The 115,343-nt window shown below is 64.8% G+C and carries 101 protein-coding genes and 3 tRNA genes (2 of these 104 cut by a window edge); 38 read left to right on the top strand and 66 right to left on the bottom strand.

Annotated elements, in window-relative coordinates; translation table 11 throughout:
• Together AB0362_RS16010 and AB0362_RS16015 are read right to left on the bottom strand one after the other, a co-directional pair.
• A protein-coding gene (locus AB0362_RS16010) for a cytochrome P450 (protein WP_317784816.1) crosses the window boundary here: on the bottom strand, positions 1 to 460 show its 5' portion. 929 nt of this gene lie to the left of the window's left edge; 460 of the gene's 1,389 nt are visible here — the first part of the coding sequence; it begins with the start codon at positions 458 to 460; its stop codon lies off the left edge, out of view.
• A gap of 23 nt (positions 461 to 483) precedes the next feature.
• The gene (locus AB0362_RS16015) at positions 484 to 804 is read right to left on the bottom strand and encodes a 2Fe-2S iron-sulfur cluster-binding protein (protein WP_149407732.1); all 321 of its coding nucleotides are present in this window, start codon (positions 802 to 804) and stop codon (positions 484 to 486) included.
• Positions 805 to 901: 97 nt separating this feature from the next.
• Between AB0362_RS16015 and AB0362_RS16020 the strand changes: the two genes are divergently transcribed.
• Positions 902 to 1,912, top strand: a complete 1,011-nt coding sequence (locus AB0362_RS16020) for a helix-turn-helix domain-containing protein (protein WP_317784817.1) — start codon at positions 902 to 904, stop codon at positions 1,910 to 1,912.
• A 22-nt stretch (positions 1,913 to 1,934) separates the two neighbouring features.
• Here the strand turns inward: AB0362_RS16020 and AB0362_RS16025 are convergent, their stop codons facing one another.
• The 3 genes from AB0362_RS16025 to AB0362_RS16035 are packed head-to-tail and all read right to left on the bottom strand — an operon-like array spanning position 1,935 to position 6,042.
• Positions 1,935 to 3,824, bottom strand: coding sequence for a galactan 5-O-arabinofuranosyltransferase (locus tag AB0362_RS16025; RefSeq protein WP_366235860.1), 1,890 nt, complete (start codon positions 3,822 to 3,824; stop codon positions 1,935 to 1,937).
• Between the two features lie 5 nt (positions 3,825 to 3,829).
• The gene (locus AB0362_RS16030; RefSeq protein ID WP_094638921.1) at positions 3,830 to 4,594 is read right to left on the bottom strand and encodes a decaprenylphospho-beta-D-erythro-pentofuranosid-2-ulose 2-reductase; all 765 of its coding nucleotides are present in this window, start codon (positions 4,592 to 4,594) and stop codon (positions 3,830 to 3,832) included.
• Positions 4,591 to 6,042, bottom strand: a complete 1,452-nt coding sequence (locus AB0362_RS16035; protein ID WP_037187223.1) for an FAD-binding oxidoreductase — start codon at positions 6,040 to 6,042, stop codon at positions 4,591 to 4,593. The genes AB0362_RS16030 and AB0362_RS16035 overlap by 4 nt, the downstream gene beginning before the upstream one ends.
• Before the next feature lie 47 nt (positions 6,043 to 6,089).
• Between AB0362_RS16035 and AB0362_RS16040 the strand changes: the two genes are divergently transcribed.
• Positions 6,090 to 6,608, top strand: a complete 519-nt coding sequence (locus AB0362_RS16040; protein WP_082899055.1) for a GtrA family protein — start codon at positions 6,090 to 6,092, stop codon at positions 6,606 to 6,608.
• A 594-nt stretch (positions 6,609 to 7,202) separates the two neighbouring features.
• Here AB0362_RS16040 and rfbC read toward each other — a convergent pair.
• Both rfbC and rfbA read right to left on the bottom strand, forming a co-directional pair.
• On the bottom strand, positions 7,203 to 7,787 hold the full coding sequence (gene rfbC / locus AB0362_RS16045; protein WP_366235861.1) for a dTDP-4-dehydrorhamnose 3,5-epimerase: 585 nt from the start codon (positions 7,785 to 7,787) through the stop codon (positions 7,203 to 7,205).
• On the bottom strand, positions 7,784 to 8,656 hold the full coding sequence (gene rfbA, locus AB0362_RS16050) for a glucose-1-phosphate thymidylyltransferase RfbA (RefSeq protein WP_317548914.1): 873 nt from the start codon (positions 8,654 to 8,656) through the stop codon (positions 7,784 to 7,786). Before rfbA ends, rfbC begins: the two co-directional genes overlap by 4 nt.
• Positions 8,657 to 8,785: 129 nt before the next feature.
• Here rfbA and AB0362_RS16055 point away from each other — a divergent pair, with 129 nt between their 5' ends.
• Positions 8,786 to 9,304: a maleylpyruvate isomerase family mycothiol-dependent enzyme gene (locus tag AB0362_RS16055; RefSeq protein ID WP_317784820.1), complete on the top strand. Its 519-nt coding sequence runs from the start codon at positions 8,786 to 8,788 to the stop codon at positions 9,302 to 9,304.
• A 16-nt stretch (positions 9,305 to 9,320) separates the two neighbouring features.
• On the opposite strand, the gene AB0362_RS16060 is transcribed toward AB0362_RS16055, so the two are convergent.
• From AB0362_RS16060 to AB0362_RS16070, 3 genes are read right to left on the bottom strand one after another with little or no spacing between them, the layout of a single operon-like run.
• Positions 9,321 to 9,689: a hypothetical protein gene (locus AB0362_RS16060; protein ID WP_317784821.1), complete on the bottom strand. Its 369-nt coding sequence runs from the start codon at positions 9,687 to 9,689 to the stop codon at positions 9,321 to 9,323.
• The gene (locus tag AB0362_RS16065; protein ID WP_317784822.1) at positions 9,686 to 10,894 is read right to left on the bottom strand and encodes a hypothetical protein; all 1,209 of its coding nucleotides are present in this window, start codon (positions 10,892 to 10,894) and stop codon (positions 9,686 to 9,688) included. The genes AB0362_RS16060 and AB0362_RS16065 overlap by 4 nt, the downstream gene beginning before the upstream one ends.
• Positions 10,891 to 11,667, bottom strand: coding sequence for a hypothetical protein (locus AB0362_RS16070; protein WP_366235862.1), 777 nt, complete (start codon positions 11,665 to 11,667; stop codon positions 10,891 to 10,893). The genes AB0362_RS16065 and AB0362_RS16070 overlap by 4 nt, the downstream gene beginning before the upstream one ends.
• 225 nt (positions 11,668 to 11,892) lie before the next feature.
• On the opposite strand from AB0362_RS16070, the gene rfbB reads away from it, so the two are divergent.
• Positions 11,893 to 12,897, top strand: coding sequence for a dTDP-glucose 4,6-dehydratase (rfbB, locus tag AB0362_RS16075; RefSeq protein ID WP_094681701.1), 1,005 nt, complete (start codon positions 11,893 to 11,895; stop codon positions 12,895 to 12,897).
• A gap of 8 nt (positions 12,898 to 12,905) precedes the next feature.
• Here the strand turns inward: rfbB and AB0362_RS16080 are convergent, their stop codons facing one another.
• The 5 genes from AB0362_RS16080 to AB0362_RS16100 are packed head-to-tail and all read right to left on the bottom strand — an operon-like array spanning position 12,906 to position 18,436.
• A complete protein-coding gene (locus tag AB0362_RS16080; RefSeq protein WP_366235863.1) occupies positions 12,906 to 13,742 on the bottom strand; it encodes a glycosyltransferase family A protein in 837 nt (278 codons plus the stop codon).
• Positions 13,739 to 14,206 (bottom strand): GtrA family protein, encoded by a 468-nt coding sequence (locus tag AB0362_RS16085; protein ID WP_068054828.1) that lies wholly within the window; start codon positions 14,204 to 14,206, stop codon positions 13,739 to 13,741. The genes AB0362_RS16080 and AB0362_RS16085 overlap by 4 nt, the downstream gene beginning before the upstream one ends.
• Positions 14,203 to 15,144 carry an NAD(P)-dependent oxidoreductase gene (locus AB0362_RS16090; protein ID WP_366235864.1) on the bottom strand — a complete coding sequence of 314 codons (942 nt, stop codon included), beginning with the start codon at positions 15,142 to 15,144 and terminating at the stop codon, positions 14,203 to 14,205. Before AB0362_RS16090 ends, AB0362_RS16085 begins: the two co-directional genes overlap by 4 nt.
• The gene (locus AB0362_RS16095) at positions 15,141 to 16,169 is read right to left on the bottom strand and encodes a glycosyltransferase (protein ID WP_317549078.1); all 1,029 of its coding nucleotides are present in this window, start codon (positions 16,167 to 16,169) and stop codon (positions 15,141 to 15,143) included. Before AB0362_RS16095 ends, AB0362_RS16090 begins: the two co-directional genes overlap by 4 nt.
• Before the next feature lie 14 nt (positions 16,170 to 16,183).
• Positions 16,184 to 18,436, bottom strand: coding sequence for a hypothetical protein (locus tag AB0362_RS16100; RefSeq protein ID WP_366235865.1), 2,253 nt, complete (start codon positions 18,434 to 18,436; stop codon positions 16,184 to 16,186).
• Between the two features lie 174 nt (positions 18,437 to 18,610).
• Here AB0362_RS16100 and AB0362_RS16105 point away from each other — a divergent pair, with 174 nt between their 5' ends.
• The 4 genes from AB0362_RS16105 (at position 18,611) to AB0362_RS16120 (ending at position 23,834) form a co-directional block, all read left to right on the top strand.
• The gene (locus AB0362_RS16105; RefSeq protein WP_366235866.1) at positions 18,611 to 20,398 is read left to right on the top strand and encodes an amidohydrolase family protein; all 1,788 of its coding nucleotides are present in this window, start codon (positions 18,611 to 18,613) and stop codon (positions 20,396 to 20,398) included.
• Positions 20,395 to 21,000, top strand: a complete 606-nt coding sequence (locus tag AB0362_RS16110) for a TetR/AcrR family transcriptional regulator (RefSeq protein WP_366235867.1) — start codon at positions 20,395 to 20,397, stop codon at positions 20,998 to 21,000. Before AB0362_RS16105 ends, AB0362_RS16110 begins: the two co-directional genes overlap by 4 nt.
• Complete coding sequence (locus AB0362_RS16115; protein ID WP_366235868.1) at positions 20,997 to 21,830, top strand: alpha/beta fold hydrolase; 834 nt, start codon at positions 20,997 to 20,999, stop codon at positions 21,828 to 21,830. The genes AB0362_RS16110 and AB0362_RS16115 overlap by 4 nt, the downstream gene beginning before the upstream one ends.
• Positions 21,831 to 21,941: 111 nt before the next feature.
• The gene (locus AB0362_RS16120) at positions 21,942 to 23,834 is read left to right on the top strand and encodes a glycosyltransferase (RefSeq protein ID WP_366235869.1); all 1,893 of its coding nucleotides are present in this window, start codon (positions 21,942 to 21,944) and stop codon (positions 23,832 to 23,834) included.
• Here the strand turns inward: AB0362_RS16120 and AB0362_RS16125 are convergent, their stop codons facing one another.
• From AB0362_RS16125 to AB0362_RS16145, 5 genes are all read right to left on the bottom strand, one after another.
• Positions 23,835 to 24,698 (bottom strand): TylF/MycF/NovP-related O-methyltransferase, encoded by an 864-nt coding sequence (locus AB0362_RS16125; RefSeq protein ID WP_366235870.1) that lies wholly within the window; start codon positions 24,696 to 24,698, stop codon positions 23,835 to 23,837.
• Between the two features lie 51 nt (positions 24,699 to 24,749).
• Entirely contained in the window at positions 24,750 to 25,652 is a 903-nt protein-coding gene (locus AB0362_RS16130; RefSeq protein WP_366235871.1) for a glycosyltransferase family 2 protein, read from the bottom strand.
• On the bottom strand, positions 25,645 to 26,451 hold the full coding sequence (locus AB0362_RS16135) for an ABC transporter ATP-binding protein (RefSeq protein WP_094638910.1): 807 nt from the start codon (positions 26,449 to 26,451) through the stop codon (positions 25,645 to 25,647). The genes AB0362_RS16130 and AB0362_RS16135 overlap by 8 nt, the downstream gene beginning before the upstream one ends.
• An 11-nt stretch (positions 26,452 to 26,462) precedes the next feature.
• Positions 26,463 to 27,299: an ABC transporter permease gene (locus AB0362_RS16140; protein WP_366235972.1), complete on the bottom strand. Its 837-nt coding sequence runs from the start codon at positions 27,297 to 27,299 to the stop codon at positions 26,463 to 26,465.
• A gap of 93 nt (positions 27,300 to 27,392) precedes the next feature.
• On the bottom strand, positions 27,393 to 27,989 hold the full coding sequence (locus AB0362_RS16145; RefSeq protein WP_094638909.1) for a bacterial proteasome activator family protein: 597 nt from the start codon (positions 27,987 to 27,989) through the stop codon (positions 27,393 to 27,395).
• A 175-nt stretch (positions 27,990 to 28,164) separates the two neighbouring features.
• On the opposite strand from AB0362_RS16145, the gene AB0362_RS16150 reads away from it, so the two are divergent.
• Entirely contained in the window at positions 28,165 to 29,370 is a 1,206-nt protein-coding gene (locus tag AB0362_RS16150) for a cysteine desulfurase-like protein (RefSeq protein ID WP_366235872.1), read from the top strand.
• 104 nt (positions 29,371 to 29,474) lie between these two features.
• Here the strand turns inward: AB0362_RS16150 and AB0362_RS16155 are convergent, their stop codons facing one another.
• Together AB0362_RS16155 and mgrA are read right to left on the bottom strand one after the other, a co-directional pair.
• The gene (locus AB0362_RS16155; protein ID WP_366235873.1) at positions 29,475 to 30,464 is read right to left on the bottom strand and encodes an NAD(P)H-quinone oxidoreductase; all 990 of its coding nucleotides are present in this window, start codon (positions 30,462 to 30,464) and stop codon (positions 29,475 to 29,477) included.
• An 81-nt stretch (positions 30,465 to 30,545) separates the two neighbouring features.
• Positions 30,546 to 31,580 (bottom strand): L-glyceraldehyde 3-phosphate reductase, encoded by a 1,035-nt coding sequence (mgrA, locus tag AB0362_RS16160; RefSeq protein ID WP_317784835.1) that lies wholly within the window; start codon positions 31,578 to 31,580, stop codon positions 30,546 to 30,548.
• Between the two features lie 146 nt (positions 31,581 to 31,726).
• Between mgrA and AB0362_RS16165 the strand changes: the two genes are divergently transcribed.
• The 3 genes from AB0362_RS16165 to AB0362_RS16175 all read left to right on the top strand — a co-directional run bounded on the left by AB0362_RS16165 (position 31,727) and on the right by AB0362_RS16175 (position 33,430).
• Positions 31,727 to 32,170 (top strand): MarR family transcriptional regulator, encoded by a 444-nt coding sequence (locus tag AB0362_RS16165; protein WP_188078759.1) that lies wholly within the window; start codon positions 31,727 to 31,729, stop codon positions 32,168 to 32,170.
• A 59-nt stretch (positions 32,171 to 32,229) separates the two neighbouring features.
• A tRNA-Ser gene (locus tag AB0362_RS16170) sits at positions 32,230 to 32,319 on the top strand.
• Positions 32,320 to 32,617: 298 nt separating this feature from the next.
• The gene (locus AB0362_RS16175) at positions 32,618 to 33,430 is read left to right on the top strand and encodes a formate/nitrite transporter family protein (protein WP_366235874.1); all 813 of its coding nucleotides are present in this window, start codon (positions 32,618 to 32,620) and stop codon (positions 33,428 to 33,430) included.
• 17 nt (positions 33,431 to 33,447) lie between these two features.
• On the opposite strand, the gene AB0362_RS16180 is transcribed toward AB0362_RS16175, so the two are convergent.
• Both AB0362_RS16180 and AB0362_RS16185 read right to left on the bottom strand, forming a co-directional pair.
• Positions 33,448 to 34,371, bottom strand: a complete 924-nt coding sequence (locus AB0362_RS16180) for a pseudouridine synthase (RefSeq protein ID WP_366235875.1) — start codon at positions 34,369 to 34,371, stop codon at positions 33,448 to 33,450.
• 78 nt (positions 34,372 to 34,449) lie between these two features.
• Entirely contained in the window at positions 34,450 to 34,773 is a 324-nt protein-coding gene (locus AB0362_RS16185; protein WP_094638902.1) for an excalibur calcium-binding domain-containing protein, read from the bottom strand.
• 141 nt (positions 34,774 to 34,914) lie between these two features.
• On the opposite strand from AB0362_RS16185, the gene AB0362_RS16190 reads away from it, so the two are divergent.
• Positions 34,915 to 35,118, top strand: coding sequence for a DUF3072 domain-containing protein (locus AB0362_RS16190; RefSeq protein WP_366235876.1), 204 nt, complete (start codon positions 34,915 to 34,917; stop codon positions 35,116 to 35,118).
• 288 nt (positions 35,119 to 35,406) lie between these two features.
• Entirely contained in the window at positions 35,407 to 36,453 is a 1,047-nt protein-coding gene (locus AB0362_RS16195) for an alpha/beta hydrolase family protein (protein ID WP_128646485.1), read from the top strand.
• On the opposite strand, the gene hisC is transcribed toward AB0362_RS16195, so the two are convergent.
• Complete coding sequence (gene hisC / locus AB0362_RS16200) at positions 36,442 to 37,494, bottom strand: histidinol-phosphate transaminase (protein WP_317784838.1); 1,053 nt, start codon at positions 37,492 to 37,494, stop codon at positions 36,442 to 36,444. The genes AB0362_RS16195 and hisC overlap by 12 nt on opposite strands.
• Positions 37,495 to 37,587: 93 nt before the next feature.
• Here hisC and AB0362_RS16205 point away from each other — a divergent pair, with 93 nt between their 5' ends.
• From AB0362_RS16205 to AB0362_RS16215, 3 genes are all read left to right on the top strand, one after another.
• Positions 37,588 to 38,352, top strand: a complete 765-nt coding sequence (locus AB0362_RS16205) for a dienelactone hydrolase family protein (RefSeq protein ID WP_068054886.1) — start codon at positions 37,588 to 37,590, stop codon at positions 38,350 to 38,352.
• A 123-nt stretch (positions 38,353 to 38,475) separates the two neighbouring features.
• Positions 38,476 to 38,565: transfer RNA gene (locus tag AB0362_RS16210), tRNA-Ser, on the top strand.
• Between the two features lie 50 nt (positions 38,566 to 38,615).
• Positions 38,616 to 38,688, top strand: a tRNA-Arg gene (locus AB0362_RS16215).
• Positions 38,689 to 38,872: 184 nt separating this feature from the next.
• On the opposite strand, the gene AB0362_RS16220 is transcribed toward AB0362_RS16215, so the two are convergent.
• From AB0362_RS16220 to AB0362_RS16255, 8 genes are all read right to left on the bottom strand, one after another.
• Positions 38,873 to 39,892, bottom strand: coding sequence for a hypothetical protein (locus AB0362_RS16220; protein ID WP_317548950.1), 1,020 nt, complete (start codon positions 39,890 to 39,892; stop codon positions 38,873 to 38,875).
• Positions 39,889 to 41,205, bottom strand: a complete 1,317-nt coding sequence (locus AB0362_RS16225; protein WP_366235877.1) for a hypothetical protein — start codon at positions 41,203 to 41,205, stop codon at positions 39,889 to 39,891. Before AB0362_RS16225 ends, AB0362_RS16220 begins: the two co-directional genes overlap by 4 nt.
• Before the next feature lie 348 nt (positions 41,206 to 41,553).
• Positions 41,554 to 43,455, bottom strand: coding sequence for a hypothetical protein (locus AB0362_RS16230; RefSeq protein ID WP_366235878.1), 1,902 nt, complete (start codon positions 43,453 to 43,455; stop codon positions 41,554 to 41,556).
• On the bottom strand, positions 43,452 to 44,585 hold the full coding sequence (locus AB0362_RS16235; RefSeq protein WP_366235879.1) for a VWA domain-containing protein: 1,134 nt from the start codon (positions 44,583 to 44,585) through the stop codon (positions 43,452 to 43,454). Before AB0362_RS16235 ends, AB0362_RS16230 begins: the two co-directional genes overlap by 4 nt.
• Before the next feature lie 20 nt (positions 44,586 to 44,605).
• Complete coding sequence (locus AB0362_RS16240; RefSeq protein WP_366235880.1) at positions 44,606 to 46,834, bottom strand: DUF5682 family protein; 2,229 nt, start codon at positions 46,832 to 46,834, stop codon at positions 44,606 to 44,608.
• The gene (locus AB0362_RS16245) at positions 46,831 to 47,919 is read right to left on the bottom strand and encodes an AAA family ATPase (RefSeq protein ID WP_317784844.1); all 1,089 of its coding nucleotides are present in this window, start codon (positions 47,917 to 47,919) and stop codon (positions 46,831 to 46,833) included. The genes AB0362_RS16240 and AB0362_RS16245 overlap by 4 nt, the downstream gene beginning before the upstream one ends.
• Entirely contained in the window at positions 47,916 to 51,260 is a 3,345-nt protein-coding gene (locus tag AB0362_RS16250; RefSeq protein ID WP_366235881.1) for a DUF4132 domain-containing protein, read from the bottom strand. Before AB0362_RS16250 ends, AB0362_RS16245 begins: the two co-directional genes overlap by 4 nt.
• A 175-nt stretch (positions 51,261 to 51,435) precedes the next feature.
• Entirely contained in the window at positions 51,436 to 52,086 is a 651-nt protein-coding gene (locus AB0362_RS16255) for a LysE family translocator (protein ID WP_317810180.1), read from the bottom strand.
• 200 nt (positions 52,087 to 52,286) lie between these two features.
• Here AB0362_RS16255 and AB0362_RS16260 point away from each other — a divergent pair, with 200 nt between their 5' ends.
• Positions 52,287 to 53,081 carry an endonuclease/exonuclease/phosphatase family protein gene (locus AB0362_RS16260; protein ID WP_366235882.1) on the top strand — a complete coding sequence of 265 codons (795 nt, stop codon included), beginning with the start codon at positions 52,287 to 52,289 and terminating at the stop codon, positions 53,079 to 53,081.
• Positions 53,082 to 53,367: 286 nt separating this feature from the next.
• On the opposite strand, the gene AB0362_RS16265 is transcribed toward AB0362_RS16260, so the two are convergent.
• Positions 53,368 to 54,690: an MFS transporter gene (locus AB0362_RS16265; RefSeq protein WP_366235883.1), complete on the bottom strand. Its 1,323-nt coding sequence runs from the start codon at positions 54,688 to 54,690 to the stop codon at positions 53,368 to 53,370.
• Complete coding sequence (locus AB0362_RS16270; protein WP_366235884.1) at positions 54,687 to 55,913, bottom strand: M20 family metallopeptidase; 1,227 nt, start codon at positions 55,911 to 55,913, stop codon at positions 54,687 to 54,689. Before AB0362_RS16270 ends, AB0362_RS16265 begins: the two co-directional genes overlap by 4 nt.
• A 129-nt stretch (positions 55,914 to 56,042) precedes the next feature.
• Here AB0362_RS16270 and AB0362_RS16275 point away from each other — a divergent pair, with 129 nt between their 5' ends.
• Entirely contained in the window at positions 56,043 to 57,083 is a 1,041-nt protein-coding gene (locus tag AB0362_RS16275; protein WP_317813300.1) for an Lrp/AsnC family transcriptional regulator, read from the top strand.
• A gap of 85 nt (positions 57,084 to 57,168) precedes the next feature.
• Here the strand turns inward: AB0362_RS16275 and AB0362_RS16280 are convergent, their stop codons facing one another.
• Positions 57,169 to 58,050, bottom strand: coding sequence for a serine hydrolase (locus AB0362_RS16280; RefSeq protein ID WP_366235885.1), 882 nt, complete (start codon positions 58,048 to 58,050; stop codon positions 57,169 to 57,171).
• Positions 58,047 to 58,901, bottom strand: a complete 855-nt coding sequence (locus tag AB0362_RS16285) for a LysR family transcriptional regulator (protein WP_366235886.1) — start codon at positions 58,899 to 58,901, stop codon at positions 58,047 to 58,049. Before AB0362_RS16285 ends, AB0362_RS16280 begins: the two co-directional genes overlap by 4 nt.
• A 104-nt stretch (positions 58,902 to 59,005) precedes the next feature.
• On the opposite strand from AB0362_RS16285, the gene bla reads away from it, so the two are divergent.
• Positions 59,006 to 59,944 carry a class A beta-lactamase gene (gene bla, locus AB0362_RS16290; RefSeq protein ID WP_366235887.1) on the top strand — a complete coding sequence of 313 codons (939 nt, stop codon included), beginning with the start codon at positions 59,006 to 59,008 and terminating at the stop codon, positions 59,942 to 59,944.
• A 3-nt stretch (positions 59,945 to 59,947) separates the two neighbouring features.
• Here the strand turns inward: bla and AB0362_RS16295 are convergent, their stop codons facing one another.
• From AB0362_RS16295 to AB0362_RS16320, 6 genes are all read right to left on the bottom strand, one after another.
• A complete protein-coding gene (locus AB0362_RS16295) occupies positions 59,948 to 60,400 on the bottom strand; it encodes a MarR family transcriptional regulator (RefSeq protein ID WP_149407136.1) in 453 nt (150 codons plus the stop codon).
• A gap of 78 nt (positions 60,401 to 60,478) precedes the next feature.
• Positions 60,479 to 61,288, bottom strand: a complete 810-nt coding sequence (locus tag AB0362_RS16300; RefSeq protein WP_317784859.1) for a CoA ester lyase — start codon at positions 61,286 to 61,288, stop codon at positions 60,479 to 60,481.
• Positions 61,285 to 61,770, bottom strand: coding sequence for a MaoC family dehydratase (locus AB0362_RS16305; protein WP_331712071.1), 486 nt, complete (start codon positions 61,768 to 61,770; stop codon positions 61,285 to 61,287). The genes AB0362_RS16300 and AB0362_RS16305 overlap by 4 nt, the downstream gene beginning before the upstream one ends.
• Positions 61,767 to 62,933 (bottom strand): acyl-CoA dehydrogenase family protein, encoded by a 1,167-nt coding sequence (locus tag AB0362_RS16310; protein ID WP_366235888.1) that lies wholly within the window; start codon positions 62,931 to 62,933, stop codon positions 61,767 to 61,769. Before AB0362_RS16310 ends, AB0362_RS16305 begins: the two co-directional genes overlap by 4 nt.
• Positions 62,930 to 64,927 (bottom strand): acetyl/propionyl/methylcrotonyl-CoA carboxylase subunit alpha, encoded by a 1,998-nt coding sequence (locus tag AB0362_RS16315; protein WP_366235889.1) that lies wholly within the window; start codon positions 64,925 to 64,927, stop codon positions 62,930 to 62,932. Before AB0362_RS16315 ends, AB0362_RS16310 begins: the two co-directional genes overlap by 4 nt.
• 5 nt (positions 64,928 to 64,932) lie before the next feature.
• Positions 64,933 to 66,510: a carboxyl transferase domain-containing protein gene (locus tag AB0362_RS16320; protein WP_366235890.1), complete on the bottom strand. Its 1,578-nt coding sequence runs from the start codon at positions 66,508 to 66,510 to the stop codon at positions 64,933 to 64,935.
• Positions 66,511 to 66,601: 91 nt separating this feature from the next.
• On the opposite strand from AB0362_RS16320, the gene AB0362_RS16325 reads away from it, so the two are divergent.
• On the top strand, positions 66,602 to 67,249 hold the full coding sequence (locus AB0362_RS16325) for a TetR/AcrR family transcriptional regulator (RefSeq protein WP_094687514.1): 648 nt from the start codon (positions 66,602 to 66,604) through the stop codon (positions 67,247 to 67,249).
• A gap of 8 nt (positions 67,250 to 67,257) precedes the next feature.
• Here AB0362_RS16325 and AB0362_RS16330 read toward each other — a convergent pair whose 3' ends face one another.
• On the bottom strand, positions 67,258 to 68,310 hold the full coding sequence (locus AB0362_RS16330; RefSeq protein WP_366235891.1) for a DUF3068 domain-containing protein: 1,053 nt from the start codon (positions 68,308 to 68,310) through the stop codon (positions 67,258 to 67,260).
• Between the two features lie 200 nt (positions 68,311 to 68,510).
• Between AB0362_RS16330 and AB0362_RS16335 the strand changes: the two genes are divergently transcribed.
• From AB0362_RS16335 to AB0362_RS16345, 3 genes are read left to right on the top strand one after another with little or no spacing between them, the layout of a single operon-like run.
• A complete protein-coding gene (locus AB0362_RS16335; RefSeq protein ID WP_366235892.1) occupies positions 68,511 to 69,872 on the top strand; it encodes an MFS transporter in 1,362 nt (453 codons plus the stop codon).
• A 28-nt stretch (positions 69,873 to 69,900) separates the two neighbouring features.
• A complete protein-coding gene (locus AB0362_RS16340) occupies positions 69,901 to 71,025 on the top strand; it encodes a HoxN/HupN/NixA family nickel/cobalt transporter (RefSeq protein WP_366235893.1) in 1,125 nt (374 codons plus the stop codon).
• Between the two features lie 53 nt (positions 71,026 to 71,078).
• Positions 71,079 to 72,179 (top strand): lipase family protein, encoded by a 1,101-nt coding sequence (locus AB0362_RS16345; RefSeq protein ID WP_366235973.1) that lies wholly within the window; start codon positions 71,079 to 71,081, stop codon positions 72,177 to 72,179.
• Here AB0362_RS16345 and AB0362_RS16350 read toward each other — a convergent pair.
• The 4 genes from AB0362_RS16350 to AB0362_RS16365 are packed head-to-tail and all read right to left on the bottom strand — an operon-like array spanning position 72,176 to position 76,651.
• The gene (locus AB0362_RS16350; RefSeq protein ID WP_366235894.1) at positions 72,176 to 72,991 is read right to left on the bottom strand and encodes an SDR family oxidoreductase; all 816 of its coding nucleotides are present in this window, start codon (positions 72,989 to 72,991) and stop codon (positions 72,176 to 72,178) included. The genes AB0362_RS16345 and AB0362_RS16350 overlap by 4 nt on opposite strands.
• Positions 72,988 to 74,589, bottom strand: coding sequence for a bifunctional 3-(3-hydroxy-phenyl)propionate/3-hydroxycinnamic acid hydroxylase (locus tag AB0362_RS16355; protein WP_317784867.1), 1,602 nt, complete (start codon positions 74,587 to 74,589; stop codon positions 72,988 to 72,990). Before AB0362_RS16355 ends, AB0362_RS16350 begins: the two co-directional genes overlap by 4 nt.
• On the bottom strand, positions 74,586 to 75,521 hold the full coding sequence (locus AB0362_RS16360; RefSeq protein WP_317784868.1) for a fumarylacetoacetate hydrolase family protein: 936 nt from the start codon (positions 75,519 to 75,521) through the stop codon (positions 74,586 to 74,588). The genes AB0362_RS16355 and AB0362_RS16360 overlap by 4 nt, the downstream gene beginning before the upstream one ends.
• Positions 75,518 to 76,651, bottom strand: coding sequence for a VOC family protein (locus AB0362_RS16365; RefSeq protein ID WP_366235895.1), 1,134 nt, complete (start codon positions 76,649 to 76,651; stop codon positions 75,518 to 75,520). The genes AB0362_RS16360 and AB0362_RS16365 overlap by 4 nt, the downstream gene beginning before the upstream one ends.
• A gap of 126 nt (positions 76,652 to 76,777) precedes the next feature.
• Here AB0362_RS16365 and AB0362_RS16370 point away from each other — a divergent pair, with 126 nt between their 5' ends.
• Positions 76,778 to 77,431, top strand: coding sequence for a TetR/AcrR family transcriptional regulator (locus AB0362_RS16370; RefSeq protein WP_366235896.1), 654 nt, complete (start codon positions 76,778 to 76,780; stop codon positions 77,429 to 77,431).
• Between the two features lie 25 nt (positions 77,432 to 77,456).
• Here the strand turns inward: AB0362_RS16370 and AB0362_RS16375 are convergent, their stop codons facing one another.
• Genes AB0362_RS16375 through AB0362_RS16390 form a run of 4 tightly spaced genes read right to left on the bottom strand, consistent with a single transcriptional unit; the run spans position 77,457 to position 81,854 of the window.
• Entirely contained in the window at positions 77,457 to 78,290 is an 834-nt protein-coding gene (locus tag AB0362_RS16375) for an SDR family NAD(P)-dependent oxidoreductase (RefSeq protein WP_366235897.1), read from the bottom strand.
• On the bottom strand, positions 78,287 to 79,816 hold the full coding sequence (locus AB0362_RS16380; protein ID WP_366235898.1) for an NAD(P)/FAD-dependent oxidoreductase: 1,530 nt from the start codon (positions 79,814 to 79,816) through the stop codon (positions 78,287 to 78,289). The genes AB0362_RS16375 and AB0362_RS16380 overlap by 4 nt, the downstream gene beginning before the upstream one ends.
• Positions 79,817 to 79,833: 17 nt before the next feature.
• Positions 79,834 to 80,943, bottom strand: a complete 1,110-nt coding sequence (locus AB0362_RS16385; RefSeq protein WP_366235899.1) for a PDR/VanB family oxidoreductase — start codon at positions 80,941 to 80,943, stop codon at positions 79,834 to 79,836.
• Positions 80,940 to 81,854, bottom strand: a complete 915-nt coding sequence (locus tag AB0362_RS16390) for a metal-dependent hydrolase (protein ID WP_068284246.1) — start codon at positions 81,852 to 81,854, stop codon at positions 80,940 to 80,942. The genes AB0362_RS16385 and AB0362_RS16390 overlap by 4 nt, the downstream gene beginning before the upstream one ends.
• Positions 81,855 to 81,957: 103 nt before the next feature.
• Between AB0362_RS16390 and AB0362_RS16395 the strand changes: the two genes are divergently transcribed.
• A complete protein-coding gene (locus AB0362_RS16395; RefSeq protein ID WP_094687520.1) occupies positions 81,958 to 82,530 on the top strand; it encodes a TetR/AcrR family transcriptional regulator in 573 nt (190 codons plus the stop codon).
• Between the two features lie 17 nt (positions 82,531 to 82,547).
• Here the strand turns inward: AB0362_RS16395 and AB0362_RS16400 are convergent, their stop codons facing one another.
• Positions 82,548 to 83,159, bottom strand: coding sequence for a TetR family transcriptional regulator (locus AB0362_RS16400; protein WP_149407146.1), 612 nt, complete (start codon positions 83,157 to 83,159; stop codon positions 82,548 to 82,550).
• 137 nt (positions 83,160 to 83,296) lie between these two features.
• Here AB0362_RS16400 and AB0362_RS16405 point away from each other — a divergent pair, with 137 nt between their 5' ends.
• Genes AB0362_RS16405 through AB0362_RS16425 form a run of 5 tightly spaced genes read left to right on the top strand, consistent with a single transcriptional unit; the run spans position 83,297 to position 87,982 of the window.
• Positions 83,297 to 84,724, top strand: a complete 1,428-nt coding sequence (locus tag AB0362_RS16405; protein WP_149407147.1) for an FAD-dependent oxidoreductase — start codon at positions 83,297 to 83,299, stop codon at positions 84,722 to 84,724.
• Positions 84,706 to 85,185: an SRPBCC family protein gene (locus tag AB0362_RS16410; protein WP_094687523.1), complete on the top strand. Its 480-nt coding sequence runs from the start codon at positions 84,706 to 84,708 to the stop codon at positions 85,183 to 85,185. The genes AB0362_RS16405 and AB0362_RS16410 overlap by 19 nt, the downstream gene beginning before the upstream one ends.
• Positions 85,182 to 86,117 carry a PfkB family carbohydrate kinase gene (locus tag AB0362_RS16415; protein ID WP_149407148.1) on the top strand — a complete coding sequence of 312 codons (936 nt, stop codon included), beginning with the start codon at positions 85,182 to 85,184 and terminating at the stop codon, positions 86,115 to 86,117. The genes AB0362_RS16410 and AB0362_RS16415 overlap by 4 nt, the downstream gene beginning before the upstream one ends.
• Positions 86,117 to 86,779 carry a class II aldolase/adducin family protein gene (locus tag AB0362_RS16420; RefSeq protein WP_149407149.1) on the top strand — a complete coding sequence of 221 codons (663 nt, stop codon included), beginning with the start codon at positions 86,117 to 86,119 and terminating at the stop codon, positions 86,777 to 86,779. Before AB0362_RS16415 ends, AB0362_RS16420 begins: the two co-directional genes overlap by 1 nt.
• A 3-nt stretch (positions 86,780 to 86,782) precedes the next feature.
• Positions 86,783 to 87,982 carry an MFS transporter gene (locus tag AB0362_RS16425; RefSeq protein ID WP_149407150.1) on the top strand — a complete coding sequence of 400 codons (1,200 nt, stop codon included), beginning with the start codon at positions 86,783 to 86,785 and terminating at the stop codon, positions 87,980 to 87,982.
• Between the two features lie 4 nt (positions 87,983 to 87,986).
• Here the strand turns inward: AB0362_RS16425 and AB0362_RS16430 are convergent, their stop codons facing one another.
• The 7 genes from AB0362_RS16430 to AB0362_RS16460 form a co-directional block, all read right to left on the bottom strand.
• Positions 87,987 to 89,477, bottom strand: a complete 1,491-nt coding sequence (locus tag AB0362_RS16430; protein WP_149407151.1) for an aldehyde dehydrogenase family protein — start codon at positions 89,475 to 89,477, stop codon at positions 87,987 to 87,989.
• Positions 89,474 to 91,021 carry a long-chain-fatty-acid--CoA ligase gene (locus AB0362_RS16435; protein ID WP_149407321.1) on the bottom strand — a complete coding sequence of 516 codons (1,548 nt, stop codon included), beginning with the start codon at positions 91,019 to 91,021 and terminating at the stop codon, positions 89,474 to 89,476. Before AB0362_RS16435 ends, AB0362_RS16430 begins: the two co-directional genes overlap by 4 nt.
• A gap of 134 nt (positions 91,022 to 91,155) precedes the next feature.
• The gene (locus AB0362_RS16440; RefSeq protein WP_188078763.1) at positions 91,156 to 91,785 is read right to left on the bottom strand and encodes a TetR/AcrR family transcriptional regulator; all 630 of its coding nucleotides are present in this window, start codon (positions 91,783 to 91,785) and stop codon (positions 91,156 to 91,158) included.
• A 28-nt stretch (positions 91,786 to 91,813) separates the two neighbouring features.
• Positions 91,814 to 93,985 (bottom strand): 3-hydroxyacyl-CoA dehydrogenase NAD-binding domain-containing protein, encoded by a 2,172-nt coding sequence (locus AB0362_RS16445; RefSeq protein ID WP_366235900.1) that lies wholly within the window; start codon positions 93,983 to 93,985, stop codon positions 91,814 to 91,816.
• A 35-nt stretch (positions 93,986 to 94,020) separates the two neighbouring features.
• On the bottom strand, positions 94,021 to 95,229 hold the full coding sequence (locus AB0362_RS16450; RefSeq protein ID WP_366235901.1) for an acetyl-CoA C-acetyltransferase: 1,209 nt from the start codon (positions 95,227 to 95,229) through the stop codon (positions 94,021 to 94,023).
• A 35-nt stretch (positions 95,230 to 95,264) separates the two neighbouring features.
• Positions 95,265 to 96,422 carry an acyl-CoA dehydrogenase family protein gene (locus AB0362_RS16455; RefSeq protein ID WP_366235902.1) on the bottom strand — a complete coding sequence of 386 codons (1,158 nt, stop codon included), beginning with the start codon at positions 96,420 to 96,422 and terminating at the stop codon, positions 95,265 to 95,267.
• Positions 96,423 to 96,539: 117 nt separating this feature from the next.
• Positions 96,540 to 97,238, bottom strand: a complete 699-nt coding sequence (locus AB0362_RS16460) for a FadR/GntR family transcriptional regulator (RefSeq protein ID WP_269594725.1) — start codon at positions 97,236 to 97,238, stop codon at positions 96,540 to 96,542.
• Positions 97,239 to 97,432: 194 nt separating this feature from the next.
• Between AB0362_RS16460 and AB0362_RS16465 the strand changes: the two genes are divergently transcribed.
• From AB0362_RS16465 to AB0362_RS16485, 5 genes are all read left to right on the top strand, one after another.
• A complete protein-coding gene (locus AB0362_RS16465) occupies positions 97,433 to 98,803 on the top strand; it encodes an SLC13 family permease (protein ID WP_068054349.1) in 1,371 nt (456 codons plus the stop codon).
• A gap of 212 nt (positions 98,804 to 99,015) precedes the next feature.
• Positions 99,016 to 100,215: a CoA transferase gene (locus tag AB0362_RS16470; protein WP_366235903.1), complete on the top strand. Its 1,200-nt coding sequence runs from the start codon at positions 99,016 to 99,018 to the stop codon at positions 100,213 to 100,215.
• The gene (locus AB0362_RS16475; RefSeq protein WP_094669688.1) at positions 100,212 to 101,714 is read left to right on the top strand and encodes a carboxyl transferase domain-containing protein; all 1,503 of its coding nucleotides are present in this window, start codon (positions 100,212 to 100,214) and stop codon (positions 101,712 to 101,714) included. Before AB0362_RS16470 ends, AB0362_RS16475 begins: the two co-directional genes overlap by 4 nt.
• A gap of 94 nt (positions 101,715 to 101,808) precedes the next feature.
• Positions 101,809 to 102,561 (top strand): IclR family transcriptional regulator, encoded by a 753-nt coding sequence (locus tag AB0362_RS16480; protein ID WP_366235904.1) that lies wholly within the window; start codon positions 101,809 to 101,811, stop codon positions 102,559 to 102,561.
• Positions 102,562 to 102,627: 66 nt separating this feature from the next.
• Complete coding sequence (locus tag AB0362_RS16485; RefSeq protein WP_366235905.1) at positions 102,628 to 103,803, top strand: 4-hydroxybenzoate 3-monooxygenase; 1,176 nt, start codon at positions 102,628 to 102,630, stop codon at positions 103,801 to 103,803.
• Between the two features lie 8 nt (positions 103,804 to 103,811).
• On the opposite strand, the gene AB0362_RS16490 is transcribed toward AB0362_RS16485, so the two are convergent.
• The 6 genes from AB0362_RS16490 to benA form a co-directional block, all read right to left on the bottom strand.
• Positions 103,812 to 105,059: a benzoate/H(+) symporter BenE family transporter gene (locus tag AB0362_RS16490; RefSeq protein WP_366235906.1), complete on the bottom strand. Its 1,248-nt coding sequence runs from the start codon at positions 105,057 to 105,059 to the stop codon at positions 103,812 to 103,814.
• Positions 105,056 to 106,417, bottom strand: a complete 1,362-nt coding sequence (locus AB0362_RS16495; protein ID WP_366235907.1) for an aromatic acid/H+ symport family MFS transporter — start codon at positions 106,415 to 106,417, stop codon at positions 105,056 to 105,058. The genes AB0362_RS16490 and AB0362_RS16495 overlap by 4 nt, the downstream gene beginning before the upstream one ends.
• A 151-nt stretch (positions 106,418 to 106,568) precedes the next feature.
• Positions 106,569 to 109,259 carry a LuxR C-terminal-related transcriptional regulator gene (locus AB0362_RS16500; protein WP_366235908.1) on the bottom strand — a complete coding sequence of 897 codons (2,691 nt, stop codon included), beginning with the start codon at positions 109,257 to 109,259 and terminating at the stop codon, positions 106,569 to 106,571.
• Positions 109,260 to 109,319: 60 nt separating this feature from the next.
• Positions 109,320 to 112,004: a benzoate 1,2-dioxygenase electron transfer component BenC gene (gene benC / locus AB0362_RS16505; RefSeq protein WP_366235909.1), complete on the bottom strand. Its 2,685-nt coding sequence runs from the start codon at positions 112,002 to 112,004 to the stop codon at positions 109,320 to 109,322.
• A 19-nt stretch (positions 112,005 to 112,023) separates the two neighbouring features.
• Positions 112,024 to 112,530, bottom strand: coding sequence for a benzoate 1,2-dioxygenase small subunit (gene benB, locus AB0362_RS16510; protein WP_094638854.1), 507 nt, complete (start codon positions 112,528 to 112,530; stop codon positions 112,024 to 112,026).
• Between the two features lies 1 nt (position 112,531).
• Positions 112,532 to 113,899 carry a benzoate 1,2-dioxygenase large subunit gene (gene benA / locus AB0362_RS16515; RefSeq protein WP_366235910.1) on the bottom strand — a complete coding sequence of 456 codons (1,368 nt, stop codon included), beginning with the start codon at positions 113,897 to 113,899 and terminating at the stop codon, positions 112,532 to 112,534.
• A 252-nt stretch (positions 113,900 to 114,151) separates the two neighbouring features.
• On the opposite strand from benA, the gene AB0362_RS16520 reads away from it, so the two are divergent.
• On the top strand, positions 114,152 to 115,081 hold the full coding sequence (locus tag AB0362_RS16520) for a LysR family transcriptional regulator (RefSeq protein ID WP_068054375.1): 930 nt from the start codon (positions 114,152 to 114,154) through the stop codon (positions 115,079 to 115,081).
• Positions 115,078 to 115,343, top strand: the 5' end (the start) of a protein-coding gene (locus AB0362_RS16525; RefSeq protein WP_269594718.1) for an enolase C-terminal domain-like protein. The gene runs 838 nt beyond the window's last position; the window shows 266 of its 1,104 coding nt (coding positions 1-266); it begins with the start codon at positions 115,078 to 115,080; its stop codon lies beyond the right edge, outside the window. The genes AB0362_RS16520 and AB0362_RS16525 overlap by 4 nt, the downstream gene beginning before the upstream one ends.

Here is a 115,343-nt window from a genome sequence, read left to right on the forward strand (position 1 = left end):
CCACCCCTTGGACCGCGGCGCGCTGAGCGTCGTGACGCGGGGGGTCCATCGCGATGAACATCGCGATGTCCATGAAACGCGGCGGCTTGCCGATGATGATGAACGGCTCCGCCGAGAACACCTTGTGGTTCTTGTCGACGGCGATGATGTCCGCATGCCGGGTGACCGACCAGAACGGCCCGAACGGGCTGTTCGGCTGGAAGTGCACCGGCGCCTCGTTGCGGACGCGCTCGAAGTACGACTTCCAGAGGCCCTGGCGGTAGAGGAACGGGTTGCTCAGATCGATGTCGGCGAGATCGACCTCGTCGACCGGCGGAATCGGTGTCTCGGTGAACATGACCTGGCCGTCGGTGCGGGTCACGATCCGACGCGTCTTGTCGTAGAGGTGCGCGCCGCGGATCTGCAGTTCCATCGGGATGACGGATCTCGCGGTGGTCGCGACGGTGTCGGCGATACTCATGGCTCTCTCCTCCGGTCCGCAGGTCAGATCTGGAATTCGGGAACGCGGACCGTCAAGCCGTCCCACGACTCGCGCGCGGTCATCTGGCACGACAGCCGAGATGTCGGTTCACGCTCGGGGTTCATGGCGAGCATGTCCTCCTCGACCTCGTCGTTGGTGCCGACGACGTCGCTCCATGCGTTGTCGACGACGACGTGACAGGTTCCGCAGGCTGCTTCGCCGCCGCAGTCTCCGTCGATACCCGGGATGGCGTTGTCGACGGCAATCTGCATCAGGGATGTGCCCTCGGTCAGCGGTGCCTCGTGCTTCTCGCCGTCGTGCGTGACAAAGGTGACGTTGGCCATGGTGTTCTCCTCGCTGAGTAACTGTGTTCCAAGTCTCACTGCGATGGACTTTCCGAACCAGGCTCGAAAGCGTCGATTTGTTGTTAATTTGGCTCACGTGGGATCAACGGAGTCCGGAGTGCCCCCGCTTGCCTTCGCGCAGCTGCTCGGTAGCGGCGCGCTGGGCGAGCGGGCGGAGGCTGCGTTCCGACGCATCCTGGTGCGTGAGGGCGTCAGCATGACGGAGCTGGTCACCCGCGACGGACAGGTGCCGCTGCGGTGGTTTCGGGAGGTGTATCCGGACCTCGACCGTCAACAGGGTTTCCGGCTCGGCGCGACGTTCGCGCAATACGTGCAGCCCACGTCGTTCGGTCCTCTCAGTCTTCCGCTGATCAGTGCCGGATCGGTGGCAGAGATGGTCGAGTTGCTGGAGTTCCTCCCGCTGGTCTCGACGGCTCTCGCCGTGCACATCCACCACACCGATCGAGGGTTGACCATCGGACTCGCCGGGCGCACGGGGGACGACGGGCTCGACAGCATTGCTGTCGCGTACGGCGGTTCGTGCCTTCTTCGTCTGATCGACATGCTCGCCGGCTTCGCGGACGCGGTCGAACTTCACCTCGATATCCCGGCCCCGGAGCGCGATACGCTCGACGACGACGAGATCCGGCGCATCGTGTTCGATGCGCCGTCACCGTTCGTCTTCGTGCCGGCGGCCATCCTCGACGAGGCATGCCGGTTCTCCGATTCGTTGTCGTATCAACTGGGGATCGCGGAACTGAAGAAGGCCGTCGACGGCCGTCGTACGAAGTCGTACACGGAGACCGTGCGCGCGCTGTTCGACACCGACCGCGAGTGCACCAACAGTGCGCACTGTGCCCGGAGAATGGCGGTCTCCACCAGCACCCTCAAACGAAAACTCGGCAACGAGGGAGCCACGTTCCGTGCGCTACGTCAGGCGTTCCTTCAGGAGCGCGCGACCATGCGTCTGCTCGACGGTTCGGTGACGGTGGGGGAGATCGCCGCCGAACTCGGCTACAGCGACGTCGCCAGCTTCTCGCATGCGTTCACGCGATGGACCGGACGCTCACCGAGGGAATTTCGATCTCGCACCGCAGCACCGAGGTAGTGCGTTCGCGGTCGACGACCGTTCAATTCGCGCGCACGACCAGCGCGAAGGGTCCGATGTCGGTGACGGTGAAGCGCGGATCCTCGAACAGTGACTGCGGGAAGGTGACGGTGTAGCGGCGCACGTTCGGGTCGTTCGGGTAGACGTCCTCGGCCAGGCGCAGGGTGTAACCATCGGCACCGCGGCGGAACAGGAACGCATCCGGCGCGCGCCACTGGCTGGTGTCGAGCGCGTCGACCAGCTGATCGGGCGTCTCGAGCTCGGTCCACTGCTCGATGGCGTCGGCTCGCTGATCGAACTGCGCCAGTGGGTTGGCGTAGTGCGAGGTCAGTCCTTGGAAGCCGAAGTACGGGTAGTAGCTGAGGAACGACGTGTCCGCCGTCAGTACGACGGTTTCGTCGCGCGGACGCTGGGTCTGCTCGGTCAGGGCGGCGTCGACCTCGCGGTAGTACGAGACCGCGCTCGGCGGACGCATGTCGGCGCGGTTGCCGTCACCGTCGGTATCGGAGTACGCGACGGTGATCTCGGTCTGCAGTACCTGGGGAATGTTCTGCGCGTAGGTCATCGCACCGATGGCTGCTACGACGACAGCGGCGATACGGAACTTCGGTGGCTCGTTGATGGCCTGGTAGATCGCGTGGCTTCCTTCGAGGAAGCCGAAAACGCCTGCGCTGCCGAGCAATACGATCAGCACCGCTTCGAGGCGGAACGAGAGCAGGGTGGTGCCCGCGGCCGTGGCGGCCATGGAGAGCAGCGTCCACAGATAGATGGAGACGACGCCGACGCCCAGTGCCTGCGCTCGGCGTGAGGACGAGAACCGCACCGCCACCCACACCGTGCCGATGAGGCACAGCACGCCCATCAGGGAGAACTCGAACATCGGGAAGGGCAGTGTCGCACCGGCTTCGGGCAGATAGTGCAATGCCGTGCCCGACGTGGAGGGTGCACCGCGCAGGAATTCGATCAGGTACGGCAGCCACACGGTCGCTGCGATGAGGCCCGAGATCGCAGCGATCGCGGCGACCTTGATCGCGATGGGAACCAGTACGTTCCAGGACTTCTTCTCGCGATAGGCGAGGACGGCGGCGAAGAGCGCCATCAGTACGACGGTGAACGCCGCCAGGCCGAGATACAGCGTGTAGAACGTCGCGGCCAGGCCGAGGAAGAGTCCGGTGCCGACCACCGCTCCCCACCCGCCCGATGCGGTGCGGTGCAGCGCTCCCCAGGCGAGGACCAGCGCGGGTGCGAAGAGCATCACGATCACGGCGCTGTATGCCTCGGGGGAGGCGTGGGCGACGACGAGCGCGGTGGTGACGGCGCTGACGGCGACGGCCCAGTCGGCTCGGATCAGTGCCTTCCACAGCACGAACGACACGACGGCGGTGACGGCGAGCAGCCCGATTGCGTAGGGCTTGAACACTTCCCAGCCGTCCATGCCCAGCAGGTTGCCGACGCGTCCGCCGAGCCAGAACCAGCCGGCCGGATAGAAGGGCGGAATGTCTGCGTACGTCATGTCGCGCAACGACGCCGAATCCGTCAGTCGCGTCAGGTATTCGGTACGGAACTCCTGGTCGACGGAGATGCCGAACAGGTAGAGCTTGGTTGCAGCGAGCGGCATCCCGAGGGTGACGGTGACGAATCCGCTCAGCCCGATCCACGCCGCGAGCCGAGCGATCCACGGCCACTTGTGAATCCGGTACAGGTAGATCGACGCGGCGAACAGTGCTGCAGCGGTCACCTGCCCGAGCGTCGTGATGGCTCGGGTGACATTGGACGAGTTGAACGCCGGCCACTGAACCAGTGAGAAGGCGTACAACCCGACCGTCGCCACGACCACTGCGACGAGCACACCGAGAGCGATTTCCCCGACGGCAGAGGCGGTTCTGCGAGCCGGTGCAACCCCGATTGTCATCGAGATCAGATGGGCAGCTTGCGGAAGATCGGCCGCGGCACGTGCCGCAGCACCATCATCACCAGACGCCACGGTGCGGGAGTCCAGATCAAGGGGGTGCCCTTGCGTGACGCGTTCACCGCGAGCTTCGCGATGACCTCCTTGTCGACGGTCATCGGCGCTTCCTTGACGTGCGCGCTGAACTTGGTGCGCACCATGCCCGGGCGAACGACGGTGACCCGAGGTCCGAACTCGCGCAACGCTTCTCCGAGTCCGAGGTAGAAACCGTCGAGTCCGGCCTTGGTGGAGCCGTAGACGAAGTTGGAACGACGCACCCGCTCGCCTGCCACCGAGGACATGACGATGATGCGGCCGTAGGCCTGCGCTTTCATCTTCTCGCCCAGCAGCACGCCGACCGAGACGGAGGCGGTGTAGTTGATGTTCGCAGCGAGGACGGCCTTGCGCTGGTCCTGCCAGAGCTGCTCGGCATCGAAGTCGACGGCGAAGGCGACGATGGCGACGTCGACGTCACCCTTGGCCCAGGCCGCGTCGATCACCTTGGGATGCGAGGCGGTGTCGAGTGCATCGAAGTCGATGATGTCGACGGACTTCGCGCCCTTGGCGTTCAGTTGGGCAACCGCGCTCTCACGAAGCGGGTCGTTCGGCAGCGCAGCGAGGATGACACGTGCCGGAGACTTCGACAGGTACTCCTCGGTGATCGCGAGACCGATCTCGCTGGTGCCACCCAGAACGAGAATCGTTTGGGGGTTACCTACGGCGTCTATCGTCACAGCAGTTCCAGCCTTCTAGCCATATCGGAGGCGAAAACGCCTGTGGGGTCAACGGATCGGCGGACCTTGATCCACTCGTCGATCCGCGGGTACATCGAGTGGAAGGTCTCGGCGTCGGTGCGCGAATCCTTCGCGGTGTACAGACGACCACCGAACTCGAGCACCCGCTTGTCGAGCTCGCGAACGAACTCGTTCAAGCCCGGCTTGATCGGGAAATCGACGCAGATGTTCCAACCCGGAATCGGAAAGCTCAGCGGCGCTTTGTTTCCGGGCCCGAACAGCTTGAAGACGTTGAGGAACGAGTAGTGCCCGGACTTCTGGATGTCGACGATGATCTTCTTGAACTCGTCGACGGCCTCCGGCGGCACAACGAACTGGTACTGGAGAAAGCCCTTGGAGCCGTAGGCGCGGTTCCACTCACCGAACATGTCCAGCGGGTGGTAGAACGCCGTCAGGGACTGGACCTTGTTCCGGTAGTTGCCGGCCTTGCGGTACCAGACCTCGCCGACGGCGGAGAACGTGTACTTGTTGGCCAGGCCGTTGGGGAAGACGTCCGGGAACGTCACCAGCGGCTTGGCGTTGAACCGCAGCGGGTCCTTCTGGAGTTTGGCCGGCAACTGGTCCAACGTCGCGAGCGATCCGCGGGAGAGGGCCGCGCGGCCGAGCTTGGGCGGCGGGGCAACCGCGTCGAACCAGGCGCTCGAGTAGTCGTAGTTGTTCTCGCTGCCGTCGCTGTGCAGGGCGATGGTCTCGTCGAGGGTGGTGGTGACGTCGCCGTCGGCGATGAAGTAAGCCGTCTCCGTCGGCGTCATCTCGATCGTCGCGCGCAGGATGATGCCGGTCAGGCCGTTGCCGCCGACCGTCGCCCAGAAGAGCTTGGCGTTCTTGCCCGACGGCGTCAGGTGGCGGACCTGACCGTCCGCGGTCAGCAGTTCCATCGAGCGGACGTGGTTGCCGAAGCTACCCGCGCTGTGATGGTTCTTGCCGTGAATGTCGGTGCCGATGGCCCCGCCGATCGTGACCTGGCGGGTACCCGGCAGCACCGGTACCCAGAGGCCGAACGGCAGCGCGGCACGCATCAGCTGGTCGAGGTTGACGCCACCGTCGACGTCGACGATCCGCGTCGACGCGTCGATGCTGTGGATGCCGTTCAAGGCATTCATGTCGATGACCAGGCCGCCGGAGTTCTGCGCGTTGTCACCGTAGGAGCGGCCGAGGCCGCGGGCGATGACGCCGCGTCGGAGGTGGGCCGGCTTGGAGTCGTTCTGCTCGGCGACCTGCTTGACCGCGTTCGCGATGAGCTCGGGGTCGGAGGTCGAGAGCACCTCTCCGGTGGAGGGAGCGGTACGGCCCCAACCGGTGAGTGTGCGGGTCTGCGTGGGTAGCGGCGCAGTGTTCCCGGCCTGTGGTTCCAGGGGGAAGAGTGCGTCGTCGGCTGTCGTGGACATCGCTCAAGAGGGTACCCGCACCGCAGCAGCGGCTAGTGTCAGTCCTCGTGTCCACCCCCGACCGCTCCGCAGAAGAAGGCTCCACGGGCGACGATTGGTCGCCCGAGAACGACGAGTTGCAGCATCACGTCCCGCTCCCCGTCGAGTTGCCGCTGACCGAGAACATCGCCGACGCGGCCCTCGATCTCAAGACGCAGGTGGTGCGTTTCTTGGCGACGGGTGTGCTGTCGGCCATCGTCGACCAGGGCGTCAACCTGATCTTGCACTTCGTGTTCGGTGTCGGTGTGACGCTGGCCAAGGCCATCGGCTTCGTACTCGGAACGACGACGGCCTACCTGATCAACCGTCGCTGGACGTTCAACGCGGCCCCGTCACGGGCCCGGTTCTTCGCCGTCGTCGCGCTGTACGGAGTCACCTTCGCCGTCCAGGTCGGCATCTACACCTGGCTCTACCAGGCTCTTCCCGACGGCTTCTGGTACGCCAACGTGGCCTTCGTCATCGCGCAGGGCACGGCGACGGTCATCAACTTCCTCGTCCAGCGATTCGTGATCTTCAAAATCCGCTGAGTCGCGGGGTTGCCGCCGGGGGTTCGCAGGCGCGGATTCGCCTCCGTGAGGTTCGCCCCGGGGGTTCGCCAGCGCGGGTTCGCCCCGTGAGGTTCGCAAACGCGCGCGCACTTGCCAAATGCGCGCATTCTCGTCAACGGTCAGGGGCGATTCTGCGCGCGTCTGACGAATGCGAGCGCGTTTGCCTGGATTTGGCGTCGTCGCCGTCGTCGCCTCGTCCCGCCGCTCAGGAGAAGTTGGGCAGGTCTCCGTGTTCGAGGGCTTCGGCGAGGGTGGGGGCGGCCTTGTCCTTGCGGGGGGTTCGCAAATGCGCGCGCACTTGCCAAATGCGCGCATTCTCGTCAACGGTCAGGGGCGATTCTGCGCGCGTCTGACGAATGCGAGCGCGTTTGCCCGGATCTGGTGGTGCCGCCTCGTCCCGCCGCTCACGAGAAGTTCGGCAGGTCTCCGCGTTCGAGGGCGTCGGCGAGGGTGGGTGCGGCCTTGACTTTGCCGGGGGTTCGCAAACGCGCGCATTCTCGTCAACGGTCAGGGGCGATTTTGCGCGCGTCTGACGAATGCGAGCGCGTTTGCCTGGATTTGGCGTCCCGCCGCTCACGAGAAGTTCGGCAGGTCTCCGTGTTCGAGGGCTTCGGCGAGGGTAGGAGCGGCTTTGTCCTTGTCGGAGAGTTCGTAGGTCAGGGGTGTGCCGTCGCGGGCGGTGGTGGGCCAGTCGATGCCCAGGGCGGGGTCGAGTGGGTTGATGTCGCGGTCCAAGGCCGGGGTGTATTCGAGGGTGCACAGGTACATGACGGTCGAGTTGTCTTCCAGGGACAAGATGGCGTGGCCGAGTCCTTCGGAGAGGAAGACTGCTTTGCGGTCGACGTCGTCGATCAGCACGCTGTCCCACTGCCCGAATGTCGGTGATCCGACGCGCAGGTCGACGATGACATCGAGGAAGGCTCCGCGGGCGCAGGTGACGTATTTCGCCTGCCCGGGTGGGTTGGTGGTGAAGTGGATCCCGCGTAGGACCCCGGCAGCGGAGACCGAGCAGTTCGCCTGCAGCAGCTCCAACGACCGCCCGGTGGTGGCCTCGAACGCCGATGCTTTGAACCATTCGAAGAACACTCCGCGGTCGTCGCCGAACTGACGTGGGGTGTACTCGTAGGCACCGGATATTTTCAGTTCACGAAAGGTCATCGGTTCCCTCGGTCGATCAATTCCAGCAGGTAGCGGCCGTACCCGGACTTGACGAGTGTCTCGGCGCGCACGCGCAGTTCGTCGTCGGTGATGAATCCTCGTCGCCAGGCCACTTCTTCGGGGGATCCGATCTTGAGGCCTTGGCGTTGTTCGATGGTGCGCACGTAGTTCGAGGCGTCGAGCAGGGAGTCGAAGGTGCCGGTGTCGAGCCAGGCGGTCCCGCGCGGCAGGACTTCGACGTGGAGGCGGCCGGCCTCCAAATAGTGGCGGTTGACGTCGGTGATCTCGTACTCCCCACGCGCGGACGGCTCGAGGTCGCGGGCGATGGCGATGACGTCGTTGTCGTAGAAGTACAGGCCGGGGACGGCGTAGTTCGATTTCGGGGCGGCGGGTTTTTCTTCGAGGGAGATGGCTTTACGGTTGTCGTCGAATTCGATGACGCCGTAGGCGGTGGGGTCGGAGACCTCGTAGGCGAACACGGCTCCGCCGTCGATGTGATCGAAACGCGACAGTTGGGTGCCCAGGCCGGGGCCGTAGAAGATGTTGTCGCCCAACACCAATGCCGCGGAGTCGGTGCCGATGTGCTCGGCACCCAATACGAAGGCTTGGGCGAGACCGTTCGGCTCGTGTTGGACCTTGTAGGTCAAGTCGATGCCGAACTGGGAGCCGTCACCGAGGAGGCGCGTGAATTGGTCGGCGTCCTGCGGGGTGGTGATGATGAGGATCTCGCGGATCCCGGCCAGGATCAGTGTCGAGAGCGGGTAGTAGATCATCGGTTTGTCGTAGACCGGGACCAGCTGCTTGCTGACGCCCATCGTGATCGGATGAAGACGCGAGCCCGTGCCGCCCGCCAGAATGATTCCCCGCATGACCGCGAAGTCTTCCAGACCCTCCGATCACCCGCTCGCTTGTGCCTGCCCCGTTTCTGCTGCGTGAGCTCCGAGGTGCACTTACGCTCGCCGCATACCCAGCTTCCGAGAGAACCGAGGACAAGCCACGTGACGACAACGAACCAGATCTCCACCGGTATCGATCAGGTCACCGCTCTGCTCTCCACAGTGACCGAAGCCGAACGCGCATCGGCCACGCCCTGCACCGAGTGGACCGTCGCCGAGCTGACGGACCACCTGGTGAACACCGCGGCCAACTTGGTGACCATGGCTCGGGGTGGCGAGATCGATTGGTCGGCGTCGCCCGAACCGTCGTCGGATCCGATTCCGCTGTGGACGGAGCGGACTCGCGAACTGCTGGCCGAGATCGATGCAGGTTCACCATTGCCGCTCGGCATGGTGGCTGCGGAACTCTCGGTGCACGCGTGGGATCTCGCGACCGCACTCGGGCGCGGCACGGACGATCTCGACCAGACGGTGGCGGAGGAGGGGATGGTGTTCATGTCGGCCAACATGACCGACGAACGACGAGGCGGTGCTTTCGATCCTGAGCAGCCTGCACCCGACAGCGCAAACGCGTACGAGCGGTTGGCGGCCTTCGCCGGACGCACTGTCCGAGGGTCCTGACAGTTCCAGCGGCCGATCACTCCCACGGGATTCGGTACGGCGAAGTTCCGGTCTCGGTGATCGGAGTCGGCCATTCGGCCGGCCACAGGATCTGCGGATCGGCCTTGAGCTCTTCGACTTCCGGTGGCACCGGAGTTGCGTCCACCTCGACACGTTCCCAACTGCATTCACCCGACGCGACGCGGGTCGCGTAGTGGATCAGGTCGGCCGATGCCCGGCGTGAGGACGCCAGGCGGGCCAGCAGTTCCGCTGTGACGTATCGGGTTCCCGCCGGAGCTTTCAGATCGGTGTTCAGGGCCCGCGTGCGCGCGGCCTCGAGCTCACCGCAGGATGTCATCAGACGGTCGTACGCGGCTCGGGCGTGTGGAGGCAGTGACTGGATCATGCGTCCCGCCAGGGTTCGTCGCCGGTGCCAACGGAGAAGTCCTCGTCCGGAGTGTCGAGGACCGGTCGGATATCCGCGGTCTTTCCCGCTTCGACGGACTGCTTGCCGTGGTCGAGGAAGTCGTTCAATGGGCGTAACGTGTCGTCGATCTTCTTGCCCACCTGGCTCTCGGGATCGCCGAGCGCGTCGAGGAACGCGCCGAAGTCGTCGACCACCTGCTCGATCTTCGCAATGAGTTCCTTGGTCAGATCCATTGCTGTCCAGCAGATTTCGATGATACTTTCGACCTGCCAGGCCGTGCCCACCATCGGTACCTTCTTGATCATGACCTTCAACGCACCGCGGGCGTTGTCGACGGCGACCTCCGATTCGAGAAGTTCGACGACTTTCCGAACCACTGCCAGCGCAGCGTCACGGAGTTGTTCGGATATCACTGCACAGACCGCGGAAATCGTGCGGCCTGCGGGCCCCTCCCATCGCATTGCGGCCAGTTGTCGGTCGGCGTAATCGGTGAATGCCTGTGCGGCAGCGCCGTGCCAGTAGGCGTCCACGCGCCCCACACCTGCCGCGAACGACTCCGACGCAGCTTCCATGGCGTCGCCTGCGATCTGATATGCCTGGCCGATTCTCCTGATTTCGTTCCAGTTGCCGGTGATCGGCATTGTCGCTTCGTTCAGGGGGCTCCACCCGCAGAGTTCGAAAATCGTTGTGTCGATCTCTCCGAGCCAGCCCGCGGCATCGTCGAGCAATTCTCGGACTTCGTCGACGACGGGATTCGGCGCGGGATAGTCGATCCCGTGGGGCCGTCCGTAGTCGGCCGCTCCGTCGAATTCATCCACGTGGCCGACGGCGGCACGATCCGAGCTGCCTCGATCGATGCCCGGTAGTGGCGTCGCGCTTGTGTGAGCGTTCAGCAGGTCATAGTTTCGCTGATCCTGATCGGCATACAGCCATGCCGCTCTGTTGAGTTCTGCACCCATTTCCCCGCAGTTGGCGGACAGGTGAACCTGCCGAGTGCGTGTCATCTCCTGAAACCGTGCGAGGTACGGCTGAAGTCGTTTCAGAATCTGCCCAACCACGTTCTCGCTCAGGCCCGCATGATCGAGCAGATAACGATGACTGGCCAGAGTGTCGCCGCCGATGCGATCGAGAAGATGTCCGAGGCCGGCTATTTCCGAGGATCTGGCGATCAGCGGTTCGGTCATTGCGTCGCGGTCCTTCTCAGTGACGAGATGAGGCCGTCGACGTCCTCATCGGAGAGTGCGTTCTCGACATCACGGTCGGCAAGTACGACGAAGACCGCGACCTCTGCCGTGGCGAAACCGGTAGTGGTGACAACGTCGAATGTGGCGCGGGGAGGAGGGCAGTACGGCGAATCCGGTATGTCTTCCACCAGGGCTGTGTAGCGGACAGCCGGGACTCCGTCGACCTGTAGATACCTGGGGTCGCTGATCTGAACAGTGGGTGCCAGTGAACCGTCTCGGTTGGTGAAGATCATCGACGCCTTCTGCGCTTCTTGATAGGCGAGGACAGTCAAGTCCCCGGCACGTCGACCGGTCATTCCGCTGATCGCCGAAGACTCGAACTCACCCCCCTCGCAATCGAATCGACCGTGGAGGCCCATTGCGCCGTACGTTGCGGTCGACCCGTCCTCGCCGACCCACTCCGAGAAACCGTCGTTCCAATTTTCCCAGTCCGCAGGAATATCGTAGGTCCAGCCGAATTTGGTGGCGATGGGCTGCGGTTGGCCGTCGGGCACCTCGATCTTCGGTGGCGGCCGGTTCATGGACGGAAACCCCCGCGGCATTGGTGGCGGGGCTGTCGTCGAGCCCCTGGGTTCCGGCGACACCGGCGGCAGAGTCTGTACCCCCTCGTACGGCTCGGGCACCTGCGGTGCCAGCTGCGGGATTGCCCACATGATTCCGAACAGCAGTGCCACCGATGCCGCGAGACGCAGCAGAATGTATCGAAGACGCATCGTCACTCCCCCCGAAGTCGAAGAGAAGCTAGCACGCGCGCCCGACATGCTTGGTCGACCTCCGGACGCGGTGCAACTATCGCTCCACTCGACGGTCCGATCGCCGGGAACCTACCCACCGAGGCGTCGAGTGGAGCATCCCGTGCAGCGACACCTGCGCTGGAATGGCCTGCGGACCCAGACAAGAACGGCCCGCAGGAGCATCCCCCGGTAAAGTGCCGGTACATGAGAATTCTCGTCACGGGTGGGGCCGGGTTCATCGGCGCGAACTTCGTACATCAGACCCTCGCGCAGCGTCCCGACTCCCAGGTCACCGTGCTCGACAAGCTCACCTACGCCGGCAACAAAGCCTCCCTCGACCCGGTGGCGGATCGCATCGAGTTCGTCCACGGCGACATCGCCGACGCCGATCTCGTGGACCGCCTCGTCCGCGAAACCGATCTGGTCGTCCACTTCGCCGCCGAATCCCACAACGACAACTCGTTGACCGACCCGTGGCCGTTCGTGCACACCAACGTCATCGGCACCACCACCTTGCTCAACGCGGTCCGCGAGCACGACGTCCGCTACCACCACATCTCCACAGACGAGGTCTACGGCGATCTCGAACTCGACGACCCGGCGCGGTTCACCGAATCGACCCCGTACAACCCGTCGAGCCCGTACTCCTCCACCAAAGCCTCGAGCGACCTGTTGGTGCGTGCCTGGACCCGATCGTTCGGGGTTCGCTCCACCATCTCCAACTGCTCGAACAACTACGGCCCGTACCAGCACGTGGAGAAGTTCATCCCACGTCAGATCACCAACATCCTCAGTGGCTCCCGGCCCAAGCTCTACGGGGCAGGACAGAACGTGCGCGACTGGATCCATGTCGACGACCACAACAGCGCCGTCTGGGCGATCATCGACGGCGGCCGCATCGGCGAGACCTACCTCATCGGAGCCGACGGCGAAGCCAACAACCGCACCGTCCTCGAAGCGATCCTCGAAGAAACCGGCAACGCACCGGACGCGTTCGATTTCGTCACCGACCGCCCCGGCCACGATCTGCGCTACGCCATCGACTCCACCAAGCTCCGCACCGAATTGGGTTGGACACCAACCTATGTCGACTTCCGGGCAGGCTTGAAAGCCACCATCGACTGGTACCGGGAGAACGAGCAGTGGTGGCGACCGCAGAAAGACGCCACCGAGGCGGTCTACGCGGCGAAAGAATCCGTACTGCCCTGAAGCCGGAGCTAACTACTGCGTGACATTCGATGGCGCAGCAGCAGGTACACCGCGCGACGCATGAACGACGTCATCAGGGCCTTGGCGTTGCCGATGTGAACGTCGTTGTCGGACAACAACGTCGGGTCGCTGGCCTGCAGCGAGCGGTGGAAGTCCGCGGCCTGGCGTGCCTGCTGTGTCGCCAGTTCCACGCTCCACTGTCCCGAGTTGATGCGGAACGACGCCAGTGGTTGCGGAATGGCCACGATGTCGCCTCGTAGCGCAACTGCGATGAAGGTGGCCTGGTCGATCAGGTAGGGATGGCTGTTGTCCCACAGCCCGATCTCGCGGAGTTCCGACAGCTTCATCATGACGCCGCCGGGTTCGCCGAAGATGTTGGCACCGGACCGAACTGCGGTTCGAGCGGCGACTCGACCCGATACCGTTCCGTGCAGTCCACCGAGCCCGCGGGCGGCGATGACCGTCTTGCCGTAGGCGTCGATCAGCGTCCGCTGTGCGGCGACCAGAACGGCGGACGGGTTGTCGTCGAAAGCCCGCACCTGGGTGTCCAGCGCGGTGGGCGCGATGGTGTCGTCACCGCAGACGAGCTTGATCAGCTCGCCCGTGGCTTCCTCGGTGACGCGGTTCCAGTTGGCTTGTGCTCCGCCGCCGGCCGGGGTTGTCAGCAGGCGGATCCGTGGGTCGTCGAACTTCTGCGCGACGGCGAGGGTTCCGTCGGTCGACGAGTGATCGGCGATGACCAGTTCGAAGTCCGTGAACGTCTGGGCAAGAATCGAATCGATGGTCTCGGCCAAGTACTCGGCGTTGTTGTACGCCGGGACGACTACGGAAACACGGGGCGTCATGATGTGGGGGCCTGGCTCTTTCTGCGGAACGAGAAGTCGCGGTAGCCGAAGAAGCTGACGACTGCCATCACGGCTGTGACGACCAATTGTGAAGGGATGGGCGGGAAGTGGAAGACGGACACGGCGATCGTCATCAGGGAGATGTTGGCGACGAACGCGCCGAAGTTCACGACGAAGAACCGCAGCAGATCACGTAGGAAGTGACCTCGCACGCGGAACACCAGGTAGCGGTACATCGCGAACGCGCACAGCACGTTGCAGAGATAGCCGAGCACGATCGCGGCGTGGTATCCGTACTGCTCGCCGATCAGCAACTGCCACAGGATGAACCACGCGGTACCCAATGCGGTGTTGACGCCGCCGACGAGCAGGAACGCGATTTTCTGATTCTTGACGATGCGCATCAGCGGCCCCGGCGCGCCGTTCATGCCCGCCGGGGGAGCAGGAGTCTGTGGTTCGGTCATCGACCCACCGCCAGTGCTTGACGCGTCGCGAACAGGGTCGACGCAATACCTGCGGGCAATGTTCGGTGCGTTCGGCGATCGATCTGCGGCCATACCGTCGACCGCAGCCGTAGATCGCGACCCTGGAACACCGCCAATGGGGACGCCGCCAACACCACGTTCGGTCGACGGCGGAACACCGTCCGGCAGGCTCCGAGAATCGAGCCGATGGTCACGGCCTCACCGGAGGCGAAGATCTTGATCGTCGGCGATATTCGTCGCGTGGCCGACATGGCAAGGGTGTCGGCGACCATCTCGGCCGCGTCGGACACGTAGAGGTAGTCGCGCAACGTGTCCATCGGGACGTAGATGGACACGGGGGAGGCCATGAGGTATCCCCGGCACAGGTGCGAGATCAGGCCCTGCGGTTTCGCGAGGTTCTGCCCCGGCCCGTATAGGTTCGCGAACCGGCCGATGGCCACGTTGATGCCGGTGCGTTCACCGAACTCGGTCGCGATGGCCTCGGACTGCAGCTTGGCAAAACCGTAGTCGCCCAACGGAACCGGGTTCGTTCCCTCGTGATGTGGGGCACCCGTCGCGCCGGCGTAGACGCCTCCGGCGGACGAGGCGAGGAACACGGTGCCGGTGCCCGCGCGGTCGGCGGCGACGGCCTCGATATGCGCCAGGACGGTGCGGATCAGGCCGTTCTCTTCGGCGAATTGTGCTGCGCTGGTTCCGTTCACGCCCGCGCCCGCGGCCCAGATCACGTTCCAGGTACCGTCGGCGAAGGAGTCGAAGAACTCCGAACAGCGCTGCAGCAGAGCCTGTTCGGCGGACACCGTGTCCGACCACGGGATGGTGCTGGTGTGCACTCGATGCCCGCGACGACCGGCCTCCCGGGTCACCGCAGCGCCGAGTAGCCCGCCGCTACCGACGATCCACGTGTGTGTCGCGGTCACGCCGGCGGTGCAGGTTCGGTCGATGGCGCAGTGCGCCCGAGCGGGCCGTTTCCCGGGTCGGTGACGATCAGGTACGGCGGCTTGCCCATGGCGGTCTTGACGTTGACGCCCACGTACTCGGCCACCACACCGAGAGAGAACAGTGTTGCTCCGAAGCCGAACAACAGGATCACCATCGTCGATGCCCAGCCTCGTACCTCGGCGCCCGAATCGAAGACGAAGTACGACACCAGCACGTACGCCACCAGAATGAGGCCGAGTACCGCGAAGGCGATGCCGATGAAGCTGACCAGTCGCAGGCCCTTCGTGCCGCTCGAGAGCACCATCCGCCAGAAGTGCGAGAGCAAGGTACGCAGTCGGTAGCCCGATCGACGGTCCACCTCTTCGCGCAACGCCACCGGGCTGGTCGTAACGTCGCCTGCGATCCAGCCGAGTGCGATGTCCAGGTACGCCTCGGAACCGGCGTAGGCGGCGACGGAGCGACCGACTTCACCGAGCACCAGGCGGTAGCTCTGGTAGTCGATGGTGTTGTCCCCGGCCAGTGCCTTGGCGATCAGCCACTTCGAACCCTTGGACGCTGCGTTGCGCCACATCCCATGCGGTGCGACGTTGGTGGGCTTGGCGTAGACGACGGTGGACTGCTGGTCGAGGGCAGTATCCAGCATGCCGCCGATCGCCGCCGGATCGTGCTGTCCGTCCTCGTCCATCGTGACGATCCACTCGCCGCCGCTCGAGGCCATGCCGGCGAGGGTGGCGGGATGCTGACCGAAATTTCGGCTCAGCCACACCCCGCGAACGAACGTGTGCGCGGCCGTGAGCTGGCGAATCACCGCGGCAGAGTTGTCGGGTCCGTGATCGAAGACGAGCAGAACTTCCTCGACGATCATCGGCCGCCCGAGGGGAGTATGCGTCACCTGCGTCAGCGGAAGGATCTCGTCCATCAACGCGCTGAGCGTCCGTTCGCCCTGGTAGACCGGTACCACGATGGAGATGCGGTGCGGATCAGCAGCAGAGTCGTCGGACATCACGAGGTCTGAGCCTATCTGCTCGACGTCCCAGCGCCGAACTCCCGAGAACTCGAATTTCTGCGCCGTCGCACATCGAGCACCACCAGGCCGACCAGCAACAGCGTCCCGCCGGCCATCGCGGCCAGTCCGAGTCGTTCGCCGGGCGGTCGGAAGGTGATGTGCAGGTCCGCGTTCTCGGTGCCGGGCGGCAGGTCGACGTAGAGGAAGATGTCGGCCAGCCCCTTCGTCTGCAGCTCCTCACCGTTCAGTGTCGCGGTGTAGCCGGGCCAGGCCAGACGCGAGAACACGACGCTGCCACCGTTGGGTGCGCTGACGTCGACGTGCTCCGAGTCCGCATCGGACGATCGGGGTTCGGCCGTGGCGTTCACGGTCGCGACGACGCGTCCCGACGACGCGGGAAGCAACCCGTCGACGCGTTCGAGGACGTAGATCTGGCGAGCGGACTCGGGCGTGGGCGCGGTCACCCACATCCAGCCTGCGGGTGCGGGCCGGGAGTTCGCGAGCGGATACTGGTTCTTCTGCAGCACGATTCGATCGAGTTGCATCAGGTCGGCGTACGTCTTGCCGGTGTACGGCTCGATCTCGAACACGCGCCGGAAGGCGTCCGTGCAGGTCGATCCCTCGTGCTCGAAGCACAGCAGGTTGGCGAAGTCGAGATAGCCGACGGGGGTGTACGCGTTGACGTAGTCCAGGCCCATGATCTTGGCGGAGTTGCCGTACACCTGGGAGTGCCAGGGCAGCCGGGGGTCGTCGGGTCCGTCGGCTGCGGTTTCGGTGAGCGCACGGCTACCGAGTTGCAGAGTCGCGCCCTGCCACTGTGGGAACTCGGCCTTGGCCTCGGATTGGGACGTGGGCAGCCACCACTTGGCGAAGGGCGGTTCGTAGGTGGCCACCTGGTACATCGCGACCGGCGCGATGGTGACCAGGAGCAGCGCCGCAGTGGCCCGGGTGGAGAAGCGGTGGGCCAGCAGCAGAGCGAGCGCGCCGACGAGCAGGATCACCAGCGCAGCGAGGACGTGGCGACCGAAGAATTCCGGGCCCGACGAGCCGGCGCGAAGCAGCAGTACCAGCGTCAGCAGGCCGGCCGCGAGCAGCCGAGGCCGCAGCTTGTCGAGCGTTCCGTACCGGCTGATCAGGGTCACCACGAGAATAAGTGCGACGAGGGCGACGAACGGCAGAATGCGGGCGGGCCAGCGGATCGGTCCGATGTCGCTGGGACCTGCGGTGAAGATCAAGGCGAACGCCAGCATGATCAGCGGTGCCGCCAGCTCGCGCAGAGCCGCGGGCACCCGACGCCAGGCGATGAACGCCAGCGCGGGCACCACGAACCAGGCGATGTAGGTGACCGGCGATTCGGTGGTCTCGCCCGCCCAGGATTCGATGCTCGTCACCGCGGTCGGGATGCTCGCGGTGAGCGATTCCGACCACGGTGCCGTCAGGAAGTTGTCGTTGAACGTGCCTTCGTCACCACTGCGCCAGGTAACCGCGGACGTGAGCACTCCGGGCAGGAAGGTGACGGCCCCGCACGCGGCGGCAGCGATGCCCACCGCGCACACCTTCAGTGCCGGACGCCACAGCCGCTGGAACAGTCGTTCGCCGATGGCGACGGATCCGATCATCACTCCGGCCATCACCGCGGCGTGGACGTATCCCACGCTGATGGCGAGGTAGAGGAAGGCGAACGGCACGATCGGACCGCTGCGACCGCGGGCGTAGGACACCGAACTCGCCCAGGCGTTCATGATCCACGCGGTGCCCATCAGCGCGGTCACCCACGAGGTGTTCTCGAAGAAGAGCGTGAAACCAACGAACGGTGCGCTCGCGCCCGCTACCGCAGCCCAGTTGGCTCGCGCTCCGTAGGCCAGAGCGACTCGAAACACGCCCCAGGCCAACAGAATCGAGAAGCCCAGTTTGACGACCGTTGCCAGCAGTACCAGGTTGTCGATCGACGGCGAGATGTAGTTGATCGCCATCTGCACGGGATTCCACAGGCCGCCCTGGCCCTCGACCGGGTAGTTGCCGGCCATCCACTGATCGAGCACCAGCGAGGGGAATTGCCCGTCGCGCATGATGCGTCCGAGTTGGAGCCAGTTGGGTACGGCACCCGATTCGGTGTCGTCGATGTAGAAGAAACGGGGATCGACGCTGAGCACCAGGAGATAGCCGAGGACCACCACTGCAGCGACCGCTGCTCCCCACGCGAGGCGCTCTCTCCTGCTGTCGGGCAGGGCGGCGCGCGCGATGTGGGTATCCGTGGGGGTCAAGGGTCAACTCCGTGAGTTCGGGCAAAGACACTCGACTGTATCTCTCGAGGTGTCCAGGAACCGAAACGTCGACGCGCGAAACACGCAGGTGATCGCGAGACGGCCGACTCGGTACGGCTATTGCGAGTGACCACTCTCTAAGTTAGATTGACCTCAATCTATGACGGAGGTCACATGAACTCAGACATCTCTTTCGACGTCGTCATCACCGGCGGCACTGTCTACGACGGATCCGGCCGTCCAGGAGTTCGAGCCGATGTGGGCATCGTCGACGGCGTCGTGCGGGCCGTGTCCTCCACCCCGCTCGAGGCGGGCCCGGCGACCGAGGTGGTCGACGCCACCGGTAAGTGGGTCACCCCGGGCTTCGTGGACGTACACACCCATTACGACGCGGAAGTGCTCGTCGGGCCCGGTCTCGAAGAATCCGTTCGGCACGGGGTCACGACGGTTCTACTGGGGAACTGTTCGTTGTCGACGCTCTACTCCACTCCGGTCGACATCGCTGATCTGTTCAGTCGGGTGGAGGCGCTGCCGCGCGATCATGTGCTCAAGGCCGTCGATACGCACAAGACGTGGACCAGCCCCGACGAGTACATCGCAGCGCTCGAGCGCCTGCCTCTGGGCCCCAACATCGCAGCCTTGGTCGGTCATTCTGATCTGCGTGCGCACGTGATGGGCTTGGACCGATCTACCGACCGAAGTCAGAAGCCAACCCGCGAGGAATGGCGCGCCATGTCGGACGCGCTCGAGAAGGCGCTCGATGCCGGGCTGCTCGGAATGTCGACGATGACGAACCCGTGGGACAAGCTGGACGGAGATCGGTACCGATCTCGTTCGCTGCCGTCCTCGTACGCACGGTGGAGCGAATTCCGTGCTCTGCACAAGATCCTGCGTAAGCGCGGCCGTCTGTTGCAGAGCATTCCGAACCTGAACACCAAGTACGACATGCTGTTCTTCCTCGCCTCGGCCACCGGCATCGGCCGCACTCCGCTCAAGATCTCGTTGCTGGCGGCGGCCGACGCGAAGGCCTCGCCGTGGATTCATCGGATCTTCGGCCCGCTCGCTCGCATCGTCAACGGGCCGGGCAAGGGACAGTTCCGCTGGCAGCACCTGCCCACCACATTCGACGTGTATTCCGATGGCATCGACCTCGTGGTGTTCGAAGAGTTCGGCTCGGGCCGCGCCGCGCTACATCTGCGAGAAGAGTTGGGCCGCAACGAGTTGCTGTCGGACGAGGCCTACCGCCGCTGGTTCCGCGCCGATTTCGAGAAGAAGTTCAGCTCGCGCGTCTGGCATCGAGACTTCGCCGACGCCGAGATCACCGAGTGTCCCGACGCGTCGGTCGTCGGCAAGAACGTCGCAGAGGTTGCGGCCGAACGCGGGGTACACGTGGTGGACGCGTTCCTCGATCTGGTGGTCGAGCACGGCCGAAAGCTGCGCTGGCACACGACGGTGGCCAATCATCGCAAGCGGCAGATGGACAAGCTGATCAACCAGCCCGGGGTGACCGTCGGCTTCTCCGACGCCGGTGCTCATCTGCGCAACATGGCGTTCTACAACTTCGGCATCCGGTTGCTGCACCGTGTGCACGACGCGCGCAACGATCGCCGACCCTTCATGACCGTGGAGAAGGCCGTGCACAAGCTCAGCGGCGAGCTGGCCGACTTCTACGGTCTCGACGCCGGACACGTGCGGGTGGGTGATCGCGCCGACATCGTGGTGATCGATCCGGCGGGCCTGGACGAGGAGGTCCTGGCCTACCGGGAGGAGACCATGCCGGAGTTCGGTGGTCTGAGTCGAATGGTCAACCGCAACGACCGGGCCGTGGCCGCTACCCTGGTCGCGGGCCGAGTGGTGTTCTCCGCTGGCACCTTTGCACCCTGGTTCGGTGTGTCGGAGCGGGCAGGTAGCTTCCTGCGGGCCGGCACACCTACGGCTCCGCGTCGCCGGGAGCGTGTGTGAGCCCGAGTCAACAACAGCGTCGGACCGAGACGATCGGAAAGTTACTCGACGCGACCATCGAGTCGTTGTGCGAGAAGGGCTATGCCGCAACCAGTGTCAGTGAGATCGTCAGCCGCGCAGGGGTGTCTTCCGGTGCCATGTTTCGGCATTTCGACACCAGGCTCGACCTGATCGTTGCCGCAGCAGACGAGGTTCGGCGACGTCAGTTCGTGGAGTTTCGCCGTGGCCTGTCCGGTTTCGGGAGCGCGTCGATCGAGCACTGCCTCGAACTGCTCAGGGCTGCATGCCGCGCTCCGATCAACGGTGCCTGGTACGAGCTGTTGACCGCGGCCCGCAGTGACGAGGAGCTGCGAGAGAGGCTGCAGCCGTTCACCGTTCGGTATCACGAGCAGATCGCCGAACTGGCTCGCACGCTACCGGTCGCCGGCGTGATCGATCCACGCCATCTGGAGACGGTGGTCTTCAGCGTGGTGCATCTGCTCGACGGCGAGGCGTTGGCCGCGGTGGTGCATCCGCAACCCGAGCAGGAGGCCATGCGGCTGAGGATGATCGCCCACTTGCTACGCGGCGGCACTCTGTACGCACTGAGCGACGTGGGATGACCCACTGGACGGTACGCACTCCGGGTGCCGAGCTTCCCGTCTTCGAATACGGGGACCCGGCGGCGAAGTCCACAGTGCTGCTGGCGCACGGCTATCCCGACAATCGTCACGTGTTCGATCCGCTGATCGCCGAGCTCGGCGACACGGTTCGGGTGATCGCGTACGACACGCGAGGCAGTGGAGCATCCGCGCTCGAGCACGAGGCGGACGTGTCCATCGAGCAGTTGGCGCGGGACGCCTTCGCGGTGGTCGAGTCGATTCCTGACCTCACCGGGAAGGTGCACGTCTTCGCCCACGACTGGGGGTCGGTCCAGATGTGGGAGGCGATGGCCTCGCCTCGCGCATCGACCGTGTTCGCGTCGTACACATCGGTGTCCGGGCCGAGTCTGGATCATCTGAGGCAGGTGGCACGGGCGCGGCTGGTGCGGCCGCATCGGTGGCCGTCGTTGGTGGGGCAGTTGGCCCGGTCCTGGTACGTCTTCGGGTTTCATGTACCCGTTCTGGGCAGACGGGTACCGGACTTGTTGGCACGGCTGAATGTCGAGGGTGAGCCGACCCCGACGGTGGCCGACCAGCAGCGCGGCATCACCCTCTACCGGGCGAACGTGTTGCGGCGTGTGCTCCGCGGGCCAGCTCCACGGTGCGCGGTCCCGACCACCGTGGTCGTACCGTCACACGACCGCATGCTGTCGACCAACCTCACCGACGGTCTCGATCGATGGATCCCCGATCTGCGCGTCGATCGAGTCGATGCCGGCCATTGGTGGCCGTACACGCACCCAGCCGACGCCGCCCGCGTGCTGATGGCGAGGGTGCAGGAAGCGGAGTAGACGGCGAGCGTCGAACAGATCGGTCGGGGCCTGTGCAACCATGGTCAGTGGTCTTCTTCTCTCCACGACCGCACAGAGCCACTACTCGAACTGGATGGGGTACTTCTCGGTATGGACGGCACTGCTCTCGATCGTCTCGGCTCGCCATCGGATGTGTCGGCTGTTGCCGGCGGTGACGGCGAGCCCGAACTGACAGTTCAGAGACTGCTGTTCGACGGCCCGTCGCCCCTGGTCAGTGCCGATATGTACAGCTCTGTCGGCAAGGGAAATGCCGAGCGCACCCGCACCGGCGTTCGTATCGCCAAGCGCAGCGTGCTGCACACCAACAGCTACTTCGGACGGTTCCCGGCCAGCTACTGGCAGCGGTGGACCACCGTCACCGAGGTGGTGTTCCGGGCGACTGTCGCCGGTGCGGGTCGTATCGATCTGGTGGGCACGGACTACAAGGGTCACGAGCGCACGATGGCCAGTACAACGGTCGATTCCGCGAACTCGTCGACTCAGTTGGCCGTTCCCGTCGCCACGACGCAGTTCCTCGACGGCGGCGCGCTGTACGTCCGCTTCACCACCACATCGAGCGAGTTGTCGGTACAGGACGCGGAGTGGACCGTCGCCGCGCCGGAGAAGCTGCGTCCCACCTCGGTGGTGATCTGCACGTTCAACCGCGCGGACGACTGCGCCAACACCGTCGCTGCCATGGCCGACGATCCCATCGCCCTGCTCGGGGTCGACAACGTCTACGTCGTAGATCAGGGCACCGATCAGGTGCAGACGCGCGAGAAGTTCCAGCGCGTCGCGGCCGAGCTCGGCGACAAGCTCGTCTACATCACCCAGCCCAACCTCGGCGGTGCCGGCGGATTCACCCGCGGGCTGTACGAGGTGCAGGGCAAGGGCGGCGATCCGGCCAACGTCATCTTCATGGACGACGACGTGCTGTGCGAGCCCGAGGCGATAGTGCGGATGAACTCGTTCGCCAACATGACCGTCGAGCCGGCGATCATCGGCGCGCAGATGCTCTACCTCTTGCACCCCGATCGCGTGCATGTCGGTGCCGAGGTGGCGAACCTGCAGAAGCTCGAAGCCGGAGTGCACGTCAAGAACGCAATTTCGGACAAGAGCGCGTTCAAGCGCAAGCGCCAGCAGGACGTTCGCGTCGACGCCGGCTACAACGGCTGGTGGTCGTGCCTCATCCCGTCCGAGATCGTCGGCCAGGTCGGCTACCCGCTGCCACTGTTCTTCCAGTGGGACGACATCGAGTACGGATACCGTTCTCGTGCAAACGGTTTCGCGACCGTGACGCTTCCGGGCGCAGCGGTGTGGCATGCCGACTTCGCGTGGAAGGACTGGGACGAGTGGCACCGCTACTTCAACCTGCGCAACGGCATGATCACCGCCGCCCTGCACATCGAGCTCGACGGTAAGACGCTCGCCAAGCAGCTGTTCACCGATCTGCTGCGGTACCTGGTGTCGATGCAGTACGGCATGGCGTACACGCTGATCAAGGCCGTCGAGGACTTCCTGGCCGGTCCGGAGAATTTGCTCGACGGCGGCATGGACGCTGCCGGTTCCATCCGACGCGAACGTGCTGCGTACGGAGAAACGAAGCGGCACAACGCGAACGACGTTCCCGGGGTGCGTCCGGCGGATATGTTCATCACCCCCGCGGGACCGCACCCGAAGAAGAGCATGGAATTCGCCGTGTTGGCCAAGCGGATGCTCAATCAGTGGCGCGGTACGGTGAATCCCGGTCCGGTTGCCATCTCCGCCGACGATGCCCACTGGTGGCACGTCTCGCTGTTCTCCCACGCGATCGTCACCGATCGCTCGCAGGAGGGCGTCCGAGTTCGCCAGCGCAACAAGCAACATGCGGTCGAGCTGCTCAAGCGCGGTGTGACCGCACTCAAGCGTCTGCGCACCGAAACCCCGACGGTCGCTGCGTCGTACCGCGCAGCGGTGCCGAAGCTGACGAGCCGAGAGAACTGGGCTCGCCTCTACGGCCAGTAACTATCTGGCGCGAACTGTCGGGGCCGTGCGAATGCGTACGACGACCTGTTCGTTGTCGGCGGTGTAGCCGAGGTAGTCGAACTCGGTACCGGTGCGTGTGACGAATTCCGTCCACGCCCGGTACTCGTGGTTGCGCCAGCCGGGGAAGTTGAAGTACTCGTCGAACACGATCACCGTGCCCACCGCGAGTCGATCGGCCACCAGATCCAGCACGGTGACCGTCGACGAGTACAGGTCGGCGTCCAGGTGCAAGAACGCCAGCTTCTCGTGATGGCCCTTCAGGAAGCCCGGCAGCGAGTCCTCGAACAACCCGGGGACGATCTGTGCGCCCGGCACTTCGGGGATGGTGTCCTGCTCGAAGAGCCCTTTCGGGAAACCGGTGCGCCAGGTTTCGGGGAGGCCGGAGAACACGTCGAATCCGGCGACGACGGTGATGTCCTTGCGTGAGCTCAATTCCTCGGCGATGATCTCGAGCGTCGTTCCGCTGGCGACGCCGAACTCGAGTGCCATGCCGCGGATGGAGACCTCGCCGAGGGCGAACCGCAGCGTCGCGTGCGGCCGCAGGAACGTGGGGGCCTGCGGCATCATCTCTTCGGCGAATTCGGCACTCTGGGCGGCTGCTTCGACGTCGGAGGCGTACGGAATGTCGCGACGCATCCGCATCTCGAGGCCGCGGATGAACGCGTGCAGATCGTCGATCTCACGCCGCTGGCGTTCGAGGACGTCGAGCAATTTCGCCTGTTGATCGCTGGTCTGCTCGGCCAGCTGCGCGGTCTGCTGAGCCAGAACCTCGCCGATCGCTCGTTGAAGCTTCTCCCGTGCCGACGACTTGATGCGATCAGCGAGCTTCCGAGGTTCCGTCATGGGCACACGGTAGCGGTATCACGCGGGTCCGCGCACCCCATGACGGCAGCATCAGGGCCTACGGAAGTGTTCCCGACGCCCCAGCCCGCGCAACCGGAACCATTCGGCCAGACCCTTCGGGTTACGGGTGGTGATCAGGAAGAACCAGGTGAACCGAATCCACTCCTGCGGCAATAGCTTTCGCATACCGGGCTGCGACATCAGGTAGCCGCGATTGCGGTACGTGAAGTAGCGCTTGGTCGCGTCCTCCGGGTACTGCGTGTGCATCCGGCCGCCGAGGATCGGCTTGAACTCCTCGGCCCCGTTGGGATGCACGTAGGCGGTCGTCAGGCACGTGCCGAACTTCAAGCCCGATCGCTGCAATCGGCGGTGTACTTCCACCTCGTCGCCGCGCACGAACAGCCGGAGATCCGGCACGCCCACCGCGTCGATCGTCGACGCCTTGAACAGAGCGCCGTTGAACAGCGAGGCGATGCCTTCGAGAAGGTCGTCGTCCGGGTTCGCCGGGTCGATCAATTCGGACCGCAGCCGACGCCATTCGACGCCGCGGCGCAGCGGAAAGGCCAGCCGGTCCGGATCGTCGATGTCGCAGACGACGGGGGAGACCTCGTCGAGGCCGTGGGTGAGAGCGCAGTCGTAGAGGGTCTCGAGCACCTTCGGGCCCTCGGGGCGGCCGTCGTCGTCGGCGAGGAACACCCAATCCGCACCGAGCGAGAGCGCATACAGAATCCCGAGTGCGAACCCGCCCGCACCACCCAGATTGTGCTGCGAGCCGAGATACGTCGTCGGCAGGTCGGTCGATTCGACCAGTTCGCGTACGGCGGTCTCGTCGGCATTGTCGACGACGACCAGATGATCGAGCGGACGTGTCTGTGCGCCGATGACATCGAGCGAGAGAGCCAACAACTCACGCCGCTTGTGCGTGACGATGACCCCGATGATCTTGTCAGCCACCGGCACTGTCTTCCCGCTCGATCTCTTTCAGGATCTGCGCGACGTGGTCTCCCGCGTCGTCACCGTCGTACGCCCGCACCACGTCCTCGATGCCGCCCTGTTGGCGAATCTGGCCGTGATCGATCCACATCGCGGTGTCGCACAGCTGAGCCAGGAATTCGTTGGAGTGGCTGGCGAACACCAGGATTCCCGAGCGCTTCACCAACTCCTGCAGGCGATGGCGGGCCTTCTTCATGAACTCCGCGTCCACGGCTCCGATGCCCTCATCGAGCAGTAGGATCTCCGGGTCGATGCTGGTGACCACGCCCATCGCGACGCGCACGCGCATGCCCGTGGAGTAGGTCCGCAGCGGCATGTCGAGGTAGTCGCCGAGTTCGGTGAAGTCGGCGATCTCGTCCATCTTCGCGAGCATCTGCTTGCGCGTCTGGCCGAGGAACAGGCCGCGAATGATGATGTTCTCGTAGCCGGAGATCTCGGGGTCCATACCGACGCCCAGATCGAACACCGGCGCGACGCGGCCGCGGATGGTGGCGCTGCCTCGCGTCGGCTCGTAGATACCCGAGAGCAGACGCAGCAGCGTCGATTTGCCCGCACCGTTGTGTCCCACCAGTCCGACGCGATCGCCGTCCTTCAGGTTCATCGTGATGTTCTTGAGAGCTTCGACGACGACGACGTCGGAGGAGTTGCGGTCGATCGCACCACCGGCCTTGCCGAGGAACGCCTTCTTCAGTGACCGCGTTTTGGCGTCGAAGATCGGGAAGTCGACGCACGCGTCGTGAGTGCTGATGCTGATGGACAACTCGAATACCCCTAAACCCAGTAGGGCACGCGGGCCCGGTACTTCTTGAGTGCGACGATGGCCAGCGCCCAGCCGACGACGGTGAAGCCGAGCACGATGTACCAGTGGTACGCCTGCTGATCCTCGCCGATCAGGGGGGCCCGGATGATGTCGAGGTAATGGAAGAGCGGGTTGATCTCGACGAGCTTGGCGCGGTTCGCGGCCTCACCGCCCATCGACTCGAGTCCCGAGGTGGTCCACACGATCGGCGTCATGAAGAACATCAGCGTCACGAAGCTGCCGAGGATCGGGGCGATGTCGCGGTAGCGGGTGGCGACGATGCCGAACAGAATGGACACCCACACCGCGTTGAGCAGGATCAGCACCAGCGCGGGGATCGCGAAGACCACGGTCCAGTGCAGCCCGCCCTCGGGCCAGAAGATCGCGATGATGATCACGTAGATCAGCATGTTGTGGCCGAGCAGCAGCAGCTGACGCCACACCAGGCGATAGACGTGCACGCTGAGCGCGCTCGGCAGCTGTTTGATCAGGCCTTCGTTCGCGACGAAGACGTCTCCGCCTTCGAGGATCGCGGCACTGATGAGGTTCCAGACGATCAGCCCGACGGTGACGTGTGGCAGGAACGAGCGCAGGTCGATGTCCAGGAGTACCGAATACAGCAGACCCATCGCGATGGCCTGCACGCCGGTGGCGATGGTGATCCAGAACGGACCGATCACCGACCGGCGGTACCGCTGCTTGATGTCTTGCCAACCGAGATGCAGCCACAGCTCGCGCTGGTTGAAACCGGTTTTCAGGTCGCCGAAAGCGCGCCGATAAGTCTGTGAGTCCGAAACCGGAGCAGGCATCTGGTCTCCTGCCTCGCTCTCGGGATCCTTCGCTGGTGCCGACACGACGGTCGACACTACCTCTCTTCGGAGACTGCGCTCATTCCGAGCTTGCTACAGATACTGGCCGGTACCGCCGCCGCCGTGGCCCCCGCCACCCTGGCCGCCACCCGGAGCGCCCATCACACCGGGAGGCAACGCGCCTTGGCGCATCTGTTCGAGTTGAGCCCGCGCGGCCATCTGCTGAGCGAACAGGGCCGTCTGGATGCCGTGGAACAGACCTTCGAGCCAGCCGACGAGCTGTGCCTGGGCGATGCGCAGTTCCGCGTCGGTGGGGACCACGTCGTCGCCGAAGGGCAGGACCAGGCGCTCGAGCTCGTCGCGCAGTTCCGGGGCGAGGCCCTGTTCGAGTTCGTGGATGGACGACTTGTGGATTTCCTTCAGTCGCGTCCGGCTCGCGTCGTCGAGCGGTGCAGCGCGCACTTCCTCGAGCAGCTGCTTGATCATCGTTCCGATGCGCATCACCTTCGCGGGCTGCTCGACCATCTCCGACAGGCCCGATCCATCGTCCGATCCATCGTTCGCCGAGGATCCGGCGGCGCGGGCCGCGGCGGCCGTCGCTTCCTCGCGGCTCAGGGCGAGCGGTTCCCCATTGGGGCCGATCACAACGACATGGTCATCGGGCGCGCTGTTCGGCTCGGATTGAGTCATATATCCATCATTACGCCTCGCTCGCCGTTGCGCGATCGTCAGGGGCGATTATCCTGGTTCGGTCGTCGGGAACAGTGGAGGCCGGGAGGATCGAGCGTGCGAGGTGGGCAACCGTTCCCTGGGGAAACAGGACGTGGAACACATGCTTCACCGGTCGGCGCTTAGAGTGTCCGGCATGGGTTACGACGTCGCGCGAGTGAGAGGTTCCATCCCCTCGCTCGGTGACGGGTGGATTCATCTCGACCCTCAGCTGGGGATGCTGATCCCGGACCGCGTGTCGACCGCTGTGTCCACCGCATTTCGGCACAGTGCCTCCAATCATTCGGCCGGCAACACCTCGGCCAAGCGCAGTGCAGCTCTGCTGGAATCCGCCCGCGTCGCGATCGCCGATCTGGTCGGTGCCTATCCGTCCGGTGTCGTCATCGGCCCGGACCGCGCGACGCTGCTGTCCTGGCTCGCGGACTCGATGAGCTCGCGGCTGGGCCTGGGAACCGGTCTGGTGCTCTCACGTCTGGACGAGGAAGCAAACGTCGCACCGTGGCTGCGGGTGGCCAGCCGGTCGGGCGCGCATGTGCGCTGGGCCGAGGTCGAGATCGATACGTGCGAGTTGCCCACCTGGCAGTTCGACGATCTGATCACCTCCACCACTCGGCTCGTCGCGGTCACTGCTGCGTCGCCGATCGTCGGTAGTGCGCCCGATGTTCGGGTCGCGGCGGATCTGGTACACGAGGTCGGTGGGCTGATCGTGGTCGACGCGGCCGGAGCTGCTCCTTACGCCCACGTCGACATCAAGGAACTCGGGGCCGACATCGTCGCGATCGACACCGCCGCGTGGGGTGGGCCTTCGGTCGGTGCGTTGATCTTCCGCGATCCGACGCTGCTGGAACAGTTGCCGTCGATGTCGCTCAATCCGTCGGCCAAGGGGCCGGCGCGGCTCGAGGTCAGCAGTCACCAGTACGCGTTGTTGGCGGGCGTGGTCTCGTCCATCGACTACCTGGCCAATCTCGACGACACAGCGACCGGGACGCGTCGCGAGCGTCTCGAGTTGTCGATCGGATCGTTGCAGCACTACCACGACGGTCTGTTCGATTACCTGATGAAGGCGCTCGGTTCGCTGGACCACGTGATGGTGCTCGGCAATGCACCGACGCGCATTCCCACTTTGAGCTTCACCGTCGAGGGCATGCCCGCGGTGAAGGTGTCCGAGCAACTCGCGCAGGCCAGAATCGGCAGTGTCAGCGGAGTCCACGGCGGCAGTCGGTTGCTCGACGCGTTGGGCGTCAACGACGAGGGTGGTGCCGTCACCATCGGTCTGGCTCCGTACACCACCCGCTACGAAATCGATCAGCTCGTCAAAGCGATGTCCGCGCTCGCCCTCTGAGAGCGGCTGCGCCGCACGTGCACGAGGAGCCTCCGGGTCGTTCCGCAGGCTCCACCCGGGCCTCGTAGCCCACTACGGTTTTCGCGCACGACCGCTGAGCTGCGCTACTGGATTCGCAGAATCACTTTTCCGATGGTCTCGGCCTCGTCGAGCATTCGATGTCCTTGCGCTGCTTCGGTTATCGGAATCTCGGCGTGCACGACGGCGGTGACGCGTCCCTCGGAGATCATCGGCCACAGGTGTGCCGTCATGTCCGCGACGATGTTCGCTTTGCTCGACGGCCCGGTTTCGGGGCGGCCACGCAATCCGGCTGCATGCACCGAGCCGCGCTTGGCGAGGAGTTTGCCGAAGTTCAGCTCGCCCTTCACTCCGCCCTGCATGCCGATGGTGACGACGGTGCCGTCCATGGCCAATGCGTCGAGGTTGCGGTCGAGGTACTTCGCACCCATGTTGTCCAGGATCAGGTCTGCTCCGTGATCCTCTGTCTGTGAACGGATCTCGGTGACGAAGTCCTGGTTCTTGTAGTCGATCAGGATGTCGGCACCCAGGTCTGCGCACATTTCCAGCTTGTACTTGGATCCGGCAGTGACGGCGACGGTGACACCCATCTGCTTGGCCAGTTGGATTGCGTGAGTGCCGATTCCGCTGCCGCCGCCGTGAACGAGCAGTACCTGCCCCGAACGCATGTGCGCGTCCATCACCAGGTTGGACCACACCGTCGAGGCGACTTCCGGAAGTGCCGCTGCGACATGCAGATCGAGGCCCTGCGGAATGGGGAAGAGTTGGGTGGCGGGTACGGCGACCTGCTCGGAGTAGCCGCCGCCAGCCAGCAGTGCACAGACCCTGTCTCCGACGTTCCACCCGCTGACGCCCTCACCGAGTTCGGAGATGATGCCCGAGCATTCGAGTCCGAGGATGTCGCTGGCCCCTGGAGGCGGTGGGTAATTCCCCTGACGCTGCATCAGGTCGGCGCGGTTGACGGCGGTGGCCGAGACATCGATGATCACCTGTCCGCGGCCGGGACGTGGGTCGGGGACCTCGGTCCATTCCATGACGTCGGGATCGCCGAATTCTTTCAGTGTGATGGCACGCATGTCTCCATAGTGCGCCTCCGGCGCAGTGGTGCGGTTAGGTGCCCTCTGGAGCGCTTAACTACACCACTGCCGCAGGCATTCTTACAGGTCCCAGAGATTGATTCCGAAGTCCTCGGCATGCGTGTCGATCTCGGCGAGTTCGGCGTCGGTGAAGTCCAGATTCTTCAAAGCCGCCACGTTGTTCTCGAGCTGTTCGACGCTCGATGCGCCGATCAGTACCGAGGTCACGCGTGGGTCGCGCAGGGCCCAGCTCAGCGCGAGTTGTGCGAGGGATTGGCCGCGGGTGGCGGCAATGTGGTTCAACGCCCGGAGATGCTCGATGTGGTCGTCGGTGAGCCAGTCCGGATTCAGCGATTTGCCCTGCGCTGCTCGCGAATTCGAGGGAACACCGTCGAGGTACTTGTCGGTGAGCATGCCCTGGGCCAGAGGCGAGAAGGCGATGACGCCCGCGCCCACCGCGTCGAGGGTAGTGAGCAGTTCGGGTTCGATCCACCGATTGACCATCGAGTAACTGGGCTGATGGATCAGCAGGGGAACACCCGCATCGGCGAGCAGGTCTGCCATCTTCTGCGTGCCCTCGGGCTTGTACGAGCTGATGCCCGCGTACAGGGCTTTGCCCTGCTGCACAGCGCTGATCAGTGCGCCTGCTGTTTCTTCGATCGGGGTGTCGTGGTCGGGCCGATGGCTGTAGAAGATGTCGACGTGGTCGAGTCGCATTCGGGTCAACGATTGTTCGAGCGAGGACAGCAGGTATTTGCGAGAGCCACCGAAGCCGTAGGGGCCGGGCCACATGTCCCAGCCGGCCTTGCTCGAGATGATCAGCTCATCGCGATATCCGGCGAAATCCTCGGAGAAGATGCGGCCGAAGTTCTTCTCCGCGCTGCCGTACGGCGGGCCGTAATTGTTGGCCAGATCGAAATGCGTGATGCCGAGATCGAATGCGCGACGCAGGATCGCGCGCTGGTTCATCAGCGGTACGTCGTCGCCGAAGTTGTGCCACAGTCCCAACGACACCGCAGGAAGTCGGGGGCCCCGTGAGCCCACTCGGCGGAACAGCATGGACTCGTAGCGATCGTCGGCGGCAACGTACGGCGGGTCGATGTAGGGATCGGTCATACCTCGACCATAGGGCGCTGCGCCGAACGGGGCCTCGAACCGCGTCAACCTACTCGTGGGTAGATTTCCCGCCTAAGATGACACGCGTGACGGCCGAATTAGCCATTGGTCCCGGGGGGGACCCGCAGTGGCTCGACACTGCGGAAATGAAAGCATGGCGCGCCTATATGGACGGCGGGCAACGATTGATGGGGGTATTGAACAAGGATCTGCAGGATCGCCACGATCTGTCGATGGCCGAGTACCGCATCCTGGTGATGTTGTCGGAATCGGTCGACGGCTCCATCCGAATGAGTGAGCTCGCCGACGGTGTCCTGTCCTCGAGAAGTCGCCTGACGCATCAGATCAGGCGAATGGAACTGCAGGACATGGTGTCTCGCAGTACCTGCGTCAACGACGGCAGAGGCGTGCTGGCGGTGATCACCGAGGAAGGGCGTCGGCGATTGTCGGAGGCGGCACCCACGCACGTCCGCGGCGTCCGGCAGCACCTCGTCGACATCCTCTCGCCCCACGAACTCGAGGTGCTGGGCGACATCTTCGAGAAGGTCGACGCCGCGATGGACGCGTCCGGCTCGACACCGCGACGATGAGGGGCGGACGATGAGGGGCGATTGGGCCTGAGTGCGCCGGGCCGTTTAAGATCGCACACGGAAGCGTGGCAGAGCGGCCCAATGCACTCGCCTTGAAAGCGAGAGACGTGTAAAAGCGTCCGGGGGTTCAAATCCCTCCGCTTCCGCCACAAGTTCTACCCCGGTCCACCCGCGAGGGTGGGCCGGTTTTGTTTGCTCGGGGAAGCTGAGCGACATCGTTGGCCTCGGGGTTCCGGACCTGTGTCGTCGCTGCGTATGTCGTCGAACCGTCCGTCGAGCTGGTCGACGGGACCATCATCTCGATGAGACGCGCTGCGACAGTTCGAGTCTCGGACCGCGTGAGGCGGTTGGCCTGACCAGGCTGGGACCAGCTGCAACGGCCGCGTGTCGCCGCGACGATCGGTGACGAGCAGGTATCGATATCGGCTCAGTGGGTACTACCTGCGAATGAGTGAAGAAGCGCGGCGCAACGACGGCGACAACGAGGGGCCTCTGGAAGAGGAACTCGAGGAGAGTTTCGACGCTGTCGTATCGGAGGGTGCCGAGCGATTACATCGCACAGTCCGCACCGTGCTGATCACCGGACTCTTCGGCGGGCTCGAAGTGGCTCTGGGTGTGATGGCGTACCTCGCGGTGCTGGACGAAACCGGCAGTCACCTGCTGGCAGGCCTGGCGTTCGGCATCGGCCTGGTGGCCATCTATCTCGCACACGGAGAGCTGTTCACCGAGGACTTCCTGATGCCGATCGCGGCGGTGGTGGCCCGCGACGGCACGCCCTTGCAACTGGCGAAGCTGTGGGTCGGGACGCTGCTGGCGAATCTGCTGGGCGGTTGGTTCGTGATGTGGTTGATCGCGCAGGCGTTTCCGCAGTGGCTCGAAGTGTTGTCCGAGTCGGCGCATCATTTCGTCGACGCTCCGCTGAATCTTCAGTCGATCTGCCTTGCTGTTCTCGGCGGCAGCACGATGACATTGCTGACCCGCATGCAGCAGGGAACAACCTCCGACGTCGCGCGGATCATCGCTGCCATGGCGGCAGGGTTCCTGCTGGCCGGACTTCAGTTGTTCCACTCGGTTCTCGATTCGCTGCTGATCTTCGGTGCCATCCACGCCGGCGCGGATGTGAACTACCGCGACTGGATCGAATGGTTCGGCTACACAGTGCTCTTCAACATCATCGGAGGCGTCGTGTTGGTCACTGCGCTGCGCTTGGTGCGCACGAAGGAACTCGTGAAGTCCGAGCGTGATCGACATCCCGAGTAGCCGAGCGGAGCCGGAAGTCACGAGCCGACATCTGGTACCCACCGCTCCAGGCCTAATCCGGTCTCGAAGCGTCGCAGGGCTTTCGAGATCGGGTCCGTGAATTCGATTGCACTGGCGAGTAATTGGAGTGGGTCGTTGAAGTCGTCGACGGCTCGGCCGGTTGCCGTCGGGTACAGGTCGTCGCCGAGGATGGGCACGCCGAGTGAATTCATGTGCAATCGCAGTTGATGGGTGCGGCCGGTCAGCGGTGTCAATCTATAGCGACCGAGTCCGTCTCGATGCTCCAGTAGTTCGACGGTGGTGTGCGCGTTGGGTTCTCCGTCGACCTGGTGGGCAGTGAATTGTCCCTTCTCCGAGACGATTCGACTGCGAACGACGGTCGGCAGGGTGAGCGACGGGTCGTAGCGCGCGATTGCCTCGTACTCCTTGCGGACCTCGCGATCCTGGAAGAGCGTTTGATACGCGCCGCGCAGTGTCGGATCGACGACGAACAGGACCAGGCCTGCGGTCACACGATCGAGCCGGTGAGCGGGCACCAGTTGCGGCAGTTCGAGTTCGAGACGCAATCGTACGAGCGCGGTCTGCAGAATATGTCCGCCGCGGGGGATGGTCGACAGAAAGTGAGGCTTGTCGATCACCAGCAACGCGTCGTCCCGGTGCACGATCGAGATATCGAACGGCACAACGGTTTCCGACGGTAGGTCGCGGTGGAACCAGACCGCCTCACCGGGAACGTACGGTGCGTCGAAGGAGATGGGGCCGGCCATGTCGACGATGTCACCGGCGGCGAGCATGGCGTCGATCCGGTGCGGAGGAATGCGTGACTCTGTAGCGGCGAGGAAGTCACGAACAGTAAGCCATACGCCGTCCTCGGGCATCCGTATTCGCGCGGGATCGAGACCGTGCCGCTTCGCCAGGGGCGGTTGCTGGCGTCGTCTCACCGGATGAGCGTATCCGCCCACCGAGATCGCACTTGTGCAGACAAATCAGTGCCATCTGCCTGCACAAGTGCGAGTTCGCTACTCGCAGCCGATGCCGTCGTTGTCGCGGTCGAGATGAGGTCCGTAGCCGTACTCGTCCCGATAGACCGGGTCGGCTCCGGCGTCGCGCGCCGCGTCGCAGTTTTCGTACTGGAATGTGCCGCCCTGGCGGGGTGCGGGCGCTGGAGCTGCGAGTGGGGCCGGGGGTGGGGGCAGGAGAACCGGGCAGAACTGGGCCGAACCACTGCTGCAGAGGAAATCGGTGATCGGATCGGCCGAGGCGACGGCCGGGGCGGTGACCAGGGCGGCCGCCGCGATCGCGCCGCTGATGCCGATCTTGACCAGCAGGTTCTTCGTCTTCATGGAACTCCAATCGAGGGGATGTGATGTGGAGCATCCTCGGCGAATTGTTGAACTGTCAATCAAGTCATTCGAGTGACCTACGCCTGAGCGCACACGGGCAAACGTGTTTGGAACCCATCGATTCGGCGTATTTACGAACGTATGAGCGAAAACGAGCAGGTCAACCAGAACCCCGAGAAGGATCCCGACGATTGGGTCACCGGTGACGAGCCGATGACCGGCCCGCAGAAGAGCTACCTGAGCACGCTTGCGCAGGAAGCGGGCGAGGAAGTTCCCGAGGATCTCAACAAGGCGCAGGCCTCGGAAATGATCGACAAGCTGCAGGGCGAGACCGGCCGCGGCTGACACTCCCAGAGGTCCACTCGATGTGACATCGACCCCCGAAAAGTCCACCGAATGTCACATTGAGTGCCCTCGCGGTAGCGGTGTCCGCGAGGACATCCGACCAGGTAGACCGTTATGTCTCGAGTACATGTAACAAAGGATCACGCGGACTTTTGTACCCGTGTATACGCGGCTATTGTGAGCGAACCCACAGCTTTAGCGTGCGCGCATATCGGTGGGTACGTTGAGTGACGGATGTTGTTTGTGTTGCGCCCCGTGAGGGTGCGCCGGGGGAGGATGGGCAATCTGATGCACCGTCGAGTGTTGGCAGTAGCGGGAGCTGCTCTGGCAGTGTCGCTGCTGGGTTCGGGTCTTGCCGGGGCGCAGCCGCTCCCCGATACCGGCAGTTCCGATGGCGCCGGTGCGGCTCCTGGCATCGCCGCTCAGTCCCAGCCATTGCCCTCGGCGCGCATCGATCGGGTGGACATGCTGACCGACCGCCGCGCTGCCGTGTGGGTGGAGTCGCCGGCCATGGGCCGCGCCATCCAGGTTCAGGTTCTTCTTCCGGCCGCGCAGGCGGTGTCTCGTCCGACGCTGTACATGCTCGACGGTGTGAGCGCGGGCAAGGAATCCGATTACAAGGAAAGCACCTGGACGCAGAAGACCGACATCGTCGACTTCTTCGCCGACAAGCAGGTCAACGTCGTGCTCCCGGTCGGTGGATCGAGCAGCTACTACACGGACTGGAACGTGCCGGACCCGGTGCTGGGCGTGAACAAGTGGGAGACGTTCCTGACGTCGGAGTTGCCGCCGCTGATCGATGCGCGCTTCTCCGGTAACGGCACCAACGCGATCTCGGGTGTCTCGATGGGTGCCCAGGCCGCGATGGACCTGATGACACGTCACCCCAGCCTCTACACCGGCGTCGCCGGCCTGAGCGGTTGCTACGACAATTCGCAGACCAACTTCAAGGACGCGGTGCGTGCCACCGTCGCCACCAACGGCGGCAACGCAACCAACATGTGGGGCGAGAACACCGATCCCAAGTGGGTCGAGCACGATCCGTCGCGTAATGCCGAGGCGCTCCGCGGCAAGGACGTCTACCTGTCCGTCGGCACCGGCCTACCCGGTCCGTACGAGCTCGGCCCCGGTGGCAGCGGAGTCGAGAGCGCCCTGATGGGTGGACCGCTCGAGGCGGCCGCGCTGTACTGCACAACGGTGTTCGATACTCGGCTCCGGTCGCTGGACATCCCCGCGACAGTCGTCTACCGCCCGTACGGCATCCATCAGTGGCCGTACTGGCAGGACGACCTGCGTGAATCCTGGCCGACGCTCGAGCGCGCGCTAGGTCTGTAGAGCGAACTTCAGAAACGCGTCGTTCTCGTGCGGGTCGCCGATGGTGACCCGCACTCCGTCGTTTCCGTAGGCGCGCAGCAGCACGCCCTGTTCGGCTGCAGAAGCGGCGAACTCACCCGAGCGTTCGGCCAGCGGCAGCCAGACGAAGTTGGACTGCGATGCGCCGACGTCGTAGCCGCCCGCAACGAGCGCGTCGCGCACACGATCCCGTTCCGCGATGAGGGCATCGGTGCGGGCCAGCAGCTCTGCCGACGCCTCCAGCGACGCCACCGCAGCCTGCTGGGCAACGGTGCTGACTGCGAAGGCGATCCGCACCTTCGACAGTGCCGTGATCACCTCGGGATCGGCCACCGCGTAGCCCACCCGCAAGCCGGCGAGTCCGTAGGCCTTCGAGAACGTCCGCAGCACGATCACATTGCGTCGTCCGCGTGCCAGCTCCACTCCGTCGGTGTGGTTGCCTGCGTCGGAACGGGTGTACTCGAAGTAGGCCTCGTCGAGGACCACGAGAATGTTCGACGGCACCGCATCGAGAAACGCCTCGAGCTTGTCGCGCTGAACGACGGTTCCGGTCGGGTTGTTCGGGTTGCAGACGAAGATCAGCCGGGTGCGGTCGGTGATGGCCGCAAGCATCGCGTCGAGGTCGTGCACGTGGTCGGCGGTCAACGGAACCAGCACAGGTGTCGCGCCGGCGACGCTGGTGACGATGGGGTATGCCTCGAACGAGCGCCAGGCGAACAGCACTTCGTCGCCGGGACCGCAGGTGATCTGTACGACCTCCTGGCACAGCGAAACCGAACCACTGCCGACGGCCACGTTCTCCGCGGCGACTCCGAGCTTCTTCGCCAGTGACTCGACGAGCGCGGTCGCTCGATTGTCGGGGTAGCGGTTGACGCCACCGACGGCCTCCGCGATCGCGTCGCGCACGCTCGGCAGCGGTCCCTGCGTCGTTTCGTTGCTCGCCAGTTTGATCGCACCCGGAAAGGTGCGTCCGGGAACGTAGGCGGGGATGGCGTCGAGGTCGGGGCGGATGCGCGCGGTCACGGCTGCCATTATGCGCCGAGGTTCGGGGTTGACTTCTGCGCGTCCGTGATATTGCTGTGCACGACCGGACCGATCGTCCTATCTTCGATAAGTATGTCGGGAATATTGAGCGACGTCGCAGTTCTTCGGTCCGCCTCCGCGCCCACGGTCGGTGCGGACGACGTGGTGGACACGACCGCGCACGAATCACCCCCGCGCGAGAAAGTGCCGTTGACGGCTGTCGAACCCGATGGTCCACCTCGCGGTGGAATCGTCGTGCTGCACGAGGCACGTGAGGTGCCCGAGTCTCTGCTCGACCTGCTGCGCGCACTCGCGCTTGAAGGCTGGCTCGCCGTCGCGCCGAACCTGTTCCATCGAGGCCACGGCGACGACAAGGAAGTGTTCGGCGACGACCTCTTCGCGGACTTCGATGCCACCTCCGACTGGCTCGTCCAGCGCGGTGTCTATCCCGATTGTGTCGGGGTGATCGGGTTCGACGACGCAGGCACAGCAGCGTTGATCGTGGCCACCAGCCGTCCGGTCGGGGCGGCGGTCAGTGTTGCTGCCGCCGGCATCGTCGAACCGCTCAACTCCGACGCTGTCGCGTTGGTCGAGGCCGCACCCAAGCTGCAGGCCCCCTGGCTCGGTCTCTACGGCGAGGACGACCCGCACACCCCACCGGAACACATCGAAGCCCTTCGCGACGCCGCCACGCGCGCCTCAGTGGCCACGAACGTCGTCAGCTATTCGGGGCTGAAGCATCGAGCCGACCATCCCCGCGAACAACCCGGCAGCTCCGATCACAGCGACCCCGCAGCGGCCGCGCTCGTCGACGCGCAGACCCGGATCTTCGACTGGTTCGACAGCTTCATGCGCTGAAGAGCAACAAGCATCTTCGACGCGAACGACGCGCGAACCATAGGCGTCGACCAGCCGTTTTGCCTTCTGGCCTCCGCTGTGGGTAATCTCTTTCCTCGGCGGTCCGAGAGGGCCGGCAGCCTAGGAGGCGTGCCAGAGCGGCCGAATGGGAGTCACTGCTAATGACTTGTCCTTTCACCGGGACCGGAGGTTCAAATCCTCTCGCCTCCGCCACGAACGGTAGATCGTTGCCGTTCAGCTGGACCAGTTGAATAACTGAACATGCGCCCGTAGCTCAACGGATAGAGCACTTGACTACGGATCAAGAGGTTAGGGGTTCGAATCCCTTCGGGCGCACGAAAAACAGGCCCTGATCTGCGAATACTCGCGGTTCAGGGCCTGTTTTGATGAGCTGGATGTGTCAGGGACGCTGACGGGTAACTCGACGTCGAAGCGTACGAGTTGATTACCGCTTTCGGCCCGTCCGAACACGCCCGGCTCGGCTCCGTGCGGGCATGCCTCAGCCTTGTGGCAGCTGCGGTCAGCGAGGTCTCGGATTCAGTGGCGGTGTGCCGAGTACTTCGTGACCTGGATGCAGCGCGTGCTGCAGTTGTATCAATGTCGCGTCGGTCAAACTGTCCGGGCCCAAATCCAGTGCGCACGCCCAGTCGAACTTCTGTGTAGACCATGCTCGGATAGGTGTCGGGTAGTTCCTTCCCGTCCAATTCACGGGGAGGAGCCAGTCTTCGGTGGACCGTGCGCGCCTCCACAGCCGGCCGGCGCCCTTCTCGAAGCGGGCCTCGAAGTCGTCTGGGTGTGCGGGGTCTCGTCGCACCTCGGTCGGGGTGAAATCGACCGAGACATGTGCCTGAATGCGGTCCGCGCTGACGTGGTCGTGGAACCACTGCATGTTGCGTTTCGATTGTTCGGCCCACCTCGCACGGTCTTCGGCGAACACGTTTCGAGGCATTCTGACGGGGCCGGTCCACGCGAACGTCGAGTCCGGCAGTTCGTCCACCACAGCACAGTCGACAAACGCAGCACGGCCCCTCTCACAGTCCTGCTTCAACACGGTGCCGGTCTCGGTGTCGATCGTCAGCATCATCGCCGAGCCCCTGCTGCCGGTCGTCAACTCCACGTTCCAGCAGAGCCGTCCGATGAATTCGACCTCTTCGATGGCGCGTGTGGGTCGGGTGAGGCCCGGCCGCGCCCAGTGTTCGACCGGACGGGACACGATCAGATCGCGGCCAGGGTCATGTATCCGTGTGTTGAGCTCGTTCGTTTCGATCGGATCGTCATGACCGGCCTGAAACACCCAACACGTCTGGCCGTCGGCAATGAACAACGGTTTACCGTCGAGTGATTCCATGCGCGTCTTGCGACCGAAACGGAACAGGCGAACCTCGCCGAGCCCGAAACCCACATGCGACGGAACGACGCCGTAGTGCCCGTCGTAGACGACTCCGGGCCCGATGTCGGCGTGAACTGCGCCGGCGACACCGATGACCGGCCGCTGCGGCCCGTCGACGATCTTCAGCAGCACCTCGACCCAATGCGTCATACGTACAACACCCCTCCGACGGAGTGCGACCGATCAGGGTAGGAGCGAGTGTCTGCCTGCTCCATCAATTCTGTCGGGGCATAGCGAGTTATGTCGTCGAGACGCTGTCCCTGTTCGTCGTACAGGTTGAGTCGAGCCACCAAAGTAAGCCCCTCGTAGTAGTCGTGCGTGAAACTGATGTGCAGTCGACCGTGCGGCCAGTCTCCGATGAATTCGGCTCGCACGTCGTGCATTCGCTTCGAGAACCGCCGCCCGTCGAGTCGGCGAACGCAGTACCGAACGTACGACGCATGATCAGGCGGCTCGGGAGCGACGGGACGGCAGTAAGCCGTGATGTCGAGATCGTCTATAGCTGTTTCGCGTTCGCGCTCCGCTGTGTCGATCGACAGCCGAACAAGCTGGCGGCCAGGACTTCCTCTGTCCGCAGATCTGACCAGAAGCCATAGCCGCTGACCGCGTGCGGTGCCCTCGTAGACTTGGACGCCGGGCAGTGCGATCTCACGTACGGGCGTCGACGAGCCGTCGCGGAAGGCCTTCACGAGAAGAACGCCGCTGCGTTTGCTCGGCGTGCCCCAGTGCCATCGGATGCCGTCTCCGAGCGCGCGCTTGCGGCGGTGCTGCTCGTTGTAGGTAGTGTCTGCGTACTCGCTGGTGTGCCAGACGCCGTCAGCTCTCGACCGTGGGTAGTCGTCGAGTTCGATATGGGTTGTCTCTGCGTTCAGTGGTAGGTGAATCCACGACTTGGATTGTCGGAGAACGTATCCTGTCGGTGTCGGGTTGTCGCGATAGGTGCGCGACCAGGGGGCATGCTCGACGCCGAGATGGACCGAATATTCATCGAAGTCCGCTGTGACGAGAACCCCGGCGACACCGATCGGCGACGTGCCTCCGCCTGTGTGGGCCAGGATAAGAGGCGGACCAGGTTGCGGTCGGAGCAGCGGAGGCGCGGCCGCGGTACGGGCGACGTCGTCACGCATCCGGGTGGGTCGAAAACACCATGCGCCCGACGGTCCAGCCGTCAGCAGGTGCGTGCCCTCGAGGTACTCGGCGTGATGTACCCCATCCGCAGTGACACAGGCCAGAACATCCGTTCCGCTGTATTGGAGCCAGACATGATCTCCGTGGGATGCAACGGTGAGCGTGGGCGACGGTGATGGTATCTCCGGCCACGACACAATCCGGTCGATCTGTCCGGATCCCGGATCGAGAAGTACTGCAACAGGCTGGGTTTCATCGATCACCCACAGCCGGTCGGCAGCGGAAAGAATGTACCGTGGGCGCAAGAATCTGCGCTCGGACGACGGGGCGCTCATGCGCCTTTCTGCAGTGTCATGACGGCGACAGTACCCCACCTCGTTCGACTGAGTGGTCCGAATGCGCATGGCGCAACTCGGCCCGGCCTTCTGTGGCGTGGATTGCGAAGTAGAACCATGAGACGCTCGTATAGTTCCAAAAGCGTTGCTTTGAAGCGTCTTTCGTGATCAGAGGATTCGACGACGAGCCTAGCGCTCATGACCCCGCCCCACGGCCACGCCGTGCCTCGGTTATCGCGTTCTGAACCAGATCTGCCATCGACGGCAACGCACTGTCTCAACGGCGTCGATCGAGGCGTAGCGCTTTCGTGTACCGAGTGGTGGAATCGTGCCGATCCTGTTGCGGGGTCAACATTCCTGCGCGACCGCGAGCCTGAGCAGGGCGTGGAGCCACGCGTCCAAGAGATCACCGATGTCCCCCGAGACGGAGTCCGCGACGCGAGTGAGTGCTGACGCCGTGGTGGTCATGCCTGAACCGGCGAGTTGTACAGCGGAACGTCGAAGGTACGTCGTGTCTGTTGCCGATGCGTGGCGTAAACCCTTGTGCGCAAGGTCGGCGAGCAGCTCCAGTGCAGTGTTCGGTGCATTCTGCAGCAGGTCGGTGCGGGTGGGAAGTGTGGAGGTTGTGGTGTCCGGCGCTTCGAGATCCGGTACGACCACGCCACCCACACCGGCGATGGCAAAGGGGCTTATCTGCAACAGGCCGTTTCGAATGCTCAGTCGCCCTGCGACGGCGGCCGGACCGGTCGACAGGCAGGAGTCGACGGCGTCCATTGCGCGCGGCGCGTACGACCGATAGTCGACGACTACCTCTGCCGCGGTTTGTCGTTCGTCACGTACTCGAATCGTCAGTTGCTGGCTTGCTGAGGAATATTCCTTGGAAAGAACGGATTCGACATGGACTACACCGACCCCTCTGGTCAGGATCCGCTCGCTCACGACCGACGGCGTGCGTCCGGCCAGCCGCGTGTGCTCGGCACCGTAGTCGTTGACCACCGTCAGAGACTTGGTCCATGTGTCGGTGCTCAGGGGCATGATCGCTGTGCGGCCGATCCCTCTGCGACCGAGCCTGATTCGGTGGTTGGCCTGCCGCACAGCAGATTCGGTGACCACAGTGGACGATGCCAGTGCTTCGATGGTGGTTCCGGCAACACGTCGCTTCGAGAGTGCGTGGCCCGTCGGTATCTCTCCGCTCGGTTCGGTCCATTCGGTTTGCAAGAGATGGACGGTGTCCGAATCAGGTTCCGCGAAGTACAGATCCGCGCGTATGTTCGGTCCCGTTCCGGTCACGTGGGTGCCGAGTGCGATGAGTCGGGTTTTACGAAGTGGGGTTTCGCTCGGAGTATTTGTGCCCAAAGCTGTTGCTGCGATCGACGAATCCTGAGATCGTCCGACACGTACTCGCGCATCGATTTCCGCGATGACGGTCGCGGCGCGGATGCGGCTGTGTCCGGCATGTCGGGAGCGGTAGGCCTCGACTTGATCGAGCAGTTCCGCGCACGCATCGGCCAGCCACACAGCAGTTCCCGCCTGTATCGAGCGCACCGTCCGCCGCAGGGCGACGTACTGTACTTCGGTCAGATGAGCGACACCGTCGACGAGAACTGTTCGTGCGAGCAACAACGCTGCGCCCGCGGTGGTGCTCTCCGGCATCACGCTTCCGCCCACGTGGACGGTGTCGTTGTGGCGTGCGTCGGCCTCGCGTACGGCCCAGACTGCGAGGGCGATGGACTCTGGGGTGGCCTCATCGGAAGCGGACGACCGTGCGAGCGTGAGCTCGTGGGGCACGAGGAACCGTACTGTGCTGTGCGGTAATTCGACCCGTACCGAAGGGTCGTCGCCTCGGGAACGGTGCACTGTTGCCGAATACCCTGTGCGGCGGATTTTCTCGGCTCGCCGGAGTGCCGACGCGCCGAGGTGTGCGATCAGTGCCCCGTCGTCGAATTCAGCTGGCGACCAGGTTGTGCTCGGAGCCGCTGGATGCAGAAGTCGATACGCCACGACCAGCCCTACAAGGTGGCGGCAGATCCCGGTCGCTTCGCACGTACACGAGGCGTCGGTGAACGCACTCTCGGCGAGAAGAATGGTCTCGACGCCGTCGGCGTAGTGAGCGACGACGGCGTCTTCGGAAACCGACAGTGTGGGAGGTTCGGTCGACTGCATGCGAAGCGCTCTCTTGAGGAGCCCTCGGTTGGCGACTGCGGCGAGTGCGTCGTCGGTCAGTGCAGCCAGGTCGGGTCTTGCCGTCATCGGATGCATTCGGCTACGAACTCGGCGAGACCCGCCGGTGTCATCGCTCCGACGTGCACACCTGCGCGGCTCAGTCGGCGGCCGATTTCACGGTCGTAATTCGGTTCACCGGACTCGTCGAGTGCGGCAAGAGCCAGTACACGAACTCCGTCGTCGGTCAGCCGGGTGATGGACCGAACGAATCTGTCCGCGTTGCCTCCTTCGTAGAGGTCCGAGATCACGGCGACGATCGTGCGTCGGGGTGTGTCGATCAGCTGTGCCGCGTAGTCGACAGCGCGAGTGCCATCGGTCCCACCTCCGAGCTGTACGCCCATCAGGAGCTCCACCGGGTCCAGTACCTCCGACGTCAGGTCGACGACTTCGGTGTCGTAGGCAACCAGGTGTGTCCTCAGCCCCGGGATGTTCCAGAAACAAGCTGCTGTGACAGCGGAATGGATGACCGAGTCCACCATCGACCCGGACTGATCGACCAACAGGATCAACGTCCACACGTCCAGGTGCCGACGAGTTCGAGACGTGAACAGAGGTCTCTGGATCGTGATCCGTTCGGTTTCCGAGGACCAGTGTTTCAGATTGGCGCGCACCGTTGCGGCGAAGTCGAAATTGCTGGCCGTTCGGTGAACGGTTCGGCGGCGATTCCGGGTGCCGTGAAAGGACTGTCGCACATCGACGGAGAGCTTTTCGATGAGCTCCCGCACGACCTTGTCGACAGCGTTTTTCGCCAGCTCGAGTACATGTGGTTCCATGAGGTGCTTGGTCCGAAGCACCGCGCGAAGCAGGCTCGCGCTGGGCTCGATCCGCGCGAGCGCGACCGGGTCGGTGATCACCTCGGTGATTTCGTACCTCTCCACGGCGTCCCGTTCCAGGCGTTGAACCGTCTCCTTGGGGAAGAGTCGGTGGATGTCATCGAGCCAGTCCACTGCCGTGACCGGGGAACTGCCCATGCCTGCCTCTCGTCGGACCGTGACCTCGGGACGCGATCGAGGCTGTACCGCGGAGGGCTGGCCTTCGCGAATACCGTGCGCGCGTCGCGACGGATCACGGTGATAGAGCCACTCCAACGCAGCGTTCTGTTCCGCGGCAGCGCCGTCGAGTTCCCCGAGGGCACCCGCGGATGCATCTCCGAGCACGAGCCGCCACCGTTCGCGGTTCACTGAAGGCCCGCCCGCGACAGAGCAACATCCACGCGGGCGTCGAGACGTCGCCCGTCATCGACCGACAGTTCCGGCCCGCCGAGCTCGGACTCACCGGGAGCCGGGGTGATGCCCACTCGGCGCGCAATGGATGCACGTTCACGTGGTGGAAAGAACTCGAATGCTTGTCGAAGCGCCGGCAGCACCAGCAGGAAATCGTGCTCGGTGGAGCTGCTCACGACATCGTCGACGACATCGAGGACGCGATCACTCGATTCGCTGTCCGAGAACTGCTCGCGTGCCACCCCGAACAGCCCGGACAGCCAGTCTCCCAGTTGTTCCGGCCGGACGGATGAGACCACGGAAAGGGCATCCGACGACGTCGTGGTGTCCCAGATTGCACCGAGGGCAGCACCACGAACATCGACTGCACCACCGGGATCGCGCGCTGTGGCGGCCAGCTCTCGGCTCGGATCGGCTGACAGTACCTCGGGTGCGTGACGCATCGCATCGGACAACGCAGCCACAGCTGCAATGCGCGAAAGGTCTGCTCCTGCCGGGGATGCGCGCAGACGCCCTGCCAGAACGGTGGTGCGCGCCGACGCCGAATCGATCACAGCGGCAAGCACAGTCGATCCGCGGCTTCCGAACAAAGAATCGTGACGCCACAGATCGAGCGATTCTCGAAGCAGCAGGCCGACGTCACCGAGCTCGAATGCATTCTCGATCGCCGAGACAGCGGCGCGGCCAGTGCGCCGCGATTGAGTATCGAGCCCGCACAGGATGGCGTCGAACAGTATTCGGGTGACCGCGGGAATGTCGGAACCGCAATTCGCCAACGCGGCGTCGAGTGCGACACCCGCGGCATTCGAGAGGGTGTGACCCTGGGCTGCAGCCTCGATGAGTGCCGGTATGCGGCCAGGGGAGTCGACCAGCGTCCACTGCTCGACCGAGACCGGATCGACCCCGCTCTCCGGCCCCGACTCGCGCTCGAAGCCCGGCACCGCCAGCACCCGAAGCTGATGCAGTATCCGGCTTCGGGTCCTGGCCGCCGGGTCGATGAGGTCGAGGACGATCGTCGTTCCGAATGCGAGTGATTCTGCGTCGAGGAGATTCACGACATGATGAACGAGTCCGGGAACCGGTGAAGCTGGGTGCAGAGAACCACGTCGAGTTCCCCGCAGGGTAGCGAGGCACAATTCGATCACTGGATGCTTCTGTCCCCGAGCGGAATCGGCATTCGTGGTCCACGGCAATCGAGTCGGTAGCGCTTCGTCGATCAGCGTCGAGGCTGCAGCGTCCAGCACGTCGGTTCGGGTGGGGACCGCATGTCCGCGCAGACTCGCCAAACCGTACATCTGCTGTCTCAGACCGATGAAATCGACGGTCGACGCCGGGTGTCCGTGAGATCGAACGTTGCGGACGATGGCGGCGATCGCTGTGTCGGCGACCGTGACCGGATCGCGCCATGCGGACTCGCACCACCACGGATACACCGTCGACATTCGTTCGTAGGAGTACGGCACGAGGTAGCTGCCGACGTCGAGTTCGGGGTCAGGCGTCGGAACAGAAGGCCGGGTGAAGCTGTCGGACAACGAGGTTCGGACCAATTCCGCCATGATCGCAGGACGGTGCAATCCGCCACACACGACAACGACGGCTCCCCGTGACGGACTGTCTCGGATCGTGTGTATCCACGAGGCCATGTACCGTTCGCGCTCGGACACCGTGAGGTCGTCGGCTCGGACTGCGTCGAAGTACTCGTTGAGCAGGTCGGTCATCGCATCTGTGGTCAGCTCGGTTGCGCGCGATTCGATCACGCGCTCCCACAGTGCATCTTCCGTGTCGACGGCCAGTCGCGCGAGCATCGACGACACAGCCGGCCCGTGCGGCGGAGAGGTGTCGTCGAATTCGGGGTGCCAGGTCGGTAGGTCGATGAAAGACGGTCTTGCACCCATCTTCGACGCGCTGCGAAGTGCGACCCATTCCGGGGACCACTCGGTGAAGGGCGTCCAGGTCACACGTGACCGGTGTTCTCGCCTCACGTGCGAGAACAGGGCTATCGGCAGCGTGTGGTCGAGGAGCAGCTCGTCGAGCCGGCCGTTGAAATCGACCGGACCTTCGATCAGAACATGACTCGGCTCGAGCTGGGCGATGGTGTCGGCCACGACTCGTGCGCACACCGGGCTGTTGTGTCGTATACCGATGACCACCAGGGGTTTCTGAGCGCCCGAAGGGATGTTCACGGTCCGACCAGGCGCGCGTGCGCTCTGCGAAGTTCCTGCCACCCGCTCTCTGCTCTGTGTGAGGTCCGCTGCTCGATGTATCGGCGAAGGCGTGCTGCGTCCTCGCTGTTGTCCTTGGTCGCAGTTCCAGCGAGTGACTCCGCCAGATCACCGATCGTTCCGCTGTCGCCCCGGAGATACCACCCTCGTACGCCGGTCGCGTGTGCCAGGGACACTGCTTCCGCAGTGCTCATCACCGACGACAATCGCTCGACCGGAGCGCCTCCCTCGGTGAAGCCTGTTCTGAGCTCCCGGAACAACGTCACCAGAATGTCGGTCACCGCGGGATCTTGCTCGACTGTGACGCCCGAAGCCCGCAGCAGCGCCGACGATTCCGCGCGCACCAGCGCCCGCTCGGTCTCGAAATCAGCGATGGGGTGCACTGTCTCGAAGTTGAATCGGCGCCTGAGCGCTGCGCTCATTTCGTTGACACCCCGGTCCCTGGTGTTCGCCGTCGCGATGACGTTGAACCCTTCCCGGGCGAAGACCATCGCGTCGGTGCCGCCGAGTTCGGGCACTGCGAGGACTCGCTCGGACAGAAGGGAGAGCAACGTGTCCTGAACTTCCAACGGACATCGGGTCAACTCCTCGAACCGAACGATTCGTCCCTCCGACATACCGCGCAGCATCGGAGCCGGCACCAACGATCGAGCCGACGGGCCCTCGGCGACGAGCAGTGCATAGTTCCACGAGTACCGAATCTGGTCTTCTGTTGTGGCTGCGCCACCCTGAATCGTCAGCGTCGAGTCTCCGCTCACGGCGGCGGCGATCAATTCGGACAGTAAAGATTTCGCTGTTCCGGGCTCACCGACGAGCATCAACCCGCGCGTGGTGGCGAGAGTGACCAGTGACCTCTCGACGAGAGAGGGGTTGCCGACGTATTTCGCGACCACATCGAGCGAGGCATCTCCCATCACGAATGCGCGTGCCGCGGTCATTGTCAGCCGCCATCCGGGAGGACGTGGTCCGGAATGGCTCTCGGCCAGACGTGCCAGTTCGTCGGCGTAGCGCTCCTCGGCGGGAGGGCGCTGCACGCGTGTGGTCACGAGGCGAATCCGGCCAGATCGGCGATGAGCTCCGATACCGTTGCGCGATCGACGTCGCCGAGCGTTCCGCCTCGGAGGTCGACGGACACGAGCTTCTGGTCGGGGTATCCGTTGTAGGGATCCCCGGTCCCCATACCTGGTTCGAGTCCCAGTAGTACGGAGACGTCGTCGCTCAATCGGTACAACAGGCCTTGCCCCCATGAAGCCGGGTTCTCCCACACCGGCTCCCAGCCGCGGTAGGTCAATCGCAGCGCCTGACTCGGGGTTGCGGTGACGCCGGTGAATCGAGCCAGGCCGCTACCGTCGACATCGCCGGGAAGCGGGTCGTGGACCGGACGCCCGAGTTGCGGAAATGGCTGCAGGATCTCGTAATCGGCGAACACGTCGGACCATGCTCCGACGGTGTCGGGAATGTGTGCCGGGTGGACGAGACCGATGGTGCCGTCGCCGAGGGTGACGGCGTTGTCGTCGACGTCAGCTGGACTGTTGTCTTCCGAGATCCGGAACACGGTCGTCGGGTGCGGGCCGGTGCCGAACTCCCCCCACAGCAGGCGGCGGGCGATGTGAATGAGCAGGGGATTGCCGAGCACGAACCGAGTGAACTCATCGTTCGTCCAGCGTCGTCCGGTCACCATCGATCTGTTGAAACGCTTTATCTGCTTTGCAGCAACACTTTTGACCTCACGCTTCAAGTTCGCGAACCGCTTTTTCGCGTCCTCGGCAGCTATTGGGTCGTCTCGTGTTGTCGGCTTCGGAAGTCCGGCAGTCTTCTTGCCGTTTTCGTCGAGTACGAATGGAACCAAGGCCTCGGTGAATCCGACTGTGAACGAGCGTGGCCCGTAGCTCAGGGACATCGTTCCTTCAGGTGTCAGATCGAGATCCGGGACGATGCGGTCGGCCAACTGCTCGTGATCGAGTCCCAGACTCTCCGCGAGTTCGGCTACGCGTTCCTTGGCTCCGTTCTTGAGCGACTTGAACTTCATCTTGCGCGAGATGTGGTCGAGCTCGGTGAGCGCGCGCGTCGATCCGTGCGCGGCCAAGGCGTCGAGACCGAGTTGCGCACGAGCGGTTCCGTTTTCGCCGGGCCACTGGCGGATGAGGGGTGCCAGTCGTGTTACGGCGGTGTCGTCGCCCAGCCATCCCAATGCCAGGATCGACCAGTTCTCCTTGGACGGTGCGCCGTTGCCCCACCACCGCTCGAATACGGCCCATACGGCGGTGCCCAGAGACCTGCGGTCGCAGTGGGCCGCGGCGAGGTCGAGTCCCGCGTACGGGGCGTCCACGGTGCTGATTGCGCACATGGTCAGCATGTGGTTCATCGCCGAAACCGGAAGCTTCGCTGATCGATCTGCAGTCAACACCGTTGGAAGAGTGGGCGTGTCCACCCATTCGGGAATCTTGGGAATGCGTTTGGGGAGTACTTCCAGAGGATCGAGATCCACAATCGCGGCAATTGCGTCGACCTCGTCCTGTCCGTACTTCGTGGTTGCACCTAGGACGGTCTCGCGCGACGTCGCTCGTGCCAGGGCACGCAGGGCGGTCGTCGCGTGATCTCGCTGTTTACCTGGCTTGCCCAGAGCGTCGGGAACGAGCAGAGCGGCTGCGTCGTCAGCGTGTCGAACGAGCCACGCCAGAGCGGGTTTCCGAAGATTCTTCCGGGTCGCGAACGCGGTCGCCTGAAGGCGCGCAACGTCGATATCGACGTAGGGCATGAGGTACGGGGCAGCTGCGCCCGGGTGTGCGCGGGCGAAACGCAACATCATCGGCAGGGCGTCGAGTTCGAAGCGCGCCACAACCCGCAACGGTTCTTTGAGTGTTGTGCCGGGCCAGTCGGTCAGAAGCGGGCGGGCCACATCGTCGGGCGCGAGGACGAAGATGTACTGGGCAACGAAGTCGCGGACCGTCGCCGGGTTCGTGTCGGGGACGTAGCTTCTCTTGAATGTTTCCCAGGTGTAGTACTCGCGGCGGGAGTTCTGAAGTTCCTCGCGCTCGCCGGGGAGCCACTCGATCTTTCGAATGTCCGGTGTCGCGATGCCGGGAAACACGTTCGGAGGGTTTGCTTTGTGCTTGCGCGTCCACGGCGGGTTCACGAGTATCTCGGGCAGGTCGGTCGCCTCAGGGACTTCAGCTGTCAGTTCGGTGATTCGCCGCTGCTCTGTCTCCGGCAGCGTCGGTGCCATTTCGATAGCGAGCTCTGGATTCTGGCGGACATGACGATCGAACAGCGATAAATTCTGGCCGGCGAGAAGCCGCATTGCGCGACGCGGATAGTGCCGCATGGCGTGCACCACAGCAGGTAGTGCGCCCTTCATGCTGCTTCGTGCGGCGAGAGCCGAGAATGCGTCGTCGCTGGGGATCGCGGACAAGGCCTGGAGCAGTCGCATCGGAATCGCGTCGTCCTGAACGTACCGATACCGTTCGGGAGCGTCGAGCAACTCTGTGAGCATCGGTGTGAGTTCGGTACCGACTCCCTCGACGACGGCAGCAACCGTCGCGTCGTCGCGAATCCACGACTCTTGCCCGTAGGGCGCTGCGATCCGTTTCAGCTCCGCCGCGGAGTTCGACGAAGTGATCAACTGTGAGATCCAGTGGTAATGAGGCGCGTCGGCACCCGAAATGAGTTGTCGGGACCAGTCCTTTTCGGTCGGAAAGAGGTACGACGCTGTCAGTTGTCGGACAGTGTTGGTTCGGAGCGGTGCGACCGCATCGCGGGCCGCTGCGTATTCCTGGTCGGAGGCGACCGCGAGGAGTCCTCGCATGCGATCGAGCACTTCTTCCCGAGCCGAGTATCGGATCTGCTCGTCGGTTGAATCCGACTGCGCGAGTCGTTCCTGCTGAACGTAGCGAGGTAGCTCGACGGGCACCGAATCGTCGGTGTGGCCGATTCGCGACACCATGATCATCGTGTCGGGCGGGAGCTCGGAGACCGGAACCGTGACGTAGACGAACTTCGTGTCGGAATACTCCATTAATGCTTCGGTGGCGAAGACAAGACCGTGACGAGCGACCCAGCCGTCGACGAACACCGTGTGCGGAACTTCGTGATGGTTCAAGAAGCGTCCGAGGAGAAATGCGAAGACGGCCGCACCGACCGGGGTGTGCGTCCCAGCTCGGTAGTCCCGAGCCGCCAGCGCAAGTGGCGACGGGTCCGGATCGGCGTCCAAATACCTTGTGGTCCAGCGAACGTACTCGTCGTTGGTTTCGACGGCCTCGCGAAGCACGGTACCGGCATCGGGCGATACGGGCTCGACGTGCGTCCTGAACCCGCCGTGGCGCGGATACTTCATCGGGAGCCAAGTCGCATGCGGAGCGAACGCTGATTCGTTTGTGCTCTCGTCCACGCAGCTCCTTGGTACTCGCAAATATGGCGCTCTGTTGTCTGGAGGATGATAGCGGTCCGAACTATCTGCGGCAGTCTGTTTCAGACTGCTGGGTCTGTCGCTGTCGTTCAACTCGTGGATGCCACGATCCGACTTCTCGCTCGTATTGCTTTTTCGCGGAGTCAGCCGGTCGGGCTCAACCCAGAACGCCGTCGACGACAAGTGCGCCGGCGAAGATCAGCAGCAGAACACCTACTCCGAGTTCGAGGTTGGCCAGTCCTCGCGGGCCGAGGTTGCGAAAAGCCCTGACGCCGAACAGGACCAGTATCGGCAGATAAAGAACCCCGACCAGGACGTCGGCGGCACCCAGGACTCCGAGTTGCATGGCGACAGGCCACGAGGACGATCGGTCGACGAACTGCGGCAACACGGCGACGAAAAACAGGATCACCTTCGGGTTGGTCAAGTTGGTGACGAAGGTACTTCGGAAGGCGCGTCGACGGGCATGACTACCGGATACCGACTCGGGGCCGACGGTGAGGGAACTCCCGCCTGAACGCCTCGTGCTGGCGCTTGCCAAAAGCGCCCGAATGCCGAGGTAGGCGAGATACACGGCCCCGAGGATTGCAAGGACGGTGAGGATGCCGGGAAGCGCGACGATCAATGCCGACAGGCCAACCGCGCTGACGAGCATATGCACGGCCAAGCTGCACAATGCGCCGGCAGCTGCTGCCATCGCGACGATCCGTCCTTTCACACTCGAACGCAGGATCATCACAGTGTCGGGCCCGGGGGAGATGTAGCTGGCCAACACCAACGACAAGAAGACGGCCCACTGCACACTCACGGGTGCTCGATCTCCTGTCGGTTCTTGGTCGGGTGATGGATAAACATAGAGTGCATCGGCGGCGTCGGTGAAGGGGAATTCGTGCATCGCGACGCTGTGTGCAAGGTCCCGGGTCGGGTGCTGCTCCGACGTTTGGTGGATCGTCACTGCTGCATCGAAATTGACTGTTCCAGGTCGAGCTCGTCTGCCATCATGACGCCGTGAAGATCGTGTCGATCAATGCGTGGGGTGGTGCCATGTACGACGAGCTCGTCGCCTGGCTGAAAACCGTTGAAGCCGATGTCATTTGTCTTCAGGAGGTCACTCGCACTCCGCATCGATCGGGCTGGGCGACGTTCGCGGACGGTGAGCGCACTCTGCCGCAACGGCTGAACTTGTTCGACGACGTGTCGGCGGTGCTTCCCGGATATACGCCGCATTTCGTCGCGAACGACGCGGGGCCTGTCACGGACGGTGACGGTACCGAGCTGAGGCAGGACTTCGGCATCGCCACCTGGGTGCGTGACGACGTTCCCGTCGTAGGAATCGATGCGAGGTTCGTTCACTCCCGGTTCGTCGATCACGCGGAGTGGAACGTCGACGACCGACCGCGAGCTGCCCTGACGATCACCGTTCGCGATCGGGTTGCCGAAAGCTTCATCTCTGTCATCCAAGTGCACGGGCTGCGAGATCCAATCGGTAAGGGCGACAGTCCCGCTAGGTTCGAGCAGGCCCAGAAGCTAGCGGAGATCGTCGAGCACGTTCGGCCGGTGAGTGACGAAATCGTCCTGTGCGGAGACCTGAATCTGCTGCCGTCGAGCGAGACGTTCACGCTGCTGGCCGAGCATGGGATGACCGACTTGGTGGGAGAAGCCGATACCCGAACGTCGAGGTACACGAAACAAGTGCGCAGTGCCAGCTATCTGCTGGTGTCCTCGCCGTTCGAGGTACGCAGCTTCGAGATCGTCGCCGCGCCGGAGGTGTCCGATCACCGAGCACTTGCGCTCGACCTCTGAGGGCCGGGTCCTGGTTCGAGCTCGGCGCGTTGCCCGTCTCGGGCAGGTAACAACTCCGCTGCAACGGTGGACAGGGCGCTACCGAGTCCGAGAAAGTGCGTTCGTCGAGCCTGGCAAGAGACTTCGAGGTCACACAGGACCGAGCGTAATTTCGGACATCGATCAACGAGAGAGCATGCCTACTGTGTTGTTTCGCGACGAAGGGCGAGAGGCGGCAGCACGGTCGAAACAGGGGTGGGGATCCGTACTGTCGTCGCTTCTTCGCACGAGCCCACCCACCCAGTCGCTACGAATCGACCTCTGAAGCGGCCAGATCGCGTTCTCTCGTCTCGGGAATTGTGATCAGAGCGGCTATGGATACCGCAAGCAGAGCAAGTGTGTACCACTGGAACAGGTCCGGCGTTCCACGCTCGGCGAAGAATGTCTGCACGTAGGCAGCAGTTCCACCGAACGCGGCAACCGCGATCGAATACGGAACCCCTACTCCCGCGGCTCGCATGCCGGTGGGAAACAACTCCGCCATCATCGCAGGCATGACGGCCAGGATTGCTCCGATGGCACACAACGCCACCGACATCGCCAGGAACAACGTGAGCGCGCTGGATCCGACCATGGCGTCGAGCGGAAAAAGTAGCAGCGCGATTCCGATGTTTCCTATGAACAGCACCGGCTTTCGCCCGATTCTGTCCGAGAGTGCACCCCAGACGGGGAGTGATGCGATCAAGACGACATTGGCTCCCACACCCGCCCACAATGCGCCGGACGGGTCGATTCCGCGCACCGTGATGGCATAGGCCGGTGCCGATACTGCCCACACGTAGTAGAAGACCGTGCCGCCGACGCTGAAGAAGAGCACCTGCAGAACCTGGCGCCGATGTGCCGAGAATTGCTCCCTCATCGATATTTTCGCGTGAACATCGCCGGACTTCTCGTATACCTCGGTCTCGGCCATGCGCGAACGCATCCACAGCACGAACAGTCCGAGCACGCCGCCCAACAGGAACGGAAGTCGCCATCCCCAGTCCGTCATTTGCTCACCGGTCAGCGTTGTCGTCAACAGGGCACCCAGGAGCGTGCCTGCGACCACACCCGAGGTATTGGAGATGTAGATCAGACTCGACCACAGTCCCCGACGTTCGGAGGGCGCGTACTCGATGATGTACGTCTGCGCGGAGGGTAATTCACCGCCGTGAGCGACGCCCTGAGCAAGACGGGCCAGCACCAGGACGACGGCCGCTGCGGCACCGATCGTTTGGTGGGTCGGCGTCAGACCGATGACGAGACTACCGATCGAGGCCAGTGCGACAGCGAGTGTCATCGACAGCTTGCGTCCACGGCGGTCGGACAACCAGCCGAACAGGAGACCGCCGAAGGGACGTGCGACGAAACCGACCGCGAAGACACCGAACGATGCCAGTAGGTCGGAGACCGGAGATCCGGTGTGAAAGAACTGGGGCGCGAAGAAGGCAGCGAAGATCGCGTAGACGGTCCAATCGAAGTACTCGATTCCGTTTCCGGCCCCCACTCCCACAATGGCTTTGGTCTTCTCCCATCGGTCGTTCGGTCGAGCTTGGCTCGGTGTCACTCCGGTGGTTGCGCTCTCGGTCATGGTGCATCGCTTTCGGGTGAGGGGGTGTGGTCGAGCCGTCCGATGGCCAGTCCGGCGTAGACAGTCGCGGCGTCGGCGAGGACGGAATCGTCGAAACAGGCTCGGGGCGAGTGGTTCATCGGCGCGGTAGCAGTGTCGGCGTCGGGCATGCATGCTCCCAATCCGATGAAAGCTCCGGGAATATCCTGGAGTACGTACGAGAAGTCTTCGGATCCGGACAGAGGGTGTGGAGCCGTTTCGTACCGCTCCTCACCGAGAAGTTCGACGACCGTCGCTGCCCCGCGCTGGACTTCGGTGGCATTGTTCACGGTCATCGGAAACTCGGCGATCACGTCGACGTCGACGTCGACGCGGTGTGCCGACGCGACTCCGTCGAGAACCCGTCGCAGCGCGGTGGGTACGGCGTCGTACGTGACTTCCGAGTAGCACCGCACCGTGGCCTCGAAGTACGCCTCGTCGGGAATGATGTTGTGGCGTGAGCCCGCTCGTACCTTCGCGACCGTGACGACTACGGGATCGAAGATGTCGAACGTCCGCGTGACCATTGTCTGCAGCGATGTGATCATCTCGGCCATCGCCGTCACCGGGTCACGTGCCGTCGAAGGTGACGAGCCGTGACCGCCTGCCCCTTGCACGGTGACGATGAGTCGGTACGACGCGGCGAGCAAGGTGCCGGGTCGGGAAAAGAATGTGCCGTTGGATTGTTGGGAGGAGAAGACGTGCAATCCGTAGGCCGCGTCCGCTCGTCGGCCCGATGCGTCGAGCACGCCTTCCTCGATCATCGTCGCTGCGCCGTCCCAACCTTCCTCGCCCGGTTGGAACATCAGCACCACATCGCCTGCGATGTGGTCACGATGACGTGAGAGCAGCTGGGCGGCACCGACCAATGCGGCAGTGTGCAGATCGTGGCCGCAGCCGTGCATCGCACCGTTCTGCGAGGCAAAGTCCAAGCCGGTCTGTTCCGTAACCGGTAATCCGTCCATATCGGCTCTGAGGAGCACTGTGCGCGCGAAGTTGTCAGTCGGTTTCGTTCCGCGCAGAACAGCGGTCACCGACGTCGTGCGGGTGCCCGTACGGACCTCGAGTGGCAGGCCATCGAGTGCTTGCAGCACCGTTTCCTGCGTACGCGGCAGATCCAGACCGACCTCGGGCTGCCGATGCAGTGTGCGTCGGAGCTGCTTCAGATCGCCGGCCAAGGCGTGGGCGTCGTCCAGTAGATTCATTGATCACCTTTGTGTCGACAGCCATCCATCGGGGTTGACTGTGTCCGTCCTCATAGTGTCTGGTTGCCCCTACGAGGAGCACCCATCTTCGTCAGAAGCGATCACCCAGCGAACCCATGAAGGTGTTCTGTGCAAGAAATGCTGACCGAATCCGAACTTTCGCTCGTTCATGCTCTCCAGATCGCACCGCGGGCTTCGTGGACGGATCTCGCTCCGATCCTGGGTTCCACCGCCGCGACGCTGGCTCGGCGATGGCATTCGATAGTCGAGCGTGGGCTGGCGTGGATCACCGCGTACCCCGCACCGTTGACCGGAGCGGGTGCGATCACCGCCATGATCGAGGTGACGTGTGGACGCGTCGGCTCAGCGGAGCTTGTCGATGCGTTGGTCCAGGATCCGCGAGTGGTGTCGATCGAGCATGCTGCGCGTGGCCGAGACCTGGTGTTGACGGTGCAGACGTCGTCGCTCGACGAGCTGACCGGTTTGGTGCTCGACGATCTGCCGGGCTTCGACAGTGTTCGATCGACTCAAACCCACACGTGCACGGCGTTGCACGTGGAAGGAAGTCGGTGGAGGTTGGACTCATTGGATGGCGCACAGCATTCCGCGGTCGCCGCGCTCGGCGAATCACCTGATCGGTCCGGGTACGCGCGTCCGGAAAGCCTGACCGATCAGGTGGCGCGCTCGCTCGTCGGTGAACTGACGGGAAACGGCCGGGCGTCGGCCCCTGAAATAGCGTCCGCGCTCGGTCGACCTACGTCGTCCGTTCGGCGGCAGCTTGCTGCGCTTCTGCGTTCTCGCGCAGTCGTGCTGCGATGTGAAGTGGCACAGGATGCTACGCGCTGGCCGATTACCGTGACGTGGTGGTGTCGGCTCCCCGTGCAGGCGCATCAGGAGGTCGTCGAGATCATCCGTGCACGTTCGGAACTGCGACTCTGCATGTCGCTCACCGGACCCGCGAACTTCCTACTCAGCATGTGGGTGTCCTCCGTGCCCGAAATTCTGCGAGTACAGGAATGGCTCGAAAGTCGGGCTCCGAGCTTGCACATCATCGAATCGTCGGTGACGCTGCGTTCACGGAAACGAATGGGTTGGGAACTCGGTGCCGAGGGCCGCGCAACCGGATACGTCACCACGTCGGGCGGGTCGACGTGGACCCTTCCTCGGTGAGTCGAGGTCATCCTGCTCGAGTCCAGATACCCGTCTGACCTCACCACGCAGGGTGATCATCTCTTCGTGGTCTTCGGCACTGCTCCTAGCGAACTGTTGTCACTGCGACTCGTGCCGCGTGACCGATGGCCTGATCGACCAGTGGGAGGTACAGATCCATCCGCGCGGCCCGGGTGAAGACCGACACCGCGACGGGCTCCTCGCCCGGAAACGACACCACGGCAACCTCGTTGCGGATGGGTCCGATGGTGCCGGTCTTGCCTGCGACCTCTACATCCGGGTACGGAATCCCACTGCGAATTCTGTGCGGCCACACCTGCTGGGACAGAACTCCTCTCATGTACCTGCACTGTTCCGGTGATGCGGCAGTGCCCAACCAGATCGCACGGAGCACCGCGTTGCTGTCGCGGGGTGTGGTGCAGGAGGTGTAGGCGGGATCGAAACCCGCACTGTCGATCACCGAGTAGTTGCTGGCCAGCAATCCCAACGCCTCGTCCGCGTTCAACCTGCCGGTGTCCCGCACGATCTGGTCACCCAGTGTCTTCGTGCCACCGACGATGCGGGTGTCTTCGAGCCCGAGTGAGTCGATCACCCGCGAGAGTGCATCGAGGCCGAGTGCACCGAGAAGTGCGTCCGCCGCAGCATTGTCGGAGACAGTGATCATCGAACGCGCGACGTCCCGCCAACTCATCGTCACCGGATCGGCGTAGCTCGCTATTCCCGTCGGCCCCGGACTGCACTGCGCCGGGACGAGCCGCACCGAATCGGTTGCAGCCAAGACGCCCTCGTCGAACGCGCGCGCCGTGGCAACCAGCAGCACGATCTTCCACACCGACGCGGCGACAACAGGATCGTCGCCCTCGAAGTCGACGACCGTGCCGGTACCGTCGACCCGCTCGGCGCGTACCCAACCGCGGCAGCCGGCATCGGCGAATACTGCGCGAAGCTCTTCGTCGGTCGTGTTCATCTACAGGCCTGCAACAGGATTCGATCGATGAGATCCACCAGAGGTTTCACCGAGTCGTCGCGACGCACGATCCGAACCCGAAGCGCGACATCGTCGGCAGCGAGGTCGAGGTGCTCGGTTCCAGGCAGTACCGGGCTCGCGGCCGGAACGAGTCCGAAGCAGCGACCCGACGCGACGCCGATAGCGGCATCGCGAACGGTGTTCGCGATGAACACCTCTGGGTCGAGAGCATGGCGTCTGAACGCGTCGAGAATCAGATCGTGTGCGGGTGGATTCGCAGTCCTCGGTGCAGTCGCGAAGGCGAGGTCCGACAACATGGTCAGTCGTGGCCGCTCTGCCCGAGCCGAGCGATGTCCCGCAGGAACTCTGACTCGCCGGGGGAGTGCGATGACCGGTCCGGCCGACAGTCGGTCGAGTACCACCGGATGATCGACCACCGCGACGTCGAGGTCGTGTGAGCGCACCCCGTCGAGCAACGACACTGCACCGGCGGTCTCCACACGTGCCTGAACGCCCACGGATGCGGCGATCCGCGCGGCGATCCCATCGTCCAGTTGGGGGATGAGTCCGATGCGAACCGTCCCGGACGTAGTGAGTGATCTTGCGGTAGTGGTCAATCGGCGCGCGTCGTCGACGATCAACCGGGCTCGAGGCAACAGCGCAGCGCCGTGCTCGGTGATGGCGGCACCGTCGGGCGTTCGCTCCACGAGTGTGAGTCCGAGGTGCTTCTCCAATGCCTTGATCGCTCGCGACACCGGTGGCTGCGTCACGCCGAGAGTTGCCGCGGCGCGGCCGAAGTGACGTTCTTCGGCGACGGCGACGAAATACTCGAGATGGCGAACCAGGTCCACCGACCTATTGAAACACGCTCAGCTGCCCCGATACCGAAGAGGAATGATCCGGCTGCGTCCCGGGACTTGGCCCCAGGGTGCCCGTATGTGATCGGGTGACTCCCATGCGTACCTCGACCTCCACCCGACTGATCACCGCTATCGCAGCGGTGACTCTCACACTGACCACAGGCGTCGCGTGTTCGGCGACGACCACCGTAGAACCACCGCAGACCGCTGCAACCACCACCGAACAGTCCGTCGATGAACAGTCCAGTACCGAACAGGTCTATCTCGATTTCGAGGCCAGGGATAATGCTCGACTCGGCGTCAGTGCTGTCGATCTCGCCTCGGATTCCACCGAAAGTCATCGAGGCGACGAACGTTTCGCGTTCTGCTCCACATTCAAGGTGTACGCCGTCGGTGCCGTACTTGCCGCCGTCGATGCAGGTGCACTGCAGCTGAGCGACACCAGAACGATCACCGCAGCGGATAAGGTGCCCGAGTCCGCAGTCGACTGGGAACCAGGATCCGTCGTCACGATCGCAGACCTGGCGGCGGCCGCATTGACCGAGAGCGACAACACCTCCGGCAATCTTCTGATCCGTGAGGCCGGTGGAACTGCGGCTCTCACCGAGTTCGCGAGGTCGCTGGGCGACACCGAGTTCCGGCTCGACCGCACCGAGCCTGAACTCAATACCGCTATCCCCGGAGATTTACGCGACACCACAACACCGAACTCGATGGCCGCCGGCTACCGAACCTTGCTCGACGGCGATGTGCTGACCGCGGACTCACGCGAACAGCTGTTGGCCTGGATGGCCGATACTCAGACCTCCGACGCCCGGTTCCGCGCCGCGCTCCCGGCAGGGTGGACTTCGGCCGACAAGACCGGCACGGGCAGTTACGGCGTCTCGAACGATGCAGGGCTGTTGCTGGGACCGGACGGGCAGCGAATTCTCGTGGTCGTCCTCAGTGCTTCGACGTCAGACACCGAAGATTCACCGGCCATGAATTCCCTCGTTGCCGATGCGACGCGTCAGGTCGTCGAACAACTGCAGTGATTCTCAACCCTCCGCGCGGCGGACGGCGTCGACCAGTGGGATCAGATCCGGCTCGGTCGACGCCTCGTCGAGTGCCTCGCGCAGCGCCGCATCGTTGGTCGGTCGCGCGGCCTCGAGCAGGGCCAGGCCCTCTTCACTGACGTCGGTGTAGATGCCTCGGCGATCGGTGGGGCACAGGTACCGAGTGAGTAGTCCGCGGTCTTCGAGTCGGGTGACCAGTCGCGTCGTCGCACTCTGGCTCAGCACGACGGCGTCGGCCACCTGCTTCATTTGCAGATGCCCGCCCTCCCCGTCGTGCTGCCTGCCCAGGACGTCGAGCAGCCAGTACTCACGAGCACTGAGGTTGTGCTCGGCCTGTAGTGCGCGTTCGATCCGACCCTCGATCCGGCCGTGCAGCACCGCCAGCGCCAGCCAGTTCTGCGCCAGCGCCGTCAGCGCGGGGTCGTGTGCGGTCATTGCCGTGCCTTTCGATACCGGTACTCCTGACCACCCACCGTACCGCGCCGGCAATTAACGGCGTCTGCAATTACCGGTCTACGACGGCCTGCGGGCGACGATGCGTCGAGCATGCGCGAGTACCGGAGCATCGACCATCTGGCCACGAAAGGTGAAGACGCCGCGGTTCTGGGCAACGGCGTCGAGCACGTCGGTGGCCCAGTCGAGTTCCTCGGCGGTGGGCGCATAGGCCTGGCGAACGACGGGGATGTGGCTTGGATGAATGGCCACTTTTCCGTCGAAGCCGATCGCCACGGCATCCTCGGACTCCGCGCGGACACCGTCGAGATCGGGGATGTCGAGGAACACCGAGTCCAACGCGAACACCCCACGTGCCTTGGCTGCGAGCAGCGTCTGCGACCGAACATGCTGCGCCACAGCACGATACTGTCCATTGGAATGCCTGCTCGAGTTGCCACCCATGGCGGCCACCAGATCCTCGGCACCCCACATGGCACCGATCGCATTGTCCGCGGCGAGGGCGTCGAACACCGTCATCGCGCCGAGCGGAGACTCGATCAGCGCGACGACATTCAGTGGAGCCAGCGCCGCAATCTGTTCGGCCGATTCACATTTGGGGAGCATCACGGTCGTGTACTCGGTCTGCTGCAACGCCGCGAGGTCCGCAGCCTGATCGTCCGTGCTGTGCGCGTTGACACGGACGATGGTGCGCGCCGGATCCAGTGGGGTCGACAGGACGGACTCACGAGCACCCGCCTTGTCCGCCGCCCCGACCGCATCCTCCAGGTCGAGGATGACGACATCTGCTCGTGCCGCTGCCTTCTCGTACCGCTCGGGGCGGTCTGCCGGGCAGAACAACCACGCGGGCCCCGGCGGAACCCAGGTCACGACGCCTCCTCCGGTGGTTGCATCCGGACGAGCGTCTTGCGGACGGCAATCGCGACGACGTCCCCGTGTTGGTTTCGACCGGTGTGCGTGAACGTCACGATGCCTTCGCCTGGGCGGGATTTCGATTCGCGCTTGTCCGAGATCACGGTCTCGGCGTAGAGGGTGTCTCCGTGGAACAGCGGCTTGGGGAACGACACCTCCGAGAAACCCAGGTTCGCCACGATGGTGCCCTGGGTCAACTGCGTCACCGACAGTCCGACGAGGGTGGAGACGGTGAACATCGAATTCACCAATCTCTGGCCGAACGCCGTTGTCTCGCTGTAGGCCGCGTCGAGGTGCAGGGCCTGCGTGTTCATCGTCTGCGTGGTGAACAGCGTGTTGTCGGCCTCGGTGATGGTGCGGCCGGGTCGGTGCTCGTAGACGGTGCCGAGTTCCATCTCCTCGAACCACAGGCCACGTTGGCGAATTCGTTTGTCGCTCACAGCCCCAGGCTCCGCGCGATCAGCATCAGCTGAACCTCGGTTGTACCCTCACCGATCTCGAGGATCTTGCTGTCGCGGTAGTGACGAGCGACGACGTACTCGTTCATGAAGCCGTAGCCGCCATGGATCTGCGTCGCATCGCGCGCATTGTCCATCGCGGCCTCGGAGGCGACGAGCTTGGCGATGGACGCAGCCTTCTTGAACGGCTTGCCCGCCAACATCAATGCCGCCGCGTCGTAGTACGCGGTTCGCGCGGTGTGAGCGCGGGCCTCCATGCGGGCGATCTTGAACGAGATCGCCTGATTGCGTGCGATCGGAGCCCCGAAGGCCTCACGCTCCTTGGCGTACTTGACGCTCTCGTCCACGCACCCCTGTGCGGCACCGACCGAGACGGCGGCGATCGCGATCCGGCCCTCGTCGAGGATGTGCAGGAAGTTCGCGTACCCGCGGCCTTCCTCGCCGAGCAGATTCTCCTGCGGCACGCGTACATCGGTGAAGCTGAGCGGGTGGGTGTCCGACGCGTTCCAGCCGACCTTGTTGTAGGCGGCCTCTGCGACGAATCCCGGGGTATCGGTGGGGACGAGGATCGACGAGATCTGCTTGCGCCCCGTCGCTTCGTCGACCCCCGTCACCGCGGTGACGGTGACGAGCTCGGTGATGTCGGTGCCCGAGTTGGTGATGAACTGCTTGCTGCCGTTGATGATCCAGTCACCACCGTCGCGCTTGGCGGTGGTCTTGGTGCCACCCGCGTCGCTGCCGGCACCGGGCTCGGTGAGACCGAATGCGGCCAGGGCCTTGCCTGCGGTGAGCTTGGGCAGCCACTGCTGCTTCTGTGCGTCGTTGCCGAATCGGTAGACGGGCATTGCGCCGAGCGAGACGCCGGCTTCCAGGGTCATCGCCACGCTCTGGTCGACCTTACCGAGCTCCTCGAGGGCCAGGCACAGCGCGAAGTAATCGCCGCCCATGCCGCCGAACTCCTCGGGAAACGGCAGGCCGAACAGGCCCATCTCCGCCATGCCGGCAACTACCTCGTACGGAAAGGAATGCTCGGCATCGTGTTTCGCCGATACCGGTGCCACGACGGTGCGGGTGAAGTCGGCAACGGATTTGACCAGCTGCTGGTACTCGTCGGGCAGATTCGCGGACGACAGATGATCGGTCATGATGGGTCCTGTTCGGTGTGGTTGGGGACGATTCGGGCGAGGACCTGGTCGACGCGGACCTGATCCCCCACTGCAACAGTCAGTTCGACGGTGCCGTCGATCGGGGTGGTGAGGGTGTGTTCCATCTTCATCGCCTCGACGACGACGATGGCCGTGCCCGCGCTGACGGCGCTGCCGGTGGTTGTTCCGATCGCGATGATCGAGCCCGGCATGGGCGAGAGGATCTCGGCATCGCCGGAGTGCGCGTCGTCCTCGCGGACGCTCGCCTCGGCGATCCGATCGACTCGCCAGGTGCCTCGGGAGCTGGAAATCCATGTTGCCGAGCCGCTTCGAGCGAAGGTCATCGATTCGCGTAGACCATCGAGCACCAGATCCACCGAATTCTCGGTGGCCGTTGCCCGCAGGGTGCGCGGCGATCCGTCGTCGACGACGACCGTTGCCGCGGCTGTCGTGCCGGTGATGGCTACGTGCGCCGTCCGACCTCCGGACGCGAGACGACGATGGAACGACGCGTGCGCGCCGACTCGCCAACCCGACGGTGCTGCCCAGATGTCCTGATCCGCGGTCTGCCACGCGTCGAGCCACTGCACTGCGGCGGCGGCGATCAGCGCCTCGTCGGTGGCCTCGGCGGCCACGAAATCCTCGACACGGCGGTCGAGCAGCCCGGTGTCGAGATTACCGGCACGAACATCGTTGTCGGCGAGCAGGAACCGAGCGAACTCGATGTTGGTGACGACCCCGAGTACTGCGGTGTCGGCCAGTGCACGATCGAGGCTGCGCAATGCGGTCGCGCGATCGGGGCCGTGCGCGATGACCTTGGACAGCATGGGGTCGTAGTTGCTGCCCACCTCCGTTCCGACGGCGAGACCGGAGTCGACGCGAATCCCCGGCGCAGAGGGCTCGCGCAATCCGACGACGGCACCGCCGGTGGGGAGGAATCCGCGGCCGGGGTCCTCGGCGTAGACGCGGGCCTCGATGGCGTGTCCGGTGAGCGTGATGTCGTCCTGCGCGAGAGTGAGGGGCTCGCCCGATGCCACCCGAACCTGCCACTCGACGAGGTCGAGACCGGTGACCATCTCGGTGACCGGGTGCTCGACCTGAAGACGAGTGTTCATCTCCATGAAGAAGAACTCGTCGGGGCGATCGGCCGAGACGATGAATTCGACTGTGCCGGCACCGGAGTAGTCGACACTGCGGGCAGTGTTGCAGGCGGCCTCGCCGATGCGTGCGCGGGTCGCTTCGTCGAGCAGGGGAGACGGAGCCTCCTCGATGACCTTCTGGTGCCTGCGCTGCAGACTGCATTCGCGTTCGCCGAGGTGGATGACATTGCCGTGTCCGTCGGCGAGGATCTGTACCTCGATGTGCCGGGGCCGCAACACGAATCGCTCGAGGAAGAGGGTGTCGTCTCCGAAGGACGAGGCCGCCTCCCGGCGAGCACTCGTCAACGCTGCAGGCAGATCCTCGGCACGCTCGACCAGACGCATACCCTTGCCGCCGCCACCGGCGGAGGGTTTGACGAGCACCGGGAATCCAACGTCCGGCGCGCCGGCGACGAGGTCGGCGTCGGTGAGGCCGGGGCGGGAGATTCCCGGAACGACGGGTACGCCGAATGCGCTGACGGCAGCCTTCGCGGCGATCTTGTCGCCCATCACTTCGATGGCTTTCGCCGGGGGCCCGAGGAATGCGATTCCGGCTTCGGCACAGGCGGTTGCGAACTCGGAGTTCTCGGAGAGGAATCCGTATCCGGGGTGAATGCCCTGAGCACCTGTGCTTTTCGCAGCCGCGATCACCTTGGCGGTGTCGAGGTAACTTTCGCGAGCGTTCGCGGGTCCGAGTCGGACGGCGGTGTCGGCCTCACGAACGTGCCGGGCATCGGCGTCGGCATCGCTGTACACGGCGACGGTGCGAATTCCCATGCGGCGCAGTGTTCGTGCCACCCGCACGGCGATCTCGCCGCGGTTGGCGATCAGAACTGTGTCGATCATCGTGGTCATATCTCTCACATCCTGAAAACGCCGTAGGAGACCGGCTCGAGCGGCGCGTTGGCGCACGCCGAGAGGGCCAGTCCGAGAACCTGCCTGGTATCGGCCGGGTCGATGATGCCGTCGTCCCACAGGCGGGCCGTCGAATAGTAAGGGTTGCCCTGACTTTCGTACTGGTCACGGATGGGAGCCTTGAACGATTCCTGGTCCTCGTCACTCCACGGCCGACCGGCAGCGTCGAGTTGTTCGCTGCGCACCGTGGCGAGCACCGATGCTGCTTGGTCGCCGCCCATCACCGAGATTCGCGCGTTGGGCCACATGAACAGAAAGCGTGGTGAATACGCTCTGCCGCACATCGAGTAGTTGCCCGCGCCGTAGGAACCGCCGATGACGACGGTGATCTTGGGGACGCGGGCACAGGCGACCGCGGTGACCATCTTCGCGCCGTGCTTGGCGATGCCACCTGCCTCGTAGTCGCGGCCGACCATGAAGCCGGAGATGTTCTGCAGGAAGACCAGCGGAATGCTGCGCTTGTCGCACAGTTCGATGAAATGCGCGCCCTTCATGGCAGATTCGGCGAACAGCACGCCGTTGTTGGCGACGATTCCGACGGGATGGCCGTGGACGTGCGCGAATCCGGTGACGAGCGTCTTGCCGTATTCGGCTTTGAACTCGTCGAATTCACCCGCGTCGACGACGCGGCCGATCACCTCACGCACGTCGTAGGGAGTGCGTGGGTCGGTGGGGACCACGTCGTAGAGATCGGTCTGGTCGGCTACCGGTGCGCGTGTGGGAAGGAGGTCCCAAGGCCGCGGAGTGCGAGGTCCGAGGGTGGAGACGATGCGGCGGACGCGGTGCAGCGCGTCTCGATCGTCCTCGGCCAGATGGTCGGTGACGCCGGAGATCTTCGAGTGCAGATCACCGCCGCCGAGTTCCTCTGCGGTGACGACCTCGCCGGTCGCGGCCTTCACCAGAGGCGGGCCGCCGAGGAAGATCGTGCCCTGATTCTTGACGATGATCGCTTCGTCGCTCATCGCGGGCACGTAGGCGCCGCCTGCCGTGCAGGAGCCCATGACGGCGGCGATCTGCGCAATTCCCTTGGCACTCATGGTTGCCTGGTTGAAGAAGATGCGGCCGAAGTGGTCGCGGTCGGGAAAGACCTCGTCCTGGCGCGGAAGGAATGCTCCGCCCGAGTCGACGAGGTAGATGCACGGCAGAGTGTTCTGCAATGCGATCTCCTGCGCGCGTAGGTGCTTCTTCACCGTCATCGGGTAGTAGGTGCCGCCCTTGACGGTGGCGTCGTTGGCGATGATGACGCATTCGCGACCGGAGACGCGGCCGATGCCGGCGATCACGCCTGCGCCGGGGCACTCGTCGTCGTAGAGGCCGTTGGCGGCCAACGGTGAGATTTCGAGGAAGGGGCTACCGGGGTCGAGAAGCTCGTCGACGCGGTCGCGGGGGAGGAGCTTGCCGCGGGCGATGTGCCGTTCCCGAGACTTCTCGCTCCCGCCGCGGGCAGCAGTGGCCAGCTTCTCTGCGAGCTCACTGGTGAGAAGCTCGTGATCTGCCCGGTTGGCAGCTGTGTCGATCGCCATGAGGTGCACGCCTTAAGGGGTTGGACGTCGGTGTCACGAAAGTTCAGTTAATCGTTGATAACTGACACGATAGTAAACTACGATTAACTGAGTGTCCAGAGTCGAGGAGGTGACGGTGCAGGAGTCGGAAGCGAAACCGACGACGGTGCGTGAGCAACGCAAGGCCGAGCGTCGGCAGCAGTTGCTGGGCGCTGCAGCATCGCTGTTCGCCGAACGCGGGTTCACCTCGGTGCGACTGGAGGATCTGGGCGCGGCCGTCGGTGTCAGCGGACCGGCCGTCTACCGGCACTTCCCCAACAAGGAGGCCGTGCTCGTCGAGTTGATGGTCGGGATTTCGGAGTATCTGCTCGACGGTGGCCGTGCGGTGGTCGATCGTGGTGAGGTTGCCGCGGACACCGTGTCCGCGTTGGTCGAGTTCCACCTCGACTTCGCCTTCGATACACCGGCATTCATCAGAATCCAGGATCGCGACCTGCAGAGTCTTCCGGAGGGCGCTCGACGCAAGGTGCGCCGAATGCAGCGCGAGTACGTGGAACTGTGGGTCGAGGTGTTGTGTGCCGTCGACCCGGAATTGAACGAGTCCGACGCCCGGACCACGGCGCACGCGGTCTTCGGTCTGATCAACTCGACGCCCTACAGTGCGGGGCGTACTCCGTCGAAGAACGCTCGTCCGGTGCTGCGGGCAATGGCGCTGGGGGCGTTGGGGGTTGCTGCGCCGAGCCGCACAGCATCGACCTGAGCGTCCACCTACACCGACGCGCGCTCGGCTTGCTCAGCCTGTCGGCGGGTGGGCTCGGGCGGACGAGCGAGACGGGATCCGATCACTCCGGCGGCAACGGCACCGACGAGGCACACTCCACCGACCGCGTATCCCAGGAGCGGTCCCCGGGTGGTCACCCAGGCCAACTTGTTGGCCGCGTCGCGTGCCGAGGCCACCTGCTCGAGCCGGCCCGTCTCGACCAGGGCGAGTGAGGCCTTGAAGATCGTCACCTCGGGGACCTTCGGATCTCTCGCGAAGTACTGGTACGGCGTTTCCTGTCCCCACACCAGGCTCCCGCTCGTGGGCTCGACGTAGATGTCGCGCACGTTCGAGTACCAGCGCTTCATCGTGATCGGCTCGTCCCCGTCGCCCAATCCCCACTTCGATGCCGGGAGGGTCACCGAGTTGATCGGCGACTGCGTGGTGGTCGAGAGGTCGGCCTCGGTCACGGTCGATCGGAAGTGATAGATCGTCAGCCCCTCCATGGTGAGCTCCTCGACGAAGTTCGCCTCGAAGCTCGTCCACGCAGTCGCGTCGTAGACCGTGTACGTGATCGGCTGGGTATCGAAGGGAAAGCGATGCTGTAAGCCTGTGCGCGGCAATGGAATGGCCGGCGAGTCGAGTGTGGTCTGCAAGGATCCGGCGGGTTCGACGGGTAGTCCGGTGCGCCGGTCGCTCGTCACGCGATCCACCGAGGCGGTGAGCAGGCCCGCGTCACCGTCGCGGTCGGCCCGTCTCACGGTCGCTCCCACCTGGAAGGTGACGCGGTCTGCGTCGGAGGGATCCTCGACGGTGATGTACCGCTGGAGAACGAGGGGTACATCCGTCGCGATGGAGAGAGGGCCGGGTCCGGTGATCGTCGTCGAGTCGAGGACCTCACCGCCCGCACCGTCTGCGGTGGTGGCCACCGTGGTGGCGTCGATGTCGAGTGGAGTCACCGCCAGGCGGTCGTACACGAGGGTGGGCAGAAGTAGAGCGACGACGATCGCGAAGGATCCCAGCCCCGCGAGCAAGCACATCGCGATTCTCACCCGTGACATGAACACCGTCCCAATTCTTTTCGTTTCCGGCCGTCTCATCCTGCCGTGGCGAGAGCCCCGAATGTCCGCTTCCGCGTTGTGACCTGTCAGCATGTTCGTGGGAATTTACAGAGACATCAACCGATGTTGAGAATTTCCGAAAAGGTGCACACTGAGGTCACTCGTCATTTGCCGCACAACGCTGAATCGGGGGACGACACATGGCGACCGGTATCGATCGAGGCACGACGGTCGATCGCGGCAGTCGTTGGCGAACCATCGGGACGTTGCGAACCGGGCCCGGTTCTGCAGTCCTACCGTTCGGCTGGGGACCGGCGATCGTGTTGGTGCTCGTGGCCTTCGTGGACCGTATCGAATTCAGCCTCGTGGCCGCGGTTCTTCCTCAGCTGCAGGACGAATGGGGTTTCGGCGACGCGGTGGCGGGATCGCTGCCCAGTGCGTCCGCGATCGCCGCGGGTGTCCTCGCGATACCGGCTGCATACCTCGCCGACCGTCACGATCGCGGCAGGATCGTGACCTGGGTCGTCGTTCTGTGGTCTCTGGCAACTCTCGGTTCGGCGCTGGCACCCACTTTCCTAGTCTTCTACCTCGTGCGGGTCGGTCTTGCCGCCGCGGAGGCCGTGGACAACCCGGCGAGTGCGAGCCTTCTTGCCGACTTCTACCCGCCTGCAACGCGATCCACCGCGTTCGGTTGGTGGCGAACCTCGGCGTACCTGGGCGGGGCGGGCATAGTCCTGGGTGGTGTGCTGGCGGACTGGCTGGGTTGGCGCGGGGCGTTCATGGTCATGACGATCCCGGGACTGGTTGTCGCAGTTCTCGTCTCGCGTCTGAAAGAGCCCGAACGCGGATACGCAGACCGGCTGGCGGCCCGCGCAGACCCGAATGCGCAGACTCCTACGCCGTCCGGACCGCTTGCCACCCAGCTCCGCCGACTGCTGCCCATCCGAACGCTGTGGTTCACCGGCGCTGCTCTGACGGTCATGAGTCTGTCGATCGGTGGTCTGACCTTCTGGCTGCCGAGCCTGCTGCAACGCCGGTACGGCCTGTCCGAATCGGCCGCCGCGACGGCGGGCGGGGGAATGACACTGCTGGGAATCGTGTTCGGCACGCTCGTCGCGGCGATGGCAACCCGTCGAGCCGTCGTCGGCACCAGCCTCGCGCAGTGGCGAGTACTGCTGGGCGGTAGCGGAATTCTGGTGGGAAGTGTGTTCATGTCGATCGCGCTCGGCATGAACTCCACGATGATGTTCGTCGTTCTGCTCACCGTGTTCGCCTTCTTCTCGGCCTTCGCCCTTCCCACGCTCACCGCCTGTGTCGCCGATGTGGTTCCGGCACGCGATCGGGGTCTCGGATTCGGCATGCTGCAGATCGCCGCGACCGCGGGCGGTGCCGTCGGGCCGCTCATGGTCGGTGTGGTGTCCGACGCGGCGGATTCACTCACCGTCGGCCTGATTCCGCTTCTTCCGCTGCTGGCGATCGGGGGAGTGTTCGCCCTCTTGGCCTACTGGTCCGTGGAACGCGACTCGACGCGCGTCCTGGCCGAGGCTGCGCGGGAAGAGTAATTCGTTGTCGTCGGTCACAATGTTCTTCATGACGAGTGAGCTATCGCGCGCCGAGGTCGGCCGGCGGCAGAGTCGATTCACTCCCGACGAGATCCCCCGCCTGCTGGCCATGGCCGGAGTCGTGGCTGCTCTGCACGTGATCGGGTGGGGATTGTTCAGCCACTACAACTCCATTCCGAGTATCCACAACCTCACCGGAGCGGACGGCACGCTGGTCTACGCCGGAGCCGGCGTGCTGGCGTACACCCTCGGGCTCAGGCACGCCTTCGACGCCGATCACATCGCCGCCATCGACGACACCACCCGCTTTCTACTGCAGAAAGGCAAGCGGCCGTTGGCCGTCGGGCTGTTCTTCTCACTCGGACACTCGACCGTCGTATTCGTCTTCGTCGCCGCCATCGCGTTCGTGGCCTCGCAGGCGACGGCGTTCCAGGACGCGTTCGCCGGAGTCGGCGGCATCATCGGCACGCTGGTGTCCGGAACGTTCCTGTATCTCATCGCGGCGTTGAACATCGCAGTGCTCGCCGGAATCGTCGGAGTGTGGCGACGCGCGAAACGAGGTGAGTTCACCGAAGCCGGACTCGACGAGTTGCTGGCCAAGCGCGGGCTGATGAACCGATTGTTCCGGGGTCGCTACGACAAGCTGATCGACCACTCGTGGCAGATGTACCCGCTGGGTCTGCTGTTCGGGCTGGGATTCGATACCGCCACCCAGGTCGGTCTGCTCGCGGTCGCAGGCACGACGGCCATGGCAGGCGGACTTCCGCCGATGGCGATCATCGCCCTGCCGGTTCTGTTCGCCGCGGGCATGACCACCATGGACACCATCGACGGCATCTTCATGTCCAAGGCGTACGGCTGGGCATTCGTGACCCCGGTGCGCAAGATCTACTACAACATGACGATGACGGGACTGTCCGTCTTCGTTGCTCTGGTGATCGGCACGGTGCAACTCTTGACCCTGCTCGCCGAGCAGTACGAGCTGACCGGCGGACTGTGGGACGCGCTGGCCGTCGTCGATCTGAATCTGGCCGGCCAACTCGTCGTCGGCACGTTCTTCGTCGTGTGGATCGGAGCGGTCGTGTATTACAAGGTGGCGCGCATCGACGAACGCGGTGGCTTCACACACTCGAACGAAATGGAGAACCAGTGACCTCTCGGCGTCGGATCGGTGTCCTCGCAGTTGCCGCGGCGCTCGCGTCGAGCATGGCGACGGCGCTGCTGGCCGTACCTGCTTCCGCTGCACCGGCTATCACTCAGGAGATCGGTGACGTCGTCTCGACTCGCGATCTGGACCGAAACCTCTGGATTCCCGGCGCGGCCTCGGCCGAGGTGCTCACTTACGTCACCACCGACACCTTCGGTGAGAAGGCTCTGAGCACCGGCACCGTCTTCCTACCGCCCGGAACTGCGCCGGAGGGTGGCTGGCCGGTGATCTCGTGGGCCCACGGCACTTCCGGGCTCGGCGACGCGTGTGCGCCGTCTCTGATCGGTCCGACGTACGCCGAGCGGGATCTTCCGTACCTGGCGAACTGGCTTGCGCAGGGCTACGCCGTCGTCGCCAGTGACTATGCCGGCCTCGGAACACCCGGATTGCCAACGTATCTCGACGGTCGAACCACGGCGCACAACGTGGTCGACATGGTCAAGGCGGGCCGCAACTACAGCGAGGACCTCTCGCGATCCTGGGTGGCCGTCGGCCAATCGCAGGGCGGTGGCGCTGCGATCTACACCGCTCGGTACGCGACCGAGTTCGGCGGCCCCGATCTCGACTACCGCGGTGCCGTCGGAACCGGAACTCCCGCGTACATCGAGAAGTTGATCTCGATCGGTGGACCGGGCGTACCGCCGGTGGCACTACCGTCGGGCCTGACCGCCTACGTCGCGTACATCGGCGCGTCGCTGCGCTACGCGCATCCCGAGCTCGGGCTGGACGACATCCTGACTCCGCTCGGGAAGAAGTACGCAGACCTGGCCGAGACGACGTGCGTATCGGATTTCGAGGCACAACTCGACGGTGTGACGATCGGTGACTTCTTCACGGCACCACTGACCGGTCTGCCGAACTTCACCGCCGTCCTCGACGATTACATGGCGATGCCCGAAACAGGTTTCGACAAGCCGTTCTTCATGGGAAACGGCCTGCAGGACATCGACGTTCCGTTCCCGACCACCGCCGCCTACGTCGCCCGTCTGACGGCCAACGGTCAGCCGGTGACGTTCAGGGCCTACGACACCGACCACAGTGGAGCCTTCGTTCAGTCGCAGGCCGATACGATTCCGTTCGTCGCGAACCTGTTTCGCTAGTTCACCGGTCGCTTGCTGGGCAGTCCGTAGGCGCGGGCGGTGAACAGTTCGAGCACCGTGCGCGGTAGCAATCGCTGGGCGAGGAACACCGCCGGAGCATTGCTGCCGACCGCGTAGATGGGCAGCGTCTTCTTGTCCTCGACGGCTTTGAGGACGGTGAGAGCTACGGTCTCGGCCGTGATTCCCTCGGCCTCTTTGGCGTCGAGCTGCGAGATCACCGTGGTGAAGTCGCGGAGGTACGGCGAATGCGGGCCGCAGTACTTGGTTCGACGGGCCGAGAGCCCGGTGGCGATGGAGCCGGGTTCGACTGTGGTGATGTCGATTCCGTAGGGCTTGAGCTCGTAGCGCGCGGCAGTGGCAAAACCCTTGATCGCAGCCTTGGTGGCGGCGTACGACGAGCGGTAGGCCAGCGGAAAGCTCGCGAGCATCGACCCGATGTTGACGATCTTTCCGCTGCCACGATCTCGCATGCCCGGCAGCACGGCCTGGGTCAACTCGATCGCGCCGAAGACGTTGAGCTGGAAGAGCCGGGTGATCGCCTCGATGGGCAGCTCTTCGATTGGGCCGCACTGGCTTTCGCCTGCGTTGTTGATCAGCACATCCACCGGGGTGTCGGCGATGCCGTCCACGAACCCGCGGAGCGATGCCGGGTTCGTCAGATCCAGGTCGCGGTAGTCGACGCCGGGTATCGGGTTCGCCACCGAGGAGTTGTCGCGGCTCGTTCCGATGACGTGGTAACCGCGAGAGATCAGAACCTCGGCGACGGCCTCGCCGATTCCGGACGTCGCTCCGGTGACTATTGCAGTGTTCATCTACGCCTCTTGTTCACGGTGCGGGTAGGTGCCGGTTTCGTCGCGACAGGTGCCGGGCATTCTGTCCCGCGAAAAGCTGTGGTCGGCACTTTGGTGTGCAGGGACGGCACCGAGGTGCCCGAGGCCATGACCGTGCGGTCCGGTCGCACGATGGCGGCGACAGCGTGGCCGCGGCGCAGCCAGCCCCCCAGCTCCGACGACGCCGCAACCTCGACGACGACGGCTCCGCGGCGTTCGATCTCTCGACGGTGCCCGATGGCCAGGGGTGTCGACGAGACGAACAGGAACCGGCCCGGTGCGAGGTCGTCCAGACGAGCTCCGCCGTCCAACGGGCTGTTGGGGCAGAGCTTTCCGGCCAGTGTGCGAACCGGAACGGGTGAACGCAGCACGTACTGCGATCGAGCGAGTGGCGGGGTGGTGCTGGCGGTGACCTTCTCTCCGATGAACGGCAGATAGCCGAGGGCGGGTGCGATGTTCGCGCGCATGATGCCGGTGAGCCGGCTGCCTCCGGTCATGGCCCATCCGATCGCGACTGCCAACTCGATCATCTGCTTGGCGTGCGTCTTTCGTTCTGTCTCGTAGCTGTCGAGCGAGGTCTCCTTCAGATGCCCGTCGAGCACGCCGACGAGTTTCCAGACCAGATTGCGCGCATCTCGGAGCCCCGCGCCCATCCCCTGCCCGATGAAGGGCGGCGTCAGATGCGCGCAGTCGCCGAGCAGGAACACCCGGCGATCACGCCACCGGTCGACCACCTGTGCACGAAAGGTGTACTCCGCGCTGCGAATCAGCTTCATGTCCGGGATCTCGCCGGAAACGAACCACGGTGCGATGAAAGGGTGGATGGCCGAGAGATCGGTGAACTCGTCGAGGGTCTCGCCGTCGAGCATCCGGAACTCCCAGCGGTAGCGGGTGGGGCCGATGCGCATGTACGTCGCCGATCGCTCGGAATCGCACACCTGGTGCACGCCATCCCACTGCTCGAGATCGACGTCGGTCTCGATGTCCACGACCAACCATCGCTGCTCGAAACCGAGATCCTCCATTTTCGAGCCGATGGACCTGCGCACCACACTGTTGGCACCGTCGCAGCCGAGGACGTAGTCGGCGGTCACCCAATGTGGCGTCCCGTCCTCGGTCGAGTCGTACCGGACCCGAACCGAATCCGTCAGGTTCTGCACATCTGTGATCTCGCATCCGCCACGCATCTGCACGGAGTCGTAACGCGTGATGTGGGAACGCATCAGACGCTCGAGTTCGGGTTGATCGAACATGTTGGCCTGTGGGTAGCCGTGCGGTCGATCGTCGGGATCGCGCTCGAACTCGGCCAGGGTTCGAATGTCCCTGGTGCACAACCTCAGTCCGCGACCGGGACGCGAGATGGCCGCGAAGTCCTCGGCCAGGCCCAGATCGCCGAGGATGCGGTACACCTCGTCGTCGAGATGAACTGCCCGCGGCTGCGGGTAGACGTCTTCCCACCTGTCCAGCACGAGGCACGGCACGCCGTACCGGCCCAGCAACAACGCAGCGGTCATGCCCGTCGGACCGGCTCCGACGATCACCACTGGAAAGTGCGTGCCGTCGGACTCGGTACCGGTCATCGGTAGGAGACCCGGGTGCGCTGGACTCCCAGATCGAGGGCTCCGTCGGGAGTCGAGCAGGTCAGTTCGAGTACGTCGCCGTCTTTCAGGAACGCGGGATTCTTGGCCTGCTTCTTGAAGAAGACCTTCCACTTGACCGACGGAGGAACCAACGATCCGATCATCTCGATCGGCTTGGCGGGGGCCTTCAATGCGGTGCCGCCAGGAGTACCGGTGAGCAGCAGGTCGCCTGCGTCGAGGCGCTGGAACTTGCTCAGGGCCTTGAGTGACTCGACCGGGCGGAAGATCATGTCGGCGACCGTACTGTCCTGTCGCACAGAGCCGTTGACCCGCAGGGTGAGGGCGAGTTCGCCGAACCGGTCGAACTCGCCGGCCTCCAGAAGGACCAGGCGCGGCCCGACCGGAGTGAATGTGGGATACGACTTGCCCTCGTAGAACTGAGTCTTCGGCAACTGGACGTCGCGGGCAGAGACGTCGTTGGTGAGCACGAGGCCGGCGACGTACTCGGCCACGTTGGAGGCGTCGACCTTGGTTCCGACGGTGAGCGTCTTGCCGAACACGAGTCCGATCTCGATCTCGTAGTCGAGCAGTTTCACGTGCGGCGGCTTGACGACGTCGTCGGTGGGTCCGCTGATGGAACCGGAGGTCTTGCGAAAGAACGTCAGCGGAACGGTGTCGGGGTTCATCCCCGAGTCCTTGACGTGGGAGACGTAGTTGGTCATGTTCGCCATGACGCGGCAGGGCGCCGTCACGGGCGAGATCAACGACAGTGTTTCCACGGCAACGACATCGGTTGCGCTGCGAGCGGATTCGATGGCAGGCCGATCGGCGAGGAGCTCGGCGGTGCTCACCGCCGAGGTGTCGATGCGTGACGCGCCCGCGGGGGTTTCGACCCACCAGGCGTCGGCGGTGCGGAGTACAGCGATGCTCATGAGGATGCCACTTTCATCAGGCCGCGAAGGCGATCGGTGTCGAACTCGTTGTCGTTGCGCAGTGAGGAGAAGATCGATTTCAGTTCGTGCAATGACGCTCTGCTGGGGGCGATTCCGAGGAAGTCTTTCGACGCGGGCGGCCCCCACTGGGCCAAACCGGACGCCGTCATCGGGGCCCAGCCGGGTTCGAGGGAGTTGTCGAACATGTCGCCGTCGCTGAAATGTTCCACCAGGAAACCGTCGGGATCACGCCAGTAGTCGAAGATCTGGCTGCCCTGGATGTGCCTGCCGATACCCCACGAATGCCGGTACCCGCGTTGGGTCAGGTACTCGCCGCCCGCGGCGATGGCATCGAGATCCGACACCTGGTAGGCGGAGTGCACATACCGGTTGGACGGGCCGAGAGTCATTGCGAGAGTGTGATGATCGGACGGAGTGTTGCCGCGATCGCAGCGGATGAAACTCATCACCGGACCGCGATCACGCTGACCGTCGTAGTAGAGGAAGTCGCTGACGATCAGGCCGAGGTGATGCAGGTACCAGTCCAGGTTCTCGAGGTAACCGGTGCGCTGGAGCACCACGTGTCCCAGGCGCTGGACTCGGGCGGGCTGACGCGGTGGCCGCTGCGTCGCGTTGAGTCGAAAGCGCGGATCACCGAAGTTGTAGGTGTGCGCTTCCTGACCGGGAAGTTCGGGATGCTCGGTGTATCCGGACACCACCTGGACGGGCTGCCCGCCCGGATCGGTGAGCGTGACCGCGACACCGCCGAGTGTCTCGGGGAGCCGTTGGACCCGCTGCCCGGTGGCCTCGGCCAATCTCATGAGGTCGCCGTCGTCGGCGGCGGCGAAGGCTGCGCCCACGAAGCGTGTTCGCTTGCCGCGGCGGATGATCACACACGGTGCGCCGACCTGCGTGCCGCGCAGATGGATCTCCTCCGGAGTGCGATGCGAGACGGTGAATCCGAAGGCTACAGCGAACGCCTCGGCCTTGGTCAGATCCGGCTTGCGAAACTCCAGCCAGGCGATGTCTCGAACCTTGATGATCGGATCTTTCGCGCGACCGGGGTGCTCGCCGGGGAGTGCGCCCTGGTCCACGTGCATGTCCTTGTGGCCGTCGACGTCGTGTCCCATGAAGCCCTCCCTCGTTGGTGACAATATCGTCACCTATGACAGCACTGTCAGTCAAGATTATTGACAAATTCGTCAGCGGTGAGGAAGAGTCAGGGCGTCGACCAGCGGCAGACAGAAGTAGGGAACATGACGGAGACCCCGAATCGGCTCGAGCGGCGCAAAGCGCGCACGCGCGGCGCGCTGATCGCAGCGGCGCAAGGATTCATCGCCCGCGGCGAACTGAACGCTCCGATCGCGGAGATCACCCAGGCCGCCGACGTCGGGATGGGGTCCTTCTACAACCACTTCGTCAGCCGCGAGCAACTGTTCCAGGCCGCGGTCGACGGTGCGCTGGAACTGCTGGGAAACTATCTCGATTCGTTGACCGACAGCTCGGCCGACCCGGCGGAAGCCTTCACCCGGTCCTTCCGAATCGCAGGTCGTCTGTTCCGGTTGCAGCCGGAACTGAGCCGCGTACTCATCCACTCCGGCCCAGAACTGATCACCTCACCACACGGTCTCGGTCCGCGCGCCGCGCGAGACATCGAGGCCGGAGTCGTCGCCGGCTACTTCCGCGTCCCGGACATCCAGCTGTCGCTGGCGTTGGTCGCGGGCGCATTGCTGGGCATGGGGCAGCTACTGCTCGAGCAACCCGAGCGCAGCGACGTCGAGTCCGTCGACCGGATGGCCTACGGCGTTCTGCTCGCTCTTGGAGTATCCGACACCGACGCACGCGACCTGTGCGCGCGATCGCTACCGCCCATGAGTGACGTACCCAGCGTGGACGGGGACAGCGACTAGCAGCCAGTGCACGCGCTGGCGAGACTCAGCGTGCGTGCGTCTTCTCCAGATCCCGGATGATCTCGGCGATCGCGCGGTCCTTGACGAGTCTGCGTTCCAGAATCGGGTTGAGAACTCCGCGGAACCAGAAGTACGGCGTCCAGGTGGACGGCGCGATGAGTCGGGCCCGACGCGTGCGGACCGAGTGCACGAGCAACTCCGCGGCGCGTTGCGAGGGCAGACGCCGGTTCAGCGGCCACGGTAGGAACCCGCCGATCCGCCGGCCCATCGGATCGCTGTCGAGGGTGTTGCGGGCCAGATCGGTATCCACCACACCGAAGTACGCGAGACCCGCTGTTGCGCCCACGGCGGCGAGTTCGATTCTCAGGGCGCGGCCGAGCTGTTCGACGGCCGCTTTGCTGACCATGTAGGCAGACCCGCCCATACCAGGAGTGAAGGCGGCGCACGACGACACCAGCAGAATGTGGCCGCCGCTCGCCACGATCTCGTCGGCCGCAGCGCGCACGATGTTGAGCACACCGCCGAAGTTCACAGCCATCACCGCGTCGAAGACCGCGCGGTCGATGGTCCTGATGGTGGCGGGCGGGGGCGTGATGCCGGCGTTGGCGATGACGATGTCGAGACGGCCGAACGTGCTGACCGTCGCGGCGACGCAGTCCGCCATCGCATCGGGATCGGTGACGTCGCCGGTGAGCAGCAGGATTCGTCCGGAAGACGCGGCGTCCGCCGGGAAGTCTCGATCGACCACAGCCACGGAGGCTCCCGCGGATACCAATTCCGCGACCGTCGCGGCCCCGATTCCACGCGCTCCACCGGTCACCAACGCCACCTTCCCGGTTAGGTCGATTCGGTTCTTCATGCGAGGTCCTTCGTCGTCACGAGCTCGGTATCGGCCGGGGAATCCACACTGCGCCAGTGGTAGTGGCCGAGATCGATCGTGGACATACGCTGGGTGAAGTTGCGCACCGAACCGGGCCAGTACGTCACGTTTCGACCCGACGGGCTCAGGTAGTAGCTGCTGCACCCGCCGGAGTTCCACACCGATCCCGCGAGCGTGCGGTCGGTGTGTTCGACGAACGTCGACTGCGCGCGCATGCTCACTTCGAGCGCCGTGATCGCGTTGGAGTCCATGGCGCGCAACGCCGCGAGGATGTAGTTCACCTGCGCTTCGATGGTGACCACCTGCGAGGTGTACACCACCGAGTTGGGGCCGAGCAGCATGAAGAAGTTCGGGAAGCCGTGCACCGTGGTACCCCGGTACGACGACATCTCGCCGTCGGGCCACCTGTCCGCCAACGACTTTCCGTCGCGGCCGACGATGCGCCGGAAGCCGGTGTGGCCGGACACGGTGAATCCCGTCCCGAGGACGATCGCGTCCACCTCGTGCACGGTCCCGTCGGTGGTGACGATGCCCTCGGGCACGATCCGAGCGATGCCGGTGGTCTCGACGGTGACGTTCTCTCGGCACAGTGCGGGATAGAACTTGTTCGAGAAGGTGGGTCGCTTACAGCCGAATTCGTAATCGGGCGTCAGCTTCTCGCGAAGAACAGGATCTTTGACCTGACGACGCAGGTGGGCACGCCCCATGGCCGTGAGCGGTGCCAGCAACGAGCGATGGCCGATGAGTCCGGGGACCAACGCTTCCTGGAACAGATCGAACACCCGGCGCATGGCCCGCTGGGCCCGGGGGTACTTCCGAAGCACGGACCTGCCGGATTCGGAGATCGGCCGGTCGGGGTGCGGAAGAATCCATGTCGGCGTCCGCTGGAACAGAGTCAGGTGCGCGGCCTCGGGGGCCAGGCGCGGAACGAACTGCACCGCAGATGCTCCGGTGCCGATGACGGCGATGCGTCGACCCTCGGCGGAGAGCTCGTGGTCCCACTTCGCCGAGTGGAACACTCTGCCCGAGAACGATTCCAGGCCTTCGATTCTGGGCGTGGCCGGTTCGCTGAACGGCCCGAGGGCTCCGATGAGGATGCGCGCCGACCACGTTCCTGCATTCGTCCGCACCACCCACCGGGCCTGCTCGTCGTTCCAGGTTGCGTCCAGTACCTCGTGTCCGAAGCGGATGCGATCCCTGATCCCGAACCTGTCGGTGCAATCGTTGAGGTATGCCTCGATCTCGGGCTGCAGCGGGTACAACCGCGTCCAGTCCGGGTTGGGCGCGAACGAGAAGGAGTACAGGGCGGACGGGATGTCGCACTGCGCACCGGGATAGGTGTTCACGTGCCACGTTCCACCGACGGCGGTGTCGCGCTCGAAGATCAGAAAGTCACCGCGGCCCTCCTGCTCGAGTCGGATTGCGGCACCGAGACCGCCGAAACCCGCGCCGATGATCGCGACGTCGATGTGCGGCATGGCCGTGCCGGATTGTGTTGCAGTCATGAGAGTTCGAGCTCCTTCTACAGATCGAGGACGAGAACTTCGCCGTCGACGGCACCACGCGAGACGCACAGGGTGAGAGATTTCTCGCGTTCGGAGGCGTCGAGAACGCGGTCGCGGTGATCGACGCGTCCGCCGAGGAAACCGACCACGCATGCTCCGCAGAAGCCCTGGCGGCAGGAATAGGGCTGGTCCGGCCTCGATCGACGGAGGGCGTCGAGAGCGGTCTCCTGGGCACCGACCTCGACGGTCTCGCCGGAACGGTCGAGCTGCAACACGAACGGCGTGCCGTCGACCACCGGTGCGGGCGCGAACAATTCGGTGTGGAATTCACGGACGGCCGTACTCGAGAGGGCCTCGGCGCGAAGCCTGCTCGACAGAGCCGCGGGGCCGCAGACGTACATCGCGGAGTTGCCCATTCCGAGATCGCCGATGTCCGCCGGAACGGGAAATCCGTCCACATCGTCGGTCTTGACGATCACATGACCACGTGAAGTCAGTGCCAACTGCTGCAGCACGGCGACGAACGGCAGACTCGCCCGAGAGCGACCGTGGTAGTACAGCGTCCACCGCGCCCCGTCCTGGGCGGCGCGTTCGATCATCGCCCGAATGGGTGTGATGCCGATTCCGGCGGCCACGAAGAGGTAGTGCTCGGCCTCGGCCATCGGAAAGGCGTTGCGGGGTCCGCGAACTCGGAGGACATCGCCGCGGGTGAGGGTGTGGATCTCGGTGGACGCCGTGCCGCCGGGGATCTTGCGGACGCTGATGCGGTAGCGATCACCTGCGCCGGGGCGGCCGGCGAGTGAGTACTGCCGCACCGAACCGGATGGGGTGGTGACGTCGATGTGCGCACCGGGCAACCACTTCGGCAGCGGTGCATCGTCTGTGCGAGACAACAACAGTGAGCGAACGTCCTCGGCCTCGTCGATCGTCTCGTCGACGACGGTCTCGAATTCGTATCCGACGCTTCGCCGGGGCCGCGCCGGGGACAGGGCCGTCACGATCGAAAAATCGGTGACAAGCTTGGCGTAGAGGCGGGACGCGGCACCGACGGCCCGCAGTCCGATGCCGGGTGCCGTCGCGTCGACCTCGCCCAGATGGCTGTGTACCGGAGGCGCTGTGGTCGTCACTGCTGGGCCGCCAGTGCTGCCGGGGAGATCGCCAGATACTGCACGGCCTTGTCGATGTCGCCCATGTTCGAGGGATGGAAGCCCGGGCGAATGTAGAGGGCGAGCTGTACGAACAGGAACGACAGACCGGGGATCAGGTGCTTACGTGACGCGCGTGCGAAGGCGATCGGCCAGGGCGTCCGCAATCGGCGTCTGCCGGTGCGCGGCGTGGCAACGGAGTTCTGGTACAGGTACGCGGCGGTGCTGAACCACAGCACGGCCAACCCGGCACTGGCGACGACTGCCGTTCGGGCACGGCGGAATCCGCCACCGTCGACGTACTGGAACGCGTCGAATGCGACGTTGCGGTGCTCGAGCTCTTCCGCGCCGTGCCAGCGCAGCAGGTCGAGCATCGTGGGGTCGACGCCGATGCGGTCGAATTCGGTGTTGTCGAGCAGCCATTCGCCCACCACAGCCGTGAAGTGCTCTGCCGCTGCGTAGATTCCGAGGCGCTCGTTCAGCCATGCTTTGCCTGCGCGGCCGGTGAGGCCGTGGTCGCCGAACACCACACCCACGGCGAAACGAATGCGCTGCAGAATCGGTTCGATGTCCACTCCGTGCGCAACGAGATAGTTGCGGAAGCTCTCGTGGGAGGACGCGTGCGTTGCTTCCTGGCCGACGAATCCCACGACCTCCTCGTGCAGCCTGCGGTCGTCGATGAACGGCAGCGCCTGGGCGAACACGTCCGCCATCGCTCGTTCTCCCTCGGGCAGGACCAGGTGCATCACATTCCAGAAGTGGGTGGCGTACCACTCGTGGGGGATGTACTGGAGTGGAACGCCGGACCAGTCGAATGTCACTGCGCGCGCGACGATCGCATAGGACTCGTCCGTGTACTGCTCGTTCGCGTCGACCGCCTTGTTCCGAGACATTCCGAACTCCGTTTCTGCAGGATGGTCACCTGATGCTACATAGCAACAGTATGTGTCGCAATGTTGCATTCAGTAGGAGTTGGACGGCCGATAGGATCGAACGATGCAGCCAGATGGTGACGACGGGCCGATCCTCGATGCCGCCCTGGAACTGTTCGGTGAGGTGGGAATTCCTCGGACCACCATCGGCGACGTCGCCAAGCGCGCCAGGATCAACCGGGTGACCGTCTATCGCCGGATCGGGTCCAAGGACGACCTGGTGCGAGCCGTCATGGCGCGGGAGTCGTCGCGATTGTTCGTGGCGGTGGCGGCTGCGGCTGCGGAACAGACGTCACGCGCGGATCGGGCCGCCCACGGGTTCGCGACCACGATCGACTCGGTGCGCACCAATCCGGTGTTGATCAAGATGTTCGATTCCGAGAGTTCGTTGGTGCTCGAGCAATTGACCACGAACGCATCGGCATTGCTCGTGTCCGCGATCAACGCTGCCGCGCACATTGCCAGGGGTGAACTGGAATCCGACACCTTCGCCGTGCCCGATGCTCCGGAAATCGTTGTGCGCGTTGTGCATTCGATCTTGCTGACCCCGTCGGCCGCCGCCCCGCTCGATACCTACGACGATCTGCTCGCGTTCGCGCACCGCAGCATCGTGCCGCTTCTCGTCGGAACCACCTGACGCGTTCCTCCTCGAATTCAGGCCCGCGGCACGTACGAGTCGAGTACGCGGAGCAGAGCGCCCTTCAGCTCGGCCCGATTGCCACCCGGTGTCGGCCTGGCGATCTCGTGCAGGGTGTAGCCGTCGATCAGGGCCAGGAAGTGCCGAGCCGGTAGATGCGGTTCCTCGATGCCGAATGCTCCCAGCGCGGCCTCGGCCGCCTCCTCGATCATCCGCATGATTCGATGCACCGACACCGCGAGCTCCGGTCGCCTACGCACGGCGAGGTACGCCTCGAACTGCACGAGGGAGTCGTCGTCCTCCGGAGAGGACAGCAGTGAGACGAGGTCCATGATCGCGTCGGCGAGATCGTCGCGAGTGAGTCCACCGGATTGCGCGACGTCGAGTAGAGCGGTGACCTTGGTCGTCACGTTCTCGGCGATTCGAGTGATCGCGGCATCGATGAGTTCGCCGACCGAGCCGAAGAAATAGCTGGTCGTCGACGGCGGGAAGCCGGCCGCGTCGGCGACGGACCGAAACGAGACGCGTTCGAGTCCGCGTGTTCCGATCACACCGATGGCGGCGTCGACCAGGGCGTCGCGACGCTCCTGGCCACGCGCGTATCGAGTCTTCCGGCGCTCTTCGGTCATGGCTACAACGTAGCCGGGGTGTTGTCGCTGAGCTCCATCGCAGTGCTCTCCAGCAGGCACTTCTCGCCAATCCTGGCCGAGTGGCCAATATTGAGTTACTGTCGCCGCTACATCGAGCAGCCCGGAAAGGAGCACCGATGAACGAGATCTCGGAAGCCTCGCGTGTGGACGTGGTGGTCGTCGGCGCAGGACTCGCGGGTCTGACTGCCGCCAGGGAACTGACGGCCGCAGGGTTGACCGTCCAGGTTCTCGAGGCCAGAGACCGGGTGGGCGGACGGACGGTCAACCACGCACTCGGGGAGAACGCGGTGGTGGAGACCGGCGGACAGTTCGTCGGTCCGACGCAGGACCACATTCTCCGCCTGGCCGCGTCCGTGGGCGTCGGGACGTTCCCCGCGTACGACATCGGATCGAGCGTCTACGTCAAGAACGGACGCGCCCGACGCTTCGACGGCGGAGTGCCGCCGGATCTGGCGGCGCTACCCGACGTCGGGATGCTGGTGGCGCGAATCGATCGGGCTGCCGGGCAGATCCCCGTGGGTAGACCGTGGTCGGCACCGCGTGCCTCCGAGTGGGACACGCAGACTCTCGCCACCTGGGCCCGAAAACACTCGGCCACCGACGGCGGTGTGGAACTGCTCGACATCCTGCTCGGTTCGGTGTTCGGCGGCACATCCGCCGATGTGTCGGCGCTCTTCGGCTTGGCGTACGTGGCCGGGGCAGGCAACGAGTACACCCCCGGCACCGTCGACCGCTTGATGAGTGTCGCTGGGGGAGCGCAGCAGTGGCGATTTCTCGGTGGCTCACAGGCGATCTGCATCGAAATGGCGTCGCGACTCGGTGATTCGGTCCGCCTCGATACTCCCGTGCGCCGCGTGGAGCAGCATCCGGATCGCGTGGTGGTGCACAGCGATACCGAGTCGTGGGTGGCCCGATCGGTCGTCGTCGCGATTCCGCCTGTTCTGGCCACCCGAATCGACTGGAGCCCTTCGCTTCCCGCGGCGCAGGAGGCACTGTTCCAGCGGATGAACTTCGGCGGACTGGCCAAGTGCGAGGCCGTGTATCCCGAACCGTTCTGGCGCACGAGCGGGCTGTCCGGCCAGGCACTCTTTCGCGACAGCGACGTACCGGTGTCCTCGATGTTCGACAACTCGCCTCCCGACGGAAGCCACGGAGTGCTGATGGGATTCGTCGGCACCTGGGGCGCGCGCCATCGAGGCGGCCGAAACTGGTCCGAGGGCAACGAATCCGAGCGCCGCGGTGAGGTGCTGCGTGCTTTTGCCTCGGTGGTGGGTCCGCGCGCATTGGAACCGACGGAGTGGATCGAACTGGACTGGACCGACGAACAGTGGACGTGCGGTGGGCCGACCGCGGTGTTGACCCCCGGAGTGTTGACCGGGCTCGGACGGTGGCGCGATGTTCCGTTCGGCCGAGTGCGATGGGCCGGTGCCGAGCACTCCGACTATTGGAACGGATACATGGACGGTGCCGTGCGATCGGGTGAAAAGGCCGCAGCAGAAATACTTTCGACCGAAGGAGATCTCTCGTGGAACAACGCTTCGTAGTCTCGGCTCATCGCACACTCTCGGTGAGCCCCGAGGAGGTCTGGGCACTGACCGGTGACACCAGCCGCTATGCGGAATGGGTGTCCGACGTCCGTGCCGTCACCGCTCATCACGGCACCGCACGCACAGGTGGCGTCTACACCGAGAAAGTGGCGGCACTCGGCCGCTTCACCACCAACGCCACGTGGACCGTCCGGCATCTGGAACCGAACCGACTGCGAGTCGATTCGGGTCAGGGATTCGCGCCGCTCACCAACGTGGCCAACGTCTTTCGCTTCGCACCGCTCAGCGGCGGAACCTCGACCGCGATGACCTTCGAATTCTGGTTCGACGTCTCCCCGCGCTGGCTGGGACGGATTGTGCGACCCATCGCCACCGCCGGGATGTCCGCACGATTCGACATCTCGATGTGCAACCTGGAGGCGCTGATCCTCTCCGAGCGAACCGCGACGATCCGATGAGGGAACCGGCGGAAGTCCTCACCCTCGGGGTGCACATACTCGACACCCTGGTACGGCCGGTGACCGAGATTCCGCACGGTCAGACGGCGGTCCTGGCGGAAGAGATCGCGATGTCCGCCGCGGGGACCGCCGCGGGAACGGCACTGGTGCTGTCCCGGCTGGGTGCCGCGGTGCACACCGCGGGAGTCGTCGGCGCTGATTCGGCAGGCACGTTTCTACTGCAGCTCCTCGCCGACGAGGGCATCGACGTCTCGCTCGTCCATCGGATGGAGGGAGCGCAGACCTCGGCGTCGGTATTGCCGATCAGGCCGGACGGATCACGGCCGGCTCTGCACGTCATCGGAGCCAACGGCTATCTGGCCCAGCATGTTCCGTGGAACATGTTCCACAACGTCGACTTCCTGCATCTGGGCGGACCCGAATTCTTCGGACCGGACACCGCACGCGACATCGCGCGCCGCGCCCACGAGGACGGCGTCGTCGTCACCGTCGACAGCCTGGCACCGTCGGTTCCGGAAGGACTCGGTGCGTTCGCCGCCGCGCTGCCCCACGTCGACTACCTGCTGCCCAACGACGAGCAGGTCCTCGGCTGGACCGGCAGCGCCACTGTCGAAGACGGGTGTCGTCGACTGCTCGAGCTCGGAGCGTCCTGCGTGGTGGCCACCGCGGGGGCCTCGCCCACTCTCGTCGTCACGAACAACTCGGCCGTCGAGGTCCCCGCGTATGCCGTGGACGTGGTGGACACCAGCGGATGCGGAGATGCGTTCTCGGCCGGGTTCGTTCGGGGCCTGTCCCTGAGCATGAACGCCGTGGAGGCTGCCGAACTGGGCAATGCGACCGCCGCGCAGGTGGCGCAGGGCCTCGGAACCGACTTCGGTACCTACGACCTCGAATTCGTTCGGAAGTTCGCACGTACCTGCAGGACCATCTGATGCCGGCCGACGTCGACGAGCTTCGGCAGTCCGTCGCAACGACCGCCCGGCACCTGGGCCGACGGGGCCTGGTTCTCGGTACCGCAGGCAATGTCAGTGCACGCGCGGGTGATGTGGTGGCGGTGACGGCGACCGGGCTGGTGTTGGCGGACGCGACGATCGAGGACGTCACGGTTGTCGGTATGGACGCCGTCGTGCGCGCCGGTGCATGCGAACCGACCTCGGAACTGGGCTTGCACCTGGGCATCTACGCGTCGTCCGAGGTTCGGGCTGTGGTGCATGCGCACTCTTCTGCGGCCGTTTCTGTCTCGATTGTCGCGGACGAACTGCCGCCCGTGCACTACGCACAACTCGCCCTGGGTGGGACCGTCCCGGTGGTGCCGTTCGCGCCGTTCGGTACCACCGCGCTCGCCGACGCGGTGGTGGCGGCGATGCGTTCGAGGTCAGCGGTCATCATGGCCCACCACGGATCGGTGGCCACCGGTCGCGATCTCGATTCGGCACTGTCGAACATCGAACTGCTGGAATGGCTCTGCGGGGTCTATCTTTCCGCTGCCGCAGTGGCGACGCCGCGCACCATGACCGAAGTGCAGCTGGCCGCGACCCTCGACGAGGTGGTCCGCCGTGCCTACGGAACCGCGGCACCCGTGCGAGGGGACTGATCGATGACCACCCGGGTACGCCCGCTCTGGATTGCCGTGTTCTCCGTGGCGTGGCTGGGCTACTGGATGGCCAATCTGGTTCCACTGCAGCTGCTTCTGCCCGAGCGTTTGCAGGAGATCGATCCGCAATCGAAGGTGTTCGACTTCGCGGTGATCAACGCGGTCTCCGCCGTGGTGCTCCTGATCGGTCTACCCGTGTGCGGGTCGCTGTGCGATCGAACACGCAGCAGGTTGGGGCGACGGCGCGTCTGGTTCGGCGGCGGTGTCCTGTTCTTCGCCGGTGGGTTGGTGGTCACCGGGCTGCAGAGTACCGTCCTCGGAATCGGGACGGCGTGGTCGGTGGCAATGCTCGGATTGAGTGCTGCCACAGCGGGTTTGACGGCCGTGGTGGCCGATCGCGTGCCGGACGAGCAGCGCGGAACGGTGTCGAGTGCGATCTATGCACCGCAGGCACTGGGCGTGGTGGCGGGCCTGGCGCTGGTGTCCACGCTTGCTCTGTCGGTGTTGGGCGGGTACTTCGCCGTGGCGCTCGCCCTGGTGGTCTGCTCGGTGCCGTTTTTGCTGACGTATCGCGAAACCGGTGCGCCGACAGCGCTGTTGAGTCTGCGCAGCATCGTTGCCTCACTTCTCGATTCGTTGCGTCACCGCGACTTCGCGTGGGCCTTCGGGGGTCGAATCCTGGTCAACGTGGCCAACTCGCTCGGCACCTGCTACCTGCTGTTCTTCCTCACCGATGGTCTTCGAGTCGCCGATCCGACGGGATCGCTGCTCGAGGTGACCGTCGTCTACCTGATCGCCTGTGTGGTGTGCACGTTCACCTTCGGGCCGTTGTCGGACAGGATGCGTCGCCGAAAGATCTTCGTAGCGGTTGCGGCATCGATGCAGGCCGTCGCCGGCTTCGTCCTGGCTATACATCCCACGATGGATGCGACATTCGTCTCGGCGGCGTTGCTGGGCGGCGGATTCGGCGCGTACATGGCCGTCGATCAGGCACTGGTGACCGGGGTTCTTCCGTCCGCCGACAGTCGGGCGACCGATCTCGGCGTGATGAACATCGGGGCGATCGTTCCACCTGCCCTGGCTCCGCTGCTCGCGAGCGTGTTCCTCTCCACCGTCGGTGGATACCCGGTGCTGTTCGCGGCGGTGGGGATACTTGCGGCGCTCGGGGCCGTGGTGACCTGGCAGGTGAAATCGGTGCGCTGATCTCTCAGCGGCGGTGACGAAGCCCCAGCACACGGTCGATCAGCGGCATGACCCACCGTCGGCGTCGCAGCGTCACCAGCTCGAATCCGGGGATATCGAACAGCTTCGTGACGCGGCTGTGCGTGCGGCAGAATTCTGCGAACCCTTCGTCGCCGTGTACCCGGCCGAAGCCGCTGGCACCGACGCCGCCCATCGGAACCGATCCCATTCCGGCGAACGCGATCACCGAGTTGACGGTGACCTGACCGCACACCAGCTGCGCCGCAATCTCTTTGCCGTGCGTGCGGGAGAACACCGATGCGCCGAGGGCGTACCGATGATCGTTGCTCAGCTCGATCGCCTCCTCGATGCTGTCGACCTCACGGACGGTGACCGTGGGGCCGAACGTTTCCTCGCGAACGGCCGAGCAGTTCTCGGGCGTGTCCACCAACACGGTGGGTCCGACGAATCGCTCGCCGATCGACGGCAGTCCGCCGATCAGTGCTCGGCCACCGGCCGCCTCGGCATCGGCGAGGTGGCGCCGGACGATGTCGATCTGGCTTGGCATGGTCATCGGTCCGTAGGTGGCCGGCGCATCGCCACCGGGCGCGATGGCACGGGCGTGCTGCACGAGGGCCCCAGTGAATTGTGCTGCGACACTGCGCTCGACGTAGACCCGCTCCACTCCGACGCACGTCTGGCCGCCGTTGGTGAATGCACCCCACGCCACCGCCTCGGCAGCCGCTGCGATATCGGCGTCGGCTGCAACGATCACCGGATCCTTACCGCCGCATTCGAGAACCACCGGCGTGAGCGTCTCGGCGCACGTGGCCATGATCTTCGATCCGGTTCTCGTCGAGCCCGTGAACGCGATCTTGTCCACGCCCGAGCGGCACAGTGCGGCACCGGTGTCGCCGTATCCGGTCACCAGAGACAGAATGCCGAGCGGGAGAGCAGGATTGGCCTCGTGGAAGGCGCGGACGTAGCGGGCCGCCACCGCGGGGGTGTACTCGCTGGGCTTGAACACCACGCAGTTGCCTGCGGCCAGAGCCGAACCGATCGCACTGTTGGGGGCATAGAGCGGGTAGTTCCACGGGCCGATGACGCCCACGACGCCGAGAGCGACCTTGTCCACGTGTGCGGAGTAGTTCGCCAGCAGCAGGCCGGGGTTCACTCTGCGTGATCGCATGAGTCGCGGTGCCTGCTTTTCCGCCCACGCGATGTGTTCGAGGGTCAGGACGATCTCCAGTAGCGCATCGTCGGCCGGTTTGCCGTTCTCGCGATGGATCAGATCGATGAATTCGGCGCGGTGACTCCAGATCTCGTGTCGCCAGGCCCGCAGGTGCCGGGCGCGAGTTCGCGGCGGTAGTGCCGCCCAGGTGCGCTGCGCCCTCCGCGCGAGGCCGACCGTTCGCGCGACGGACTCCGCCGAATCGATGGTGAACGAGGCGATCGGGCTGTCGTCGATGGGCGAGATCGAATCGAAGGTGGCTCGCGTACGGACCTGGCTGGTCACAGGGAAGCTCCGAGCGCATCCTTCGCAACGTGGGCGTCCCGCAGTTCGCGCTTGAGGATCTTGCCTGCGCCGCTCATGGGCAGTGCCGTGACGAACTCGATGGTGCGCGGGGTCTTGTATCCGGCAACGAGAGTGCGGGTGTGATCGCGGAGCTCCTCGACATCAGGCGAGAACCCCTCGGCCAGCACGACACAGGCGTGAACGCGTTCGCCCCACTCGCCGTCGGGAACACCGATCACGGCGCACGCCAGCACCGAGGGGTGCAGGCTCAGTGCGCTCTCGACCTCGGCGCTGTAGACGTTCTCGCCGCCGGTGATGATCATGTCCTTGAGTCGATCGACGACGAACAGGAATCCGTCGGCGTCGAGGTAGCCGACATCTCCGGTGTGCATCCAACCGTCGCGAACGGCCGCGGCGGTTTCGTCCGGCTTGTTCCAGTAGCCCAGCATCACGTGTCCACCGCGAACGCAGATCTCGCCGACGGACCCGGTGGCCAACTGCTCGTCGTCCGGGCCGAGAATCTGGATCTCCGAGTGCGGGGCCGCGCGACCGGCCGAGCCGATGCGTTCTCCCACATGGTGTTCCGGCCAGAGCAGCGACGCGACCGGTGCGAGCTCGGTCATGCCGTATGCCTGAGTGAGGCGGGCCTGCGGGAGTCGGGCGAGGGTCCGCTCGAGGACGCCCGCGGAGATCGGGGATCCTCCGTACAACACGCGGCTGAGCGAGGAGGTATCGAATTCGCTCAGCGTGGGGTGATCGACGAGAAGCTGAATCATGGTGGGTACCAGCAGCACATCGGTGACCGAATGCGTCGCGATGGCACCGAGCACGGCAGTCGGCTCGAAGAACGGAACCATGACGTGGGTGCCGCCGAGCATGACCTGACCCACCCATGCGGCCAGATCGGCGAGGTGGAACATCGGCGCGGCATGGAGCAGGATCGACGCGTCGTCGAGCAGCTGTCCGGTCGCCACCGTTCCCAGGCCCGAGGTGACGAGGTTCGCGTGCGAGAGCATGACGCCCTTGGGGAAGCCGGTGGTGCCACCGGTGTAGAACAGGCCGGCAAGGGCGTCGCCGCTGCGTCGCGCGTCGGGAACGGGATCGTGGGACGAGATGAGGTCCTCGTACGAGACCATGCCCTCGGGGGTGGCCCCGTCCCCGCAGTAGACGATGGTCTGCAGGCCGGCGCATGCGGGGCGCAGTGCCGGGACCATGGCACCGAAGGTGTCGTCGACCAGCAGAACCTTGGTGTCGGAATCGTTGAGTGCGTACGCGACCTCCACGGGCGACCACCGGATGTTCACGGGGTTGAGCACGGCGTCGGCCCACGGCACCGCGAGCAGGTACTCCGAGTACCGGTCGCTGTTGAATGCCAGCATCGCAACTCGATCGCCGGCCTCGACGCCGATGGAGTGCAGGCCCGCAGCCAGTCTTGCCACTCTGTCGAGTTGCTCGGCGAAGGTACGAACGCGATCGCCGAACACCGTTGCTGCCCGGTTCGGTGTGGTCGACGCGGAGCGGTGAAGGCCCTGAGTGAGATACATGGCGAGTCCCTTGTGCGAGTGGGGGGCGAGGGTGCCCGAGGTGAGTACCGCCACAGTTCCACCTTGTTGGCACAGTGTCAATAGGAGATACGGGCGGTTACCACTCGCAAGGACCGCCGAAATGGATTGTCCGGCTAACGGTCTCGGGCGTCGTCCAGGGAGCGCGCCGTGCCGAGGACGGTGACGAGCACATCGGTCAACAGAATCTCGACCTGCTCGCGCGTCAGTGTGCCGCGCACCAACCATTCGCGGCCCGCGGCCTTGACCATGCCGCCGAACGCGCGCACGGCCGAGGTAGCGATTCGACGGTCACCACCCCTGCCCTCGAATGCCGTTGCGTCCAAGACGCGTTCGGCGGCCAGGTCATCGGCCTCGTCCAGAATCCGAGCAACCTGCTCGTCGACACCCGATCCGCTCGCCACCGACACCCAGGCCGTACCGTGCGTCTCGATGACGCCGACCAGCCAGTGGACGCTGCCCCGGGCCCGGTCCTCGAGCGAGCCTGTCGGCAGGTGCACGTCCTCGATCGGCGGCACGGTGACCAGGAAGCGAACGCACTCGAGGTACAGGTCGCGTTTGCTTCCGATGTAGTGGTGGATGAGCCCGCGTGCGACGCCGGCCGAGGCAGCGACGTCCGACATCGAGACCTCGGCATAAGGCTTGTCGCCGAACAGGCGAACGGCCGCGGCCAGAATCTGCGTCCGTCGCTCGTCCGGTTCCAGTCGATTCCACTTGGGTGTACTTGCAGCCGGCATGGTTGTCATGATTGCACCGAACCGACGTCGCGAGGCGTCAGAGGTACCGCTCGGTGCGGGAGCGCAGTGATGTCGGCACGACGAACCGATCGCCGTACCGTGCCCGCAGGTGGTCGGCCCGCTCGACGAATCCCCGAATGCCGCCGTCGAACTGATTGACGAACTGCAGCACGCCACCGGTCCACGCGGGGTAGCCGATGCCGAGGATGGAGCCGATGTTCGCATCGGCGACGGTCCGCAGAACACCCTCGTCCAGGCATGCGATCGAGTCGAGCGACTGCGCAACCAGCATGCGATCCATCATGTCCTCGAACGGAATTCCGTGATCGGGACGGTGATAGTGATCCACCAGGCCCGGCCACAATCCTGCCTTGGTGCCGTCCTCGGTGTACTCGTAGAAGCCGCGTCCCGCCTTGCGTCCGGGGCGATCGAATTCGTCGACCAGGCGATCGACCAGCGCATAGGACTTCGAGACGATCCACGGTCGACCGTCGGCGCGCGCGGCCTGCGCCATGCCCTCGCGGATGTGCCGAGACAGGGTCAACGAAATCTCGTCCATCAGAGCCAGCGCACCGGACGGATAGCCGGCCTGGAGGGCGGCCTGCTCGACGGTGGCCGGGTGCACGCCCTCGGCGATCAACGAGATCGCCTCGTCCATGAACCGGCCGATGACGCGGGTGGTGAAGAAGCCGTGACTGTCTCCGACGACGATCGGAGTCTTACCGATCAGCCGAACGAAGTCGAACGCGCGGGCCAGCGCGGAGTCACTGGTGTGTTCTCCCACAACGATTTCCACCAACGGCATCTTGTCCACCGGGGAGAAGAAGTGCGTGCCGATGAAGTCCTCGGTGCGCGAGACTCCCGTCGACAGTTCGGTGATGGGCAGTGTCGAGGTGTTCGAGCACAGCAGTGCGTCGGCGGTCAGATACTTGTCGACCGCCTCGAACGCACCCTGCTTGACGGCGGGATCCTCGAACACGGCCTCGACGACCAGATCGCAACCCTCGGCATCGGCCGCGTCGGAACTGGGTGTGATGAACGCGAGAACCGCATCGGCGTCGGCCTGGGTCTTGCGTCCCTTCGCGACGGCCGTGCCGAGAATCGAACGCGCGTAATCCTTGCCGCGCTCGGCGGATTCGATCGAGACATCGCGCAGCACGACGGGAACCCCGGCCGAGGCGACGACGTAGGCGATGGCGGCACCCATCATTCCGGCACCGATCACCAGCACCTTCTCGGGTGCCCGGCGCGGTTCGGTGCTCGGACGAGAGCCACCTTTGTCGATGGATCCGAGATCGAAGAACATCGATTGGATCAGATTGCCCGAGACCGCTCCGCAGGCGAGCGAGGTGCAATGCCGGGTTTCCACCAGCGATGCCGACTCGAAGTCGAGCACCGACCCTTCCACGGCCGCAGCAACCACCGCGATCGGAGCGGGCATGGGTGCACCCTTGACCTGCTTGCGTACCGTTGCCGCAAAGGCAGGCAGCTGGGCAGCCAAAGCGGGTGAGGCCGCGGCGCCGCCGGGAATCGTGAATCCTTTCCTGTCCCAGGGCTGTGACGCGTCGGGATTGGCGAGAATCCAGGCACGTGCACGTGCCATCATCTGCTCGTCGGTGTCGACGACCTCGTCGATCAATCCGAGCTCGAGGGCCTGCGCCGGCCGGTACCGCTGGCCCTGGCCCACCACCTGTGTCAGAGCCTTGACGATGCCGAACATCCGAACCGTCCGGGTGACGCCGCCGGCCCCGGGGAGCAGCCCGAGAGTGACCTCGGGAAGCCCGAATCGAACCCTGCTGTTGTTCAGCGCAATTCGATGATGGCACGCCAGCGCAATCTCGAAACCGCCGCCGAGTGCGGTACCGCCGAGCGCAGCCACCACGGGCTTGCCCAGCTTCTCGAGGCGACGAAATTTGTCCTTGGTGAAATCGAGGGCGTCGGCGATCGCCGCGTGGTCCGACGGACCGGCGTCGCGCAGCAATTCCAGATCGCCACCGGAGAAGAACGAATCCTTGCCCGAGGTGACGATGATCCCGTCGAACGCATCGAGGTTGGCCTCGAGCCAGTCGATCGTCTGCTCGAGTGACTCGCCGAACGCGGCGTTCATCGTGTTGGTGGACTGCGTGGGGTCGTCCATCGTCAGCACGAGTACGCGGTCGGTGCCGATCTCACCGGTGATCGTGGGGGTCCGCAGAGCAGCTGTGGTCATCGAGGTCCTCGGGTCGTTGTTCTCTCGCGTGATGGTCACAGGCGCTCGATGATGGTGGCGACGCCCATTCCGGCACCGATGCAGAGCGTGATCAGTGCGTAGCGCTCGCCCCGGCGCTCGAGCTCGTCGAGGGCCATTCCGGTGAGCATCGCGCCCGTTGCGCCCAGTGGGTGGCCCATCGCGATCGCGCCACCGTTGACGTTGACGCGTTCGTGGTCGATGTCCAGCTTCTTGGCGTAATTGAGTACCACCGAAGCGAATGCCTCGTTGACCTCGAACACCGCGATGTCGTCGAGAGTGAGCCCCGCCGCAGCCAGTACCTTGTGGGTGGCCGGAACCGGGCCGGTGAGCATCAGCGTCGGGTCCGATCCGGCGACGACCCCGGCCACGACGCGTCCGCGCGGGGTCAATCCACCTGCGCGCCCGGCTTCTTCGGAACCGATCAGCACCATCGCGGTGCCGTCGACGATGCCGGAGGAGTTCCCGGCGTGGTGGACGTGATCGATGCGCTCGACCTCGGTGTACTTCTGCATCGCGACGGCATCGAACCCGGCGAGCGCCCCCGTCCGGGCGAACGACGGTGTCAGGGTGGCGAGATCGGCTGTGGTGGTCTCGGGTCGCATGATCTCGTCGTGATCGAGCATCAGCCGGCCGTTCGCGTCGAAGACCGGGATGACCGACTTCTCGAAGTGGCCCATCGACCAGGCGTGTGCCGCGCGCTGCTGGCTGCGCACGGCGAAGGCGTCGACCTCGTCGCGGTCGAACCCCTCGATCGTCGCGATGAGGTCTGCACTGACTCCCTGCGGAACGAAGTAGCTGCCGTAGTTGGTCAGCGGGTCGCACGGCCAGGCGCCGCCGTCCGCCCCGAGCGGGACCCGAGACATCGATTCGACGCCACCGGCGACGATGAGCTGATCCCAACCGGACCGAACACGTTGCGCCGCAGTGTTGACGGCCTCCAGACCCGATCCGCAGAAGCGGTTGAGCTGAACGCCGGCGACACTGTCCGGCAGGCCGGCAACCATCGCGACCGTCCGGGCGATATCGCAGCCCTGGTCGCCGACCGGGGTGACGACACCGAGCACGACGTCGTCGATCAGGGCCGGATCGAGCTGCGAGTGTCGAGAGAGCAACGTGGACAACGTGTTCGCGGCCAGATCGACCGGTTTGACGGTGTACAGCGAACCGGAGCTCTTACCGCGGCCACGTGGGCTGCGAACGGCGTCGTAGAGGAATGCCTCCATGAGGTGCCTTTCTGGGGCAACAAGATTACCGAGTACTACAGGGAACGAGAGATGAGGTCTTTCATGACTTCGTTGGCACCGGCGTAGATGCGCGCGATGCGGCCGTCGACGAACATGCGAGCGATGGGGTATTCCTCCATGTAGCCGTACCCGCCGAAGAGCTGCAGGCAGCGGTCCACCACCTCGAACTGTCGGTCGGTGGTCCAGTACTTGACCATCGCTGCGGTGGTGACGTCGAGGCTGCCCGAGATGTGCTGTGCCATAGCGTCGTCGACGAAGGTGCGCACGACGCGGCCGATGGTTGCGCATTCGGCGAGCTCGAACTTGGTGTTCTGCAGATCGAAGAGTGTCTTGCCGAACGCGCTGCGCGACTTGGTGTATTCGACCGTCTGTGCGACGGCGGCATCGATCATCGCGGCGGCGGCGATGCCGCAGATCAGGCGTTCCTGGGGGAGTTGCTGCATCAATTGCGCGAAGCCACGACCTTCTTCACCCAAGATGTTGCCCGCGGGGACACGAAGCCCGTCGAACGTGAGTTCGGCTGTGTCCTGGCCCTTCTGGCCGATCTTGTGCAGCACGCGTCCGCGGTGGAAGCCCTCGGTGTCGTCGGAGACCTCGGCGACGAGCAGTGACAGTCCCCGGGCTCCCGCGGACGGTTCGGTCTTGGCGGCGATGATGATCAGATCGCAGTGAGCTCCGTTGGAGATGAACGTCTTTCCGCCGGTCACCACGTAGTCGTCGCCGTCACGCACTGCGCGGGTGGTGATGCCCTGCAGGTCCGAGCCGGTGCCCGGTTCGGTCATGGCGATGGCACCGATCCACTCTCCCGAGCACAGCTTCGGCAGCCACTGCTGCTTCTTCTCCTCGGAGGCGTAGGCCAGGATGTAGTGCGGAACGATGCCGCTGTGCACACCCAGCTGCATGGACGAGTCGCCGGAGCGCACCTGCTCGGAGAACAGCACCGCCTCGTGGCGGAAGTCGCCCCCGCCTCCGCCGTACTGCTCGGGTACCGACATGCCCAGCAGTCCGAGACTGCCTGCGGTGCGGTAGACCTCGCGGCTGGGGCGTCCGGCAGCCGCGAACTCCTCGCGGTGGGGCGCGACTTCCTTCTCGAAGAATCCTCGGGCGAGCTGTCGCACGTCGGCGAGCTCGGTGGTGAGGTCGCTGGGGGTGCGGTCTGCGAGTGCAGTCATGGTGGGTCCTTGGCTCGAAGCGCACCTGTGGGTTATTGGCGCTGTGCCAATAATGATGGCGCGGGGTTGCCGCGGATGTCAACCAGGTAGTGCTCCCCGGGGACTGCTGCCGGAGTTCTAGCTGTCGACCGAACGCAGCAGTGCCACATCCGAGACGAGTCGGATGTGGTCGGCCATGGCCCGTCCTGCCTCGGCCGGATCCTGATTGCGCACGGCCTCGGCGATGCGTCGATGATGCTCGAGCGAGGTCTGTGGACGGTTCGACTGCGACAGCGATTCGATGCGGGTCTCGCGAATGAGACCGGCGATTTCCCCCATGAGCCTGGCGAGCAGCGGTGAGTGTGCAGCCTCGGTGATGGCGTGATGGAACAACTCGTCGCCGGAGTCTCCTCGATCGCCGTCGGTGATCTCGGTGGCCATGACGGACAGGGCGTGGTCGATCGCGGCCATTTCACTGTCGCTGCGACGCGTGGCAGCGAGTTCGGCGAGCTTGACCTCGAGTGCCTCGCGGGCCTCGATCACCTCGGGTAGCCGGTCTGCGTGCTCGCGTAGAGCACGAATTGCCATGTCTCCCACGGGCCGTCGTACGAGCACTGCGCCGTCGCCGTGCCGGACCGACAGGATGCCCTGTACTTCGAGGGCGACGAGGGCCTGGCTCAAGGATGCTCGACTGACCCCGAGGTGTCCGGCCAGTTCGCGCTCGGGCGGAAGTCGATCGCCAGGGTTCATCTCGCGGTCGGCGATGTGCTTGCACAGCTGTTCGACGATGACCTCGTACAGCCGTGGTCGGGTCACGGGGCGAATTTGCTCAGCCACTGTGTCACTCGCTCTCTGTTCCTCTGGACCTCCACCCTAGTCGCCGCCATGCACGTAACGGCGGACACATCGGGGGTTGACAAGTGATCCACTTCACTGGTTGAGTCCCTATTGACTCAGTGGCCAGTCCAATTAGCCACTGGAGATCCTGGGCAACCGCTCGGGTGACACCACAGACGGACCGGAGACCTTCGATGTCGACCGAGTTGATACCCATCCTTGCGCTCGTCGTCATGTTCCTCGCCGCAACCGTGTTCCCCGTGAACATGGGCGCGTTGGGGTTCGTGGCGGCGTTCTTCGTCGGAACACTTGCCGTGGGCATGGGTGCCGACGACATCATTGCCGGCTTCCCGAGCAGTCTCTTCCTCACGCTCGTCGGCATCACCTACCTGTTCGCCATCGCGCAGAACAACGGCACGGTCGACCTGCTGGTCCGCGGAGCCGTTCGACTCGTCGGAGGCCGGGTGGCACTCATTCCATGGGTGATGTTCGGCATCACCGGTGTCCTGACCTCGATCGGTGCGCTCGGACCGGCCGCGGTGGCCATCGTCGCCCCGATCGCCCTCGGATTCGCCGCGCGCTACAAGATCAACGCCCTGCTCATGGGCATGATGGTCATCCACGGCGCGCAGGCAGGCGGATTCTCGCCCATCAGCATCTACGGCGTCACGGTCAACAACATCGCCGCCAACGCGGGACTCGTCAACAGTCCGCTCACACTCTTCCTCGGCAGCCTGTTCTTCAACGCCGCGATCGGCGCGCTGCTGTTCATGTTCCTCGGTGGCCGCTCCCTCATCGGACGCAGCGTGCACGACGAGGACGGCACGCGTCCCGACGGTGACACCGGCGGAGTCGGCGGTTCGGGTTCGCGAACGGTCATGCGCGGCTTCGGCGCATCGACGCCTCGTCCGTCCGGTCAGACTGTCACGGTCGAGAACGCACCACCCCTGGCCACCGCGGTCAAGGCCATCACCTTCGATCAGATTCTCACGCTCGTCGGTCTTGCCTCGCTGGCTCTGTTCGCCCTCGTGCTCGACCTCGACGTCGGATTCATCGCGATGACGGTGGCTGTGATCCTCGCTCTCGCATCGCCCAAGGCCCAGAAGGGCGCGATCAACCAGATCAGTTGGTCGACGGTGCTGCTCATCGGTGGCGTGCTCACGTTCGTCGGGGTGCTGCAGGAAGCCGGAACCGTCGAGTACGTCGGCGATTCGGTCGCCAGCATCGGCATCCCACTTCTGGTGGCGCTGCTGCTCTGCTACATCGGTGCCATCGTCTCGGCCTTCGCGTCGTCCACCGCGATCCTCGGCGTCACCATTCCGCTGGCGGTTCCGTTCCTGCTCGCCGGTGAGGTGGGAGCCATCGGAGTCATCGTGGCTCTGTCCATCGCATCGACCATCGTCGACGTCAGTCCGTTCTCGACCAACGGAGCCCTGGTGCTCGCCAATGCCCAGGACATCGACCGCGACGTCTTCTACAAGCAGATCCTCAAGTACAGCGCACTGGTGGTGGTCATCGGCCCGCTGATCGCCTGGGCATTGCTGGTCGTACCCGGCTGGATGTAGCGGTACTGCAGCTCAGAACAGACGCTCGATGATGGCGGCACGTGTGTTCGACGTGCCGCCATCACGCGTCTGAGCTGGGCAAAGGCGCGTACATCGTTACTTGACATCGCCGTGGTTCGCTGATCCAATTGAATTGGCTAGTCCACTGGCCCAGTAATCCAATCGGACTTCGGGTCCGGCTCCCACCTCGCTTCGACGTAAGGATCAATTCGATGCCCCTCAACACGACAGGCAGAACCGGACCGCTCGAAGGCACCGTCGTGGTCGATCTGACCCGCGCCCTGGCCGGCCCGCATGCGGCGATGATGCTCGGCGATCTCGGCGCAGACATCATCAAGGTCGAGACCCCGAAGGGCGGCGACGACACCCGCGTCTGGGGTCCCCCCTTCGTCACTCCGCGCGATGCCGAGCGCGAGTCGACGTACTTCCTCTCGGCCAATCGCAACAAGCGGTCCATCGTGCTCGACCTCAAGACCGACGACGGCCGAGAAGCGTTGGAGCACATGATCGAACGGGCAGACGTACTGCTCGAGAACTTCCGTACCGGTGTTCTCGACCGACTCGGCTTCTCGCCCGAGCGGATCGCCGAGATCAACCCGCGCACAGTGGTGCTGTCGATCAGCGGCTTCGGTCACGACGGCCCCGAGGGCGGCCGCTCCGGCTACGACCAGATCGCTCAGGGTGAGGCCGGGCTGATGTCCTTCACCGGCTCGGGTCCCGAGGACGTCCAGCGCGTCGGCGTTCCCATCGCGGACCTGCTGGCCGGAATGTACGGAGCTTTCGGCGTTCTCGCTGCACTGCGTGAACGCGACCGCACCGGCCGCGGCAAGGTCGTCCGTACCTCGCTGCTCGCCAGCGTCGTCGGAGTGCACGCCTTCCAGGGCACCAAGTGGACCGTCGCAGGCGAGGTCGGCGCGGCGCAGGGCAATCACCACCCGTCGATCTGCCCGTACGGATTGTTCCCGACATCGGATGGCGCAGTGCAGATCTCGGTGGGCAGCGAGGGACTGTGGCATCGGTTCTGCGAGGGTTTCGGCATCGACCCCGATCTCGAAGGCATGGCCACCAACCCGCAACGGGTGAACAGTCGCGACGATGTCATCGAACTCGTGTCCAAGATCTTCCGCACGTACGAGACCGAGCCGCTGTTGTCCCTTCTCGACGAGATCGGTGTTCCCGCAGGCAAAGTGCGCAACGTCCAGGAAGTCTACGAGTGGGAGCAGACCAAATCCCAGGGCCTGCTGGTGGACGTCGAACACGCGACGTTGGGCACGGTGACACTGCCGGGACCGCCACTGCGGTTCTTCGAATCCGACGGCACCGAGGTCACCGAAACCAATCACCTGGCACCGCCGGTGCTCGGTGCCGACGACGAACTCGTCCGCGACTGGCTGAAAGAGGCGACACGATGACCAGAATGACCGCCCTCGAACTCCTCGATCTGGTGATCGATTCCGGCAGCTTCGACTCCTGGGACACCCCGACGGCCGACTACGTCATCGACGACGAGTACGCAGGCGAACTCGCCGCGGCACGCGAGAAGACAGGCCTGGACGAGTCCGTGCTCACCGGCTCCGCGACCATCCGCGGCCGCAAGGTGGCCATCCTGCTCGGCGAGTTCGCGTTCCTGGCCGGCTCGATCGGGGTCGCGGCGGGCGAGCGCCTGGTGAACGCCGTACACCGGTCGACCGACGAGCGGCTGCCGCTGCTGGCGCTGCCGACGTCCGGCGGAACCCGAATGCAGGAGGGCACGGTCGCGTTCTTGCAGATGGTCAAGATCACCGCCGCGATCACCGCGCACAAGGCGGCGAACCTGCCGTACATCGTCTATCTGCGGCACCCCACCACCGGCGGAGTGTTCGCGTCCTGGGGATCGCTCGGTCACGTCACCGTCGCCGAGCCCGGTGCTCTCGTCGGATTCCTCGGCCCTCGCGTGTACGAGGCGCTCTACGACGCGAAGTTCCCCACGGGTGTGCAGACGTCGGAGAACCTCCAGGCCCACGGGCTCATCGACGCCATTCGTCCGCCCGAGCAACTCGGCGAGATCGTCGATCGCGCCTTGCGGATCATGACCGACATCCCGTCCTACCGCCCACGCACCGTCGAGGCGCTCGAATGGAAGATCGAGGACGTACCCGCGTGGACGTCCATTCTGGCCTCGCGCAGAGCCGATCGCCCCGGGGTCCGTGAGCTGCTGTTCAGTACCGCAGCAGATGTGCTGCCGCTCAACGGAACCGGTCAGGGTGAGTGGGATCCGGGTCTGATTCTTGCCCTCGTCCGGTTCGGCGACATGCCCTGTGTTCTGCTCGGGCAGGATCGACGCGGTCAGACGACGAAAACGCCGCTCGGTCCCGCAGCGCTTCGCGAGGCTCGACGCGGGATGCGTCTGGCACAGGATCTGAAGCTTCCGCTCGTCACCGTCATCGACACGGCGGGTGCCGCACTGTCGAAGGAGGCGGAGGAAGGTGGCCTGGCCGGCGAGATCGCACGGTGCATCGCGGACATGGTCGACCTCGAAACCCCCACGCTGTCATTGCTGTTGGGGCAGGGAACCGGCGGCGGCGCACTCGCTCTGGTGCCCGCGGACCGCGTTCTCGCCGCCCAGCATGCGTGGCTCTCGCCGCTGCCGCCCGAGGGTGCGTCGGCCATCGTGCACCGCGACACCGCCCATGCCGCGGAGATGGCGACGAAGCAGGGAGTGCGCTCGCTCGATCTCTTCCGAGCCGGCGTTGTCGACATCATCATTCCCGAATTGCCCGACGCGGCAGACGAATCGCAGCAGTTCTGCGACCGGGTGGGTGCGGTACTGCACCGCGAGCTCGCCGAACTGATCGCTCAGGACCCGTCGATGCGGATGATCGCCCGAGAGAAGCGATTCAACAGAATCGGCTTCGCGGCGGCCGCGGTGTAATTCCCGCCGAGCTCGAAGTTATGGACGGTTTTCGGCCGAAATGTATCCATAACTTCGAGTTCGGCGGGTGGTCGGGGAGGCTATCGTCGTCCGGGTGGCGGGCAATGCGCGGGATCCAGGGGTGTCGGTGGCCTCGCGGCTGCTGGCGCTTCTGGCTGTGTTCGACGAGAAGACCCCTGCGCTGACGCTGTCCGAACTGGCCGACGGCGCAGGCCTGCCCATCGCCACCGCGCATCGGATGGTGCGTGAACTGGTCGACTGGGGCGCGCTCGTTCGCGGCGGGGACGGCCGCTACGTGGTGGGGCGTCGACTGTGGAAGTTGGGATTGCTGGCACCGGATCAAGCCGATCTGCGGGAGATCGCCTCGTCGTTTCTGCACGACATCTACGGTGCGACACTCGCCACGGTGCATCTGGCCATTCGCGACGGCGACGAGGTGCTCTATCTCGACCGGCTTGCCGGACACGCGTCGGTACCTGCGGTCAGCCGGGTCGGAGCACGCCTGCCCCTGTATGCGACCGGAGTCGGCAAGGTGTTGTTGGCCTACGCCCCGCGTGAGGTGCACGATCGCGTGCTGAGGAACCTGACCCGCATCACCGCGTACACGGTGACTCATCCGGGGAAGTTGGACAGCGAACTACGCCGAGTGCATCGCGAGGGGTATGCGCAGACGGTCGAGGAGATGACGCTGGGGGCGTGTTCGGTGGCCGTACCGGTCCGCGGTGAGGGCGAACGAGCGGTGGCGGCGTTGGGCATCGTGGTTCCGAGCATCGGACGAGATCGAGCCAGACTGGTTGCCGCTATGCAGGTTGCCGCCCGAGGAATCGAGCGAAGTCTGCGGGGATGAGTCGATGTTTTCGCTGAGTGGAAACATGGTCTTGTTCGCGGCCCCGATGCGCGGTGTACTCGATGCATGCGTACACAGGTCGCCATCATCGGTGCAGGGCCCGCGGGTCTGCTGCTGTCCCACCTGCTCGGCGAGCAGGGAATCGACTCCGTTCTGATCGAGTCACGCACGCAGGAGTACGTGCTCTCGCGCATTCGGGCCGGCATCCTCGAACACTCGACGGTTCAGCTGCTCGACGACCACGGCCTGGGGGAGCGGTTGCATCGCGAAGGCCACGAGCATCGCGGAATCTATCTGCAGTGGCCGGAAGAGCGGCACCACATCGACTTTCGCGACCTGGTGGACCGAAGCGTGTGGGTGTACGGGCAGACCGAGGTGACCAAGGATCTCGTCGCGGCCCGGGAGAAAGCAGGCCAGCAGATCTTCTACGACGTCTCCGATACCGCGTTGCACGACGTCGAGTCCGACTCCCCGTACGTCACGTTCACCGACGCCTCGGGTACCCCGATGCGGATCGACGCGAATGTCGTTGCCGGGTGCGACGGTTCGTTCGGTCCGAGCCGCGCTACGATGCCGGACTCGGTGCGCAACACCTGGGAGCGAACGTATCCGTTCTCCTGGCTCGGGGTGCTGGCTGACGTCGCGCCCTCGACCGACGAGCTCATCTATGCCTGGCATCAGGACGGATTCGCGATGCACTCCATGCGATCGTCGACGGTCAGTCGGCTGTATCTGCAGGTGCCGAACGGGACCGACATCGCCACCTGGTCCGACGACCGAATCTGGGATGCGTTGGCACGCAGGCTCGGTCACGGACAGAACGGCTGGGAGCTCACTCCTGGACCGATCACCGAGAAAAGCGTCCTACCGATGCGCAGCTACGTGCAGACGCCGATGCGACACAGCAACCTCTTTCTGGCCGGCGACGCCGCGCACATCGTGCCGCCGACCGGAGCGAAGGGCCTCAACCTCGCAGTGGCCGACGTCGCCCTGCTGGCACCGGCACTGACGTCACTGCTGGGCAAGAACGATTCCCGCGCCGCCGATGCCTACAGTGACGACGCACTCCGACGCGTCTGGCGTTGCACGCACTTCTCCTGGTGGATGACGACGATGCTGCACACCGGCGACGACCCGTTCGATGCGCAATTGCAGCTCTCGCAGTTGAAATGGGTTGCTTCCAGCGAGGCCGGGGCAACGGGACTGGCGGAGAACTACGCCGGTCTGCCGATCGGATTCTGACCCGGGAACTACCGTCGACGATCCAACACGTAGGTCACCGCCACACCGGCGACCAGTCCCCAGAACGGAGCCCCCAGGCCCGCGACGTCGGTTCCCGAGACGGTGACCAGCAGGGTGATCAGCGGCGCGAGTACCGGACGGCCGGTCGAATCGGAGAATGCGGCGGTGAAGGCTCCGCGCAGTGCCTCGAGCATGGCCAGACCGGCGAGGGCGGCGATGAACGTCGCGGGTACCACGGCCAGTCCGCGCACCAACACCGGTGCCAGTACACCCACGACGATAGCCAGTGCGCCGCAGGTCATTCCGGCGATGTACTGCCGCGATCGTTCACCGACGGCGACGAGCAGTGCGTTGGTGGGGCCGGCGAGACACGTCGACACCGCACCGAGCGGTGCGACGAGAAGCGACCACACCCCGCACGCGATGGTGACAGCGGTCATCGGAGGCCGGTGGCCCGCGGAGCTCAGGACGGCAGCGCCTTGACCGTTCTGTACCGCGACCACGGTGATGGCGAGCGGTATCACCAACTGCGCCATTGCCGCCCCACTGAACGACGGCGCAACGAGTTCGGGCAGACCGATCAGAGGTAGCTCGGCCGCGGGGCCGGTCAGTGGGGTGTATCCGCCGGTGACCGCCAGCGCAGCGAGACCGGCCATCAATGCCGCCAGCACCGGAGGTATGCGCCTCGACCAGACATCGGATCGTGTCAGGGCCAACCACGCCACGACCATGGTGCCCGCGATCAGTACGTTCGACGAAACGGACTGCACCAGTCCGGTTCCGAACGACAGGAACGCGCCGGCAACCATCGCCATCACCACACTGTGCGGCAGAAAGGCCATCAGCTTCGCGACGACACCGGTGGCACCGAGCACGATGATGAGAACCCCGGTCGCGAGATAAGCCCCGACGACTTCGGGCCAGGTCAGCGACGCCAGCGACTGACCGACCAGAACGGTCCCCGGAATGGTCCAGAAAAAGCTCAGCGGCATTCGGTAGACCCAGCTCGCCACCAGGGTGAGAATGCCGTTGAGCACGAACACTCCGAACACCCACGACGCCGTCTGCGCGGCGGTGAGCGAGCCTGCTGCCGCGGCACCCATGATCACCGCAACGGGCCCGGTCGCGCTGAACAGCACGCCGGTCGCACCTGCGCCGACGTACAGCCCGCCGAAGTCCGCGCGCAGAGCACGCAGATTCGGCGGGCGACGTTCCGGTAGGTCGCTCGAGGTCGGCCTCTGGAAAATATCTGTCATTCAGCCACTTTCACCGGTTCTTCGATTGCTGGATCGGATCGACGCAGTGCCCGAACCGCAGGGACGGCTGTGGTGACGAGAGCTCCGAGCAGGGCAACGACGGCGAAGATGTAGAACGCCTGCGAGGACGCGATTCCCGCACCGAGCAGGATACCGCCGAGCAGCGGCCCGAGAATGCCGCCGAGGCGTCCGAAACCGGCGCACCATGCGACGCCCGCCGCCCTGGCCGTGGTGGGGTAGTAATTGGAGACGAAGCCGTAGATCAGCACCTGGGTGCCGATAGCGCCGATGCCGGCACCGGCCACGGCGACGAGCAGTACGCCGAGCGGGAAGTTCAACGTCAACAACACCAACGACAGTGCGGCAAGGCAGAAGGTGGCGGCGATGACGCGCTGTGGTCCGGTCCGATCGGCGACGCGAGAGGCGATCAATCCACCGATGATGGCACCACCGTTGAGCACCAACAGGAATGACAGCGACCCCTTGGCGTTGTATCCGGCCTCGGACATGATCTGCGGGAGCCAAGTATTGAGTCCGTAGGTCAGCAGCAGGCCGGAGAAGCTCATCAACCCGAGGAGCGCCGTCGGGCGCAGCAGTGGTTTGCGGGCGAGCGCGGCGAATCCGACGCGATCGCCGGCGACTGCGGGCTCGGGCTCGGGCATCGGGATTCCGGTTTTCGCGCAGATCTGCTGGGCATCGGCGACGCGTCCGTGCGCCAACAGCCATCGCGGGGATTCCGGCATACGGAGCACCGCGAGGGGCAGCAGGATGACCAGGGGCAGTGCTCCGATCCAGAACAGTCCACGCCATCCGATGCTGTCCTGCAGGGCGATTGCGGCCAGAGAAGCCAGGACGCCGCCGGCGGGGATACCGCTGTAGACGATGGCGTTGAACAGATTTCGACGGCCTGCCGGTGCGAACTCGGCGATCATCGCGCCTACCGTGGCGACGAGTCCGCCGACTCCGATTCCGGTGACGAATCGAAGGATTCCGAAAGCGGTGATGTTCTGGGCCAGTGCGGTGGCCCCCATCCCGACCGAGAACCACACGATGCACGTCAGCATCGTTCGCCGACGCCCGATGCGGTCGCCGAAGGCTCCGGCTGTCAAAGCACCCACCATGACTCCGATGAGAGCGTACGAACCGAGGGCACCGGCCTGCTCGGGGCTGAGGGCACCGAGTTGGGTCGACTCGGCCAGCAGTGTCGGCAGGACGGTTCCGTACACGACGAGGTCGTATCCGTCGAAAACGATTGCTGCGGTGGAGAGTGCGACGATCCAGATCACGCTACGTCGGTGACGGTCGCTGGCCCAGCCGGCGGCTGCGCTGCGGGGCGTCGGAATTGTCGGTGAGGTCATCGACTGTCCTTCGGTAGAGGGCCCGTCGTGGCGGGCGAATGCGGCACCCGGTCGGTGCAGTACGGCAAGTGTGTCGCACTGTGCCCTGGGTCACACCGGGTAAATGCCTAGGATCGACCCAGGGTTCGTGCCGAAAAGCGCTGTTGCACAATCATGGTGGCGTGCTCTCGGATGCACGGGCCGCGGCGAGTTCGGAACGGGATCGAACGCCGAGCTTGGCATAGACACGCGTGAGATGGAATTGCACGGTCTTCACCGACAGGAACAGTTCCGCGGCCACTTCTCGATTGGTCAGACCCGTTGCGACGAGGGTGGATACCGCGTCCTCCTGTGGCGTCAGCGCGTTGTGCGGCCTGTCCTTGAGGATCGCGTGCACTCCACCTGCCTTGAGCTCGCGGTCGCACCGCCGGACGTACGTCGTAGCGCCGAGAGAAAGGTAGTCGTCGCGGGCCGCGGTGACCACCACGTCGGCTTCGCGTCGCTTGCCTGCCCGCCGCAACGTCTGGCCGTACGCGTAGTTCACCCGGGCGCGGTCGTACACCAGGGGCAGTGGCATGAGCGAATCCAAGGCATCCTCGAAAGAGGCTCGCGCAGAGTCCATGTCGCCGGTTGCGCCGTGCCATCTACCCCGCGCACACGCGAGCCGGGCATGTGCCGATCGGTGGCCGCGCTCTGCCACCCGGGCTTCGTGGGGAGTGAGGAAGGCATCGGCTTCGTCGAGCCTGCCCTCCACGATCAGCGCGTTGGCGTACACGTCCGGCCAGGCCCAGAAGCCCGGCTCGGAGACGTCGGCGTGTGCCCATTGCTGTGTCAGCGGACTCAGGGCGCGCAGGACACCGGCATAGTCGGCCCGAGCCTCGGAGATCGCTGCGCGGCCCAGAGCCGTGGGGACGCGCATGATCTCGTAATCTCTAGCGCCGGATTCACCTCGTCGTGAACTCGCCGCGGCGGCATCCCAGTCACCCCGAAGCGCGTGGATCTGCATGGCCGTCCACTGCAGGAGCGGGACGATGAGGGCGGCACCGGAACTGTCGGCCAGGTCGGAGGCGCGTCCGACTATCCGCAGCGCCGCGTCCCATTCTCCGGTGACGAAATACGTGCGGGCCAACCAGGCGTTGGCCCACAGTGCGATTCGGGTGGAGCCGCCGAGGAAGTCCGTCGGTGCCGCTGCTTCCAGTTCGGACCTCGCCAGCTCCACCGAGTCGGTGGCCAGGTGCAGCCAGCCGGCACCCATTTGCACTCGCTGTCCCACGGCTCCGGTACCGGCCTGTCCCCACAGATCCTCGTAGCTGGCCAATGCTTCTGCGACGCGGCCGGTTCCGGCCAGACCGAGCCCGCGGATGGCCTGCGCCTCGACGGCAGTCGGATGGTCCGAGCCGACGAGTTCGACGGCGCGGTCGGCCCAGTACACCAGTGCGCCGCCGTCGCATCGGGCGAGATTGTGCAGGACCTGGCGATGACAGATGACGGCGGCGACGTCGCGATCGTGGCGGGTTCGGACGAGCTGCCACGCCCGTGTCAATCGGGCGTCGGCCTCCTGCGGGCGGCCCCGCAGAATGGCGAGATAGCCGAGAACGGCGTTGCGGCTTGGTGTTTCGTGCAGACTCTCGATCTCGGCGATGTAGTCCGATGCTCCGCGAACGTCACCGGCACCGATGAGGGCGTCGACGCCGCGCACGAGTCGATCCTCGCGTAGGCCTGCGTCGCCGGACGCTCGGCTCGAGAGCATGAAGAGCCTGGCAGCGGTAGCCCATTCTCCGGTCCGCGCGCGTTCTGCGGCAAGTGATTCGAGCTCGTCGGCCATGTGTGGCTCGGGTAGCAGCGCCGCCTCGGCGCGGTGCGCAAGCCGATCGGCCGGGTCGGATTCGGCGGACGCCGCGGCTCGGTGGACGTCGGCGACGCCGGTTCTGCTCATGGTGGCCAGTACGGCTGCGCGAATCATCCCGTCCGGGCACTCGAGCAGAGTGATACCCGATCGACGGCGCACGAGAACAAGGCCCAGTGCCTCCGCCAGATCGAGTGCAGCACTGGGATCGTCGATCTCTGCTACCTCGCACACCGTCGAGACCGGTCGAGCGCCATCGAGCACGGCCACGGCCTGCACCAACCGAACTGTGTCCGCCGAACTCTCGCTCAGTGCCGCTCGCACCGATGCCTGCACGTACTCGGGTGCGGGTAGTTCGGGCCGCACGCCCGTCCACATGTGGCCGGGCAGTTCGGACAGCAGCGCCGACACCTGTTTCGGGCGTCCACCCGTGTGCGCGGTCAGGTGCGCGGCCGACGACGGTGAGAGGATGACGCCGCGCAGCGCAGCGAGTTCTGCGACGTTGTTGCTTCCCAGCGGTTCGACGACGAACCGGGTATCGGCTGCGCGATCGAGTATCTCGTGCGATTCGATGCTCCCCGCGGGCAGAATTCGACGGATGCACACCACGGCGATCTTCGAGTCGCGGTGGCGTCGGACGGTAGAGGCAAGTACGCGAAGCGAATCCGCGTCGGCGTCCTGAGCGTCGTCGATCAACACGGCGGTCACCGAGGGGCCGTTGCTGCCTGCGATTCGCTCCGGCAGCGTCCGGCCGTCTGCGATGTCGATCTCGGGAAAGCACTGATGCGCGATCTCCCACGGCCTGCTCGTCTCCCACGGTACGGCGGACACCTGCCGGACGCGCGGGCGAGGCTCGGCCGCGTCGAGGCGGGCAGCCAGCTCTCGCAGCACCGCGGTCTTGCCGACACCTGCCGCGCCGTCCACGACGACGAACCTCGATCGGGCGTCGGCGTCCTGCACCTCGTCCACCAGCGCATCGAGCAGCTCGCCACGGGCAACGAGCGGCGCGGGGGACATGAGCTCACCGTAGCGGTGACGTGCGGGTACGTCCGGCAATCGAACCGACATCGCGCACACTCAGCCCGGGTCGCCGCCGGCGACGGGGAGCACCGTACCGGTGATGTACGACGCCTCGTCGGAGGCCAGGAAGCAGATCGCCGCGGCTTGCTCGTCCAGCGTCCCGTAGCGCTTGAGCAGGGACGAGTCGACGGTCTGATCGACGATGGCCTGGTACCACTGCTGTTCCTGATCGGTGCTCGGCGCAGGTCCGCGAGCGACGCGGCGCGGCGGTGCCTCGGTCCCTCCGGGCGCGGTCGCGACCACCCTGACCCCGTGCGGAGCCGCCTCCAGTGCGAGTGCAGAGGTGATGGCGTTGACTCCACCCTTGGCTGCGGCGTAGGGAACTCGGTGCACTCCGCGGGTCGCGACCGAGGAGACGTTGACGATGGTTCCGGTGCCTTTCGAGATCATGTGCGGGATCACCGCGCGACACGACCAGAGTGTGGGGAACAGCGAGCGCGAGATCTCCTTCTCGACCTGCTCCGGTGGGTACTCCGCGAACGGCTTCGCCCAGATGGTCCCGCCCACCACATGGATCGACACGTCCACTCGTCCGTGCGCTGCCAGCGCCGCGTCCACGGCGCTCGACGCACCGGCCCAGGTTTCGAGATCGGCCAGCACACTGGATGATTCGGTGCCGTCGCGGCCGAGCTCGGCGCTCAGTTCCTCGACGAGTTCGGATCGATCGGCCAGCATCAGGGTGCCGCCCTCCGCGGCGATTCTGCGTGCGACGCACTCTCCGATGCCCTGCGCCGCACCGGTGATCAGGACGACCTTCCCGGCGAACCGGCCCGGGCTGACGAATCTGGGTCGTTTGCTCGCGGCCGAGTCGTGCATGGCGCGCTTCATCGTGGTCTTGGAGCGGTCGGCATGGTCGGCGATCAAGGTGCGGGCGCGTTCTCGGTCGCCTGCCTCGAAAGCGTCGACGATGTCGAGGTGATCCTGGGCGCACAACGGGTCACACCACGTCGCATTGCGAAGCACGTCCTCCATGGCAGCTTCGACCCCGAGGGCCCGATATGCCTGCAGCAGATGCTCGTTGCGTGTCTGGGTGAACAGGTAGTCGTGGAAGGCGGCGTTGGTTTCGGTGTACGCGGCCGCGTCGACGAAGCGATCGCCGTCCACGTAGCGCGTGGTGGCTTCCGCGAGCAATCGGTAGCCCGCGATCTGCTGGGAGCTGAGCCTGCCGATGACCAACTCCAGGGCGCCGAGTTCGAGTGCGCGTCGGGCCTCGAACACCGCATCGGATTCGTGCACCGAAGGATGTTCCTCGCCGATCTCGTAGTCGACGGTGGCTGCGGCAGGCTCGACGCGGTCGAACAACGGCTCGATTTCTCGGTCCGGCCATATGCGTTGACCGGCGACCGACTGGGCATCGGGTGTGACGGCGAGACCGTCCGATGACTCGTCGAGTGGGTCGGCACTACCGGTGCCGTGGGAGACGATGCGCTGGCGGGCGATCGAGGTGATGGCAAGGGCTTCGTCGCTCGCCGAGATCGCAGTGCCGGCGCGGAGGGGATTCTCGTCGCGAGCATCGAACAGCGTTCGGCCGCAGACGGATCGAGCGTCGGTGGCAGGCCGGTCCTCGGTGACGAGGTCGTGCTCTTCGGCACCCGTCGCGGGAACCCGTTCGACCGCAACGGGCGTGGGGTCCGCAGCAGTCGGCTCCACGACGGGATCAGGACGCTCGACGGCCGGGGCAGACGGCGCGAACTTCTCGTAGTAGAAGCCGGTCGGTTCGATTCCCGACTCGGCGAAGTGCGCACGCACGGCCTCCACCATCGGCGGAGGACCGCACAGGTAGACGGCAACATCGCCGTCGTACAGGTGTTCCTCGCTCAGCAGCGACGTGACGTAGCCCTTGTTCGCGGCCGTGCTGTTCGGATCCGACACACAGTGATCGAAAGTGAACGCATCGAGTTGCGAGGCGAGTGCGGCCAGCTCGTCGAGGAGTACGACGTCCTCGTCGGTGCTGACGCCGTAGACCAGATGCACGGGACGCGAGGACGATTCGGCCGCCAAGGTGCGCAGAATCGACAGGATGGGAGCCAAGCCGGTTCCGCCGGCCAACAGCAGCGCGGGCCGTTGCGCTTCCCGAAGGAAGAAGCTGCCGTGCGGCCCGGTGAACGAGATCTTGTCCCCGACGGCTGCGGCGTCGGCCAGGTAGGTCGACATCGACCCGTCGGGGGTCAGCTTCACCAGGAACTCGAGCTCGTCGGACCCGGACACGCAGCTGAACGAGTACGACCGGGTCTGCTCCGATCCGGGCACGGTGATGTTGACGTACTGGCCCGGTAGGAAGGTGAGTTCGTCGCCCTGCGGTGCCTCGACGGCCAGGCGAACCGTCGTCGGTGAGAGTCGATCGACTGCGGTGACCACGGTTTCGTGCGTCGCCGCTCGGGTTTTCGCAACCGCGGAGGTGCTGGCGATCTGGAGTACGAGGTCGGACTTCGGAGTCATGCTGCACGGCAGGCAGTAGCCCTGCTCCGATTCGCCGGCGCTGAGCGCGTCGTCGAGGTACGTGCCGCCGTCGAAGTCGCCGGATTCGCACAGTGCCTTGCAGGTTCCGCACGCCCCGTCCCGGCAGTCGAGGGGGATGTTGATTCGCGACCGATAGGCGGCGTCGGCGACGGTCTGGCCGTCGGAACAGGTGATGAATCGGGTGACGCCGTCCTCGAAGGACAGTGCGACGGAATGGCTCACGAGGGGTCTCCTTTCCTGATCAGAAGTGATAGATGTCGACGACGTGGTGGATGTAGTCGTTCTTGAGCACCACGGTCTTGCGGCGGATCAACGGTGATTCGCCCGAGAAGTCGATGGTGTAGAAGGACGTCCCGTAGTACGGATCGATCGTCTTGTATCGGAAGTACATCGTGTGCCAGTTGAAACGCACATCGACCAGGTCGCCTCGGCGTTCGATCACCTCGACGTTGCTGATGTTGTGACTCGTGCGCGGCTCGGGAATCGAGGTGGCACTGGAGCGCTCGGTGCGGATGCGGAACACGCGGTCCTCGAGGCCACCCTTGTTCTCGTAGTAGATCAGCGAGATGTCGGTCTGCGGATCCTCGGTGAGCAGATCGTCGTCGCCCCAGCAGGGCATCCAGTACTCGACGTCGTCGGCGTAGCAGGTGAGCCAGAGTTCGAACTCCCGGTCGTCGAGGTATCGGGCCTCGCGGTAGAGGAACTGCTCGATCGCGCTCTGCGTGATGCGAGTTTCGGTGGAGGTCATGTCATTTCACCCGGCTCTCGGTAGCTGTCCTGTCGATGGCAGCGAGCAGGGTGCTGCGCCAGTAGCCGTGCTGAACGGGGAAGAGTCCCTCGTCCTCGTTCTTGACTCCCGCGGAGATCACCCCGTGCATGTCCAGTGCTTCGGCCACTGAATCCGGCCCGGTCAGCCAGTGCTCGGCACCGCGGCTCATGTCGTTCCACGGCGCATTGGTCGCCTGGAACGTCAACTGGCAGGAGCGGAATTCTTCCAGGTCGTCGGGGGTGGCCATGCCGGAAGCGTTGAAGAAGTCCTCGTACTGCCGAATGCGGTGCGAGCGAGCCTCTTTGCTCTCACCCTTGGGAGCGATGCAGTAGATGGTGACCTCGGTCTTGTCCGGCGCGATCGGGCGGAAGTGCCTGATCTGGGTGCTGAACTGATCCATCAGGTACACGTTCGGGTAGAGGCACAGGTTGCGTGAGCCCTTCACCATGAATTCGCCCTTGGCATCGCCGAATTGCTCCTTGAGCGCATCCATCTGGTCCCACAGCGGCCGATCCTGGGGGTTGGCGGCCCACGTCCACAGGCACAGGTGCCCGTTGGGGTAGGACCAGTAGCCGCCACCGGACTTGCCCCAGCCGCCTGCGTCGAGGGCCTTGGTGGTGTTCTTCGATTCGCCGTTGTTGCGCCGCGAGGTGGTCGCGGCATAGTTCCAGTGCACGGCACTGACGTGATATCCGTCGGCACCGTTCTCGGCCTGCACCTTCCAGTTGCCGTCGAAGGTGTAGGTCGAGGATCCCCGCAGTACTTCGAGACCGTCCGGTGATTGATCGACGAGCATGTCGATGACCTTGGTGGTGTCGCCGAGGTGCTCGGCGAGCGTCGACACGTCGTCGTTCAGGCTGGCGAACAGGAACCCTCGGTAGCTCTCGAACCTCGGCACCTTGGTGAGGTTGTGCGAGCCGTCGACATCGAACGTATCCGGATAGCCGGCCCCCTCGGGATCCTTGACCTTGAGGAGTGTGCCGTCGTTGCGAAATGTCCAGCCGTGGAACGGGCATGTGAGGGTGGGGCGATTGTCGGTCTTTCGGCGGCAGAGCATCGCGCCACGGTGCGCACAGGCGTTGATGAGGCAGTGCAGCTCCCCGTCCTTGTCGCGGGTGATGACCACCGGCTGACGACCCATGTGCACGGTGAAGTAGTCGCCGTTGTTCGGAATCTGGCTCTCGTGGGCGATGTAGATCCAGTTGCCCTCGAAGATGTGCTTCATCTCGAGCTCGAAGATCTCCTCGTCGGTGAAGATGCTCCGATTGGCTCGATAGATGCCGGCGTCGGCATCGTCGATCACCGCTCCGTCGATGGCGGCGTGCGCCTGATCCAAGATTTCCGTCATGGTCGTGTCCTCGCTGTCGTTCGATTCCGCGGCGGTGCAAGTCGCGTGGCGGTTGTCTCCGACTCTGACACCGAGTGGCATCGGTCACACCAGGGCTTTACCTAGGCTCGACCAGGGTGCCTATTGATCGCGTTCACTTATCAATCGACCGGAAATAGGTCTTTGCCGTCGATGGATGTGCGCCTTACTGTGGGCAGGGTCACGCCGAGGAGTACGTCGGCTCGGAACGTCGATATCGGAGAGGAAGTCACCGTGGAGCTGCGGCACCTGTATCAGTTCGTGGCGGTGGCCGAGACGTGCCACTTCGGTCAGGCTGCCAAGCGCCTGCATCTGGCGCAGCCGGCGCTCTCCCAGTCGGTTCGTCAACTCGAGGCAGAACTCGGCGTCACGCTGCTCACCCGCACCACACGGCAGGTCAGTCTGACGCCTGCGGGGGAGTTCTTCTACCGCGAGACGGTCCGAAACCTGGAGAACATCGAGCGAAGCACCCACGGTGTTCGACGCATCGCCGAGGGGCGCTACGGGCTGGTTCGTATCGGTTTCACCGGTACCGCTGCCTTCGATCAGCTGCCGCCGATCGCCAGAGCGATCAAGCAGCGCCTGCCCGGGCTCGCACTCGAGGTCCACGGGGATCTGCTCACTCCTGCTCAGGTGGAGGGGCTGCGCTCCGAGCAACTCGACGTGGCGGTACTGCGGCCGCCCGTGGCGGGCGACGATCTGGTCATCCGCACCATCACCACCGAATCTCTCTTGCTGGCAGTGCCCGTCGACCATCGGTACGCCGCCGAGGCCGCACTCGAGGTAGCCGACCTCGCCTACGAGGACTTCGTGATGTACGCGGACTCGCATTCGGTGGTCAACGAGGCAGTTCTACGTAGTTGCCGCGCAGCGGGTTTCAGCCCCCGGCGTGAGCACGAGGCCCCCGACACGTCCGTGTTGCTGGCCCTGGTCGCTGCCGGGCTCGGGGTGGCTCTCGTTCCGGAATCCGTCCGAGCACTGCAACTCACCGGGGTCGTCTTCCGTGACATCGCGGGCGCAAGCACCATAGATCTGGCATTGGCCTGGCATCGCGACCGACCGTCGGCCCTCGTCGACGCATTGGTCGGCGCTCTCGAAGAGGCCGGGGTCCTGCCCCGCGTCGACACGCTTTCTCCATCACCCGACCCGAAGGCAGTTCTATGAAGATCGTTGCAGTCGAGGCGATTCCGTACAGCATTCCGTATGTCAAGCCGTTGAAGTTCGCCAGCGGAGAGGTGCACGCCGCCGAGCACGTGCTGGTTAGAGTGCACACCGACGACGGTATCGTCGGCACCGCAGACGCGCCCCCGCGTCCCTTCACCTACGGCGAAACTCAGCGCGGAATCGTCGCGGTAATCGAAAGCCTCTTCACCCCAGCGATTCTCGGACTGACCCTGCTCGATCGGGAAGTGATTCGTTCCAGGCT

The organism is Rhodococcus sp. NPDC079359, assembly GCF_040702585.1.
GTDB lineage: Bacteria > Actinomycetota > Actinomycetes > Mycobacteriales > Mycobacteriaceae > Rhodococcoides.

Bases quoted from the DNA above. Each gene is read 5' to 3' on its own strand.
- AB0362_RS16015 (WP_149407732.1), bottom strand. From the start codon at position 804: ATGGCCAACGTCACCTTTGTCACGCACGACGGCGAGAAGCACGAGGCA.
- AB0362_RS16025 (WP_366235860.1), bottom strand. From the start codon at position 3,824: ATGACAATCGGGGTTGCACCGGCTCGCAGAACCGCCTCTGCCGTCGGG.
- AB0362_RS16035 (WP_037187223.1), bottom strand. From the start codon at position 6,042: ATGTCCACGACAGCCGACGACGCACTCTTCCCCCTGGAACCACAGGCC.
- rfbC (WP_366235861.1), bottom strand. From the start codon at position 7,787: ATGACCTTTCGTGAACTGAAAATATCCGGTGCCTACGAGTACACCCCA.
- rfbA (WP_317548914.1), bottom strand. From the start codon at position 8,656: ATGCGGGGAATCATTCTGGCGGGCGGCACGGGCTCGCGTCTTCATCCG.
- AB0362_RS16060 (WP_317784821.1), bottom strand. From the start codon at position 9,689: ATGATCCAGTCACTGCCTCCACACGCCCGAGCCGCGTACGACCGTCTG.
- AB0362_RS16065 (WP_317784822.1), bottom strand. From the start codon at position 10,894: ATGACCGAACCGCTGATCGCCAGATCCTCGGAAATAGCCGGCCTCGGA.
- AB0362_RS16070 (WP_366235862.1), bottom strand. From the start codon at position 11,667: ATGCGTCTTCGATACATTCTGCTGCGTCTCGCGGCATCGGTGGCACTG.
- rfbB (WP_094681701.1), top strand. From the start codon at position 11,893: ATGAGAATTCTCGTCACGGGTGGGGCCGGGTTCATCGGCGCGAACTTC.
- AB0362_RS16080 (WP_366235863.1), bottom strand. From the start codon at position 13,742: ATGACGCCCCGTGTTTCCGTAGTCGTCCCGGCGTACAACAACGCCGAG.
- AB0362_RS16085 (WP_068054828.1), bottom strand. From the start codon at position 14,206: ATGACCGAACCACAGACTCCTGCTCCCCCGGCGGGCATGAACGGCGCG.
- AB0362_RS16095 (WP_317549078.1), bottom strand. From the start codon at position 16,169: ATGTCCGACGACTCTGCTGCTGATCCGCACCGCATCTCCATCGTGGTA.
- AB0362_RS16105 (WP_366235866.1), top strand. From the start codon at position 18,611: ATGAACTCAGACATCTCTTTCGACGTCGTCATCACCGGCGGCACTGTC.
- AB0362_RS16115 (WP_366235868.1), top strand. From the start codon at position 20,997: ATGACCCACTGGACGGTACGCACTCCGGGTGCCGAGCTTCCCGTCTTC.
- AB0362_RS16120 (WP_366235869.1), top strand. From the start codon at position 21,942: ATGGACGGCACTGCTCTCGATCGTCTCGGCTCGCCATCGGATGTGTCG.
- AB0362_RS16125 (WP_366235870.1), bottom strand. From the start codon at position 24,698: ATGACGGAACCTCGGAAGCTCGCTGATCGCATCAAGTCGTCGGCACGG.
- AB0362_RS16140 (WP_366235972.1), bottom strand. From the start codon at position 27,299: ATGCCTGCTCCGGTTTCGGACTCACAGACTTATCGGCGCGCTTTCGGC.
- AB0362_RS16145 (WP_094638909.1), bottom strand. From the start codon at position 27,989: ATGACTCAATCCGAGCCGAACAGCGCGCCCGATGACCATGTCGTTGTG.
- AB0362_RS16150 (WP_366235872.1), top strand. From the start codon at position 28,165: ATGGGTTACGACGTCGCGCGAGTGAGAGGTTCCATCCCCTCGCTCGGT.
- AB0362_RS16155 (WP_366235873.1), bottom strand. From the start codon at position 30,464: ATGCGTGCCATCACACTGAAAGAATTCGGCGATCCCGACGTCATGGAA.
- mgrA (WP_317784835.1), bottom strand. From the start codon at position 31,580: ATGACCGATCCCTACATCGACCCGCCGTACGTTGCCGCCGACGATCGC.
- AB0362_RS16165 (WP_188078759.1), top strand. From the start codon at position 31,727: ATGAAAGCATGGCGCGCCTATATGGACGGCGGGCAACGATTGATGGGG.
- AB0362_RS16175 (WP_366235874.1), top strand. From the start codon at position 32,618: ATGAGTGAAGAAGCGCGGCGCAACGACGGCGACAACGAGGGGCCTCTG.
- AB0362_RS16185 (WP_094638902.1), bottom strand. From the start codon at position 34,773: ATGAAGACGAAGAACCTGCTGGTCAAGATCGGCATCAGCGGCGCGATC.
- AB0362_RS16190 (WP_366235876.1), top strand. From the start codon at position 34,915: ATGAGCGAAAACGAGCAGGTCAACCAGAACCCCGAGAAGGATCCCGAC.
- AB0362_RS16195 (WP_128646485.1), top strand. From the start codon at position 35,407: ATGCACCGTCGAGTGTTGGCAGTAGCGGGAGCTGCTCTGGCAGTGTCG.
- AB0362_RS16205 (WP_068054886.1), top strand. From the start codon at position 37,588: ATGTCGGGAATATTGAGCGACGTCGCAGTTCTTCGGTCCGCCTCCGCG.
- AB0362_RS16220 (WP_317548950.1), bottom strand. From the start codon at position 39,892: ATGACGCATTGGGTCGAGGTGCTGCTGAAGATCGTCGACGGGCCGCAG.
- AB0362_RS16225 (WP_366235877.1), bottom strand. From the start codon at position 41,205: ATGAGCGCCCCGTCGTCCGAGCGCAGATTCTTGCGCCCACGGTACATT.
- AB0362_RS16230 (WP_366235878.1), bottom strand. From the start codon at position 43,455: ATGACGGCAAGACCCGACCTGGCTGCACTGACCGACGACGCACTCGCC.
- AB0362_RS16265 (WP_366235883.1), bottom strand. From the start codon at position 54,690: ATGACCGAGAGCGCAACCACCGGAGTGACACCGAGCCAAGCTCGACCG.
- AB0362_RS16270 (WP_366235884.1), bottom strand. From the start codon at position 55,913: ATGAATCTACTGGACGACGCCCACGCCTTGGCCGGCGATCTGAAGCAG.
- AB0362_RS16280 (WP_366235885.1), bottom strand. From the start codon at position 58,050: ATGAACACGACCGACGAAGAGCTTCGCGCAGTATTCGCCGATGCCGGC.
- bla (WP_366235887.1), top strand. From the start codon at position 59,006: ATGCGTACCTCGACCTCCACCCGACTGATCACCGCTATCGCAGCGGTG.
- AB0362_RS16295 (WP_149407136.1), bottom strand. From the start codon at position 60,400: ATGACCGCACACGACCCCGCGCTGACGGCGCTGGCGCAGAACTGGCTG.
- AB0362_RS16310 (WP_366235888.1), bottom strand. From the start codon at position 62,933: ATGACCGATCATCTGTCGTCCGCGAATCTGCCCGACGAGTACCAGCAG.
- AB0362_RS16315 (WP_366235889.1), bottom strand. From the start codon at position 64,927: ATGACCACGATGATCGACACAGTTCTGATCGCCAACCGCGGCGAGATC.
- AB0362_RS16320 (WP_366235890.1), bottom strand. From the start codon at position 66,510: ATGGCGATCGACACAGCTGCCAACCGGGCAGATCACGAGCTTCTCACC.
- AB0362_RS16330 (WP_366235891.1), bottom strand. From the start codon at position 68,310: ATGTCACGGGTGAGAATCGCGATGTGCTTGCTCGCGGGGCTGGGATCC.
- AB0362_RS16335 (WP_366235892.1), top strand. From the start codon at position 68,511: ATGGCGACCGGTATCGATCGAGGCACGACGGTCGATCGCGGCAGTCGT.
- AB0362_RS16340 (WP_366235893.1), top strand. From the start codon at position 69,901: ATGACGAGTGAGCTATCGCGCGCCGAGGTCGGCCGGCGGCAGAGTCGA.
- AB0362_RS16345 (WP_366235973.1), top strand. From the start codon at position 71,079: ATGGCGACGGCGCTGCTGGCCGTACCTGCTTCCGCTGCACCGGCTATC.
- AB0362_RS16350 (WP_366235894.1), bottom strand. From the start codon at position 72,991: ATGAACACTGCAATAGTCACCGGAGCGACGTCCGGAATCGGCGAGGCC.
- AB0362_RS16355 (WP_317784867.1), bottom strand. From the start codon at position 74,589: ATGACCGGTACCGAGTCCGACGGCACGCACTTTCCAGTGGTGATCGTC.
- AB0362_RS16360 (WP_317784868.1), bottom strand. From the start codon at position 75,521: ATGAGCATCGCTGTACTCCGCACCGCCGACGCCTGGTGGGTCGAAACC.
- AB0362_RS16365 (WP_366235895.1), bottom strand. From the start codon at position 76,651: ATGGGACACGACGTCGACGGCCACAAGGACATGCACGTGGACCAGGGC.
- AB0362_RS16370 (WP_366235896.1), top strand. From the start codon at position 76,778: ATGACGGAGACCCCGAATCGGCTCGAGCGGCGCAAAGCGCGCACGCGC.
- AB0362_RS16375 (WP_366235897.1), bottom strand. From the start codon at position 78,290: ATGAAGAACCGAATCGACCTAACCGGGAAGGTGGCGTTGGTGACCGGT.
- AB0362_RS16380 (WP_366235898.1), bottom strand. From the start codon at position 79,816: ATGACTGCAACACAATCCGGCACGGCCATGCCGCACATCGACGTCGCG.
- AB0362_RS16390 (WP_068284246.1), bottom strand. From the start codon at position 81,854: ATGTCTCGGAACAAGGCGGTCGACGCGAACGAGCAGTACACGGACGAG.
- AB0362_RS16395 (WP_094687520.1), top strand. From the start codon at position 81,958: ATGCAGCCAGATGGTGACGACGGGCCGATCCTCGATGCCGCCCTGGAA.
- AB0362_RS16400 (WP_149407146.1), bottom strand. From the start codon at position 83,159: ATGACCGAAGAGCGCCGGAAGACTCGATACGCGCGTGGCCAGGAGCGT.
- AB0362_RS16405 (WP_149407147.1), top strand. From the start codon at position 83,297: ATGAACGAGATCTCGGAAGCCTCGCGTGTGGACGTGGTGGTCGTCGGC.
- AB0362_RS16415 (WP_149407148.1), top strand. From the start codon at position 85,182: ATGAGGGAACCGGCGGAAGTCCTCACCCTCGGGGTGCACATACTCGAC.
- AB0362_RS16420 (WP_149407149.1), top strand. From the start codon at position 86,117: ATGCCGGCCGACGTCGACGAGCTTCGGCAGTCCGTCGCAACGACCGCC.
- AB0362_RS16425 (WP_149407150.1), top strand. From the start codon at position 86,783: ATGACCACCCGGGTACGCCCGCTCTGGATTGCCGTGTTCTCCGTGGCG.
- AB0362_RS16435 (WP_149407321.1), bottom strand. From the start codon at position 91,021: ATGTATCTCACTCAGGGCCTTCACCGCTCCGCGTCGACCACACCGAAC.
- AB0362_RS16440 (WP_188078763.1), bottom strand. From the start codon at position 91,785: ATGACAACCATGCCGGCTGCAAGTACACCCAAGTGGAATCGACTGGAA.
- AB0362_RS16445 (WP_366235900.1), bottom strand. From the start codon at position 93,985: ATGACCACAGCTGCTCTGCGGACCCCCACGATCACCGGTGAGATCGGC.
- AB0362_RS16450 (WP_366235901.1), bottom strand. From the start codon at position 95,229: ATGGAGGCATTCCTCTACGACGCCGTTCGCAGCCCACGTGGCCGCGGT.
- AB0362_RS16455 (WP_366235902.1), bottom strand. From the start codon at position 96,422: ATGACTGCACTCGCAGACCGCACCCCCAGCGACCTCACCACCGAGCTC.
- AB0362_RS16465 (WP_068054349.1), top strand. From the start codon at position 97,433: ATGTCGACCGAGTTGATACCCATCCTTGCGCTCGTCGTCATGTTCCTC.
- AB0362_RS16470 (WP_366235903.1), top strand. From the start codon at position 99,016: ATGCCCCTCAACACGACAGGCAGAACCGGACCGCTCGAAGGCACCGTC.
- AB0362_RS16475 (WP_094669688.1), top strand. From the start codon at position 100,212: ATGACCAGAATGACCGCCCTCGAACTCCTCGATCTGGTGATCGATTCC.
- AB0362_RS16485 (WP_366235905.1), top strand. From the start codon at position 102,628: ATGCGTACACAGGTCGCCATCATCGGTGCAGGGCCCGCGGGTCTGCTG.
- AB0362_RS16490 (WP_366235906.1), bottom strand. From the start codon at position 105,059: ATGACAGATATTTTCCAGAGGCCGACCTCGAGCGACCTACCGGAACGT.
- AB0362_RS16495 (WP_366235907.1), bottom strand. From the start codon at position 106,417: ATGACCTCACCGACAATTCCGACGCCCCGCAGCGCAGCCGCCGGCTGG.
- AB0362_RS16500 (WP_366235908.1), bottom strand. From the start codon at position 109,259: ATGTCCCCCGCGCCGCTCGTTGCCCGTGGCGAGCTGCTCGATGCGCTG.
- benB (WP_094638854.1), bottom strand. From the start codon at position 112,530: ATGACCTCCACCGAAACTCGCATCACGCAGAGCGCGATCGAGCAGTTC.
- benA (WP_366235910.1), bottom strand. From the start codon at position 113,899: ATGACGGAAATCTTGGATCAGGCGCACGCCGCCATCGACGGAGCGGTG.